This window comes from Citrobacter sp. Cpo221 (assembly GCF_030332345.1).
Lineage (GTDB): Bacteria > Pseudomonadota > Gammaproteobacteria > Enterobacterales > Enterobacteriaceae > Citrobacter > Citrobacter portucalensis.
Map to the genome: position 1 here is coordinate 230,686 of NZ_JAOWIA010000049.1, position 103,795 is coordinate 334,480.

Here is a 103,795-nt window from a genome sequence, read left to right on the forward strand (position 1 = left end):
ATGGACTGGGAACAGCTGCGTGAATCTATCAAGACTCACGGCCTGCGTAACTCCACGCTGTCAGCCCTGATGCCGTCCGAGACCTCTTCGCAGATCTCCAACGCCACCAACGGCATTGAACCGCCACGCGGTTACGTGAGCATCAAAGCATCGAAAGATGGGATTCTGCGTCAGGTCGTGCCGGACTACGAACACCTGCACGACGCATACGAACTGCTGTGGGAAATGCCAAACAACGACGGCTATCTGCAGCTGGTAGGCATCATGCAGAAATTTATCGATCAGTCGATTTCCGCCAACACCAACTACGATCCGTCGCGCTTCCCGTCCGGAAAAGTACCGATGCAGCAGTTGCTGAAAGACCTGCTCACCGCCTACAAATTTGGTGTTAAAACGCTGTATTATCAGAACACCCGTGACGGTGCGGAAGACTCTCAGGACGATCTGGTACCGTCCATTCAGGACGATGGCTGCGAAAGCGGCGCATGTAAGATTTAATCTTTTGCCGGGTGGCGTAGCGCTTACCCGGCCTACAAATTAATTCGCGGTATTGTAGGCCGGATAAGCAAAGCGCATCCGGCAGTACATTCCAGACAGGATTCACATCAATGGCATACACCACTTTTTCACAGACGAAAAATGATCAGCTTCTGGAACCGATGTTCTTCGGCCAGCCGGTGAACGTCGCCCGCTACGATCAGCAAAAATATGACATCTTTGAAAAACTGATCGAAAAGCAGCTCTCTTTCTTCTGGCGTCCGGAAGAAGTCGATGTTTCTCGCGATCGTATCGACTTCCAGGCATTGCCGGAACATGAAAAACATATCTTCATCAGCAACCTGAAGTATCAGACGCTGCTGGACTCCATTCAGGGACGTAGTCCTAACGTCGCGCTGCTGCCGTTAATCTCGATCCCTGAACTGGAAACCTGGGTGGAAACTTGGGCGTTTTCTGAAACGATCCACTCCCGCTCTTACACCCACATCATCCGTAATATTGTTAACGATCCGGCGGTGGTGTTTGACGATATCGTCACCAACGAGCAAATCCAGAAACGCGCAGAAGGCATCTCCAGCTACTACGACGAATTGATCGAGATGACCAGCTACTGGCATTTGCTCGGTGAAGGTACGCATACCGTTAATGGTAAAACGGTTGTCGTAAACCTGCGTGAGCTGAAGAAGAAGCTGTATCTGTGCCTGATGAGCGTGAACGCGCTGGAAGCGATCCGCTTTTATGTCAGCTTCGCCTGCTCTTTCGCCTTCGCCGAACGTGAACTGATGGAAGGCAACGCGAAAATTATTCGTCTGATCGCCCGCGACGAAGCCCTGCACCTGACCGGTACTCAGCATATGCTGAACCTGCTGCGCAGCGGCGTGGACGATCCGGAGATGGCGGAAATTGCCGAAGAGTGCAAACAAGAGTGCTACGACCTGTTCGTACAGGCCGCGCTGCAGGAAAAAGAGTGGGCAGACTATCTGTTCCGTGATGGCTCAATGATTGGCCTGAACAAAGACATTCTGTGCCAGTACGTTGAGTACATCACCAACATCCGTATGCAGGCTGTTGGACTCGATCTGCCATTCCAGACACGTTCTAACCCGATCCCTTGGATCAATACCTGGCTGGTGTCTGACAACGTCCAGGTTGCGCCGCAGGAAGTGGAAGTCAGCTCTTATCTGGTCGGCCAGATCGATGCCGAAGTCGATACTGACGATCTGAGTAACTTCCAGCTCTGATGGGCCGCGTGACTCTGCGCATCTCTGGCACGCAGTTACTGTGCCAGGATGAACACCCTTCCCTGCTTGCCGCGCTCGAGTCGCACGATGTTGAAGTCGAATATCAGTGTCGTGAAGGCTACTGCGGCTCCTGCCGTACCCGCCTGGTGGCGGGACAGGTTGACTGGATTGCAGAACCGCTGGCCTTCATTCAGCCCGGTGAAATATTGCCGTGCTGTTGCCGGGCAAAAGGCGATATTGAAATAGAGCTGTAGTGTTTAGTGAACTTCATGCGCGGAGACCAGTACCACGTCTCCGCGTTTTTTCATCTGCATGATATACAACACCCCGGCCAGTACCACCAGCAGCGCCCCCACCAGATAAATCGCCCGATATCCCACACCCTCGACCATCATCCCCATGATAAACGCGCCGATTGCCATTCCTGCATCCATCGCATTGAAAAACAGCGAATTAGCGATACCAATTTTATGGGGTTCCACCGAACTAATAATTTGTGTCTGAAATACGGGCGTGACCGAACCATAACCGATGCCAATTAATCCACCGGAAATAATCATCATAATGCTACCGTTAGTATAGCCAAGCGCCACCAGCCCGACTGTGAAAGCGAGCAAACATGGATAGACCACGTATTTCGGCCCTTTTTTATCACAAACATTGCCGGTAAAGGTTCGACAGATCATCAGGCAAATGGCGTAACACAACAGGAAATTACTGGCGGCGGCCATCAGATCGAGCTCGCGCGCATACAGTGCGAGAAAAGCGGAAACGCCCGCGTAGGAAAAGGTCATGAAAAACGTCACCATCGCGAAAGGCAGTGCGGCGCGATCAAACATTGCCGCAAATCCCAGCTTCGGTTTTGAGCCGTCAGCATGACGGATAACCGGCGGTACGGCGACAATCAATGACAGGATAATACCCAGTACGGCAACCGCGCTACACAGCCAGAATGCTGTGGTAAAAGCTTCCCAGCGTGCCATGTTCAGCCCTACCCACGGCCCCACAACCATTGCCAGTCCCATGGCTAACGAGAAAAAACTGATGCCCTCCCCACGTCGGGAGGCCGGTATCAACCGCGCGGAAATCGTTCCTTTTACCGTAGTAATAACGCCAAACGTTACACCATGAAGCACCCGAATCAACAGCAGTGATTCAATTGAGTGGCAAACAGGATACAGCGCAGTGACCACCAAAAAGGCCAGAGAAGAGAGCACCAGAATTGTTTTATTCGAATATTTTCCTACCCATTGTCCCGCAAACGGGCGCACAACAATTGCGGCCCCCAAAAAGAAGGTGACTAATAATCCGGCCTTATCTGGAGTGGCATGCAGGCGATCCGAAATATAGATCGGTAACAGCGTGAGCAGGACATAAAAAACAAAAAATATAATAAAGCTGATTATCGTTATTGCCCAAAAATCTTTCGTCCACAGTTTTTCTTTCATATTCGACAACCTGTCCAGACGGCGCACGCAGGCAACGCTCAGCTCAACTGAACTACGGACAGGTGCGTCGAAGTGTGATTTTACGGTAGACCGCAAGTATAAACAGGTCCATTATATTAGAGAAATTAATCGTTTTAATATTGTTGATTAGAAGAAACTAATGACACTAACCCAGATCCACGCCCTGCTTGCCGTACTTGAGTACGGTGGATTTACCGAAGCCAGCAAGCGGCTGTACATGACCCAATCCGCCGTTAGCCAGGCAATTTCAGCGCTAGAGGAAGAGCTAGGGGTTGATATTCTTATCCGCGAACGCCGCAAAGACATTCAACTTAGTCCGGCCGGGAGTCGGATCGTTTCACACCTGCGGACGATCGTGTCTGAAACCAACGCGGTGAAAGAGATTGCCGAGCAGGAGCGACAAAACCCGGCCAGAACCCTGCGTATCGGCTGCTTTCCCAGCGCCTGTGCCTGCATTTTGCCCGGCATCATCCACCACTTCGAACAGCACCACCCGCATATCAAAATTATCCCTTATGAAGAAAACAGCACGGCAATAGTTGATTCCCTGCGCAGTGGGGATATCGATGCGGGATTTGTGCATTTCCCGGTAAATGGCATGTACTGCGTACCGGTGTATCGCGACAAATTTACCGTTGTAGTTCCTGAAAGCCATCCGCTGGCGGCCAATAGCACGATTTCAGTGGAACAACTGGTTGGAGAACCGCTCATTATCAGCAAAGGTCGCTATGAATTAAGCATCATGGCGCTATTTAAAGAGAAGGGGATTGAACCGGTCATTAAATACGAGTTTAACCATCCGGATACCGCGATGAGCTTTATTCGTCAGGGGCTGGGTATAGCATTATTACCGGAATTAACGCTGAAGGCGGTTGGTGGGAAAGTACGCTCAGTCGCGCTGGAACCAACGTTCTATCGACAGATATCCTTACTGGCAAAAGAGCCGCCGGTGGACGGCAGCCCTTTATTTCTCCTGCAGGCATGTATGGAAACGTTGACAGCAGACGGCCTTATCTAGCAGTTAAAACGTTCATCCATTAAGGCCTGTGACCGGAGGTGCATCACAGGCCTTACACCATCACTCTTTATTCAAGAATTTCACTGCTTTGTCGGGGAAGTCGGTGAACAGCCCGTCAACGCCCGCCTTGTTATAAAGAATGTCATACAGCTGGTTTACGTCAGTGGTGTAATCCGGCAGTTGATCGGCACGAACGGTATAAGGATGCACCACCATCTTACTCTGATGTGCGTCCTGTACCATGCCAGTTAACGAGATATTGCCCTTCTTCGACTTCTCATCAATCAGCATGTGGTAGTCCGGCCCAATGCCGTCCGCATACTGCGCAACCTGCTTCATGGCACCCGGTTTAAACATCCAGTCGTAGTTGTAATTCACCCAACTGCCGTCCGGCTTTTTCTCCTGGGTTTCATTCCAGTCAGTGTACGCAATCAACTGTACCAGATTGAGATCCATCCCCATCTTCGGTTCCAGTTCATTTTTAATGCGCTTCAACTCTGCAACATCAAAACACTGTAGATAGACCTTGTCGTTCTTGTCGGTATACCCGTACTTTTTCAGTACTTCCAGTGTTTTAGCCGCAATGTCCTTCCCTTCCTGGTGATGGAACCACGGTGCTTTCATTTCCGGGTAAATACCGATGTTTTTACCGGTGGAATGATTTAATCCCTGAACAAACTCAATCTCTTCTTCGAACGTGTGCACGCGGAAATCAGATTTACCCATCGGGAAGCGCCCTGGGTAGGTCTGGACCTTTTTGCCATTTTCGATATCGAAGCCTTCGGTAAATTTCAGCGATTTAATTTCATCCAGCGTAAAGTCGATGGCGTAGTAACGCCCATCTTTACGCGCACGATCCGGAAAACGCTCGGCAACATCGGTGACGCGGTCAAGATAGTGGTCATGCAGGACGACCAGATGGTCATCCTTGGTCATAACCAAATCCTGCTCCAGATAATCCGCACCCTGGGCATAGGCCATCGCTTTTGCTGGCAGCGTATGCTCCGGCAGATAACCGCTGGCGCCACGATGCGCAATCACGATTTTATCTGCGGCAACCGCTGCACTGCTGACCACCATACCTGCGAGCATCAGCGCCACGCTGAGACTTTTCAATGTGGTTTTCATCTATTAGCCCCCGTTACGCTTCAGTTCCATCTCTTCGTGATGGCGTTTTTCGCCAATCATGACGACTACCAGCAGAATAACCGCCAGCACGCTACCGCCAATCATCACCATAAAGCCGCCGTCCCAACCGAAGAAGTCAACGGTGTAACCAACAATGGCGCTCGCGGCCACAGAACCACCGAGATAACCGAACAGACCGGTAAAGCCAGCCGCCGTTCCCGCCGCTTTTTTCGGTGCCAGTTCCAGCGCGTGCAGACCAATCAACATTACCGGGCCGTAGATCAGGAAGCCGATGATGATCATACAAGCCATATCCACGTTCGGGTTGCCTGCCGGGTTCATCCAGTAAACGATGGTTGCAATAGTTACCAGCGTCATAAAGAACACGCCGGTCGCGCCACGGTTACCACGGAAGACTTTATCCGACATCCAGCCGCACAGCAGCGTGCCCGGAATACCCGCATACTCATACAGGAAGTAGGCCCAGGATGACTTGTCCAGTGCGAAATGCTTCACTTCTTTCAGGTAGGTCGGTGACCAGTCCAGGATGCCGTAACGCAGCAGATAAACAAACACGTTAGCGATAGCGATGTACCACAACAGTTTGTTCGGCAGTACGTACTGCATGAAGATCTGCTTCGCAGTCAGCTCTTCTTCAGCTTTCTCGGTGTAATCGTCCGGATAGTCGTTCTTATACTCTTCGATAGGCGGCAGACCACAGGACTGCGGCGTATCACGCATCAGGGCAAAAGCAATCAGCGCGACGACGATCGCACCGAAAGCAGGCATATACAGCGCCGCTTTCCAGTCATTGAACCAGGCCATACCCAGCAGGAACAACAGCGGAGGCAGACCGCCACCCACGTTGTGCGCACAGTTCCAGACGGAAACAATTCCTCCACGCTCTTTCTGCGACCACCAGTGCACCATAGTACGGCCACACGGAGGCCAGCCCATCCCCTGGAACCATCCGCAGAGGAACAGCAGCACAAACATAATAGCAATACTCGATGTCGCCCACGGCACAAAGCCCATGAACAGCATCACTGCGGCGGCCAGAATCAGACCGGCTGGCAGGAAAACGCGCGGATTCGAGCGATCCGAAATGGACCCCATGATGAATTTCGAAAATCCGTAAGCAATGGAGATACCGGACAACGCAAAACCCAGATCGCCACGCGAGAAACCTTGCTCAACCAGATACGGCATCGCAAGGGCAAAGTTCTTACGTACCAGATAGTACGCGGCATAACCAAAGAAAATCCCCAGAAAAATCTGCCAACGTAATCGACGATATGTCGGGTCGATCTCCGCTGCAGGTAAACGCGCCGTGTGTGACGCTGGTTTAAAAATGCTCAACATAGTGTAGCCTCCGTGGCCGTCTTTCATTCGAAGTAAACACTGCAGTTCGTCATTACTACCCTACCGCTCCCAGTGTGGCCGCGATGTTAAGGAAAGATACATAACAAAAATGTGAAACGCAGCACATATTGTTACAGATTTATGACAAATGTTCATAAAGGCGCACGAAATCACATTTCATTTTCGAATAATGAGCGATTATGCGCGAAATCAAACAATCCATGTTTTTTATGTGGCTAAATGATAAAAAACGAACTGTGAGGAAAAACAATGAAAACTCGCGACTCGCAAACAAGTGACGTGATTATCATTGGTGGAGGAGCAACAGGTGCAGGGATCGCACGTGACTGTGCGCTGCGCGGGTTGCGCGTCATCTTAGTGGAACGCCACGATATCGCCACAGGTGCGACCGGGCGCAACCACGGCCTGCTGCACAGCGGTGCACGCTACGCCGTCACCGACGCTGAATCTGCCCGTGAGTGCATCAGCGAAAACCAAATTCTGAAACGTATCGCCCGCCATTGCGTTGAGCCAACGGACGGTCTGTTTATCACCCTGCCGGAGGATGAGCTGTCCTTCCAGTCCACCTTTATTCGCGCCTGTGAAGAGGCAGGGATTCGCGCAGAAGCGATTGATCCTCAGCAGGCACGTATTATCGAACCTTCTGTGAATCCACAGCTGATTGGTGCAGTAAAAGTACCAGACGGCACGGTCGATCCTTTCCGCTTAACAGCAGCTAACATGCTGGATGCGCGTGAGCATGGCGCGGTTATCTTAACGGCGCATGAAGTGACGGGACTGATCCGCGAAGGCGCAACGGTTTGCGGCGTTAACGTGCGCAATCATCTGACAGGCGAAATGCAGTCCCTGCATGCACCGGTTGTCGTCAACGCCGCTGGGATCTGGGGTCAACGCATTGCGGAATATGCCGATCTGAGCATCCGTATGTTCCCGGCCAAAGGTTCGTTGCTGATTATGGATCATCGCATTAACCAGCATGTCATTAACCGCTGCCGTAAGCCATCTGACGCCGATATTCTGGTGCCTGGCGATACCATTTCACTGATCGGTACCACCTCACAGCACATTGATTACGACGATATCGACAGCAACCGCGTCACCGCAGAAGAGGTCGATATTCTGCTGCGTGAAGGCGAGAAGCTGGCGCCGATTATGGCGAAAACACGCATTTTACGCGCCTACTCTGGCGTACGCCCGCTGGTGGCTAGCGACGACGACCCAAGCGGTCGTAACGTCAGCCGTGGGATTGTACTGTTCGATCACGCTGAACGTGACGGACTGGACGGATTTATCACCATTACCGGCGGCAAACTGATGACCTACCGCCTGATGGCGGAATGGGCCACCGATGCCGTTTGTCGTAAGCTGGGCAATACCCAGCCTTGCACAACGGCAGACACCGCGCTGCCTGGCTCACAGGAAACTACCGAGCATACGCTTAAACGCGTGATCTCATTGCCCGCGCCACTGCGCGGCTCGGCGGTCTACCGTCACGGCGATCGCACCCCTGCGTGGCTTAGCGAAGGCCGTCAGCACCGCAGTCTGGTCTGCGAATGCGAAGCAGTCACCGCAGGCGAAGTGCAATACGCCGTCGAGAATTTAACCGTCAACAGCCTGCTCGATTTGCGTCGCCGTACCCGTGTTGGAATGGGGACCTGCCAGGGCGAATTGTGTGCCTGCCGCGCCGCAGGTTTACTGCAACGTTTTAATGTCACTACCGCAGCGCAGTCCATTACCCAGCTTTCCGACTTCCTCAATGAACGCTGGAAAGGCGTGCAGCCTATCGCCTGGGGAGATGCACTGCGCGAAAGCGAATTCACGCGCTGGGTTTATCAAGGGTTGTGTGGTCTGGAAAAGGAGCACCAGGATGAAATTTGATACCGTCATTATCGGCGGCGGCCTCGCCGGACTGCTATGTGGCCTGCAACTGCAAAAAAGCGGACTGCGCTGCACGATTGTTACCCGCGGCCAAAGCGCCCTGCATTTTTCCTCCGGCTCACTGGATTTGCTCAGCAGCTTACCCGATGGTCAACCGGTGACGGATATAGAAGCGGGTTTGAATGCGCTGCGCACTCAGGCACCCACACATCCGTATAGCACCATCGGAACGCAGAACGTTCTGGAACTGGCCCAGCAGGCGCAAAATTTACTGGATGAATGCGGAACGCATTTGCAGGGCAAAGTGCATCAGGCGCATCAACGTGTTACCCCGCTGGGCACCCTGCGCTCAACCTGGTTAAGTTCCCCGGAAGTGCCGGTCTGGCCGCTGTCCGCGCAGCGTATCTGCGTTGTAGGGATTAGCGGGTTACTGGATTTTCAGGCGCATCTCGCCGCAGCGTCATTACGCCAACGCAATCTCAGCGTCGAGACGGCAGAAATCGAGCTGCCGGAGCTGGATGTCCTGCGTGATAACCCAACCGAGTTTCGCGCCGTTAATATTGCGCGCCTGCTGGATAACGAAGATAAATGGTCGCTGCTCTATGACGCATTGCTGCCAATGGCAAAAACCTGCGACATGATAATCATGCCGGCATGCTTTGGTCTGGCCGATGAGCGGCTCTGGCAGTGGCTTAACGAGCGCCTCCCCTGCTCGCTGACACTGTTACCGACCCTACCACCTTCGGTGCTGGGCATGCGTTTGCACAACAAATTACAGCGCCAGTTTGTGCGCCAGGGCGGTGTGTGGATGCCGGGTGATGAAGTGAAAAAAATCACCTGTCAGGATGGCGTGGTCAGCGAAATCTGGACCCGAAATCATGCCGATATCCCCTTGCGGCCACGTTTCGCCGTGCTCGCCAGCGGCAGCTTCTTCAGCAGCGGGCTGGTCGCCACGCGTGAGGCAATCCACGAACCAATCCTGGGACTGGATGTACAGCAAACAGCTACCCGCGCCGAGTGGTATCAGCGTGATGTTTTCGATCCACAACCGTGGCAACAGTTTGGCGTAACAACCGATACCGCATTGCGTCCATCACTGGCGGGAAAAACGATAGAGAACATGTATGCCATCGGTTCCGTCCTCGGCGGATTCGACCCTATCGCCCAGGGTTGCGGAGGCGGCGTGTGCGCAGTTAGCGCCTTACATGCCGCGCATCATATTGCGAAACGTGCAGGAGGACAGCAATGAGCGACACACGTTTTGAAAGTTGTATCAAATGTACGGTGTGCACCACCGCCTGCCCGGTAAGCCGCGTCAATCCGAGCTACCCGGGCCCTAAGCAGGCCGGCCCGGACGGTGAACGTCTGCGCCTGAAAGATGGCGCGCTATATGACGACGCGCTGAAATACTGCATCAACTGTAAACGCTGCGAAGTGGCCTGTCCGTCAGACGTGAAAATCGGCGATATCATCCAGCGCGCGCGTGCCAAATACGACACGACGCGCCCATCGTTGCGTAACTTTGTCTTAAGCCATACCGATTTAATGGGTAGCGTATCCACCCCCTTCGCCCCAATAGTGAATACCGCCACCTCATTAAAACCGGTGCGTCAATTGCTGGATTACGCGTTAAAAATCGATCATCGCCGTACGCTGCCGAAGTACTCCTTTGGCACCTTCCGCCGCTGGTATCGTAGCGTTGCCGCACAGCAGGCGCAGTATCAGGATCAGGTCGCCTTTTTCCACGGCTGTTTTGTGAATTACAACCATCCCCAGCTCGGCAAAGACCTGATCAAGGTTTTGAATGCGATGGGAACCGGCGTGCAACTGCTGAGTAAAGAGAAATGCTGCGGCGTGCCGCTGATTGCCAACGGTTTTACCGATAAAGCGCGTAAGCAGGCAGTAAGCAACGTGGCCTCACTCAGAGAGGCAATTGATGGCAAAGGCATTCCGGTGATTGCCACCTCATCAACCTGTACCTTTGCGCTACGTGATGAATATCCGGAAGTGCTGGATGTCGACAACTCAGGCCTGCGTGAACACATTGAACTGGCAACCCGCTGGCTATGGCGCAAGCTGGATGAAGGTAAAACGCTGCCGCTGAAAACGCTGCCGCTGAAGGTGGTCTATCACACGCCATGTCACATGGAGAAAATGGGCTGGACGCTCTATACGCTGGAGCTACTGCGACAAATTCCAGGGCTGGAGCTGACGGTGCTGGATTCTCAGTGTTGCGGGATTGCCGGGACTTACGGCTTTAAAAAGGAAAACTATCCGACTTCACAGTCTATCGGCGCACCGTTATTCCGCCAGATTGAAGAAAGCGGCGCTGATATCGTCGTCACCGACTGCGAAACCTGTAAATGGCAGATTGAGATGTCAACAAGCAAGCGCTGCGAACATCCTATCACCCTGCTTGCCAAAGCGTTGGGTTAACTCTGTTGCCCGGTAGCATTTGCTACCGGGCATTTTTGCGTAGCCCGTTCCGCTTAATTGAATACGTTGCAGTCGGGCGTATTTATCTCTGATTCATCCACGCAAAGAACCCATTTCCCACATGCAGTGCATATTAAAAGTAGATACCGTCACGCCATCTTCTCTTTCTGGTGACGGACTACCATGGCTAAATCCACTACATCTACACCGCATGATGCCGTTTTTAAAAAGATAATGTCTTACCCTGAGATGGCTCGGGATTTTCTGGATATACACCTTCCCATCGCATTACGTGAGATATGTGATTTACAAACGCTGAAGCTGGAGTCCACCAGTTTTATCGAACAGGATCTCCGCGCATACTACTCCGACGTAGTGTGGTCACTAAAAACCCGCGAAGGCCTGGGCTATATTTATTGTGTTATTGAACATCAGAGTACCGCGGTACCGCATATGGCATTTCGCCTGATGCGTTATGCCACCGCGGCGATGCAGCATCATCTTGATGCCGGGAATAAAACGCTGCCGCTGGTGATCCCCATGCTGTTTTATCACGGTCAACAAAGTCCCTATCCCTGGTCGCTCAACTGGCTGGATGAATTTGATAATCCGCAACTGGCACGACAACTGTATTCAGAGGCTTTTCCGCTGGTCGACATTACCGTAATACCTGACGATGAAATCGCGCAGCATCGCAGGGTTGCGCTGCTTGAGTTGATGCAAAAACATATCCGCGATCGTGACTTAATGGGGTTAGTGGATCGACTGGTCTCGCTATTAGTTACAAGCACTGCTAATGACAGCCAGCTACAAACGCTATTTAATTACCTGCTACGGTACGGCGACGTTTCTCGCGTCAGCGAGTTTATCCGCGAAGTTGCCGAACGATCCCCCCATCACAAGGAGAAGCTGATGACAATTGCAGAGAGACTCAGGCAAGAAGGCCACCAAAATGGACTGCAAGAAGGGATACAGCAAGGGTTAGAACAAGGGGTGCAAAAAGGTACGCAAGAAGAAGCCTTACGTATCGCTCACATAATGCTGGAACAAGGTATTGATCGTGATTTAGTTCAGTTAATTACCGGGCTATTGCCTGGCGATACCACCGCATGAGCCAGATTGGGAAGGCATTTAGCCTTCCCAATCAATAATTAAATCGTCAACGACTCAACCACTTCGATCCAGCCGTGTTCGCTAGCGATATCCTGATTGTTAAGCCAGCGGCGCAGCATATTTAGCGCCATCATCGCGCACACTTCCTGACGAATCGCCAGGCTGTAGCGATTTGCATTCAGCCTTACGCGCAAGGCGTGTGTCCCATCAGGCGTGGCCAGCGCAAAGTTAATATGTTCGTTTTCGAAAGCCGATATCGCGAGTGCCAATCCAGCATAATGTTTGCTGCGTCGTTCGGTTATCCAATGCGCCGTTTGCGCCAGCGTTTCTTCCTGAGGCGGAACCACTTCACTCGCCAACAGTGGCGCATTCGCACGAGAAAGCTGCAATGCCACCAGACCACCGGTGAATTGTTCGCTCAGCGTCAGGCTGAATTGCCGTTCTTGCAACGTGCGGGCGATTTGCGCGGGTAAGCCTTCCGTACCTTCAAAAATCATATTCTGCCCGGCAACCCGCTTAACTTCTGGCCACAGCGCCAGCATCGCTTCCCGTTGGGAATCCGGACCGGTCAGCTTCAGCTCAATAATTGGCATTGAGGAGCGATAACCCATTGTTACTCCCGGAGGCAACGGGAGCGGATCCAGACTCTGCGCCAGGTCGCTTTCAGAACGGCCAAAGGTGGTTAATCGCAGGCATAACGGGGGCTGAGCCAAAGAGAAACGCTCACGCAAACGAGGCAGGATCTCATGCTCCACCATGACTTTGAATTCTGACGGTACACCTGGTGTAAAGAACATCAGGCAGCGGTTAAGCTTCAGGGCGAACCCACACGCGGTACCCACCGGATTATTGATAAACTCAGCGCTGGCCGGAAGTTCAGCCTGTTTGCGGTTGCTTGGCGCCATCACGCGGCCACGATCGCGGAAATATCGCTCCATCTCGGCCAGCCATGCTTCATGCAGCACCAACCCTTCGCCTTTTGCCGTTGCCGCTGCCAGCGCGCTCAAATCATCGCTGGTAGGTCCCAGACCGCCATTAACGATCAGTACATCGGCGTGCTCGCTACGCTCACGCAAAACGGCGACCAAATCGTTAAGATTGTCACCTACCGTGTTGCGGCGTGTTAGCGGTAAACCCTGATTAAAGAAAAAATCGGCCAGCCAGGCGGCATTAGTGTCGACGATTTGTCCGTGCAACACTTCATCCCCGGTGGATAGCATCTCCACGTTTAACATCGTGTTCTCCTGCTTTTATGATGAAAACACTATAACGCATGGAGGGGGGAAGGCGCGACTGAACGCCGCGCCAGAAATGTTAGAAGCTGGCGTTAACCCCAACGTACGGGCCATCAGCAATCGCGTTATCACGGTTGCCATCTTTGCCTGCCAGGTTTAGGTAACGATAACCGGCTTCGATGCTCAGCGGACGCATAATGGTCAGACGCGCACCGGCATTCCCTTCTTCATAGCTGTCGATACCGCTGGAAAGTGAATCAGGAGAGTAATAATACTCACCAAACAGACGGAAGCTATCGCCAATCGGCCATTGTAAACCACCACCGACAGCGGCAGCATAGCCTTCATCGCCATCATTTGGATTGGTATAAATACCTTTACCACCAACGGTCGCCATCAGCGGCCCCAGTGGGATATTCAGACCTAAACCCAGCCCGGCAACATCACCGTCGTCATCGTTATGCATCCAGTTACCGCTGACAGCCAGACCGGTGGTCTCAGTGCCCATACCGAATCCCAGGTTGGTGTAGTCTTCACCAGCCTGGCCGCTGATGCTAATCGCGTTCGCCGACGCGGAAACAAACAGCATTCCGGCAAAACCCAACATTAAACTTTTTTTCATTTTCTATCCTTTCCAGCAAGAATCAAAACATAGCCCCAAAACCGATGAATTGTACTGTCAGATGACGAGGAATCAATGAGCTAAAAAAGCGATGCAATGACATATTGTAACTAAATACTACTCACAAGATTTGTTAAAGGTTAAATTCTTGTGCCAATTACACAGATGAACGTCCCAGAACGTCATTTTCAACAAACATCCTGATTTCCCTGCCAAAGCGCTCTTAATTGCCAATGAAACATTTTTTCTGCCGCCAGCAAAAGGTAAGATGAGCACATGATGGAATTTTTCTATACCTCCCCCACAAGGACTCGAATGATGCGCCAAAGAACGATTGTTTGCCCATTAATTCAAAACGATGGCTGCTATTTACTCTGCAAAATGGCTGATGACCGCGGTGTGTTTCCCGGTCAGTGGGCGCTTTCCGGTGGCGGTGTTGAACCGGGTGAACGTATTGAAGAAGCTCTGCGCCGTGAAGTGAGGGAAGAGCTGGGCGAACAACTGGTGTTATCAGAAATTACCCCCTGGACCTTCAGTGATGATATTCGCACTAAAACCTATGCTGATGGCAGTCAGGAAGAGATTTACATGATTTATCTCATCTTCGATTGTGTGGCGGCGAATCGTGAAGTGAAGATTAACGAAGAGTTCCAGGCATTCGCCTGGGTTAAACCGGAAGATCTCGGTGCCTACGATTTAAATATCGCCACGCGTAAAACGTTAACCTTGAAAGGGTTACTGTAGGTTATCATTTTAATAACGGCATATAATTAACATTCCGAATAGCGGCATTGTACTCATAAACTTATAGCAAACAGCAATGCCGCAAAAACAGAAAAAATAATTTAATTTCATCAAGATAAATAAAAATCACCTCTATTTATCCGTCTATCCCAAACCTTAAACTCTTAAGGATAAATTAACCTTCAGTCATTAACCTTTATAGCCTGATGAAATAATTAACGACGCCCCTGTTTATCACTAAAAATAAAGCTTTGGTGGCGTTAAATGGCTTGAAGGAATAATGATGTCTGACTTTTTGCCTTTCTCTCGCCCGGCAATGGGTGCTGAAGAACTTGCCGCAGTGAAGGCAGTTCTGGACTCTGGGTGGATAACCACCGGCCCGAAAAATCAACAGCTGGAAGAAGCCTTCTGTCAGCTCACAGGAAATCAACACGCCGTCGCCATCTGCTCCGCCACGGCGGGTATGCACATCACGCTGATGGCATTGGGCGTAAGCGCAGGCGACGAGGTCATAACGCCGTCGATGACGTGGGTTTCTACCCTCAACATGATTGTCCTGCTGGGGGCAACGCCCGTCATGATCGATGTCGACCGCGATACGCTTATGGTCACACCTGAGCAAATTGAAGCCGCTATCACCCCACGAACCAAAGCCATTGTTCCGGTACATTACGCTGGCGCTCCCGCCGACCTCGACGCGATTTATGCCATTGGCGAGTGTTATGGCATCCCGGTAATAGAAGATGCAGCCCATGCCGTAGGGACATTGTATAAGGGCCGTCATGTCGGTGCTCGCGGTACGGCAATCTTCTCGTTTCACGCTATTAAAAATATCACCTGTGCGGAAGGTGGACTGATCGTTACCGACGACAGCCAGCTCGCTCAGCGGCTTCGCAGCCTGAAGTTTCACGGTCTGGGCGTTGATGCTTTTGATCGACAAACCTACGGCCGGGCACCACAAGCCGAAGTGCTTGCACCTGGATACAAATACAACCTGACGGATATCAATGCCGCTATTGCGCTGGTACAGCTGAATAAGCTGGAGCAACTGAACTCACGCCGGGCGCAAATTGCCCAGCACTATCAACAAGCGCTGGCTGATACGCCATTTCAACCGCTGGGCCTGCCCCAATGGTCGCACGTTCATGCCTGGCACTTATTCATCATTCGAGTTGACGAAACGCGCTGCGGGCTGAGCAGAGATGCCCTGATGGAAGCGCTGAAGACCAAAGATATCGGCACCGGTCTGCATTTTCGTGCGGCCCATACGCAAAAATATTATCGCGAACGCTTCACTACCCTTTCGCTCCCAAATACTGAATGGAACAGCGCGCGCATCTGCTCGCTGCCGTTATTCCCAGACATGACTGAAGCGGATACCCAGCGGGTCATTACGGCGCTTCGCGAGATCGCAGGACAATAACCATGTTTGAAGCTGCACCAATCAAAAAAGTCTCGGTGGTCATTCCCGTTTTTAATGAACAGGAAAGCCTGCCAGAGTTAATCAGACGCACCAGCGCCACCTGCGAGAAATTGGGCAAAGACTATGAAATTCTGCTCATCGACGACGGCAGCAGCGACCGTTCCGCTCAGTTGATGATGGACGCCTCTCAGGCACCGAACAGCCATATTGTCTCTATTTTACTGAATCGTAATTACGGACAGCACTCGGCGATTATGGCCGGTTTCAGCCATGTCACCGGAGACTTGATCATCACGCTGGATGCCGATTTGCAAAACCCGCCGGAGGAGATCCCACGGTTGGTCGCCACCGCAGATGAAGGCTTCGATGTGGTAGGCACGGTACGCCAGAACCGTCAGGACAGCGTATTTCGTAAGACCGCCTCACGAATGATCAACCATCTGATACAGCGCACCACCGGCAAAGCAATGGGTGATTACGGCTGCATGCTACGCGCCTATCGCCGTCACATCGTCGATGCCATGCTGCATTGCCAGGAGCGCAGCACCTTTATCCCTATTCTGGCCAACATTTTTGCCCGTCGCGCCACGGAGATCCCGGTACATCATGCAGAGCGTGAATTTGGTGACTCCAAATACAGCTTCATGCGTCTGATCAACCTGATGTATGACCTGGTGACTTGCCTTACCACCACGCCGCTTCGCATGCTGAGCCTGTTGGGCAGCGTGATTGCCGCCACCGGCTTTACCTTATCCGTCCTGCTTGTTGTTCTGCGCCTGACGCTCGGCCCACAGTGGGCCGCGGAAGGGGTATTCATGCTGTTTGCCGTTCTGTTTACCTTTATCGGCGCACAGTTTATTGGCATGGGTTTACTCGGCGAATATATCGGTCGCATCTATAACGATGTCCGCGCCCGCCCCCGCTATTTTGTTCAACACGTTATTCGCCCACAAACCACGCAGTCAACCGAGGAAAACCGCGCATGAAAGCCGTCGTATTTGCCTATCACGATATGGGATGTCAGGGTGTCCAGGCCTTGTTGGATGCAGGTTATGAAATCGCTACCATTTTTACGCACACAGACAATCCGGGTGAAAAAGCGTTTTTTGGATCTGTTTCCCGCCTCGCGGCCAGCGCCGGTATTCCGGTTTACGCCCCAGACGAGGTTAATCATCCCCTGTGGGTTGAGCGCATTAGCCAACTGGCGCCGGATGTTATCTTCTCATTCTACTATCGCCATTTACTGAGTGATGAGATCCTCAGTCTTGCCCCTAAGGGCGCATTTAATCTGCACGGCTCGCTGCTGCCGAAATACCGTGGTCGCGCCCCGCTGAACTGGGTATTGGTCAATGGCGAAACCGAAACCGGCGTCACGCTTCACCGCATGGTCAAACGCGCGGATGCCGGTGCCATTGTTGCCCAGCAGCGCGTTGCTATTTCACCAGATGATGTGGCGTTAACGCTGCACCATAAGCTGTGCCAGGCAGCGCGTCACCTGCTGGAAGAGGCGCTGCCCGCGATTAAAACAGGAGATTATGCAGAACTCCCCCAACAGGAAGCAGAGGCGACCTGTTTTGGTCGCCGTACGCCGGAAGATAGCTTCCTCGACTGGTACAAAGCTGCCGCGGAGTTACATAACCAGGTCCGCGCCGTCAGCGATCCGTGGCCGGGCGCATTTAGCTATGTTGGCACACAAAAGTTCACCGTCTGGTCATCGCGCGTTTGCACAAACGACATTGCGGCCCAGCCGGGCACCGTCATCTCCGTGTCTCCTTTACTGATCGCCTGTGTCGATGGTGCACTGGAGATTATTACCGGACAAGCTGGCGATGGTATTGCAATGCAGGGTTCACAACTGGCGCAAGTTCTGGGTCTGGTGCCAGGTTCTCGCCTGAACAGCCAGTCAGTGACCACCAGCAAACGCCGTACTCGCGTACTGATCCTCGGCGTTAACGGCTTCATTGGTAACCATCTGACCGAGCGCCTGCTACAAGAAGATAATTACGAAGTGTATGGACTCGATATTGGCAGCGACGCCATTGGGCGTTTCCTGCAACATCCGCGATTCCATTTCGTCGAAGGTGATATCAGTATTCACTCCGAATGGATTGAATATCATGTGAAAAAATGCGACGTTGTGCTGCCGCTGGTGGCGATCGCAACGCCTATCGAATATACCCGCAACCCGCTGCGCGTATTTGAGCTCGATTTTGAAGAAAACCTGAAAATCATTCGTTACTGCGTGAAATACCGCAAGCGCATCATTTTCCCGTCAACCTCCGAAGTCTACGGCATGTGTACCGACAAAGTCTTTGATGAAGACAGTTCGAATCTGATCGTCGGTCCGGTCAATAAACCACGCTGGATCTACTCCGTATCCAAGCAGTTACTGGACCGTGTTATCTGGGCGTACGGCGAAAAAGAGGGATTGCGCTTCACCCTGTTCCGCCCGTTTAACTGGATGGGACCGCGTCTGGACAGCCTTAACGCCGCGCGTATCGGCAGCTCACGCGCCATTACACAGCTGATCCTCAACCTCGTGGAAGGTTCACCGATTAAGCTGATTGAAGGCGGTAAGCAAAAACGCTGCTTTACCGACATTCGTGATGGTATCGAAGCTCTGTACCGCATCATTGAAAACGAAGGCGGCCGCTGTGACGGTGAGATTATCAACATCGGTAATCCGCAGAACGAAGCAAGTATTCAGGAACTGGCAGAAATGCTGCTTTCCTGCTTTGAAAAACATCCGTTGCGTAACCACTTCCCGCCGTTTGCCGGTTTCCGTGACGTCGAAAGCAGCAGCTACTACGGTAAAGGTTATCAAGACGTTGAGCATCGTAAGCCTAACATTCGCAATGCAAAACGCTGCCTGAACTGGGAACCGACCATTGAGATGCAGGAAACGGTAGAAGAGACGCTGGACTTCTTCTTACGCAGTGTGGATATCACGGAACACACATCATGACCAAAGTAGGCTTGCGTATTGATGTCGATACATTCAGGGGGACGCGCGAAGGCGTGCCCCGCCTGCTGGAGACATTAAACCGACATAACGTTCGGGCAAGTTTTTTCTTTAGCGTTGGGCCTGACAACATGGGGCGCCATCTCTGGCGTCTTGTGAAGCCGCAATTTCTGTGGAAAATGCTGCGTTCAAACGCAGCATCGCTCTACGGATGGGATATTTTATTGGCGGGAACCGCATGGCCGGGAAAAGAGATTGGCCAGGCCAACGCGGCAATCATTGCACAAACCGCCCAGATTCATGAAACCGGTTTGCATGCCTGGGATCATCACGCCTGGCAGGCACGAAGCGGAAACTGGAATGACAAACAGCTGATTGATGATATTTCGCAAGGCATCACCGCACTTGAAGCCATCATCGGTCAGCCAGTCTCCTGCTCTGCCGTTGCCGGATGGCGTGCCGACAACCGTGTCGTCCATGCCAAAGAAGCATTCCATCTGCGCTATAACAGTGACTGTCGGGGAACGTCGTTATTTCGTCCGGTGCTGGAATCCGGGAAAACGGGGACGCCACAAATTCCCGTCACCCTACCAACATGGGATGAGGTGGTTGGTCAGGAGGTCCAGGCGGTGGACTTCAACTCTTATATCCTCTCCCACATCCAGATGAGCAGAGGAACACCGGTGTACACCATTCATGCGGAAGTTGAAGGCATCGCCTTTCATCAGAATTTTGACGAGCTGCTTACTCGCGCCGCGGACATGGGGATGACATTCTGCCCGCTTGGCGAGCTGTTACCTGACGACATCAGTACACTGCCGTTAGGACAGATCGTACGTGGAAAAATACCCGGCAGAGAGGGATGGCTCGGCTGCCAACAACCGTTGAGTGTGACACAATGAAATCTGCTGCCCGCTACACTCTGGCATTTATCGCTTTAATCGCACTGTATTTTATTTTACCTATCAACAGCCGTATGCTCTGGCAGCCTGATGAAACGCGCTATGCTGAAATCAGCCGGGAAATGCTCAACTCTGGTGACTGGATCGTTCCACACTTTTTAGGGCTGCGTTATTTTGAAAAACCAATTGCCGGATACTGGTTGAACAGCATCGGACAATGGTTGTTTGGCGCCAATAATTTTGGCGTCAGAGCGGGGGCTATTTTTGCCACTTTGATGACGGCGCTACTGGTAGCCTGGCTTGCCATGCGACTGTGGCAGGATAAGCGTACCGCCGTACTCTCCTCCGCTATCTTTTTAACGTTTTTTTCGGTTTACAGCATCGGCACCTACGCGGTACTTGATCCCATCATTGCGCTTTGGCTGATGGCGGGCATGTGCTGTTTTTGGGAAGGCATGCAGGCCACCACCAGAACACGCAAAATCATCGCTTTTTTGCTGCTTGGTCTGACCTGCGGTATGGGTGTAATGACCAAAGGTTTTCTGGCACTCGCCGTCCCTGTGCTTAGCGTATTACCATGGGTTTTTGCACAAAAGCGTTGGAAAGACCTCATTCTCTACGGTCTGCTGGCGGTGATCGGCTGCATCGCGATCGTACTACCGTGGGGTATAGCGATTGCGCAACGCGAGCCGGATTTCTGGCATTACTTCTTCTGGGTTGAACATATTCAGCGCTTTGCGCAGGATGATGCCCAGCATAAGGCTCCTATCTGGTACTACATCCCGATATTTGTGGCAGGCACATTACCGTGGCTCGGGCTACTCCCCGGCGCGCTGCGTACGGGCTGGCGTGAGCGGGATGTTCCGCGCAGTGCTCTGTACCTGTTAAGCTGGATTATTATGCCAATCCTGTTTTTCAGCATCGCGAAAGGAAAACTGCCGACCTATATTCTTTCCTGCTTCGCGCCGCTGGCGATATTAACGGCGCGCTTCGGCCTGCAGGCTGCGGAAAAAGGCTCGACCGCGCTGCGCGTGAATGGTTGGATCAACGTGCTGTTCGGCATCGTCGGCATCGTCGCCACGTTTATTGTTTCCACGCTGGGTCCATTGAAGACGCCAGTCTGGTCGCATATCGAAACGTATAAGGTTTTTTGTGCCTGGGGCATCTTTATCATCTGGACGCTTTTTGGCTGGTATACGCTAAATAACCGCGAGAAGAACTGGAAATTCGCAGCACTATGCCCATTAGGGCTGGCGCTGTTATTTGGCTTCTCCATTCCTGACCGGGTGATGGAATCTAAACAGCCGCAGTTTTTTGTCGAGATGACCAAAGAATCGCTGGAGCCGAGCCGTTATATTCTCACCGACAGCGTTGGCGTCGCTGCGGGACTGGCCTGGAGCCTGAAGCGCGACGACATCATGATGTACGGACAAACGGGCGAGTTAAAATATGGCCTCAACTACCCGGATGCCCAGGGTCGCTTTGTCAGCCGGGAAGGCTTTGCCGACTGGTTAGCGCAACATCGACAGCAAGGAAACATTACGCTCGTGCTCTCGATTGATAAGAATGAAGATATTAATCAACTTGCCATCCCTCCCGCTGACTACATTGATAATCAGGGGCGTCTGGTCCTGATTCAGTATCGGCCCAAATGATCTGGATAGCCTTAGTCCTCGCCAGCCTGCTCAGCGTCTGCGGCCAGCTATGCCAGAAGCAGGCGACCCGACCGGTGTCTGTTCGTGCGCGAAAACGCTACATTACGCAATGGATTGGGCTTGCTCTGGCAAGCCTCGGCCTGGCCATGCTGCTATGGCTGGCGGTTTTACAAAACATTCCTGTCGGTATTGCCTATCCCATGCTGAGCCTTAACTTTGTCTGGGTTACTCTCGCCGCATGGAAAATCTGGCGCGAACCCGTAACAACCCGCCACTGGCTGGGCGTTGGGCTGATCATTACCGGCATATTTATTCTTGGGAGTGCAGTGTAATGGGCGTATTTTGGGGATTATGTAGCGTGATGATCACCTCCATCGCCCAGTTGAGCCTCGGCTTTGCGATGGATAATCTGCCGCCAATGCTGCAGCCGCTGGCGTTCATCTCTGCCGTATTCTCTGTCAGTATCGGAGCGTTTGCTTTATATGCCGGATTGACAGGGTATTTACTGTCAGTGATTTGCTGGCATAAAGCCCTACACCAACTCGCGCTGAGCAAAGCCTATGCCCTACTCAGCCTGAGCTATGTGCTGGTGTGGGTTGCCTCAATGATCCTGCCCGGCTGGCAGGGAACATTTTCAGTGAAAGCGCTGGCAGGGGTACTGTGCATCATGGCAGGGCTAATGACGATTTTTCTGCCTTCACGCAAACACCAACCCTGAGATTACTTATCTTCAGACTGTCGTAACAGACGTTCCCATTCATCACAGATGTACTGTCTGGCATCAATTACCTTAATGACCCGGGATTTATCGCGGTTAATACAATACTGTGCATCCTTCAGCGGTGAAAGGAGATCGCCGGGCTTAACCCGCTCGGAAGATTGCGCCTCAGCAAGCATCTTTAGCGAACCACCGCTATCGCAAAGTACGATATAGAGCTTCCCTGCTTTTTTGTGACAGCAAGACTTCTTCACATGCCATTCCATAGCGCACCTTTTGTTAATAAATTTCACAATAGGTTACACTTTAGCAGGTAAACAAAAAGACAATAGCTGCGGAATGACAAAAACGAGAAATACTGTTAATGTTTTCTTAATGTTAATGATGAAGCGCTTACCCAATCCAATAACGCACGGCGCGAAATTTTAATTCCTCCAGCTTTGAGCTCGGGCGGCAATGTTAGCCAACATACCGGCTGCTGAAAGCGGGCCAGCTTATCTTTTACCCACACTGCGAGATTAGTTTCTCCAGCATTAGCGTCATACTCAATGACCGCCACCGGGCGATGGCCAAACTCTTTGTCTTCTATCGGCACAATAAAGGCTTGTAGAACATGCGGATGCGCTGCAATCACGCGTTCCACTTCTTCCGGCTGTATACCTTCCCCGCCGCTAAAAAACAGATTATCCATACGACCGACAATCGTTAACTTGCCGTCCTTTAGCATGCCGCGATCGCGGGTTGCAAACCAGCCTTCCGCGTTCACTAAAGGAATAAGCTGTCCGTTACGCCAGTAACCTTGCGCCATGCTGGCAGCCCGTAGCCAGACTTCATCATCAACGATTCTGACTTCTCTGCCTGCCAGAGGGGAACCCACATCTGCCAGACCATCCGCCTCTTTCGCACAGACCGTAGAAGCAAACTCCGTTAATCCGTAACCGCACCAGCAACGAATCCCTTGCTCGCGCGCTTGCTCCGTCAATTCAACAGGAATTGCAGCGCCGCCCAGCAGTACCGCTTTGAGCGTGACTGGCGTGTTGTTGACCAGCAAGCGCCACAGCTGCGTGGGCACCAGTGAAGCGTGGGTACATCCAGCCAGCATTTGCTCCAGCGGCTGCTTGTCGCGCACGGTCATTCGCGCTCCGGCGAACAACCAGCGCCACAAAATACCCTGGCCGGAAACATGAAACAGCGGCAGCGAGAGCAGCCAGTCATCCTCAGCACCAAACGGCATTAATGACAGGACGCCCTGCGCGCTTGCCAGATGCGCCTGACAGGTATGAACAGCCGCTTTTGGCAATCCGGTAGAACCTGAAGTTAACGTCATCGTGCTCAAACGTTCAGGCAACCACGCTGCGGCGTGATCGCCTGGCAATGGCTGCATCTGCAACGGGCTGAGTTCCGGAAGTGCGATAGCGGCCTCCAGATCCAGCGCAAAACGTAGCGTTAAGTCCGGGATCAGCGCATCAAGCAGCGGCTGAGGCAACTGTGGGTTCACAGGTAAAACCCGCGCCCCACATTGCAGCAGCGCGAGCCAGGCCAGCAAAGCGCGCGGATGATTCCACGCGCGAAGCAGAACACCATCGCCCTCTTCCACGCCCTGAGCGGCAAAACCGCAGGCCAGATGATCGATGCGAGCGCAGAGATCGCTCCAGCTTAATACCTCATCGTTGAGGCGTAAGGCTGGCACCTTCGCACGAACCTGTCGCCAGTGACGCCACGGCCAGTCACCCGGTTGTACCAAGCCCGATAAGCTCACGCTATCGGACCTTTCCTGCTGGGTCATAGCAGACGTTCCAGCGCATCAACGTCGATACACGGCAACGTGCTACCCGGCCAGGTGCGAACCTGCTGGCACTGCATCAGGCTCAGGGTATCCAGACCCGGAATGGTCTGCGGCGTTAACCATGCGGCAATTCGCGCCAGCTGGGTTAAGCCCAGACTAGACTCGATTGACGAACTGATAACGGCAGTAAGACCAAGCGCATGTGCCGCAGCCACCTGTTCACGGACTTTATCGAGACTGCCGGTCAGCGTAGGTTTGATAACAACGGCCTTGACGCCTTCTTCGGCTTCGAAGGTGAAATCCGCTTCACGCAGGCTTTCATCCCAGGCGATGGCAATGCCGGTTTCACGCGCGAAGGCACGGGAGTCGTCGCGGGTTTTGCACGGTTCTTCGAGGAAGGCAATGCGTCCGCGATACTCCGGATTAACGTATTTCGCGAACTGCTGAGCTTTCAACGGCGTCCAGGCCCGGTTGGCGTCAAGTCGCAAATGCAGCTCCGGGATCGCCTCAAGCAGCAGATTGGCTACCATGCCGTCGCGGACCGCTTCATACAGACCGACCTTGATCTTCGCCACTTTTTCGCCCGGCATGTCCGCCAGTTGTAGCACCAGATCGTCAGGATCGCCCGTGCACAGCGGCGCAGCACGATAGTCCGCGTCCTGTGGCAATACGCCAGTCAGTTCGGCCAGCGCACAGCTTACGCCAAAGGCGACCGAAGGCAGTTGCGGTAAGGAGTCATCCCCTTGCAGCCAGCCTTTCACCCAGGCCAGCAGCTCGGTTTGCGCCTCTTCCCAGCTTTCCTGACTGAAGCCCGGCAGCGGGGAGATCTCTCCCCACCCTTCGCGCTCACCGTCACGAAGACAAACGTACAACCCGTCACGCGTTTTTAACCGCCTGTCGCGCAGAATCACCCCCGCGTCCATGGGGATCTGCCAGCGGTATACCTGCGCGCTACGCATTACGGATTCCGTTTGAATTTGCTGAAATCAGGCTGACGTTTTTGGTTAAAGGCGTTACGGCCTTCCTGACCTTCTTCCGTCATGTAGAACAGCATAGTGGCGTTACCAGCCAACTCCTGCAGACCTGCCTGACCATCACAGTCGGCGTTCAGTGCGGCTTTCAGGCAGCGCAGCGCCATTGGGCTGTTTTGCAGCATTTCGCGACACCAGCGTACGGTCTCTTTTTCCAGATCCGCCAGCGGAACCACGGTGTTGACCAGGCCCATATCCAGCGCCTGTTTCGCATCGTACTGACGGCACAGGAACCAGATTTCACGCGCTTTTTTCTGACCGACGATGCGCGCCATGTAGGAAGCGCCCCAACCGCCGTCGAAGGAACCGACTTTCGGGCCGGTCTGACCGAAAATAGCGTTTTCAGCCGCAATGGTCAGGTCACACATCATGTGCAGTACATGGCCACCGCCAATGGAGAAACCAGCAACCATCGCTACTACCGGTTTCGGACAGGTACGAATCTGGCGCTGGAAGTCCAGTACGTTCAGGTGATGCACACCGGAGTCATCCTGGTATCCGCCGTAGTCACCACGCACTTTCTGATCGCCACCTGCGCAGAACGCTTTGTCGCCAGCACCAGTCAGAATAATGACGCCGATGTTGTCATCATAGCGGGCATCCGCCAGCGCCTGGATCATCTCTTTCACGGTAACAGGACGGAAAGCATTGCGTACCTGCGGACGATTAATGGTGATTTTTGCGATACCATCGGTGGATTTCTCATAAAGAATGTCGGTATAGCCTTCAGAGCAATCGTGCCATTCTACCGGTGCGTAAAGCATTGTTTCATCAGGATAGATCATAAAATGTCCTATAGTCAGCGACGCAGAATCTGAGCCAGACAGTCCACCACGCCCGCGGGGTTGTCCCGATGCGCGTTGTGTCCGGCATTACGAATCACATGGTTTGGTACTGATATTTCCGCCGCCAGAGCGCGGAATTTATCGTCACGTTCACCACATAAATAATAAAACGGAAATGTGCGCGTCGTGAGTTGCGCACGTAAATCAGGTTGTACGGCAAGCGAGGTGGCCTCCAGCATTGCCGCCAGCGTTTGTCCATTATTCTGGCTACGCAGAGCGACCAGCGCCTCTCTTTGTGCCGCGTTCAGCGAGGAAAATACGGGCTGTTGATACCAGTCATGAAACACCTCACGTAGCGGCTCTGCGCGAAAACGCGCGGCCCAGCGGCCATCCGAGAGACGGCGTTGCTCGCGCGCCTCTTCGCTTTGCAAGCCGGGATGTCCACCTTCAATCACCAGACCACACAGCCCTGGCATCTCCTGACAGGCCGCCATCATCGCGACTCTGCCGCCAAGAGAGTATCCCACCAGCCAGTAGTTAAGTATGTTGTAACTAAGTAGAGTATTACGCAGCAAAACGCTGACATCATCGAACCCGCTCACGCTGATGTCAGCGGAGCCACCGTGTCCCGGCAGGTCGATGTATAGCCGCGAATAATCCTGAAACGCTTCGCCGACCGTCTGCCATTCCTGGCAATCACCAGAGAAACCGTGCAGGAAAACCAGCCAGGGAAACCCCGTCTGCCCCTCTTTCGCCTGCGCATGCAGGATCATAGGTGACTTACCTTCGCCAGCAGTTGCTGCAAGGTTTGCGCCCCGTCAGTTTCGTTCACCACCAGCTCAATCACCGTAGCTGCCGGAGTACGCCAGGCATTAGTCAACGCGCTCTCCAGCTGCTCCCAGTTTTCCGGGCGCTGGTATTTAAGGTTAAACATGGCGGCAGCATGCTCGAAATGTACGTTCTGCGGCATCAGATAGAACCGTTCACGTTCGCTGGCTGGCGTCGGCAGCAGGGAAAAAATCTGCCCGCCGTTATTGTTAACCACTATCAGGACAAACGGTGCAGAAACCTGACGCAATAACGCCAGCGCATTCAGGTCATACAATGCAGATAAATCGCCAACAATCGCCAGCGTCGATTTCGCGCTGGCACGCTGTACGCCTGCTGCCGTTGACAGCAGGCCATCAATACCGCTCGCGCCACGGTTGCTATAGACCGGGTAACCAGCCGGAAGCTGCGACAGCGCATCAATCAGGCGCACCACCAGACTGTTACCCACGAACAGCTGGCCCTGCTCCGGCAAGTAGTCGCGGATACGGTGGGCTAGTTGCGCTTCACCAAACGCCTCGCGACGGGCTTCTACCGCCTGCCAGGCCTGTTGCGCCAGACGAGGGATCTCAATACACCAGGGCTGACGTTTCTCCGCCGGATGTAGCTCCAGCCAGTCGCCAACTTTCGCTACCAACCTGCGGCCGCGATGATGGGCCGGATCGAGGCGGCCTTCGATATTATCGACAATCCAGTATTCCTGCGGATCGCAGCTGGCCTGCCATTGCAGCAGACGTTTTCCGGTCAGGCTGCTACCAAGCTGCACCACAATCTGCGCCTGCTGCAATTCAGCTACAGCTTTCGCATTTCCCAGCCACAGGTCGGCGCACGGCAGCGGTTGTCCGGTTTGCGACAGAACATCGCCAATCAGCGGCCAGCCTAATGTCTGCGCCCACTGCGCAACCTTCTTACCTTCTTCCGCGCTCATGCGACCGGCAATGACTACGCCGCGTTTTTGTCGCCAGAAAAACCAGTCGCGCTGTTTGTCGCTTTCCAGCCGACGCGCTTCTCGCAGCCAGGGTTTATCGTCCTGCCACCAGTCGCCGAGGCGCTGCTGCCAGGCAATCCCCGTTTCGTCCATATCGCCATACAGCGGTTCCGCAAACGGGCAATTGATATGAACCGCCCCGCTATGCAGGGCAGCTAACGCATTATCAATAGTGGACACCAGCCAGCTTGCCGGAATGTCCTGAGTCGGACGCGGTAAAGAGAGCGTTTGCGATGGATGCGAGGCAAACATTCCGGCCTGACGAATCGCCTGGTTCGCGCCACAGTCGATAAGCTCTGGCGGTCGGTCTGCCGTAAGTAAAATCAGTTTTTCACCGGTCAGGCCCGCTTCAATCAACGCGGGATATAAATTCGCCACCGCGGTACCGGACGTCACAATCACGGCGACAGGCTGCCGGCTGACTTTTGCCAGACCTAAAGCCAGATGCCCAAGACCGCGCTCGTCAAAATGGGTGTGGTGGATGAATGCGGGGTTTTCCGCTGCCGCCAGCGTCAACGGTGTAGAACGAGAGCCAGGGGCAATGCAGACATGCCTGACGCCGTGGCGAGTGAGAGCTTCCAGAATGACCGCCGCCCAGCGTCGGTTAAATGCGCTTACTGACATGAGATTGTCCGGTATCAATATTGCGACACAGTATAGAGAATCGAATAAATGGATTTTTGATATGAATCGGAAATATACACGAAATCACTATCCTTCCATCTGTAATAAAGTACGTAACCCTGCCGCTTTATTGTCTATTTCTTGCCATTCCTGCTCAGGATCTGAGCCACGTACAATCCCTGCCCCGGCATACAGGCGTACCACGTTTGCGCTAATTTTCGCCGAACGCAATGACACACAAAACTCGCTTTGGCGCAAAGAAAGATAACCCGCTGAACCGGCATACCACTCGCGTTCAAAGGGTTCATTTTGTTGGATGAACTCACGCGCCAGCTCACGCGGAATACCGGCAACGGCCGCCGTTGGCTGGAGCTGCATCAGGCAAAGCGTATCGTCGGCCTGATTCAGTTCCGTCCAGATGCAACGGCGCAGGTGCTGCACTTTACGCAGCCTGAGCACCTGCGGTGGCAGCACATCGAGAGTTTGCGTACAGCCTTGTAGCCGCTGGCAAATATCTTCGACCACCAGCATATTCTCGCGCTGGTTTTTGTCATCTTTCATTAGCCAGTCGCCCAATTGCCAGGCCCGATGATCCTCAGGGTGATTGGCCACAGTTCCGGCCAGCGCCTCGGTGCGCAGCGCCGTATCACGTCGTCGATACAGACGTTCAGGAGAAGAGCCAAGAAAAGCGGTGTCGGCGGAGAATGCCATAAAGAAATGGTAGCAGTTCAGATTTAAGCGACGGCTGGAAGCCATCACGGCAGCGGCATTAACCGACTGAGAAAACTGTAAATCGGTCGCCCGCGCCAGCACGACCTTATCGAGGTCTTCTCCTGCGATCGTTTGAGTAGCGAGTTTTATCAGGTCTATCCAGCCAGCTTTCTCCGGCCAGTGCTGTTCTCCCGTCAAATTCAAACGCAATGCAGGGAGCGGTTTTACGGGAGCAAGCGATGAGATGAAGGCGATCGCTTGTGCAGCGTCTTCACGTAGCGACACGTCGCTATAGAGATGTAAGCGTAAGCTCGCCACTCCGGCGCAACGTCGCCACTCCAGCCGCGGCAGCAGTAAATTGCCACGCTGAGGCTCAAAGGCATTCAGGCCCCAGATGCGCAGGTCGGGATGATTATCATGCTGATGTAAAAATTGCTGGGCTGATTCCAGCGAGGAAAATGCGGCGACGGCCCCTAATACGGCGGCTTCTTCATCGCCGTTACGCTGCTGCCAGTAAAACTGGGGCCAGACGGGTTGACTGGCCAGCCATCCTAAAGCGTCAAACGCATCATTCAGTGGGAAAGGTATATCGTAAATACGAATTCCAGGTGCTGCTGGCATCTCCTGCGATAAATGACGCATCAGACTTTCCAGCGCAGTAGTGATTGAATGCACGCGGACCTCTCCCTGTTAAAAACCTCTCATTATACGGGGTACTGAGCAGAAAAAGCAGTACCCCCAGTTAGGGAGTACGTACAAATGCGATGACAGAACGGAATTTATCGCCGCGCTAACAATAATCCCATCACTAAACCGACTGTGGCGCCAACGCCGATTCCGCGCCAGGGTTTTTCGTGCACATAGTCATCCGCCCGACAAACGGCTTTTTTCGCACGGTAATAGTAGCTATCAGAAGCATGGCTGACGCGATTTCTCACCTCTTCTAACGCCCGCTCTGCCCGCGCTTTTAACTCAAGGTATTTTTGATCTGCTGGGTCGCCAGAAGAACGCAGCACCTCTTCCAGCGTTTCGCTTAATAATTCCAGATCATCATCGATACGTGATTCATAAGAATGAAAAGACATTATATTCTCCCTTTCTATTGACGTACCCGCTAACTATAGACAACCTGGACTGATTGCGCCTGTTTACGCCTGATGTGCTTCCCGCGCCATTCCGACGTGTGGAATACCATCTTCGTCATAGATATCCGTCACCGGAACAAAGCCAAAGCGCGCATAGAACGATTGCAGATGCGCCTGCGCGCCCAGATACAACGCCTTGTGTGGCCAGTGTTGCACGCAGGATGCCAGCGTCTGGGCCATTAGCTGTTGCCCCAGTTTTTCACCACGCAGCGCTTCGCTTACAATCACCCGACCAATCACTACCGGCTCCAGCTCGTCATCGCTTTTCAGAATCCTCGCATACGCCACCAGCTCATCGTTATGCCAGCCCAGAATATGCCGATTCTCTCCGGCCAGGTCATCGCCATCCACATCCTGGTACGGACACTGTTGCTCAACTACAAACACCGCGCATCGTAGCTGAAGTAGTGCGTACAGTTGTTGGGTACTCAGCTTTGCATGGTGGAGATCTTGCCAGTGAATCATTGTCTGCCCCTATGTTGTGATAACCTGAACACCCTGCCTTATTGATGGCGAAAAGTGTAACGCAAAGATGGAATTACTATTTTTAGGCACGTCTGCGGGAGTCCCCACGCGCTCACGCAATGTAACGGCAATTTTACTGAATCTGCAACACCCGACTCAGGCGGGGCTGTGGCTTTTTGATTGCGGCGAAGGGACGCAGCATCAGATGCTCACCACGCCTTTCAATCCAGGAAAACTCGATCGTATTTTTATCAGCCATCTGCACGGCGATCACCTGTTTGGTTTACCGGGGCTACTGTGCAGTCGCTCAATGGCCGGCAATGTCCAGCCTCTGACGCTCTACGGGCCAAAAGGGTTGCGAGAGTTTACCGAAACCGCATTGCGTCTGAGCGGCTCCTGGACCGATTATCCGCTGGATATTGTGGAAATTACCGCGGGTGAGATTGTGGATGACGGCCTGCGAAAAGTAACGGCGTACCCGCTGGCGCATCCGCTGGAATGCTACGGTTTTCGCATTCAAGAGCACGACAAACCGGGTGCGCTTGACGCCAATGCCCTGAAGGCGGCAGACGTTAAAGCGGGCCCGTGGTTTCAGGATTTGAAAGCCGGAAAAACCATCGTGCTGGAGGATGGTCGAGCGATTAACGGTGCCGATTTTCTTTCCCCGCCCACCAGGGGAAAATCAGTCGCTATTTTCGGTGACACAGGACCCTGCGCGTCCGCCATTGAACTGGCTCGAGGTGTAGATGTCATGGTACACGAAACCACGCTGGAGGCGTCAATGGAGGAAAAAGCAAACAGTCGCGGGCACAGCTCAACCCGACAAGCCGCACAGCTGGCGCTGGATGCCGGAGTGGGACGTCTGATAATGACCCACGTTAGCTCACGCTACGATGAAAAAGGCTGCCAGCGCTTACTCGCAGAGTGCAAAACAATATTTCCAGACACGGCACTGGCTCACGATTTCGCCATTTTCAGCGTTTAACGCTCTATTTTTCCGCCTCAGTGCCGATAACAGTGGAAAGGCTGGCTTTCACACTGAGGACAGGATGAACAATTTCCAGAAAGATATTGATGACAGGACAAACCTAACCCTGTCTAACCGTTTTGAACTGCTGCTGTTTCGCCTCGGCAAATCTGTTGAGGAGCAGAAATCAGAGCTGTTTGGCATCAACGTATTCAAGCTACGTGAAATCGTGCCGATGCCGACCTTTACGCGTCCGGCGGGTATGAAGGCCCCGTTACTGGGTATGGTTAATATTCGCGATCAGGTGATCCCGGTGATTGACCTGCCCGCCGTCGCGGGCTGTAAGCCAGAGACCGGACTCAACATCCTGTTGATCACAGAATATGCCCGCAGCGTCCAGGCGTTTGCTGTGGAGTCAGTGGAAAACATTATGCGCCTGGACTGGCAACAGGTGCATACCGCCGAGAAAGCCGTTAATGGTCGCTATATCACCAGTATCGCTTGCCTGGACGACAACAAAGAGACTAACAACCTGGCGCTGGTGCTCGACGTTGAGCAGATCCTGTACGACATCGTACCGGCGAACCACGACCTGCGCGCAACCGATCTTAAAACCAATAAATTCAACATCACGCCGGGTGCGGTGGCGATTGTGGCTGATGATTCCAAAGTGGCCCGCGCCATGCTGGAAAAAGGGCTTAACGCCATGGAGATCCCGCATCTGATGCATGTAACAGGCCAGGATGCATGGGAAAAAATACAGCAGCTTTCCGCAGAAGCGCTGGCGGAGGGCAAGCCAATCAGTGAGAAGATCGCCCTGGTGCTCACCGATCTCGAAATGCCGGAGATGGACGGTTTTACGCTTACCCGTAAGATAAAAACAGACGAACGTCTGAAGAAAATCCCGGTCGTTATCCACTCTTCGCTTTCCGGTAGCGCGAACGAAGATCACGTTCGCCGAGTAAAAGCGGATGGCTACGTGGCCAAATTCGAAGTCAATGAGCTTTCTTCAGTGATCCAGGAAGTGATGGATCGCACAGCGAAAGGCATCAGCGGTCCGCTGGTGAGCCGTCAGCTATTAAACTGACCGTATTTCACGCATAAAAAAACCCGCCAAGGCGGGTTTTTTCGTCTCTGCATTTCGTTTACATCAGCGGAGTCGCTAACTGCACAATGCTGATCAGCGGTTGTGGGTAAATACCCAGCACCAGAACCAGCAGGGCAGAAATCAGCACTACGATACCGCCCGCGCTGTACTGCCAGTTAGACGGCGCATCACGGTTCAGCTGTTGCGGTGCGCTCAGGTACAGGCTCACGGCAACGCGCAGGTAGTAGTACAAACCAATCGCGGAACCGACCACCACAGCGGCAACCAGCCACCACAGGTTAGCCTGCACACCGACGGCCAGTACGTAGAACTTACCGATAAAGCCCAGCGTCATCGGGATACCTGCCAGAGACAGCATCATCACCGTCATCACTGCCGCGAGGATCGGACGATGCCAGAACAGACCACGGTAGGAGAACAGAGAGTCCGCATCCGGGCCGCGGTACGGGCTGGACATCAGGCTGACCACACCGAACGCGCCGAGGCTGCTGAACAGGTAACCGGCCAGGTAAACGCCAACCGCTTCCATCGACATCTCGCCGCTCTGCAGAGCAATCAGCGCCACCAGCAGGTAACCGAGGTGAGAGATAGAAGAGTAACCGAGCAGACGTTTAATATTGGTCTGGCTCAGCGCCATCAGGTTACCGAAGATGATGGAAGCAAAGGCAATTACGCCCAGTACGATACGTACCGCTTCGCTATCCCCTACCGGGGCGTACAGGAACAGACGCATCACCACGCCGAAGATAGCGATTTTGCTCGCCGTCGCCAGGAAGGTGGAAACCGGAGCAGGAGCACCCTGGTATACGTCTGGGGTCCACAGGTGGAACGGAACCAGCGAGAGCTTAAAGCCGAGGCCAACAATCATCAGACCGAAGCCAGCCAGCAGCAGCGGTTCGTGCAGCATGCCGTCGCCGAGGCTCTTACCGAGTGCAACAAACGACAGATTTCCAGACTGCGCGTACACCAGCGCCATACCGAACAGCAGGAAGGAAGACGCTGCGGCAGACAGAATGGTGTATTTGATACTGGCTTCCAGCGAACGTTTCTGACGGAACGCATAGCCAACCAGACCAAACAGCGGCAGAGAGATCAGCTCAATACCAAGGAACAGCGCCGCCAAATGGTTAGCGTTAGCCAGCAGAATACCGCCAAGTGCGGCAATCAGCACCAACAGGTAGAACTCTTCCCGGTTGTCATCGTAGCCTTCCAGCCACGGGTAAGCGAAGGTACAGGTGGCAAGACTCGCCAGTAGCACCAGCCCGGTGTAGAGCATGGCGAAACCGTCAACCCGCATCAGCGGGGTGACGTCCATGGCGCCCGCCTGGCCAACAAACCAGAGCGAAACCAGCGCGGCGTTAAGCCCAATGACCGACAGCGTGGCATTGAGGAAGTGATTGCGTCGCCACGCAATGGAGAGCATCACAACCACCACCGTCAAGCCGACGATCAGCAGCGGTAGCAGCGCAATCAGGTGTTGTGGAGTTATTGTCATGGCGATTTACGGCCTTGTAGTAGTAACGGAATTAACAAACCACTGCTGGATGTTGCTCATCGCAGAATGCGAGGTATCCAGAATCGGCTGCGGATAGAAGCCAAGCAGTACCAGAAGCACAACCAGCAACAGGATGATAAACAGCTCACGCAGCGACATCCCTGGCAGTTCAACACTGGCAATCTGGCTCTTCGCTTTACCGAAGTAAGCGCGATGCAGCATCGCCAGCGAGTAAACAGAGGCAAATACCAGACCAAAAGTCGAGATCACGGTAATGACCGGAACCACCTGGTAGCTGCCGAACAGAATCATAAATTCGCCAACGAAGTTACCTGTACCCGGCATACCCAGCGTACACACTGCGAAGAACATCGACAGCGCAGGCAACCATTTCATTTTGCCCCACAGGCCGCCCATCATACGCATATCACGCGTGTGCAGACGTTCGTACAGCTGACCACACAGGATGAACAGACCGGCTGCAGACAGACCGTGCGCGATCATCTGAATAACCGCACCCTGGTACGCCAGCTGGCTGCCGGTGTAGATAGCAATCAGTACGAAGCCCATGTGCGATACGGAGGTGTAGGCGATCAGACGTTTGATATCGTACTGATTAAAGGCCATCCACGCGCCGTAGAAGATACCGATTACGCCCAGCCACATTGCGATAGGTGCAAACTCCGCCGACGCGTTCGGGAACAGCGGCAGGGAGAAGCGCAGCAGACCGTAAGCCGCGGTTTTCAGCAAGATCCCCGCCAGGTCAACGGAACCTGCGGTCGGTGCCTGGGAGTGCGCATCCGGCAACCAGCCGTGCAGCGGAACCACCGGCATTTTCACCGCGAAGGCGATAAAGAAGCCCAGCATCAGCAGATATTCCACACCGTGGGACATCGGGGTATTCAGCAGCTCTTCATAGTTGAAGGTCCACACACCGGTCGCTTTATAGTGCACAAACACCAGCGCCAGGATGGCAATCAACATCACCAGACCACTCGCCTGGGTATAAATGAAGAACTTGGTCGCCGCCGTGATACGCGTTTTACCGTCAGAGGCTTTATGCCCCCACAACGCGATCAGGAAGTACATCGGCACCAGCATCATTTCCCAGAAGAAGAAGAACAGGAACATGTCGATGGCAAGGAACACGCCGATCACGCCGCCTAAGATCCACATCAGGTTCAGATGGAAGAAGCCCTGGTATTTTTCGATTTCATTCCAGGAGCAAAGTACCGCCAGAACACCGAGCAGACCGGTCAGCACTACCATCAGCAGCGACAGACCGTCGATAGCCAGATGAATAGAGATGCCAAAACGTGGGATCCACGGCAGAACAAATTCAGACTGCCACTGCGGAATGCCAGCGGATTGCGTCAGTGAATAGCCGCCCTGCAACCACAGTTGCAGGCCAAGCGCCAGCGTCAATCCCATGGTAATCAGCGCGATCCAGCGAGGCACCTTCACGCCAAAGCGTTCGGTCTGCCAGCACAGGAAGCCACCGATAAAGGGAATTAATATCAACCAGGGTAATAACATAGCTAAGTATGTCCCTTATATTTACTCCTGCTCAGGCTATCTCACTCGTCAGCCCAAATCCCGGCAGTGCTCGCAATCCTCACGTACTTCAGTACGCTCCGGTTGCTCTGCGCTGGCGGTCTCCGGTCTGACTTCGCCGATGACGCCTGTACATCAGGAACAGATTTTCAACGAATTCTAAAAATTATTTTTGGGTTTGTAGGCCGGATAAGCGCAGCGCCATCCGGCAATCGTTCATCCAGCCAACAAACTCAACGCATTACCATCAACAGTGCCAGCACAACGACGGCGCCGATGCTCATTGATGCGACATACCAGCGCAGATAACCGTTCTCGCTTAACAGCAGGCCTTTACCTGCAAAGCGGGAAAGGATCGCCGGAATGTTCATCATTGAGTTGAGCGGATCGCGTTTCAGCAACCAGGCAACACCCAGGAATGGCTTGACGAACACTTTGTCGTACAGCCAGTCGAAGCCCCAGGCGTTATACCACCAGGTACCCAGCAGGCGGCCCGGCGCACTGTTCGCAATCGATGTCACCAGCGTGCGTTTACCCAACCACAGCCATGCTGCGATCAGGATGCCCGCAATCGCTACGATACCGGAGGTAATTTCCAGCGTCATGACGCGACCATGCTCAAGCTCGGTCGTCGCAGGCAGTACACCCTGCAGCGGCGGCACAATCAGCGCGCCAACGAAGGTGGACAGGATCATCAGCACAATCAGCGGCAGATGATGGGTAATCCCCTTCCCTGCGTGAGCGTGAATTTGTTCTTTACCGTGGAACACGATGAAAATCATACGGAAGGTATACAGAGAGGTCATGAACGCACCAACCAGACCTGCAACCATCAGATTAATATGACCATTCGCCATTGCACCGGCCAGAATCTCATCCTTACTGAAGAAGCCAGCGGTAATCAGCGGCAGAGCTGACAGCGCCGCGCCACCGATCAGGAAGCAGAGATACACCAGCGGAATTGACTTACGCAGCCCGCCCATCTTGAAGATGTTCTGTTCGTGGTGGCAAGCCAGGATAACCGAGCCGGATGCCAGGAACAGCAGCGCTTTAAAGAAGGCGTGCGTCATCAGGTGGAAAATAGCCGCATCCCACGCTTGTACGCCGAGAGCCAGGAACATATAACCAATCTGGCTCATGGTGGAGTACGCAAGAACGCGTTTGATGTCGGTCTGTACCAGCGCAGCAAAACCCGCCAGCACCAGAGTGATAGCACCGATAATCCCCACCAGGTGCAGGATTTCAGGCGTCATCAGGAACAGGCCGTGCGTACGTGCTATCAGGTAGACACCGGCGGTAACCATCGTCGCGGCGTGGATCAGCGCGGAGACAGGCGTCGGGCCGGCCATCGCATCAGCAAGCCAGGTCTGCAACGGCAGCTGTGCAGATTTACCGACCGCACCGCCCAGCAGCATCAGGGTTGCCCACATCAGCATGTTGTTACCGTCTGCAAAGTGCGCAGGCGCCAGTTCCACCATTTCGCGGAAGTTCAGCGTGCCCAGCTCGTTGTAGAGGATGAACAGCGCGAACGCCAGGAATACGTCACCAACGCGGGTTACCACGAAGGCTTTCATTGCCGCAGCGCCATTCTTCGGATCGGTGTAGTAGAAACCAATCAGCAGATAGGAGCACAGGCCCACGCCTTCCCAGCCGAGGTACATAAGCAGCAGGTTATCCGCCAGTACCAGAACCACCATGCTGGCGATAAACAGGTTGGTGTAGGCGAAGAAACGAGAATAGCCCTCTTCTCCGCGCATATACCAGGAAGCGAACATGTGGATCAGGAAACCAACGCCGGTCACCACGGAGAGCATGGTCAGCGACAGGCCGTCCAGCACCAGGTTAAAACCGATGTTGAAGTCACCGACTGACATCCACGTCCACAGCGGCTGGCTGTAAGCCTGCTGACCATTGGCAAAGAAATCAACGCCAACAAACGCAGTCACCAGCGCGGCCAGGCCGATCGAACCGACACCCACGGTAGCGGACAGATTTTCTGACCAACGACCACGAGAAAACGCCAGTAATACAAAGCCAATAAATGGCAGAATAATAGTTAAGGCAAGCATGTTCATCCACGCATCTCACTTACTGAATCGATGTTCAGGTTCTGGCGACGGCGATGAAGTTGCAGCAACAGCGCAAGCCCAATGCTCGCTTCGGCAGCCGCAAGGCTGATGGCGAGAATATACATCACCTGACCATCGGTCTGGCCCCAGTAGCTTCCGGCGACCACAAAGGCCAGCGCGGAGGCGTTAATCATGATTTCCAGCCCGATCAGCATAAACAGCAGATTGCGGCGGATAACCAGACCGGTTAAGCCCAGCACGAATAAGATCGCAGCGAGGATCAGTCCATGTTGTAAGGGGATCATGCGTGCTCCTCCGTTTTTCTTTTCGCGCGGTCATCGGTGCGATTGCTCAGCACTTCACCAGAACGCTCTTCGCGCCCCACGTGGAAGGCAACAACCAGACCCGCCAGCAGCAGCATCGAAGCCAGTTCAACCGCCAGTACATACGGTCCGAACAGGGAAATACCGACCGCTTTCGCGCTAATTGGCGTGCCGTCGATGCCCTGATCGTTAACGCCCAGAATGGCGTAAACAATAACCACCAGCATGATAGCCGACAGAATCGCCGGACCAATCCACACCTGCGGTTTCAGCCACTGGCGTTCCTGCTCAATTTCAGAACCACCAAGGTTGAGCATCATCACCACGAACACGAACAGCACCATGATGGCGCCCGCGTAGACGATAATTTCCAGTGCACCAGCGAAGTAAGCGCCTAACGAGAAGAACACCCCAGAAATCGCCAGCAGCGAAATAATCAGGTACAGCAACGCGTGTACCGGATTGGTGTGGGTGATCACCCGCAAGGTTGCGAGAATGGCTATCAGGCCACAGATATAAAAAGCGAACTCCATTGCCCCTCTCCTTACGGTAACAGGCTCTTGACGTCGATAGGCTTAGCTTCGTTCTCTGCTTCGCCCTTATCTTTGCCGTCGATTGCCATACCTGCCATCCGGTAGAAGTTATATTCCGGGTATTTGCCCGGACCGGAGATCAGCAGATCCTCTTTCTCGTAAACCAGGTCCTGGCGCTTGTACTCACCCAGCTCGAAATCTGGAGTCAGCTGAATAGCCGTTGTCGGACAGGCTTCTTCGCACAGACCGCAGAAAATGCAGCGTGAGAAGTTAATGCGGAAAAACTCCGGATACCAGCGACCGTCTTTGGTCTCTGCTTTTTGCAGAGAGATACAGCCTACCGGACACGCTACCGCACACAGGTTACAGGCAACGCAGCGCTCTTCACCGTCTGGATCACGAGTCAGAACGATACGACCACGAAAACGGGGCGGTAGATAGACCGGCTCTTCCGGATACATCTGCGTTTCGCGTTTCGCGAACGCATGCAGGCCGATCATCCAGATACTGCGTACCTGGGTGCCGAAACCTACGAACAATTCTTTTAAGGTCATGGTCTTTGTGTCCCTTATTGCGCCTGCCAGAGAATGACAGCCGCCGTTACCAGCAAGTTGACGAGCGTCAGCGGCAGACAGACTTTCCAGCCGAAGGACATTACCTGGTCATAACGAGGACGCGGTAACGACGCACGAATCAAAATGAACATCATCATGAAGAACGCGGTTTTCAGCGCGAACCAGACGAATGGCGGTAAGAACGGGCCATGCCAGCCACCGAAGAACAGGGTAACCATTAGTGCAGAAATGGTGACAATACCGATGTACTCACCCACGAAGAACAGACCGAATTTCATACCGGAATATTCAATGTGGTAACCGTCGGCCAGTTCCTGCTCGGCTTCTGGCTGGTCAAACGGGTGACGGTGGCACACCGCCACGCCCGCGATGGCAAAGGTGACAAAACCAAAGAACTGCGGAATAACGTTCCAGATATCAGCCTGGTTGTTGACGATGTCGGTCATGTTAAATGAACCGGCCTGCGCCACCACGCCCATCAGGGAAAGTCCGAGGAACACTTCATAGCTCAGCGTCTGCGCAGACGCACGCATCGCACCGAGCAAAGAGTATTTGTTGTTACTGGACCAGCCGGCGAACAGTACCGCGTATACCGCGAGGCCCGCCATCATCAGGAAGAACAGGATCCCGATGTTCAGGTCAGCAACCACCCAGTTCGGACTCACCGGCACGATGGCGAAAGCCAGCAACAGCGAGGTGAAGGCGATCATCGGTGCCAGGGTAAAGATGACGCGATCCGAGAATTTCGGGATCCAGTCTTCTTTAAAGAACATCTTGATCATGTCCGCAACCAGCTGGAGCGAACCGCCCCAGCCAACACGGTTCGGTCCGTAACGGTTCTGGAACAGACCCAGCAGACGACGTTCGCCAAAACTCATGAATGCCCCGCAGGTGACCACCACCAGCAGGATCACGACCGCTTTGAGAATGCTCAGCAGGATCTCAATCAGATCGGGTGTAATCCAACTCATTGTTGTGCCTCCTGCAGATCCTCAAGACGCGCACCAGCCAAAACCGGCGCGATGCCAGGCATACCCATCGGCAAACCAACCTGCCCTGCCGTTAATCCTTCGGCTATTTCAACCGGCAATGTAACCGTGTTGCCATCGTAGCTGAAAGAAACGCGCGTACCGGCATTAACACCCAACTTCGCGGCATCAGCCGGGTTGAGTTTGATGTACGGCTGCGGCATACGGGTCTGGAAGACCGGCGCACGCTGGGACATTTCGTCACTGCCAAACAAATGGTAGTACGGCGCGATACGCCACTGACCATCCTGAGCCTGGAAGCTCGCCGGAACGGTGGTGAAGTAATCCATACCATCCGCAGAAGCTTCGATCAGGCGCACGCCCGGATCGCCATGACGCAGTTTACCGCCCACTTCATCCTGGAACTTGTTCCACGCCTGTGGGGAGTTCCAGCCTGGAGCCCAGGCAAACGGAATTTGTGAACGCGGCGCAGACGGTTGGTTGTTCCCTTCCATAGAGAAGGCGAACATGGTGTCTTTGTCCTGCGGCTGGCGCGGTTCGTGTACGCTGATGTTGGCGCGCATTGCGGTACGACCACTGTAGCGGTGCGGTTCACGAGCCAGTTTCTGTCCACGGATACGGAAGGTTGCGTCCGGCGCGGCATCTTTGATACCCGCCAGCTGCGGCAACTTCTCAACGACCGCGTCGATAACGTGGTCGAGCTGCGTCCAGTCCACTTCGCGGCTCTGCACGGTGCTGTGCAGCGAGTGCAGCCAGCGCCAGCTTTCCAGCATGATAGTGTTGCTGTCGTAGTAGGACGGATCATAAACCTGGAAGAAACGCTGGGCGCGGCCTTCGTTGTTAATCACCGTACCATCGCTTTCGGCGAAGCTTGCGGCGGAAAGCACCAGATGAGCGTTTTCCATAATTGCCGTACGCTGATGGTCAATGACCAGTACCAGAGGTGCTTTCGCCAGCGCAGCGTTCACACGCGTTGCTGAAGCATGGCGATGCAGGTCATTCTCCAGCACCACAACGGCGTCAGCACGACCTGTTTCCAGCTCGGTCAGCGCATCGTCAAGGGAACCACCGCCAATCATACCCAGGCCCATGCTGTTAACAGAGCGAGCAATCATGGTGATGCCAACGTCTGCGCCACGGCCTTTCAGCGCCTTCGCCACGTTGGCAGCCGCCTGAATCACTTCGGCGCTACCAGCGTTGGTGCCGGAAATAATCAGTGGTTTCTTCGCCCCGGCCAGTGCCTGAACGATAACGTCAATTTTGTTCTGCAGGTCACGGTCGATACCGTCAACCGCCGGAGCGTTGTTATCCAGCGCATGAGCGATAGCGAAACCTAAACGCGCCTGATCTTCAACCGGTGCACGATAGGTCCATGCGGCGATGTCATCCAGACGGGTGTTATCGACGTTGGTAACGAACAGCGGGTGCTTAGCACGCTGGCCGATGTTAAGGATTGCTGCGATCTGCCAGTCAGCCACTTTCTGTGCCGCCGCCATTTCACGCGCTTTACCTTTCACCGCCTGACGCACTGCCAGCGCAACGCGTGCGCCGGTCTGGGTGACATCTTCGCCCAGCACCAGAACCGCATCATAAGATTCGATTTCGCGCAGTGCCGGAGTATGAATCCCGCCGTCACGCAGCACGCTCAGTGCCAGTTGCAGACGTTCCTGCTCGCCCTGGGCGATACCGGTATAGAAGTTTTCCGCACCCACCAGTTCACGCAGCGCGAAGTTACTTTCAACGCTGGCGCGCGGGGAGCCGATACCAATTACTTTCTTCGACTGACGCAGAATATCTGCCGCGCCCTGCATCGCCTGCTCGGCGTTCAGCGTGATCAGGTCATCGCCACGACGCTGTACCGGCTGACGTGGACGGTCTTTCAGGTTCACGTAACCATAGCCAAAACGACCACGGTCGCAGAGGAAGTAGTGGTTAACGGTACCGTTATAACGGTTTTCGATACGACGCAGTTCACCGTAGCGTTCACCCGGGCTGGTGTTACAGCCGATGGAACACTGCTGGCAGATGCTCGGCGCAAACTGCATGTCCCATTTACGGTTATAACGCTCGGAGTGCGTTTTATCAGTGAAGACGCCGGTCGGGCAAATTTCTACCAGGTTACCAGAGAACTCGCTTTCGAGCGTACCGTCTTCCGGGCGACCGAAGTAGACGTTGTCATGTGCGCCATAGACGCCCAGATCCGCGCCATCGGCGTAATCTTTGTAGTAACGTACGCAGCGATAGCAGGCGATGCAGCGGTTCATTTCGTGAGAGATGAACGGCCCCAGGTCCTGGTTACGGTGAGTACGCTTCGTGAAGCGGTAGCGACGGAAGCTGTGACCGGTCATGACGGTCATATCCTGCAGGTGGCAGTTGCCGCCCTCTTCACAGACCGGACAGTCGTGCGGGTGGTTAGTCATCAACCACTCCACGACGCTTTCGCGGAACTGTTTCGCTTCTTCGTCATCAATAGAAATAAAGGTGCCTTCGGTGGCCGGTGTCATACAAGACATCACCAGGCGACCACGCGTGTCTTCCGCGTTTTGATATTGCTTCACCGCACACTGGCGGCAAGCACCGACGCTTCCCAGCGCCGGGTGCCAGCAAAAGTACGGAATATCAAGGCCGAGAGACAGACAAGCTTCCAGCAGGTTGTCCGCTCCGTTGACCTCATATTCTTTGCCGTCTACATGAATCGTAGCCATAGTCAGCATGCTTCCAGTTGGCTCGGTCGTAACCGAGCGTTAATCGAATTTCTTATCGCGACACAGGGCTAACCCTGTAATCACCAGCGCTCTTTCAACAGGTTCGGCTGAATACCACCAATCTGATGGGTATTGCTGAAGGACTGCTTGATGCCAGCTTCGAATTCTTCGCGGAAATATTTAATGGCGCTCTGCAGCGGTTCCACTGCGCCCGGTGCGTGTGCACAGAAGGTTTTACCCGGGCCGAGGAAACGACACAGTTGCTCAAGTGTCTCGATATCCCCTGGCTGGCCTTCGCCACGCTCCAGCGCGCGCAGAATTTTCACACTCCACGGCAGACCGTCACGGCACGGCGTACACCAGCCGCAAGACTCGCGGGCAAAGAACTCTTCGAGGTTACGCACCAAAGGAACCATGCCAATCTCGTGATCGACAGCCATGGCCAGCGCGGTGCCCAGACGGCTACCTGCTTTACCAATGCTTTCGAATTCCATCGGCAGATCGAGGTGTGCTTCGGTCAGGAAGTCAGTCCCTGCGCCGCCAGGCTGCCAGGCTTTGAACTTCAGTCCATCGCGCATGCCACCCGCGTAATCTTCGAGGATCTCACGCGCGGTAGTACCGAAAGGCAGTTCCCACAGGCCAGGATTCTTCACGCGACCAGAGAAGCCCATCAGCTTGGTGCCCGCGTCTTTGCTCTTCGAAATGTTCTGGTACCACTCCACGCCGTTCGCGAGGATAGCCGGTACGTTACACAGGGTTTCGACGTTGTTTACGCAGGTCGGTTTGCCCCATGCGCCAGAGCTTGCCGGGAACGGCGGCTTGGAACGCGGGTTAGCACGGCGACCTTCGAGGGAGTTGATCAGCGCGGTTTCTTCACCGCAGATGTAACGCCCTGCCCCGGTGTGGACAAACAGTTCGAAGTCGAAACCGGTGCCCATGATGTTTTTGCCAAGCAGACCGGCTTCGGTCGCTTCGGCGATCGCGCGACGCAGATGCACGGCGGCTTCGATATATTCACCGCGCAGGAAGATGTAACCACGGTACGCTTTCAGCGCAAACGCGGAAATCAGCATGCCTTCCACCAGCAGGTGCGGCAGCTGTTCCATCAGCAGACGGTCTTTATAGGTGCCCGGCTCCATTTCATCGGCGTTACACAGCAGGTAACGGATGTTCATGGATTCGTCTTTCGGCATCAGGCTCCACTTCAGACCGGTGGAAAAGCCCGCACCGCCGCGCCCTTTCAGGCCAGCGTCTTTTACCTGATTAACGATTTCGTCCGGTGACAGCCCGGTCAGGGCCTTACGCGCACCTTCGTAGCCGTTCTTGCTACGGTATTCGTCCAGCCAGACCGGCTGTTTGTCATCACGCAGACGCCAGGTCAGCGGATGGGTTTCGGGAGTACGGATAATGTCTTTCATTTATACCGCTCCAGCAGTTCGGGAATGCCTTCCGGGGTCAGGTGAGCGTGAGTATCCTCATCGATCATCATATTTGGCCCTTTATCGCAGTTCCCCAGGCAACAGGTCGGCAGCAACGTAAAGCGACCATCAAAGGTCGTCTGCCCCGGCTTGATGTTGAGTTTTTTCTCAAGCGCGGCCTGGATCCCCTGGTAGCCGTTGATATGGCACACCACGCTGTCGCAATAGCGAATCACGTGGCGACCTACCGGCTGGCGGAAGATCTGGCTGTAGAACGTGGCAACACCTTCTACGTCGCTTGCCGGAATACCCAGCACATCAGCGATCGCATAGATCGCCCCATCCGGCACCCAGCCACGCTGTTTCTGAACGATTTTCAGCGCTTCAATGGACGCCGCACGCGGGTCTTCGTAGTGGTGCTTTTCGTGCTCAATCGCTTCACGCTCAGCCGCACTCAGCTCAAAAGCCTCGGTTTGTGGTTGTTGATTCTCGTGCATAATTAGCGGTCCACATCTGACATAACAAAATCGATACTACCCAGATGGACGATTAAGTCGGACACCAGGCTGCCACGTACCGCTACCGGGATCTGCTGCAGATGCGCATAGCTCGGGGTACGGATACGGGTACGGTAACTCATGGTGCTGCCATCGCTGGTCAGGTAGTAACTGTTGATACCCTTGGTCGCTTCCACCATCTGGAAGGACTCGTTCGCCGGCATAACCGGGCCCCACGAAACCTGCAGGAAGTGGGTGATAAGGGTTTCGATATGTTGCAGCGTGCGCTCTTTCGGCGGCGGCGTCGTCAGCGGGTGATCCGCTTTGAACGGGCCTTCCGGCATGTTATTGAGGCACTGCTCAAGGATGCGCAGACTCTGGCGCAGCTCTTCAACTTTCAGCATCACGCGGGTATAGCAGTCGGACACACCGCCGCCAACCGGGACTTCAAAGTCAAAGTTTTCGTAGCCAGAGTACGGACGCGCTTTACGCACGTCGAAATCAATACCGGTCGCGCGCAGCGCAGCACCGGTACAACCCCAGTCCAGCGCTTCTTTCTTACCGTAAGCGGCAACGCCCTGCGAACGGCCTTTCAGAATGGTGTTACGCAGTGCGGCTTTCTCGTAAGAATCCAGACGTTTTGGCATCCAGTCGAGGAAGTCACGCAGCAGCTTGTCCCAACCGCGCGGCAGATCGTGTGCCACACCGCCGATACGGAACCAGGCCGGGTGCATACGGAAACCGGTAATCGCTTCCACCACGTCATAGATTTTCTGACGGTCGGTAAAGGCGAAGAATACCGGGGTCATCGCGCCGACGTCCTGAATGAACGTGGAGATGTACAGCAGGTGGCTGTTGATACGGAACAGTTCGGACAACATCACGCGAATCACGTTGACGCGATCCGGCGTGGTGATACCAGCCAGCTTCTCAACGGCCAGTACGTAAGGCATTTCGTTTACGCAGCCGCCGAGGTACTCAATACGGTCGGTGTACGGAATGTAGCTGTGCCAGGACTGACGTTCACCCATCTTTTCAGCGCCACGGTGGTGGTAGCCGATGTCAGGTACGCAGTCGACGATTTCTTCGCCATCAAGCTGCAGCACAATACGGAAAGCGCCGTGAGAAGACGGGTGGTTAGGACCGAGGTTGAGGAACATGAAGTCCTCGTTTTCGGTACTACGCTTCATACCCCAATCTTCTGGTTTGAAGGTCAGCGCTTCCATTTCCAGATCCTGTTTGGCTTTAGTCAGCTCAAACGGATCGAATTCGGTCGCACGCGCCGGGTAGTCTTTACGCAGCGGATGACCTTCCCAGGTATGCGGCATCAGCAGACGCGTCAGGTGCGGGTGACCTTCGATATCGATGCCAAACATTTCCCAGGTTTCACGCTCATACCAGTTGGCGTTCGGGAACAGTTTGGTGAAAGTCGGTACGCGCAGATCGTTTTCAGACAAAGCCACCTTGAGCATGATATCGCGATTGCGTTCAATGGAAATCAGGTGATAGAAAACGGAAAAATCCGCGGCAGGTAACCCTTCGCGGTGCGTACGCAGACGTTCGTCCATGCCGTGTAAGTCAAACAGCATGACGTAAGGTTTCGGCAGTCTCTTTAAGAAATCGCCAACTTCCAGTAATTGTTCACGCTTGACCCAAACAACGGGTACCCCGGTGCGAGTCGCCTGAACGGTAAAGGCATCCGGCCCAAAACGGTTGCGCAGTTCGCCAATGACCGGGTCATCAAGGTGATCCCGTGTTTGCCATACAGCGTCTTGCGCGGTTAAGTCGGTCATATTGTTCACCATTGCAAATGGTCCGTGGTGGTCGGCAGTGCTTCGCGCTATTTATGTAGTGATAAGCGAAGGAAGTGCTGCTGCCGACAGGCGCAAATTAAATCTCGTCTGGTGTACGAAGATTCGTTACAGCAATACGTTCGCCGCGTTTACGCTCGCGTTCTGACTGCATATTGGCGCGATAAACGCCCTGATCGCCAACCACCCAGGAGAGCGGACGGCGTTCTTTGCCAATGGAATCTTGCAGCAGCATCAGAGCCTGCATATACGCTTCTGGGCGCGGCGGACATCCCGGGATGTACACATCGACCGGAATAAATTTATCAACGCCCTGCACCACAGAATAGATGTCGTACATACCGCCGGAGTTGGCGCATGCGCCCATGGAAATAACCCATTTCGGTTCCAGCATCTGATCGTAGAGGCGCTGAATAACTGGCGCCATTTTGGTAAAGCAGGTTCCGGCTACGACCATCAGGTCAGCCTGACGCGGCGATGCACGCAGTACTTCCGCACCAAAACGGGCCACATCGTGCACGGCGGTAAACGAGGTCACCATCTCAACGTAGCAGCAGGAAAGGCCAAAGTTATATGGCCAAATTGAGTTTTTACGGCCCCAGTTAACCATGTCATGCAGTTTGCCCATGAACACGTTTTTGTTAACTTCTTGTTCCAGGGGGTCGGTTACGATCTCCTGTTTTTGCAGGGGGTAACGGTCGTTCTCACCGTTAGGATCTATGCGGGTGAGCGTATAATCCATCTTAATGCCTCGCGGTTAGCGTTGACGATTAGCGATACTGTTCGTTTCCGGGTTCATACGCTCGCGGCGTGAACGCGCGGGCGTCCAGTCCAGCGCGCCAATACGCACCAGATAAACCAGACCTGCCAGTAACACAAAAATAAAAATTGCAGCTTCCACAAAGCCAATCCAGCCGCTTTCACGGATAGAAGTTGACCATGCGAACAGATACAGCGCTTCAACGTCGAAGATAACGAAGAACATGGCTACCAGATAAAACTTGGCAGACAGGCGCAGGCGGGCGGTGCCGACCGAGTCGATACCTGATTCAAACGGCACGTTTTTAGATCTCGCGCGTGCGCGACCCCCTAAAAACCAGCCGCCGACGAGCATCAGGCAGCACAGGCCAATGGCAACGATAAGAAAGATAGCGAATGCCCAGTGATGAGCGATGATTTCAGTGGATGTTGACATACTCATTGCTTACTCATCAAAAGTAGCGCCAAATTCTCTGCTCTTTTCGGCAGATGAGCGCCACATCGATTCATGGGGAGGAATAAAAAAAACCTTACAATCACTGTGAAAAATCATTTTATACAGCTAATTGATGGGGTTTTTTACTCCTTTCTATAACCTTTTGTCAACTTTAACAAAAGTTTCCTCACATTATTTTACACTGTTCCAACCTCATTAACATAAAGTGCTCTTTAGACCTATTTCGATTGCATCATCGGTCATTTTTAATGTTGTTGAATCGTGTCCGTAGTGAAGTAAAAAAGATAATACACGTCTATTTTGACAGGAATTCACCCAGATGCCTCCCCCTAAATGGGAGTATTTTCTTGATCTGTGACACGCTTTTGTTAATTCACCATAAAAAACAGCAACAATTTCTCTAGTTTTTTAACATGGAAACATTTAACAACTCAGCTGATTATTTTTCATCCTATTGTCAGTCAGTTTTTTTACCTGCTGATTTTGTTAAGTTTTAGTATATGAATGAACAGAAAGCAGTAATATTTGCATAAAAAAAGAGCCGCTGGATGTTTTTTCATCATCAGTGGCTCTTTTTTACACTTACATTTTAAAACGTTTTTTTGTGACGCTTTACTCAAAGTCGCCTTCAACAATCAGCGAATCATCTCCCCCTTCAGGGGTAAACTGATTGTATTGCCAAGGATTTTGATAGGTCTGCATCGACTTAAAGATAACCTGAGCTAATTCATTTTGCGTGGCCGGATCGCTGCACAACAGATACTCGGTATCAGGCAGAGGTGGCAATCCGTCCGCCGCACCCAGTACGCGTAAATCCGGGCTCATCATTTCTACAGGACGCGCAGTAACGCCAAGCCCTGCTTTTACCGCCGCGCGGACCGCAGGCAATGTTGAAGCGACATAGGCCAGACGCCACGGGATCTGTGCGGCATTTAACGTCGCCAGCACGATATCGCGAAACGGGCTGGGATCGTCCAGCAGAACTAAAGGCACCGGCTCACCTTTTTGCAGGATATATTCGGCTGCGCAATACCAGTGCGTCGGTGAAGTCCGCAAATTCAGGCATTCAAAATCGCCAGGGCGATTCGTGGTGACCACTAAATCTACTTCTTGCGATTTAAGCATCTCCACCATATAGGCATTGCGTTTCACTCTTACATCAAGCGCAAGTTTCGGATAAACCGAACTAATGCGGTTCAGCAGAAATGGGAGTATGGTGTCCGCGGATTCATCAGAAGCACCGATAGTTAACACCCCCTGAAGATTGTTAAACATCAATGATGAGCATGCCTCATCATTAAATCGCAGTATTTTCCTGGCGTAACCCAACAGCTGGATACCATGTTCGGTCAGCAGTTTGTTGCGTCCATGGCGCGCGAACAACTCTTTCCCCACAAGTTGTTCAAGGCGCTGCATTTGCTGACTTACCGCAGACTGAGTTCGACATACCGCAGCTGCCGCAGCCGCGAAGGTATTCAGGTCGGCAACAGCAACAAAGGTTCTCAGCAGATCGAGGTCGAGGTTAATTATCGGACGATTTGCATTTATCATAGTTTTTCACTTACTCGCGGGTCATACCGGGTTAATGCTGTGCATTCAGAATCAAACAACTCCATTTGTAATGTGCCTCCCTTCAGTTTCGCTTAGTGTAACCAAGTGAAAATAAGGATGTATTTGGTTTAACAAACGAAACAATTCTCTTTCTGAGCTATTTTAATACCCGTGATATCCATCGGAATATAGCAACGAGAAAGAGCCGTATTTTTAGCTGCTGGATGATTCTGACTAATGGAAAACATGTAAATTTTGTAAATTTAAAAAATAGTTAACGAACAATAATTTACACATTAAAAACTAACTTTTCAGTATGTTAGGAACAACCAACAAACATTTGAATTATCGTAAAATTCGTACTACACACCATTTCATAGGAGTTATCTTAACCTAAAACCACTATATTTATAAGTGTTATCGCGAATAATTCCGGGCAAATTGGTGTTATGTCAGTGCAACGGTTTTCGTATTATTAGCCCACTCAATTTGATGTCGTTTAAATAATAAATAATAATTAATTAAGAATCTCTCAATTCATTAATTATACTTAACAATGGATTCACACCGCATCACGCAGGGATCAGACCGATAACAGATTTCGCAGGCAAAACCTCAGTATTTTCGAAATACGCCATTCAGCTGAGATCTCGGCTACCTTTTTCTTTACAGGCCTAACTTTTTTAGGCCAGACAAATCACCATACCCACACTAACAAAGCAAAATATAAACCACAAAAAACACAACAACCCAGATTATTACTCTACAAAAATCATATTATTTAGTTATTAACAGTGAATTATAACCCTCCTGCTTTCCAAAATCTTCTACTAAAGACCCTTCAAAACTCACCGTCGTGGGAGTACATTGTGCTGGGCTGACTTCCACGGCAGGGAGTGGCATTCACAGCTAAAAAGGTCAACGTTCATGTCCCCCATTGAAAAATCCAGCAAATTAGAAAACGTCTGTTATGACATTCGCGGCCCGGTTCTGAAGGAAGCAAAGCGCCTGGAAGAAGAAGGCAACAAAGTTCTGAAACTGAACATCGGCAACCCTGCGCCTTTCGGGTTTGAAGCGCCAGATGAAATTTTGGTGGATGTGATCCGCAATTTGCCAACTGCGCAAGGATATTGCGATTCCAAAGGCCTTTATTCAGCCCGCAAAGCAATCATGCAGCATTACCAGGCCCGTGGGATGCGCGACGTAACCGTGGAAGATATCTATATCGGTAACGGCGTATCTGAATTGATTGTGCAGGCCATGCAGGCATTGCTAAACAGTGGGGACGAAATGCTGGTTCCTGCACCTGATTATCCACTGTGGACGGCGGCGGTTTCGCTCTCTGGTGGTAATGCCGTGCACTACCTGTGTGACGAATCGTCAGACTGGTTCCCGGACCTGGATGATATCCGCGCCAAAATTACGCCGCGTACCCGTGGGATCGTCATCATCAACCCAAACAACCCTACTGGCGCGGTGTATTCTAAAGAGCTGCTGATGGAGATTGTTGAGATTGCCCGCCAAAACAATCTCATCATCTTTGCGGACGAGATTTACGACAAAATTCTTTACGATGACGCCGAGCACCACTCGATTGCGGCAATGGCCCCTGACCTGCTGACTATTACCTTTAACGGCCTGTCAAAAACCTATCGTGTTGCCGGTTTCCGCCAGGGCTGGATGGTACTGAACGGACCGAAGAAACATGCCAAAGGGTATATCGAAGGCCTTGAGATGCTGGCTTCTATGCGCCTGTGTGCCAACGTTCCGGCACAACATGCCATTCAAACCGCACTGGGTGGATATCAGAGCATCAGCGAATTCATCATGCCTGGCGGACGTCTGTATGAGCAACGTAACCGCGCCTGGGAACTGCTTAATGACATCCCCGGCGTCTCTTGCGTAAAACCGCGCGGTGCGCTGTATATGTTCCCGAAAATTGATGCTAAACGCTTCAATATTCATGATGACCAGAAGATGGTACTCGACTTCCTGTTGCAGGAAAAAGTACTGCTGGTCCAGGGGACGGCATTCAACTGGCCGTGGCCGGATCATTTCCGCATCGTCACGCTACCGCGTATTGACGATATCGAAATGTCGCTGAGTAAATTTGAGCGTTTCCTGTCAGGGTATCGCCAGCTGTAACCACGCAAAGTGCTGCCGGGTTTGCATCCGGTAGCACTCTCTGCGCAAAATACCGTTACTGAAGTCACTGAGTAAGGGTCGTTATGAAGCAGAGCCACTTTTTTGCCCACCTCTCCCGTCTGAAACTCATTAACCGCTGGCCGCTGATGCGCAACGTGCGCACCGAAAACGTGTCCGAACACAGTCTGCAGGTTGCCATGGTTGCCCATGCGCTGGCCGCAATTAAAAACCGTAAATTTGGTGGTCAGGTTAATGCTGAGCGTATTGCCCTGCTGGCGATGTATCACGATGCGTCAGAGGTGTTAACCGGCGATCTCCCTACCCCAGTGAAATATTTTAACTCGCAGATTGCTCAGGAATATAAAGCGATAGAGAAAATTGCCCAACAAAAACTGGTCGATATGGTTCCTGATGAGCTGCGCGATATTTTTGCGCCACTCATTGATGAACATGCCTTAAGCGAAGAAGAGAGGTCGATTGTTAAACAGGCCGATGCCCTGTGCGCGTATCTGAAGTGCCTGGAAGAACTCTCCGCCGGTAACAACGAATTTCTGCTGGCGAAAACACGTCTGGAAAAAACGCTGGAGTCACGACGAAGCGAAGAGATGGACTACTTTATGGACGTGTTCGTCCCGAGTTTTCACCTCTCATTAGATGAAATCAGTCAGGATTCTCCATTGTAAGTTTGCGACAACGTTACCTTTGTAGGCCGGATAAGGCGTTAGCCGCCATCCGGCACATAAAAATCAAAACGGAAACAGCATCGGGATCATCACCACGCATACCACCATCACAATGATGGTAAACGGCACGCCAATTTTTACGAAATCGCTAAAGCTGTAGTTACCCGGCCCGAGCACCAGTGTGTTTACCGGTGAAGAAACTGGCGTCATAAAGGCTGCGGAAGCCGCCATCGCAATCACCATCGCAAAAGGATACGGCGAAACGCCCATAGACTTTGCTGCCGCCAGCGCAATCGGCGCCATCAGTACCGCCGTCGCAGTGTTAGAGATAAATAACCCAATGGTCGCGCACAGCACGAACAGGCAGCCCAGCATCATATACGGGCCGTACCCTCCACCAACGTCCATTAACCCTTTAACCACCAGATCAACACCGCCCGTTTTCTGTAATGCCAGCGCAAAGGGCATCATTCCGACAATCAAAATAATACTTGGCCAGTGAATGGCTTTATAGGCGCTTTCGGCATCAATGCAACGGAATTTTCCCATCAGCAAACAGGCGATAATCGCGGCAACCGTATTAGGAATTTCATCGGTGAGCATTAACGCGACCATCAGCACCAGACAGAAAATCGCATGCGGCGCCTGGCTGTGCGCCGGGGAGGCTTCACTAACTTCCACGGGCATATTCAGCACCACGAAATCGCGCCCTTTTTGCCCCAACAAAGTGATGAGTTTCCAGTTACCCACCACCAGAATAATATCGCCCATCAGCAGCGGCTCATTGACGACCGCCCCGTCCAGCGCCGCACCATCACGCTTCAGTCCGACGACATTCAGACCATAACGTGTGCGAAAGGCGATTTCCCGTACCGTTTTGCCGATCAATTCCGATTCAGGGATCAATGAAATCTCGGCCATACCCACATCAAGCGCCTGCTCAGAGAAGTATTCGCCGCGCAGCACCATTGGCTCCAACAGTTGCTCGCTGCAAAATTCACGCAGGTCAACGTCGGCCGCTGACATATCGATCAGCAATACGTCACGGGCACGGAACTCAGAAACCCCGTTAACATCAACAATCACGCGGCGAAAACGCCGCCAGCGTTCAACACCAATCACGTTTGCCCCGTAGCGCTCACGCAATTTCAGGTCATCCAGACGTTGGCCAATCATGGGAGAACCCGGGCGAATCGCCAGGCGACGAGCACGTCCTGTCAGGCGATATTCTTTAATCAGGTCGCGAAAGGTCCGGCGCTTCCAGCCGTCTCCCGGCTGCCCGGAGTCTTCGCCTTTCAGCATAAAACGCATCACCAGCATATAAATTATGCCGAGTACCAACACCACCAGCCCCAGTGGGGTTACGCTAAAAAAGCTAAAACCGTTAAGTCCTTCACGTAACAATTCACTGTTGACGACCAGGTTCGGCGGCGTTGCCACCAGCGTCATCATGCCGCTTATCAATCCGGCAAAGCTCAATGGCATCATCAGGCGTGAGGGGGAGATTTGCATGCGCATGGAAACGCTTAAGACAACCGGAATAAAGATGGCGACCACACCGGTCGAACTCATGAAGGCACCGAGTCCGGCTACGGTTATCATCAGCAACACCAGCATTTTGACTTCACTGCTGCCGGCGACCTTCACCAGCCAGGCACCCATCACCGTCGCCACGCCGGTACGCACCAGGCCGTCGCCGATAATGAATAAAGCCGCTATCAAAATAACGTTAGGATCGCTGAACCCGGAAAAAGCCTCTGTGATGCTCAATGTTCCGCTCAGAACAAAGGCAATAATGACCAGCAAAGCGACCGCGTCCATACGCACTCTGCCAGTTGCAAACAAGACGACGGCAATCGCCAGCAATGAGAGAACCCATATCAATTCACCGTTCACAACATATCCTTGTTAAATGAGAGGGATGGACTGATTCTGCCATAAAAAAGCCCCAACAATCTGGGGCTAAATCATGATCAGGTATTTCTTATAACGACCACATTTCCGTTGGGTTGTTTGGTCACAGAAATATGTTCCAGACTGGTCAGCGAAAAATCAACTTCGTCCAGACGCGGCGTATCCGCTGGCGCGTTAACCGCGATGACATGGCACCCAGCCGCCAGTCCTGAGAGCACCCCTGCGGGGGCATCTTCCACCACTGCACATTCCTGCGGTGCCAGGCCCAGAAGCTGAGCGCCTAACAGATACGCGTCTGGTTCTGGTTTCCCTCTCTTTACCCGCTCGGCGGTGACAAACACTTCAGGAGCAGGAAGCCCAGCAACACGATGGCGCGCCCGTGCGACCGGCATGGAGCCGGAGGTCACAATCGCCCATGGAATACCCGCTTTATTGAGATGGTTGAGTAAATCAACAGCCCCCGGCAGCGCGGTGATCCCGGCGGTTTCCGTCGCTTCGATCTGCTCCAGACGGGTAAACTCCGCGGCGATCTCTGCCTCAGATTTGCCCACCATAAAGTGTCGCAGGGAGGTAATGGCCTGCTTACCATGAATAAAGCCGAGTACCTCGGCGTGATCGAGGCCGAAGCGATCGGCCCAGTTGCACCACGCACGCTCTACTGCGGGTAAGGAATCGACCAGCGTTCCATCCAGATCAAACAGAAAACCTTTGCACTGCACGCTCGCCCCCTCAGGCATTAATGATTTGGTTAATTTCATTCGCGCTCAGGTGATACTGACGCGGGCAAGAGTGCCAAACATTCAGCATACGCTGATATTTTTCCCACATTGGGGTCTGGGCGTTGAAGCCATGCGTACCCGCATCAAAGTGGGTGTAACGACCTTCCACATTGACCATAAAACGAACATACCCGAGGAAACGGGCTTCCGTTGCAGCGTCAAAACCGAGGAAGGTCACGCGACGCTCATCAATAGCCTGTGCATCCTTAAGATTAGTCCAGGACACATGTAATGCGTGATACATCTCCATAATATCGATAATCGTACGACAGGTTTCTTCCGTCAGCTCACCAAACTCACGATCCAGCTCACGCATCTGCAAGCCGTAACCGCGTTCAATAATCGTCTGCAAACGACGATAACGCTCGGCGTTAGTTGGATCGAGCATAGTCATCATTTTGTACTGATTCGACAAAATCAGACGTTGAGCGTTGGTCATTTCCATTTGGGACTCCTGTATCACTACTACTGCGATGAAAAAAAAGAAGGCATCATGTGCCTTCTTTTATATGCGTAATCAGGGGTCAATTACAAATCATCAAGGAAAGTTTTATCCAGTTGTTTGAAGGCGCGCTTAAGCGTGTCAGCCAGCGCCTGGTAATCCGGCTTTCCTTCTACCGGAGAGAGCGCCTGCCCAGCTTCTTGCAATTTACCCCGAACTTCGTAGAACCAATTGAGAATTGAAGGCGGCAGCGGCGTTACAGAACGTTTTCCCAGCCACCACATCCCCTGCATCGGCAGGCTAAGCGCAAACAGCGCAGTCGCCACGGCCGGGCCCAACTGCCCCCCTAACGCAATTTGCCAACATAAGGTGAAGACGGCGATAGGCGGCATAAAACGGATCGCGTAACGCGTCATGCGGATCACGCGGTTCTCAACAAACACGGGCGCAAGGCGCTTTTCCATTGGCCACGTCTTTGCATAGTGCTGCCCCCGGCGAAACAAGCTAAAAAAATTGACGGAGCGATTATCCGGTGTCGACATGGCGGTTACCTCAACTTCACATATAAAAATTAAAAAATTTGTGCAAAACAACAACTACAAGGGACATCGTTCAAAACATTTTGTCTTTGATACCCACATTCAGGTATCCTGTGCCGGCCTGTAAGGCCTGTAGTCCAAAATCATTGAGTCGTCAAATTGGCATACATTATGCCATTGCCTGAAAAATACGCAAAATGACATAGACTCAAAGGTATTTATTCCATCGTGCCCAAAAAGACTATGGCGCATGATGTTAATCATAAACGTCGGTGTCATCATGCGCTACGCTCTATGACTCCCTGACGTTTTTTTAGCCACGTATCATAAATAGGTACTTCCATGTCGAGTAAGTTAGTACTGGTTCTGAACTGCGGTAGCTCCTCACTGAAATTTGCCATCATCGATGCAGTAAACGGTGAAGAATACCTCTCTGGTTTAGCCGAATGTTTCCATCTCCCAGAAGCACGAATCAAGTGGAAAATGGACGGCGGTAAACAAGAAGCGGCTTTAGGTGCAGGCGCCGCTCACAGTGAAGCGCTGAACTTTATCGTTAACACTATTCTGGCACAAAAACCAGAATTGTCTGCGCAATTGACCGCTATTGGTCACCGTATCGTACACGGCGGTGAGAAGTACACCAGCTCTGTGGTTATCGATGATTCCGTTATTCAGGGCATCAAAGATTCTGCCTCTTTCGCACCGCTGCATAACCCGGCTCACCTGATCGGTATCGCAGAAGCGCTGAAATCCTTCCCTAATCTGAAAGACAAAAACGTGGCTGTATTCGACACCGCGTTCCATCAGACTATGCCGGAAGAGTCTTACCTCTATGCTCTGCCGTACAGCCTCTACAAAGAACACGGCGTTCGTCGTTACGGCGCACACGGTACCAGCCACTTCTTCGTCACTCAGGAAGCGGCAAAAGTACTGAACAAACCGGTTGAAGAGCTGAACATCATCACTTGCCACCTGGGCAACGGCGGTTCTGTATCTGCTATCCGTAACGGTAAATGTGTTGATACCTCCATGGGTCTGACCCCACTGGAAGGTCTGGTGATGGGTACACGTTCCGGTGACATCGACCCGGCGATCATCTTCCACCTGCACGATACCCTGGGCATGAGCGTTGACCAGATCAACAAAATGCTGACCAAAGAGTCCGGCCTGCTGGGTCTGACCGAAGTCACCAGCGACTGCCGTTATGTTGAAGATAACTACGCTACTAAAGAAGACGCTAAACGTGCAATGGACGTTTACTGCCACCGTCTGGCGAAATACATCGGTTCTTACACTGCGCTGATGGATGGTCGTCTGGATGCAGTTGTCTTCACCGGTGGTATCGGTGAAAACGCAGCGATGGTTCGTGAACTGTCTCTGGGCAAACTGGGCGTTCTGGGCTTTGAAGTTGACCACGAACGTAACCTGGCCGCACGTTTCGGCAAATCTGGTTTCATCAACAAAGAAGGTACCCGTCCTGCGCTGGTTATCCCAACCAACGAAGAACTGGTTATCGCGCAAGACGCGAGCCGCCTGACTGCCTGATTTCACACCGCCAGCCTAGCTGGCGGTGCTGTTTTGTAACCCGTCTAAATTGGCGGTAACGAAAGAGGATAAACCGTGTCCCGTATTATTATGCTGATCCCTACCGGAACCAGCGTCGGCCTGACCAGCGTCAGCCTTGGCGTGATCCGCGCAATGGAACGCAAAGGCGTTCGTCTGAGCGTCTTTAAGCCGATTGCTCAACCGCGTGCCGGTGGCGATGCGCCAGACCAGACTACCAGCATCGTCCGCGCTAACTCTTCTCTGCCAGCCGCTGAGCCGCTGAAGATGAGCCACGTTGAATCTCTGCTGTCCAGCAATCAGAAAGATGTGCTGATGGAAGAGATCATCGCGAACTACCACGCGAACACCAAAGACGCTGAAGTTGTACTGGTTGAAGGCCTGGTCCCAACCCGTAAACATCAGTTCGCGCAGTCCCTGAACTACGAAATCGCGAAAACGCTGAACGCGGAAATCGTCTTCGTTATGTCTCAGGGTACCGACACCCCGGAACAGCTGAACGAGCGTATTGAACTGACTCGCAGCAGCTTCGGCGGCGCGAAAAACACCAACATCACCGGCGTAATCGTTAACAAACTGAACGCACCGGTTGATGAGCAGGGCCGTACTCGCCCGGATCTGTCCGAGATTTTCGACGACTCTTCCAAAGCGAAAGTGATCAAAGTTGATCCGGCTAAACTGCAAGAATCCAGCCCGCTGCCGGTTCTGGGCGCGGTGCCATGGAGCTTCGATCTGATCGCTACTCGTGCAATCGATATGGCGCGTCACCTGAACGCCACCATCGTTAACGAAGGCGATATCAACACCCGTCGCGTGAAGTCTGTGACGTTCTGCGCACGCAGCATTCCGCACATGCTGGAACACTTCCGCGCAGGCTCCCTGCTGGTAACTTCCGCAGATCGTCCTGACGTGCTGGTTGCAGCATGCCTGGCGGCCATGAACGGCGTGGAAATCGGTGCCCTGCTGCTGACTGGCGGCTACGAAATGGACGCGCGCATCACTAAACTGTGCGAACGTGCATTTGAAACCGGCCTGCCGGTATTCATGGTAAACACCAACACCTGGCAGACCTCTCTGAGCCTGCAGAGCTTCAACCTGGAAGTTCCGGTTGACGATCACGAGCGCATTGAGAAAGTCCAGGAATACGTTGCTAACTACATCAACGCTGACTGGATTGAATCCCTGACTGCGACCTCTGAGCGCAGCCGTCGTCTGTCTCCGCCAGCGTTCCGTTACCAGTTGACCGAGCTGGCGCGCAAAGCGGGCAAACGCGTTGTTCTGCCGGAAGGCGACGAACCGCGTACCGTTAAAGCAGCAGCCATCTGTGCTGAACGTGGTATCGCAACCTGCGTACTGCTGGGTAACCCGGATGAGATCACCCGCGTTGCAGCCTCTCAGGGCGTTGAACTGGGCGCTGGCGTAGAAATCGTTGATCCAGATGTGGTTCGCGAAAGCTACGTTGCTCGCCTGGTCGAACTGCGTAAAAACAAAGGTATGACCGAAACCGTTGCCCGCGAACAGCTGGAAGACAACGTGGTTCTCGGTACCCTGATGCTGGAACAGGACGATGTTGACGGTCTGGTTTCTGGTGCAGTACACACCACCGCGAACACCATCCGTCCGCCGCTGCAGCTGATCAAAACTGCACCGGGTAGCTCCCTGGTGTCTTCCGTGTTCTTCATGCTGCTGCCGGATCAGGTTTACGTTTACGGCGACTGCGCGATCAACCCGGATCCGACTGCAGAGCAGCTGGCAGAAATCGCGATTCAGTCCGCTGATTCCGCAATTGCCTTTGGTATCGAACCGCGCGTAGCGATGCTCTCCTACTCCACCGGTACTTCTGGTGCAGGTAGCGACGTAGAGAAAGTTCGCGAAGCAACCCGTCTGGCGCAGGAAAAACGTCCTGACCTGATGATCGACGGTCCGCTGCAGTACGACGCCGCCGTTATGGCTGACGTAGCGAAATCCAAAGCGCCGAACTCTCCGGTTGCAGGTCGCGCTACCGTGTTCATCTTCCCGGATCTGAACACCGGTAACACCACCTACAAAGCGGTACAGCGTTCTGCCGACCTGATCTCCATCGGGCCGATGCTGCAGGGTATGCGCAAGCCGGTGAACGACCTGTCTCGTGGCGCGCTGGTAGACGATATCGTCTACACCATCGCACTGACCGCGATCCAGTCTTCCCAGCAGCAGCAGTAATCTGCCGAGTGTGCCGGATCTCTTATCCGGCAACACATCTGCTTATCAAACCGGAAATAGCTGATATTTCCGGTTTTTTTATGTCTGTTTCCCCTTTGGCATAATCTGAAATATTTGCCTGAATGCGCTGCATCAATGAATAACCATTCTTCTGTTCGCATACTTACTCTCTTTTGCGTTGCAACAGGGATAGTCTTTCATGTCAGCAGTAACAGAATCACAGCCAGCTAAAAAATGGGCGATGCCCGACACGCTGGTGATTATTTTTTTCGTCGCCATTTTAACCAGTCTGGCAACATGGGTTGTTCCCGTCGGGATGTTCGATAGCCAGGAAGTTCAGTATCAGGTTGATGGACAAACCAAAACCCGTAAGGTGGTTGACCCCCATTCCTTTCGTATTCTGACCAACGACGCAGGTGAAGAGCAGTATCACCGGGTGCAGTTATTCACCACCGGAGATGAACGCCCAGGCCTGATGAATTTCCCGTTTGAAGGATTAACCTCCGGCTCGAAATTCGGCACTGCTGTCGGCATCATTATGTTTATGCTGGTCATTGGCGGTGCATTCGGCATCGTTATGCGTACCGGCACCATTGATAACGGCATCCTGGCGCTCATTCGCCATACGCGGGGCAACGAGGTCCTGTTTATCCCAGTGCTGTTTATTCTCTTCTCCTTAGGCGGCGCGGTGTTTGGCATGGGGGAAGAGGCTGTTGCCTTTGCCATTATCATCGCGCCTTTGATGGTACGGCTAGGTTACGACAGTATCACCACCGTTCTGGTTACCTATATCGCGACTCAGATTGGTTTCGCCAGCTCATGGATGAACCCATTTTGCGTGGTGGTCGCGCAAGGTATTGCGGGAGTACCGGTACTCTCTGGTTCCGGGCTACGCATCGCGGTCTGGGTGATCGCTACACTAATCGGGCTGACCTTCACGCTGGCCTATGCGGCGCGTATCAAAAAGAATCCGCTTTTGTCCCGGGTACATGAATCCGACCGCTTCTTTCGCGAGCAGCAGGACGAGGTCGTGGAACGACGCTTCACGCTGGGCGACTGGTTAGTGCTACTGGTGCTGACCGCGGTGATGATTTGGGTTGTCTGGGGCGTTATCGTCAACGCGTGGTTTATTCCTGAGATCGCCAGCCAGTTCTTCACGATGGGCCTGGTGATTGGCATTATCGGCGTCGTGTTTCGGCTCAACGGCATGACGGTCAACATCATGGCCTCCTCATTCACTGAGGGAGCACGAATGATGATTGCCCCTGCCCTGCTGGTTGGTTTCGCCAAGGGGATTTTACTGCTGGTTGGTAATGGTGAGGCGGGTGAAGCCAGCGTGTTAAACACTCTGCTGCACAGCATTGCCAACGGCATCAGCGGGCTGGATAACGCCATCGCAGCGTGGTTTATGCTGTTGTTCCAGGCGGTATTTAATTTCTTCGTCACTTCCGGCTCTGGCCAGGCTGCGTTGACCATGCCGCTACTGGCACCGCTGGGCGATCTGGTTGGCGTAAACCGTCAGGTCACGGTCCTGGCCTTCCAGTTTGGCGACGGATTCAGTCATATTATCTATCCGACGTCAGCATCTCTGATGGCTACGTTAGGCGTTTGTCGGGTGGATTTTCGTAACTGGCTGAAGGTAGGTGCTACGCTGTTGGGACTGCTGTTTATTATGTCCAGCGTGGTGGTGATTGGCGCGCAGATGATGGGTTACCATTAAAAAGTGTGCGTCCGGCCTACTCGATTTCTCGACGCAGTAGGCCGGATGAACAGAGTTTACTCAGCTTCTTCCTGCTTTTCGGCTTTCGCCCCTTCATTCTTGGCGTTGCGGGTCATCCACAGCGCCAGGGCTTTCAGGGAGTCCGGTGTAAATTCGTCGCAGCGCGCGGTAATTTCTTCCGGCGTCAACCAGCAAACTTCACTGACCTCATCTTCCTGAAGCGCAAACGGTCCGTGGGAAACGCAGCTAAACAACCCACCCCATACGCGACAGTTCTGGTCTTCAAAGTAAAACTGACCATGCTCGGCAAACGGCACGCCCGCAATCCCCAGTTCCTCTTCTGCTTCACGACGCGCTGATTCCAGCATCTGCTCGTCAGCCTGAACCACACCGCCTGCGGTGGCATCCAGCATGCCGGGCAAAAAATCTTTTGTCTCAGTGCGACGTTGAACCAGAATTTTGCCCATACCATCATGCACAACGATATACGTTGCACGATGGCGTAAGCGTTGCGCCCGCATTTGTTCCCGGCTGGACTGTGCAATGACTTCGTTGTCTTCATTCACAATATCCACCCATTCAGTACTTGCCAAACGACGCTGTTCCACCATCAGGAAACCTTCTTTTTTCTGGCGCTCTTACGGCGCGTTTATGTTTGTGGGGTAAATTACGGATTAATCTCGACCTGTGCAATAACACTTTGATCATTGAGTGCCATTACGCTGAGAACATTATCATCCAGAATCCCGTAACTTGCCGCAAAGCCCCCTTTAGGGATGCTTACCGAGCCGGGATTGAAATGATAGATATGCTCGCGCCGCTCAGCAACCGGCAGATGAGTATGCCCATAAACCAGAACATCGCCCGCATTGAGCGCCGGCATATTTTGCGGGCCAAAAAGATGTCCGTGCGTCAAAAAGAGTCGCTGGTTTTCTGTCAGAATTTGCTGCCACGGCGCAGTCATCGGAAAATGCAGGAGCATCTGATCCACTTCGCTGTCGCAATTACCACGCACCGCAATAATTCGTGATGCCTGCTCATTCAGCCGTTCTGCAACCTGCGCAGGTGCATAGCCTTCTGGAAGCGCATTACGCGGCCCGTGGTTTAAAACATCACCCAATATCACCAGCCATTGCGCGCCGCTTGCAGCAAACCGTTCGAGCACGCGTTCCGTGGCTGGCAACGAACCATGAATGTCCGATGCGAACATCAGTTTCATCACTCACTCCTCGCTGAAAATTACCTTGTAATGATACTGGATTATGGCCCGTTTTTCAGCAGGAACGCTTCGCTGAAAGCGCGATAAAACGCTGTACTGAGGCGCGCTGCCACTGGAAGGTGGCGTATTCCGCAAGCGCTTCTGGAACCTCATCGCCATTCAGGACCAGGCGATTAAGCATTAGCGCTAAATCACAGTCAGCGATACACCATTCGCCAAATAAATTCTGCTTACCGTGGCTCAGTAAACTGCTCGCAGTAGCGAACAGTTTTTCCGCACTGGCTTTTCCCGCTTCGCTTAACGGTCCTTTCTTCACGCCAGCAAAAACGACATCTGTTGATCGTTCCTCACGGATAGGCATTAAATCGCTGCGGATCCACGCCTGAACCTGGCGCGCCCGAGCGCGATTTTGTACATCGTGTGGGTAGATACGCTCCCACTGTGGCGGTGCAAAGCTCTCTTCCAGGAATTCCGTAATCGCTGATGATTCGCTCAGTTCAAAACCATCGATCTCAAGAACCGGTACGCGGCGCGTCAAGGCGTAACCTTGCCATGAAGGATGCAAGTGTTCCCCACTATTGAGATCAACGGTTTTCAGCGTAAAAGGTAGCCCTTTCTCTTGCAGAGCAACATAAACAGACAGCACGTAAGGGGAGAAAAAATTGGCATCTGACCACAGCGTAATTGCAGATTTGCTCATAATGTCCTCTGAAGTGTATTGGCTTGCCTTCAAAATATAGAGTCTTTCTCTCGCTGTCACTTGATGAAAACTCACGCACGCCAACAGGCTCTATACTTGTAATGACCCGGTTCATGACAAAACGGATGCTGAAAATGATCGATCTCTATTACACGCCATCGCCAAACGGTCACAAAATCACGCTGTTTCTTGAAGAGGCACAGCTGCAATACCGTCTGATTCATGTCGATATCAGCAAAGGTAGCCAGTTTCGCCCCGATTTTCTGCAGATCTCGCCGAACAATAAAATCCCGGCCATTATCGATCATGCCCCGGTGGACGGCGGAAGGCCCATCAGCCTGTTTGAGTCCGGAGAAATTTTACTCTATCTGGCGGAGAAGAGCGGTAAGCTGCTCAGCGGTGAATTACGCGAACGCCACACCACGCTCCAGTGGTTGTTCTGGCAGGTCAGCGGTCTGGGTCCTATGCTGGGGCAGAATCATCATTTCAGTCATTACGCTCCGCAAACGATCCCTTACGCTATTGAAAGATACCAGGTTGAAACCCAGCGCCTGTACAACGTGATGAATAAACGTCTGGAAACGTCACCCTGGCTGGGAGGCGATCACTACAGCATTGCTGACATTGCCTGCTGGCCGTGGATCCACGCCCATCAGCGTCAGCGCATCGATCTCGACAACTATCCGGCAGTCAATAACTGGCACGAACGCATCCGTACGCGTCCCGCCACGGAACGCGCCATGCAGCAAGCACAGAGTGAGAAGCGGTGACGCAATTCGGTTCTCGTGTATCATGCAGAGGTTCATACATGGAGGAAACCTGCAATGTCACAACCTGACGCCATTATTCGTATAAAAAACCTTCGTCTGCGCACCTTTATCGGCATCAAAGAAGAGGAGATCCTTAATCGCCAGGATATCGTCATCAACATTGCCATTCACTATCCGGCAGACAAAGCCCGTACCAGCGAAGATATCAACGACGCGCTGAATTATCGCACTATCACCAAAAGCATCATTGCCCACGTGGAGGGTAACCGCTTCTCATTGTTAGAAAAATTAACTCAAGATGTGCTCGATATCGCACGCGAACATCACTGGGTCACTTATGCTGAAGTGGAGATAGATAAACTTCACGCATTGCGTTATGCCGATTCAGTATCAATGACGCTGAGCTGGCAGCGCTAAAACGTAACCCGGGAGGCGACATGCAGATTCTGATTACCGGCGGTACTGGCCTGATTGGACGTCATCTGATCCCCTGCCTGCTGGAACTGGGGCATCAGATAATCGTAGTGACACGTACCCCTGATAAGGCGCGTCAGATTCTCGACTCTCGGGTCGCGTTATGGAAAGGACTGGAAGAGCGGCAACATCTCAATGACATTGATGCCGTGATTAACCTTGCCGGAGAACCTATTGCAGATAAGCGCTGGAGCGCACAGCAAAAGGAACGCCTGTGCCAGAGCCGTTGGGGCATTACGCAGAAACTGGTCGATTTAATCAATGCCAGCGAGACGCCGCCCTCAGTGTTAATCTCCGGTTCCGCTACCGGTTACTACGGCGATTTGGGCGAAGTTGTGGTTACGGAAGAAGAGCCACCGCATAACGAATTTACCCACAAGCTGTGCGCCCGCTGGGAGCAAATTGCCAGCACTGCGCAAAGCGACAAAACCCGCGTATGTATGCTGCGTACCGGCGTGGTACTGGCCTCAGCAGGCGGCATTCTGGCAAAAATGGTCCCGCCGTTTCGTCTTGGCTTAGGCGGCCCGATCGGTAACGGACGCCAGTATATGGCCTGGATCCATGTTGATGATATGGTCAACGGAATTATCTGGCTGTTGAATAACGATCTACGCGGTCCCTTCAATATGGTTTCGCCATACCCGGTGCACAATGAGCAGTTTGCCCACGCGCTGGGTCACGCTCTGAACCGCCCTGCCATTCTGCGCGTTCCCGCCACCGCTATGCGACTGCTGATGGGGGAATCGTCAGTACTGGTCCTTGGTGGACAACGCGCATTGCCCAAACGCCTGGAAGCTTCCGGTTTTACGTTTCGCTGGTACGATTTAGAGGAAGCGCTGGCGGATGTCATCCGATAACCCCTAAGCGCTATTCACAGTCGCCGTTGTGGTGGTAAGGTTATAGACCAGATTTCCGCAATGGCGACGTTATGGCGATAATATCGACTCCCCGACTTACCCTCTCTTTGTTTCAATTTTCTGACTGGTCATTTTTCCAGAAACTCCGTGAATGTCCTGAAGTCATGCACTATATGGGCAACATCGCCCCGGCGAAAGATACCCGGCTGTTATTCGCCAGACGTCTGGCCGCACAGCACACTTTCGTCATCCGCGAGCATAACAGCCCAACGCCACTCGGCGATATTGGTCTGCAAATCAGCCATCTTTACCCGCATGAAGCCGACCTCGGCTACGCCATCATGCCACAGGCTCAGGGGAAAGGTATTGCCAGCGAAGCCGTCCGCGCGGTGTGCCAGTATGCCTTCGAGCATGCAGGTGTGACGGCGATAAACGCATACGCGCTGGCGGATAATAAAGGTTCAATCCGTATTCTGGAAAAGACAGGCTTTGTACGTACGCAGGTACTGGAAAAGGCGTATGAGATTGACGACATCGCCTACGACGACTGGGTGTTTCGGCTGGAGTGCGACGCGCTAAAATTGTAAGCCCGGAAAGCGTAGCGCCTCCGGGCAGGTGATTTACTTCAACGAACCTTTGAGGAACTGCTGCAAACGCGGGCTTTGCGGATTACCGAATACCTGTTCCGGGTCACCCTCTTCCTCAATTTTCCCCTGATGCAGGAATATCACGTGCGTGGAAACATGACGGGCAAACCCCATTTCGTGGGTCACCACCACCATGGTTTTCCCCTCTTCAGCCAGCTGTTGCATAATGCGCAGCACTTCACCCACCAACTCAGGATCAAGCGCCGACGTAGGTTCATCAAACAATAACACTTTCGGTTCCATCGCCAGCGCACGGGCAATGGAAACACGCTGCTGCTGACCACCGGACAGGTGCACCGGATATTTGCCCTGTGCGCGCTCATCAATGCCCACTTTAGCCAGATACTTCACCGCACGGTCGCGAGCTTCCTGCTTGCTCAGCCCCAACACCTGAATCGGCGCTTCCATGACGTTTTCCAGCACCGTCATGTGGCTCCACAGATTAAAGTGCTGAAAAACCATCGTCAGACGCGTACGCAGCAGGCGTAGCTGATTTTTGTCCGCAACCTTCAACTGGCCGTCTTTGTCGCGCACCAGACCAATGTTCTGACCACTGACGACAATCGACCCGGCACTCGGTTTCTCGAGAAAGTTAATGCAGCGCAGGAAGGTACTTTTACCGGAACCTGACGAGCCAATAATGCTGATAACATCACCCGCGTTGGCCTGCAGCGATACCCCTTTTAGCACTTCATGTTCGCCGTAGTGCTTATGTAAATCGATAACGTTTAATTTATTTTCAGACATCGTGTTACTCGAATCATTTAGAGGATACATGCTGCAACCAGCGTTTTTCCGCTTTACGGAACAGACTGATCAGGACATACGAAATAATCAAATACAGCACAGCGGCAATACCGAATGCGGTAAACGGCTGATACGTTGCCGAGTTGATATCGCGAGCGATTTTCAACAAATCAGGCACCGTTGCAGTAAATGCCAGCGCCGTGGAGTGCAGCATTAAAATGACTTCATTGCTGTAAGCCGGCAGCGCAATACGCAGCGCGGAAGGCAAAATAATGCAACGATACAGTTTAAACGACGAGAACCCATATGCGCGCGCAGCCTCAATCTCACCGTGAGGCACGGAACGGATAGCCCCGGCGAAAATCTCCGTGGTATAGGCGCAGGTATTCAGCGTCAGCGCCAGCACGGTGCAATTCAGCCCGCTGCGGAAAAACGCGTTGAGGAAGTCCGTGCCTTTAACTATCTCCAGCGTATACATCCCGGAATAAAACACCAGTAGCTGAACGTACAGCGGCGTCCCACGAAAAATATAGGTGAACAGCCAGATGGGAAACTGGATAAATTTATTACTGGAAACGCGGCCAATCGCCAAAAACAGCGCCAGTATTCCGCCCATCACTACTGATGAAATCAAAAGCCACAGTGTGATAGCAACGCCGGTGTAGCGATATCCGTCGGTCCACAGCAGGGACTTCCAGTACTCCTGAATAATCTCGATCACAGGTCAGCCCTCTTCACACCCACGGAATAGCGGCGCTCAAGGTACAGCAGCACACCATTAGAAACAGTGGTAAACACCAGATAGATGACCCCGCACACGACGGCAAAATAGAACGGCTCCCAGGTACTCTTCCCGGCAAGCTGAGTCGCTTTCACCACGTCTTCAAGTCCAAGCAACGATACCAGCGCCGTAGCCTTAAGAATAACCTGCCAGTTATTACCGATTCCCGGTAAGGCATATCGCATCATCGCCGGGAACATAATGCGACGAAATATTTGTGAGCTGGTAAAGCCAAACGCCGTCGCGGCTTCAATATGGCCTTTTGGTACAGCCATAAATGCACCGCGGAATGTTTCGGTAAAATAGGCACCGTAGATAAACCCGAGCGTAATGATACCCGCGACCATCGGATCGATATCAATCTGGCCGATACCGATGGCATCGGTAACGGTATTCAGCGCGATTTGTAATCCGTAGAAGATGAGCAGCATTAAGACCAGATCGGGCACGCCGCGGATTAGCGTTGTGTACCCTTCGAAAATAAGCCCCATTGCCCGGCTTTGCGACAGCTTTGCTGCTGCGCCGACAAGACCTATCAGAACCGCCAGTACCACCGAGCTGAGTGCCAGCTCCAGCGTAACAATTGCGCCCTGTAAAATAACACCTGAAAAGCCATACAACATGCTGCCTGTCCTGTCGTGTGTGGTGGAGTAGTAAGCCTCTTTTGATTTCAGACTAACCGTTAAATGCCGGATGGCGGCTTTGCCTTATCTGGCCTACAAAATCACCGTAGGCCTGATAAGCGCGGTGCCATCGGGCATAAATTCAACGCGTCAAAAATCTACGGGCTTTATCAGCACCTGCGGTAATTAACCGCCGTAAACATCAAAATCGAAGTACTTTTTCGCCAGCTTCTCGTAAGTACCGTCAGCTCGCATTTCGGCAAAGGCTTTGTTCAGCGCTTCGCGCAGCTCGTTATCGTCTTTGCGCAGTCCCATACCGGTACCCACGCCGAACAACTTCTCGTCTTTCACAGACGGGCCGCCGAATTTGTAATCTTTACCGACTGGTTGTTTCAGGAAGCCTTCGCTAGCCGCGACTTCATCCTGGAACGCGGCGTCAATACGCCCGGCAGTCAGGTCAGAATAGATATTGTCCTGCCCCTGATAAGAGACAATCTCAATACCTTTTGGCGCCCAGTGTTCGTTGCCGAACGTTTCCTGGGTAGTGCCCTGCAGCACACCAACACGTTTACCTTTCAGCGACTCAATGGTCGGCTGAATAGCAGAATCTTTAGCGACAACCAGACGCGAATCGGCTGCATAAAGCTTGTCGGTAAATGCGATTTCCTGCTGACGTTTTTCAGTAATGGAAAGCGAGGACATGATGGCATCGATTTTCTTCGCTTTTAGCGAAGGGATCAGCGCGTCCAGTGGGTTTTCCACGAAGGTACATTGCGTATTGATACGTTTGCACAGCTCTTTAGCCAGATCGATATCAAAACCGACTAATTCACCCTGTGCATTTTTCGATTCAAACGGCGCATAAGTAGGATCGGTACCGATACGAATTTTTTGCGGAATGGCTGCAAATGCTGCGGTAGCACTGGAGAAAGCCAGAACCAGAGAAAGAGACAACACCAGTTTTTTCATAACTATCCTCAACAGACTGTCTTTTATAGGGGATCTTTACAGGACCAGGTGCAGTTATCGTGCCATTAATCAGGCCGACAAGGCAAAGCATTCTACCCTGTCGGCGGTATTTATTTGCATGAAAAGCGCTTAAGTATGCACTCATGCTTACTAAGTCAGCGATAAAAGCACCAAAACAGTGCACTGAATTTATTATGCACCGTAATGGTTACCCGCAATGGTGCAGTCAATTCCCCACGCCGCTGTATTAATCACCGTAGACATTAAAATTAAAATATTTGCTCGCCATTTTGTCGTAGGTGCCGTCTTTACGCAGTTCACCCAGCGCTTTGTCGAAAGCGGCTTTCAGCTCTGTATCATCTTTGCGCAAGCCAATCCCGGTTCCATCACCAAAGTATTTTTTATCTTTCACCGACGGACCGGCAAAAGCGTAATCCTTACCAGCAGGCTGCTTCAGGAAGCCTTCGCTGGCCGCGACTTCATCTTGTAATGCCGCGTCCAGACGGCCCGCCGTCAGGTCAGAATAGATGAGGTCCTGGTTCGCATAGGCCACCACGTCCACGCCTTTGCTGCGCCAGTTGTCATTGGCATAGGCTTCCTGAGTAGAGCCTTGCAGGACGCCAACGTGTTTACCCTTGAGGGAGTCCAGAGTCGGTTGAATTGGGGAACCTTTCGCGGCGATCAGACGTGAGTCTGCAGCGTAAAGTTTGTCTGAGAACGCAATCTCTTGCTGACGCTTTTCGGTGATAGAAAGCGAGGAGATGATGGCATCAATTTTTTTCGCTTTCAGCGATGGGATCAGCGCATCAAAGTCGCTGGCAACCCAGGTGCATTTGATCTGCATGCGCTTACACATCTCATTTCCCAGATCGATATCAAAGCCGACAAAGTCGCCTTTGGCATCTTTAGAGGAAAAAGGAGCGTACGTTGTATCTGTACCAATACGAACCGTCTGCGGAAGTGCTGCGTAGCTGGCCGCGGTGGCGGAGAGTCCTACCAGCAAAGACAAAGCAAGAACCGTCTTCTTCATACATAACCCTCAAGTGGCGTAATTTTATTATGTTTTACGTTGTGTTGTGTGTTTGCAGACTTTTTCATGCAGGTCTTATGCCATTTTCGCGTCGATGAGGATATTCGACGTTAAATATGTTAATAAAACGTTGCAATAATGTCCTGATTTTGAAGATAGCAGGTCTGAAGGTTGAACCGCAGCGTTTCGTTGAGTTTTAACGAATTAAATGTTGAGGATATGATCGCGGTTACAAAATTGCCCTGAAACAGGGCAACGGATGTTTCTTTGCACGCTGATGGAACGGCTTACGCCCCTTGCCAGCGGGTGAACAGGTCTTGCGGAAGGGTAATATCAAACTGGTCAAGCACGCGATTAACCGTTTGATTAATCACATCATCGAGGGTTTGTGGACGATGATAGAACGCCGGGACAGGTGGCATAATCACCGCCCCAATTTCTGCCGCCTGCGTCATCAATCGCAGATGACCCAGATGCAGCGGCGTTTCGCGTACACACAGCACCAGCGGACGACGTTCTTTCAACACTACATCTGCCGCACGGGTAAGCAACCCATCGGTGTAACTGTGGACGATGCCAGAAAGCGTTTTGATTGAACAAGGCAGGATAACCATTCCGGCGGTCTGAAAAGAGCCGGAGGAGATACTGGCGGCGATATCACGGGTATCGTGATTCACATTAGCCAGCGCCTGCACATCACGCACAGAGAGGTCCGTTTCCAGTGCCAGTGTCTGCCGGGCAGCGGCACTCATCACCAGATGGGTTTCCACATCGGTAACGTCACGCAAAACCTGCAGCAAGCGCACGCCGTAAATTGCCCCGCTTGCGCCAGAAATACCAATGATGAGTCGTTTCATGTGTAATCGCCCTTACTTGCTCAGGGCCGACTTTGCAGGAATTTATGGTGAGTTGCAAGCAAGGGTGCAGGTTGCGCCCTTGCTTGCGAGCAAACATTAACCTTCGTTGTGCATCTCAAGGTTTTCCGCTTCGTTCTGACGCAACACCGCTTTGGCATCGTCATTACGCAGGGAGTCGAGGAAATCGAGATATTGCTGGTCGACGTCTTTAGTAACGTACACGCCGTTAAACACTGAACATTCAAACTGCTGAATATCCGGGTTCTCAGCACGGACAGCTTCAATAAGATCGTTCAAATCCTGGAAAATCAGACCATCTGCGCCGATTATCTGGCGAATCTCGTCTACTTCACGACCATGAGCGATCAGCTCCGTCGCCGTAGGCATATCGATGCCATAAACGTTCGGGAAGCGAATTTCCGGGGCGGCAGAGGCCAGATACACCTTCTTCGCGCCAGCTTCACGCGCCATCTCGATAATCTGTTCTGAAGTGGTGCCGCGCACGATGGAGTCATCCACCAGCAGCACGTTTTTATCACGGAATTCCGCACGGTTAGCGTTCAGCTTACGGCGCACAGATTTACGACGCAACTGCTGGCCCGGCATGATAAAGGTACGGCCCACATAGCGGTTTTTCACAAACCCCTGGCGGTACGGCTTACCGAGAATACGGGCAATTTCCAGCGCGATATCACAGGAGGTTTCCGGGATTGGGATTACTACATCGATGTCCAGATCTTCCCACTCACGGGCAATTTTTTCGCCAAGCTTAGTCCCCATATTCACACGGGCGCTGTAGACGGAAATCTTGTCGATAAAGGAGTCAGGGCGAGCGAAGTAAACGTATTCAAACAGACACGGATTGCTCACCGGGTTATCAGCACACTGACGAGTAAACAGCTGGCCTTTTTCGGTGATGTACACCGCTTCGCCAGGTGCTACGTCGCGCAGGAATTCAAAGCCCAGCGTATCCAGCGCTACGCTCTCAGACGCCACCATGTACTCGGTACGGCCATCGCCAATATCGCGTTTGCCCATCACCAGCGGACGGATACCGTTAGGGTCGCGGAAGGCAACCATACCGTGACCGATAATCATCGCCACGCAGGCATAGGCGCCGCGAATCTGGCGGTTGGTTGCCGCAATGGCAGCAAAAATATTATCGGCTTCCAGCGGGTAATGGCGGAAGTTATCCAGCTCACTGGCGAAAATATTCAGCAGAATTTCAGAATCTGAAGTGGTATTGATGTGGCGGCGCTTTTCTTCAAACAGCTTTTTACGCAACTCATGCGCGTTGGTCAGGTTGCCATTGTGGGCAAGCGTAATGCCATACGGTGAGTTGACGTAAAAAGGTTGAGCTTCGGAGGCGCTGGAGCTGCCAGCCGTTGGGTAACGCACATGACCGATGCCCATATTGCCCTGCAAACGCTGCATATGGCGCGCTTCAAAAATATCGCTCACCATTCCGTTTGCTTTACGCAAGCGGAAGCAGTTGTTGGCATCAATGGTGATGATGCCCGCAGCATCCTGACCACGATGCTGGAGCACCGTTAACGCGTCATAAATCGACTGGTTTACCGGCATAACACCGGCGATACCGACAATACCGCACATACGTCTTTTCCTCGTTCAGCAACGACCCAAAGTTTATACTTTGGGCAAGAAACTTGACGAGCTTTGCAGATAGTCAAAGAACCATCTGATGATGAAACTGAACTGCGGGATCAGCTGTGACTTACCCCAGTCTTCACTTTTCGACAGACCGGTAAAGGTATCGAGAAAGAACAGTATGGCGGCGACGATCAACGCTCCACGCAAAGCACCGAAGCAAATCCCCAACACTCTGTCGGTACCCGACAGTCCTGTTTTCTCTACCAGTTGGCCTATCACAAAGTTAACGATAGCGCCGACGATAAGTGTCGCGATGAACAGTATCGCGATAGCAATCCCATTTCGAACCAGTTCGTCTTCAAAGCCCGTAAACCAGACAGACAGGTAAGTGTAGTAATGGCTGGCGACAAAGAAAGCACAACCCCAAGTCACCAACGATAATGCTTCACGAACAAAGCCACGGATCAGGCTAACCAGACAGGAAAAACCAATCACCGCGATAATGGCGTAATCAATCCAGACCATATGTGTCCCACGATTTTACGCCCTGTCGTCCTGTTCGGGGCGCATTCTAACAGAAAAAGAAAACGTTTGCGTAGGGATTTCCTTTCCACGCGTAAATAAAAATGGCGCTGAAAAAATCTTCAACGCCATACGATTTTATGCCTCTTCGGGCACTGCCGGATGGCGGTGTAAACACCTTATCCGGCCTACATCAGAGCAACGTAACGCAATCCCTTAGTTAGGGGTATACCCCATCACCACCCCGCTCAAACCAGAGATCTTCTGCAGCTCGCCCAGCGAGTTCTTCAGCTTATCTTTGGAGGCGTCAGGCCCTACGAGAATGCGGGTTATTTTACCCTGCACCGGCGTTGACGGGGAAGTATATACCCGGAAGCCCGCGCCACGAAGTTTACCCACGATCTCATTGACCTTATCCGCGTTTTTCAATGCACCGAGTTGTACAACGTACGCTTTGCCGGTTGGCGCTGGCGCTTCCTCAGCGGCCGGTTTCGGCGCTGGAGTCGGTGCCGGTGTTGGCGTCGGGGCGACGGTAACAGGCTGCGGCTTCGGTTTAGGTTTCGGTGGTTCCACAGGCGCAGGGACAGGATCTAACTCCGCGCTGTTTGCCGTCGTCAAACGTGATGGATCCAACGATGGCGCGGCAGCATCCCCCGCACGCACCTCTTCTGCCGCCCCTTCCGGCGGCTGAGTCGGCAGCGCCTGCGTTGCTGCAGGCATCATGTCTGGTTCATCGCGATCGCCGGGTTTAGGCACCAGTGGGATCGCTGCAAATTCATCCTGATAATGCTTTTTCTGCCCGTCAAGCAGCCCGGGAAGCACAATTACCCCGAGCGCGACCAGCACAATTGTGCCGACTAATCGGTTCTGAAACTTACTCGCCACCGCTTCTCCCCACGTCTATTACTTCCATGACATGTGCGACAGTGTGAAACGATCCACACACCAACACGGTATCTTCTGGCTTCGCCTCAGCCAGTGCCGCAGTCCATGCCTGCGCCACGCTGTCATAGGCGCTGCCTTTGCCCAGGTGCTCCAGCAGCTGTTCTGCCGTTGCTCCACGCGGCCCTTCCAGGGGCGCACAGTACCAGTCGTCAACCACGCTTTTCAGCCAGGCCAACGTACCAGCAATATCTTTATCATGTAGCATACCGATAACCGCAAGTACACGCCCGCTTTTCACTAACTTTTTCAGACGTCCAGTCAGATACTCCGCCGCATGCGGGTTATGGGCAACATCAAAAATCACCCGCGGCGACTCGCTCACAATCTGGAAGCGCCCCGGTAAAATCGCTTGTTCGATACCGTCACGAATAGCCTGCTCGCTGACGTTAAGGCCGCTTGCGCGCAGTGCGGCCAGTGCGGTTGCAGCATTAGGTTGTGGCACCTGCGGCAACGGCAGGTGCGCCAGCGTTCCATGAGCATCAGTAAACGACCAGTCGTTCTCCGTGACCGCATAGCGCCAGTCCACACCGCAACGTTGCAAAACCGCCCCGCACTCCTGAGCGACATCCGCGATGGTGTAAGGCATTTCCGGTTCGCCGACGATGGCCGGTTTCTCTGCGCGGAAAATTCCCGCCTTCTCACGACCAATACTTTCGCGATCCGGGCCCAGCCAGTCAGTATGGTCAAGCGCAATACTGGTGACTACTGCGACATCGGCATCGACGATATTGGTGGCGTCAAGGCGGCCGCCTAACCCCACTTCCAGAATAACGACATCCAGCTGGGCCTGTTTAAACAGCCAGAGTGCCGATAACGTACCGTATTCAAAGTAGGTCAGGGAAATGTCACCCCGTGCGTCTTCAATCTCAGCAAACGAGGCGGTATGGGCTGATTCCGGCAGTTCACGCCCCTGCACGCGTACGCGTTCCGTGTAGCGCACCAGATGAGGCGAACTGTACACCCCAACTTTATAGCCTGCCGCAGTCAGCACAGATTCCAGCGTACGACAGGTTGTGCCTTTCCCATTGGTTCCTGCCACCGTAAAAACAAATGGCGCAGGTTTCAACACACCCAGTTTACGCGCCACCTGACTGACGCGTTCAAGGCCCAGATCGATGGTTTTACTGTGCAGGTTTTCCAGATAAGAAAGCCACGACGCCAGGGGCGACGCGGCTTGAGGGATACGTTTATTGTCCATGATGCCTGTAGATTCTTTACGTTGAGAAAAGCAAAAGGGCAGCGCCAACCGGCCTGCCCTTTTTTACACGTTGTTTTCCACGTTGCAGATGCGTTGGCTGTACTCGCTCTCCCGAATCACTTACCGGTGTAAGCTCATCGGGATCAACGCTCTTCTCGCCTGCCTGCAACCCGAAACCCATAGCGTAAACTATCAGGCCTCTGGTTCCTGATCGGGAACCGGAGGTACCACTTCGCCTTCACGCGGCTCATCCGGATTCGGCGCAGGAAGATTCATCAGCTTCGCCAGGATGCTTGCCAGTTTCAGACGCATTTCCGGACGGCGAACGATCATATCGATAGCGCCTTTTTCAATCAGGAACTCGCTGCGCTGGAATCCCGGCGGCAGTTTCTCACGTACGGTTTGCTCGATAACACGCGGACCAGCGAAGCCGATCAATGCTTTCGGTTCTGCAATGTTGAGATCGCCCAGCATCGCGAAGCTTGCGGAAACACCACCCATTGTTGGGTCGGTCAGTACAGAAATATACGGTAAACCGCGTTCCTGCATTTTCGCCAGCGCAGCAGAGGTTTTCGCCATCTGCATCAAAGACATCAACGCTTCCTGCATACGCGCCCCGCCAGAAGCAGAGAAGCAGATCAGCGGACAGTTGTCTTCCAGCGCCTGCTCAACGGCACGGACAAAACGCGCGCCGACCACAGAGCCCATGGAGCCGCCCATAAACGCGAACTCGAATGCCGCAGCAACGACCGGCATACCGTGAAGTGTGCCTTTCATCACCACCAGCGCATCTTTCTCGCCAGTTTCTTTCTGCGCAGAAGCCAGTCTGTCTTTGTATTTTTTGGAGTCACGAAACTTCAGCACGTCTTTCGGCTCAAGCTCGCTACCCAGTTCCACAAGAGAACCTTCATCTAACAGGCTATGCAGGCGATTGCGCGCCGACATGCGCATATGATGGTCACACTTCGGACAGACCTCAAGATTACGTTCCAGCTCAGCACGGTATAAAACCTGACCGCAGCTATCACACTTGGTCCACACCCCTTCAGGAATGCTTGCCTTGCGGGTGGGAGTAATGTTGCTTTTAATTCGTTCAATCCAGCTCATTGGTGACCTTTCTGCCTGAACCCTAGTCAGCTTTGTTATAAGGGGCGCATAATGCCATTTTTGCCCCTAACAGACCATGAATGTTGCACATTAAAACATAACAGCCCGAAACTTTGGATAAAAAAGTGGTCGAACCGCTGAGTTACTTTCTATTTTGCAGCCCGTGACGCAGCACGCTTATGGCGAATTACTTCAATCACCCCCGGCAATACGGAAAGGACGATAATCGCCACAATCAATAATTTCAGGTTTTCCTGGACGATCGGCAGATCGCCGAACAGGTAGCCTGCGTAGGTGAACAACAATACCCACAGCAGTGCACCGACGACGTTATACATCGCAAAGTGACGGTAGGACATATGTCCCATACCGGCAACAAACGGCGCAAATGTACGCACGATAGGCACGAAACGCGCCAAGATAATCGTCTTACCGCCATGACGCTCGTAGAACGCATGGGTTTTATCCAGGTAGCTGCGGCGGAAAATTTTGGAGTTCGGGTTACTGAAAAGTTTTTCCCCGAACAATCGACCAATCGTGTAGTTCACCGCATCGCCCACAATCGCCGCCACAATCATCAGTGCCACCATCAGATGAACATTGAGATCGTTGGTTGGCAGCGCAGAAAGCGCCCCCGCAACAAACAGCAGCGAGTCCCCAGGCAGGAAGGGTGTCACCACCAGCCCGGTTTCACAGAACAGGATCAGAAACAGAATGGCGTATACCCAGATACCGTATTCCGCAACCAGCTCCGCCAGGTGCACATCAATGTGCAGGATAAAATCGATAAGAAAGTAAATCAGGTCCATAGTTTTGCCTTTATACGACTCAAATTAGTCCGCCAGAAATAGCGGGCCCATAGGCGGTTTTGGCAGGTCGAACCGGTCTGGGTAATCTACCGCAACCAGATACAGTCCTTCCGCTTTCGCCGTTGCCGCTGCCAGCGTTCTGTCCTTTGCCGCTAACAGTTCTGCTATCCAGCTCTCCGGCTGGTTGTTGGCGCCAACTTCCATCAGGCTGCCGACAATATTCCTGACCATATGATGTACAAAGGCATTCGCTTTAATATCCACCACCACATATGCACCGAAACGTTCGACGTTAATGTGCATCACGTTTCGCCACGGCGTGCGCGACTGACACTGCACCGCCCGAAACGAGGTAAAATCATTTTCGCCAATCAGACACTGGGCCGCACGATGCATACGCTCAGCGTCCAGCGGTTCATAGTAATGGGTTACCCCTTTACCCAAAACCGCAGGGCGCAACCGATGATTGTAGATGATGTAGCGATAACGGCGAGCCGTGGCGCTAAATCGGGCATGAAAATCATCGGGTACAGCTTTAACCCAGCGCACGGCGATGTCACCAGGTAAATTCGCATTTACCCCCAGTGTCCAGGCCGCATCTTTACGCTGGGCAGTGGTTTCGAAATGCACGACCTGCCCAGTGCCATGAACGCCCGCATCCGTACGTCCTGCACAAAAAACATTGATGCGCTCATTCGCCACCTGAGAGAGCGCTTTTTCCAGTTTTTCCTGAACGCTACGCACTTCGTTCTGGCGCTGCCAGCCATAATATTTGCTGCCGTCATACTCAATGCCCAGCGCAATTTTATGGGTTGACGGCTGTTGCTGGTCAGACATTAGTACAGGTACTCCTGCACCAGTTTTTCCGCAATTTTCACCGCCATTAACGCGCCGCCAAAGCGAACGTTGTCCGCCACAGACCAGAACTGAACTTGCTCTGGCATACCGTAATCATTATGCACGCAGCCAATAGAAAGGTGCGGCGTGCCCGATGCATCGCCAACCTGGGTCGGGAAATCGGTCTCTTCCGACAACACCACGTCTTCACCGCGTGAAAACGCATCGCGCGCTTCTTCCGCCGCCAACGGACGCAGGGCCTCAAAATTCACCATCTGCGCGTGGCCATAAAATACCGGGGACTGCACGATGCTGGCAGAGATGAGCAGGCCGTCATCCTGCATAATTTTGCGCACTTCATCAACGATACGACGTTCTTCACGCACGCTACCTTCACGATCGGGCAGCATCGGCAGCATGTTGAATGCCAACTGACGGCCAAAGAAATCATCTTCGTCAATCGGGATGCCATTAAGCAGTTTCGCACTCTGTCCTGCCAGCGCATCCACCGCTTTTTTGCCATGAGCGGAAGCTGAGATAATATTGGTCACCGTAATACGCGAAAGCCCACCGTCATCAATCAACGGTTTCAGCGCAGACAGCAGTTGGCTGGTCAGGCTGTTAGGCACCGCAATCACATTGCGGTTACGGTAATCCGCCAGCACGAACGGGTTAACGTCCGGAACCACCAGCGGAACGTCAGGCTCGAGCGCGAACAGACCGCTGCTGTCAATCACCAGACAACCCGCATTAGTGGCTTCTTCTACCCATGCGGCGGTGGCTTCAGCGCCCGCAACAAAAAATGCCAACTGTGCCTGCGTCCAGTCAAAGTCTGAAACGTCCTGCACTATGACCGATTTACCGTTAAAACGCAGATGCTCACCGGCGCTTTCATTACGCGCCAGCGCATAAATTTCACCGACCGGGAACTGGCGTTCAGCCAGCGTATCGAGCAGGGCTTCGCCTACGGCGCCCGTTGCGCCCAGAATGGCAATATTCCAGCCTTCAGACATGGTGATTTACTCCAAGAAATACGTAAGCGTCCCTGTCGCATTATTCGACAGGGAGCATTAAGAAGACATTAATGTGCCGGATGATGAACAGCGTTAAAACCCAGCTTACACAATAAGGCAGCAGCCGTTGCGTCGTCACACATCACATATAAAGACGACCATTCACGACGTTCAAGGTAATTTTTACGCAGTTTATCAAACTCACCCGGAATTCCAGCGACTTTACGCAACGGCGCATCATCGCGGCGCACATCATACACTAAATGCACGAGCCTTTTCAGCGTTGGCTGATCTAACGGGCCATGCAGGGTAATACGACCAAATTCCGGCGCAGGTAACAGGGTACTGAGCGCAACGTGCTGCTCGTGACCAATAAACTTACTATAGGCCTCAAAGACCTGCGTGGTACCACGCGCTTTTCCTTCGAGGGTATACCCGGCAATGTGCGCCGTACCGATATCAGCTTTCTCCAGCAACGCCACATTGAGATCCGGCTCTCCTTCCCAGACATCCAGCACAACACTCAGCGACTGACCGGCATTCAATCGGTTCAGCAATGCCGTATTGTCGATGACCGGCCCACGGCAGGCGTTGATCAGAATAGTGCCCGGCTTCAACCGGCTAATCAGCGCGTCATCCGCCATGTGCAACGTTTTGTACGGCCCGTCTTTAAACAGCGGCGTATGGAAAGTCAGCACATCGGCTTGCTCTACCAGTTCATCCAGCGAGCAGAAATTGCCTTCATCACCGCGATCGGCTCGCGGTGGATCGCACAGCAGCGTGCGGATCCCCAGCGCTTCCAGACGCGCCTGCAAACGCCCGCCCACGTTGCCTACACCCACAATGCCCACGGTGCGATCGCGTAACTCAAACCCGTCGCGCTCCGCCAGCATCAGCAACGCTGAAAAAACATATTCTACGACCGCTATCGCGTTACAGCCGGGTGCGGCGGAAAAACCGATCCCCGACTGCGCAAGCCAGGCGTCATCCACATGGTCTGTGCCAGCGGTTGCCGTGCCGACAAATTTAACCGATTTTCCGCCAAGCAGTGATTCATTTACTTTCGTCACCGAGCGCACCATTAAGGCATCCGCATCATCCAGTTCGGCAACGGGAATCGGACGACCAGGAACCGCTTTGACCTCCCCCAAACGACTGAACAGTTCGCGGGCATAGGGCATATTTTCATCAACGAGGATTTTCACGTCTTTCGCACCTGTTTGAGAACGAGAGTTAACCGGGCAAGTGTGCCATAATCTTGCCGCCAGGCATACTGCGAGACCTGGTCAGCACAGATTTAAGGAACAGAGATGATGCAGCCCATTTCAGGTACGCCCGCACGCCCTCCCGGCGAAGGCCAAAATGCCCCTTCCGCTGCGGGTGAACAACCGTTATCCACACAACAACGTACTGTGCTGGAACGGCTAATTACCCGTTTGATTTCACTCACCCAGCAGCAAAGTGCTGAAGTGTGGGCCGGAATGAAGCACGATCTGGGCGTCAAAAGTGATACGCCGCTGCAGTCACGTCACTTTCCAGCCGCTGAGCAAAACCTTAACCAACGGCTGGGGGTTGCTCAGCAAAATCATGTTAATCGTCAGGTGCTTTCGCAGCTCACTGAATTACTGAGCCAGGGAAATAATCGCCAGGCAGTGAGTGATTTTATCCGTCAGCAGTATGGGCAAACGGCGCTCAGCCAGCTCACGCCTGAGCAGTTAAAGAACGTGCTCACGCTACTGCAACAGGGGCAGCTGTCGATACCGCAGCCACAGCAGCGCCCGGCCACCGATCGTCCATTGCTCCCCGCAGAGCACAATACGCTGAACCAGTTAGTTACCAAACTGGCGGCGGCCACGGGAGAATCCGGGAAGATGATCTGGCAGTCGATGCTGGAGTTGTCTGGCGTAAAAAGCGGTGAGCTGATCCCTGCCAAACAGTTTACGCACCTGGTCACCTGGCTGCAGGCGCGCCAGACGCTCAGCTTGCAAAGCGCCCCGACGCTACAAACGCTCCAGGCGGCGCTGAAGCTGCCATTAGAGCCGAATGAGCTGACAGCAATAAAAGAGTACGCACAGCAGACGTATCAGATCCAACCACAATCGATTCTGACCACGGTGCAGGTGCAGGACTTGCTCAATCAAATTTTCCTGCGGCGCGTGGAACGAGAACGCGAGCTCAGCGATCCGCGCCATCTGCAGCCCATTTACAGCCCGTTCGCGCCGATGATTGAAACGGTTAAATCTCTGTCGGCACGACCGGGACTGCTGTTTGTTGCGTTGATAATTGCGTTAACCATTTTCTGGCTGGTCACCTAACCTTTACGCAGCGTAAGCAACGTTACAATAATCCCCACCACGGCAGATATCGCCCCGGCAAGGAACACTGAGGGATAACCGTACGCGGTGGCCAGCACCCCGGCGACCGGACCGCTTATGCCGTAGGAGATATCCTGAAACGCGGCGTAACCGCCCAGCGCCGTACCGCGAACCTGCGCAGGCACTCGCTTCACCACTTCGACGCCCAAGGCCGGGAAGATAAGCGAACACCCGGCCCCGGTTAATGCCGCCCCGAGCAGCGCAATCCAGGCCGATGGGGCCTGCCACAGCAGAATCAGCCCTGCGGTTTCCACCAGCAAAGAGACAACGGCAACCTTCACGCCGCCGAAACGGTCCGGCATCCAGCCAAACAGAATGCGCATCAGCACAAACGCCCCACCAAACGCAGTCAGGGTGAACCCTGCCATCGTCCAGCCGTTGCTGACAAAATAGAGTGAAATAAACGTACCGATCACCGCAAAGCCAACGCCCTGCAGCGCCAGGCCCAGGCCCGGTTTCCAGATAAGCCCTACCACGCTCCATAACGAAGGACGTTCTCCTGCATGCGCAGGCACTTTGCGTACAGTGCCGTTGAATGCCCATGCCAGCAGCGGTAATACCATCGTCGTCCCGGCCAGCGCTGCGAAGCCAAAGTGGCTGTGGATCAACAGGCCCAACGGTGCACCGGCGGCCAGCGCGCCGTAAATCGCCATTCCGTTCCACGACATCACCTTACCGGAGCGTGTTGGGCCGACCAACCCCAACCCCCAGGTCAACGTTCCAGTGAGCAGTTGGCTTTCGCCAAAACCGAGGATCAAACGCCCGACGATTAACAACGCAAATTTTACAGGGACAGAAACTGGCAATAGCGCGGCTAAAAGCCACGCCGCGCCCGCCAGCCCACAGGCAAACATCCCCTGTAGCGCCGAGCGTTTAGCACCATATTGATCGGCTAAGCGCCCGGCGTAGCCGCGCGTTAATACCGTTGCCAGAAACTGTACGCCTACGGCGATACCGACCATGGTGTTGCCATAGCCCAGTTCCTGATGCACAAACAGAGGAATCACGGGCAAAGGTAGACCGACCGTCATATAGGTCAGGAAAACCGCAAAAGCGATACGAAACAGCGAAAAGTTCGCCGAAGGTGTTTTTTCTTGTTGGGTTACAGCTGTCATGCGTTACTCCAAAATGCAGAGTAAGGCGAGGAATGTCCACGCCCCCTCTACCTGACTATCAGGATTAAGGTGCGTTGGATAACGTTAAACGCTTACGCATTATCAAGAGGATAATGTTGAAGCTGGAGTCTGCCTGTAAACCAGATCGATTGTCAACGATATAAAAAAGGGAGCCATCAGGCTCCCCTTTGCATCTCATTTTGTGGACTTACACTTACAGCTTACGCATGACCAGCGTTGCGTTGGTGCCGCCAAAGCCGAAGCTGTTGGACATTACAGTAGTCAGCGCCTGCTCGGTCGGTTTGGTCACGATGTTCAGACCTGCCGCCTGCTCATCCAGCTCTTCAATGTTGATGCTCGGCGCGATAAAGCCGTGTTCCAGCATCAGCAGAGAGTAGATAGCTTCCTGCACACCAGCCGCACCCAGAGAGTGACCGGTCATGGCTTTAGTCGCAGAGATGGCCGGGCTGTTATCACCAAACACTTCACGGATTGCACCCAGCTCTTTCACGTCGCCTACCGGAGTAGAGGTACCGTGAGAGTTCAGGTAGTCGATCGGGGTGTCTACGCCGTGCATCGCCATCTGCATGCAACGTACTGCGCCTTCGCCAGACGGAGCAACCATGTCTGCGCCATCGGACGTTGCGCCGTAACCGACGATTTCCGCGTAGATATGCGCGCCACGTGCCAGCGCATGCTCCAGCTCTTCGACCACGACCATACCGCCACCACCAGCGATAACGAAACCGTCACGGTGTGCGTCATAGGTACGGGAAGCTTTGGATGGATCGTCGTTGTATTTAGTAGACAGCGCGCCCATTGCGTCGAATTCACACGCCATTTCCCAGCACAGCTCTTCGCCGCCGCCAGCAAAAACGATATCCTGTTTGCCCAGCTGAATTTGTTCTACCGCGTTACCGATACAGTGCGCAGATGTCGCACAGGCAGAGCTGATGGAGTAGTTTACGCCGTGGATTTTGAACGGCGTTGCGAGGCAGGCAGAAACGCCGGACGCCATCGCTTTGGTGACCACATACGGGCCAACCGCTTTCAGACCACGCGGGCTACGCATTGCGTCAGCACCGAACACCTGAAAACGCGGGGAGCCGCCGCCGGAACCTGCAATCAGGCCAACGCGCGGGTTGTTCTGGTAATCTTCTGCTGCAAGGCCGGCATCAGCCACTGCCTGTTCCATAGAAAGGAATGCATAGATGGATGCGTCGCTCATAAAGCGCACTACTTTGCGGTCAATGAGGCCAGTGGTATCCAGTTTTACGTTGCCCCAAACGTGGCTACGCATGCCGGAGTCCTTCAGCTCCTGAGAGAAAGTGATCCCTGAACGTCCTTCACGCAGAGATGCCAGGACTTCCTGCTGGTTATTACCGATGCTGGAAACGATGCCCAAGCCAGTAATCACTGCACGTTTCATTCAATACCTCTGTAAGTCGCACTATTTTAAAGTTTCGAGTGGCACAATAGCGTACACTTGTACGCCGAACAAGTCCGATCAGCCATTTAGTGTGGAAATTTGCGCAGCCAGGCACTCATCGCTAAGATCGGGGCACAGCCTGCCAGACGAGTAACTTACGTGAAACAATACGCTATACAACCTGCAAACCTTGAATTCAACGCTGAGGGTACACCTGTTTCCCGAGATTTTGACGATGTCTATTTTTCTAATGATAACGGGCTGGAAGAGACACGTTACGTCTTTCTCGGCGGGAATCATCTCGCCCAGCGATTCCCTGCGCATTCACGTCCCCTCTTCGTGGTGGCAGAAAGCGGGTTTGGCACCGGACTTAACTTCCTGACACTCTGGCAGGCATTTACCGATTTTCGCGATACCCATCCCGAAGCTACCCTGGAAAGATTACATTTCATCAGCTTTGAAAAATATCCACTGACGCGCGAAGATTTAACCTTAGCCCATCAGCACTGGCAAGAACTTGCCCCGTGGGCCACGGCGCTGCAAGAGCAATGGCCGCTGCCGCTGGCGGGATGCCATCGCCTGCTCCTTGATGAAGGACGTATCACGCTGGATCTGTGGTTTGGCGATATTAACGAACTGACCAGTAAGCTCGATGACTCCCTGAATCAAAAAGTGGATGCCTGGTTTCTGGACGGTTTCGCGCCTGCAAAAAATCCGGATATGTGGACGCCAACGCTGTTTAACGCAATGGCCCGTCTGGCTCGTCCCGGCGGTACGCTGGCAACCTTCACCTCAGCGGGCTTTGTGCGTCGGGGATTGCAGGAAGCCGGATTTACGATGCAAAAATGCAAAGGCTTTGGTCGCAAACGCGAAATGCTCTGTGGCGTAATGGAACAGACGCTGACGCTCCCCTCCTCGGCGCCGTGGTTTGCACGTACCGGAACAGATAAACGCGAAGCCGCCATTATTGGCGGGGGGATTGCCAGCGCATTGCTGTCGTTGGCGTTACTGCGTCGCGGTTGGCAGGTCACTCTCTATTGCGCCGACGATAACCCAGCCGGGGGTGCATCCGGCAATCGCCAGGGCGCGCTTTATCCGCTACTCAGCAAGCATGACGCGGCCATTAATCTCTTTTTCCCCACCGCGTTTACCTTCGCTCGTCGACTGTATGACGCCCTCCCCGTTGAGTTCGCGCATGACTGGTGCGGTGTGACACAACTGGCGTGGGATGAAAAAAGCCAGCAAAAAATCGACCAAATGCTGTCCCTTGAATTGCCTGATGCGCTCGCCATCAGCGTTAACGCAGAGCAGGTTTTACAAACGACCGGCGTAGAAACCGGATGCGGCGGCATTCAGTACCCTGCCGGAGGATGGCTGTGTCCGGCACAGTTAACCGCCGCCGTATTCGACTACGCCGCAACGCTGGGATTACGCACCCGGTATCAACATACGCTGGCCTCGCTGTCTCGGCAGACAGAACACTGGCAATTGACGTTTGCCAGTGGCGACACCGCCACTCACGCTGCTGTAGTTATGGCTAACGGGCATCGCATTAACGGCGTTGAGCAAACGCAGTCGCTTCCGGTGTACTCCGTAGGCGGTCAGGTGAGTCACATTCCTACCACGCCTTCGCTTTCAGCGCTGCGTCAGGTGCTGTGCTATGACGGCTACCTCACGCCACACAACCCGCAAAACCAGCAGCACTGCATTGGCGCCAGCTATCATCGCGGAAGTGAAGAAACGGTGTATCGCGCGGACGATCAGCAGCAAAACCGTCAGCGCTTAATAGATTGTTTCCCGAATGCCTCGTGGGCAAAAGAAGTAGACGTTAGTGGCAATGACGCCCGTTGTGGAGTGCGCTGCGCCACGCGCGATCACATGCCGATGGTCGGCAACGTCGCGGATTATGACGCCACGCTCAGCCAGTATGCCACTCTTACCGAAGACAAAGAGCACGCCGTAAACGCCCCGGTGTATTCCGATTTATTTATGTTAGGTGCGCTGGGCTCGCGCGGGCTGTGTACTGCCCCGCTATGTGCAGAAATTCTGGCATCTCAAATGAGCGATGAACCTATCCCTATGGATGCCAGCACGCTGGCGGCGCTGAATCCGAATCGTCTGTGGGTAAGGAAGTTACTGAAGGGTAAAGCGGTGAAGTAAGATACCATCTCATTATTGCCTGATGGCGCTACGCTTATCAGACCTACCTTCTCCCGTCCACGTAGGCCGGATAAGACGCCTTCGCGTCGCCATCCGGCCAATCCGCTGCAATTATTGTTTTGTTGCCTTCTGGAACAGTGTGTCCCACATCTCTTTCACTAACGCCTGGTCACGCGGCGAGAGTTCGCCTGCGCTGATGGCTTTTTCCAGACTGCTGGTCACATTGGCGTACAATGCCTCAGCGGAATGGTCCTCGCCAGCATCCAGCTCAGCCACAGCCAGCGTCAGGTGCCCACGCAAATAGCCACTGGCAAACAACTCATCATCGCTGGCGTGCTCTACCATATCGTCGATTAATGCCAGAATGCGTGATTCAAACTCCGCGATCATCTTATTTCCTCATTGTAAACGTGGCAGCGGCTTCAGTTGAGCGCTTCGGGCCACGGGAATTGTTCCGCCGTAAGTTCAGGCGTGTGATAATAATTCTGTAACGCGTTAATGAAACGCGCCGGACGTTCAGGGATCCCTTTTTCCAGGTACTCCATCACCTGAGCATGAACACGGCGCTGGAATACCACGCGATCCGGTTCAAAGTCCCCCTCCAGATTGTCGCAACTGACGTTAAACGGGTAGCCCGCCGCCATGCAAAACAACCAGTCAAACGCCTGCGGCTTCACTTCCACATCTTCAAACTGGCATTGTGTCTTCGCGTCGCGTCCGTCCGGGCAGTACCAGTAACCGAAATCGACCAGCTCACGACGTGCTTTCCCGGCGATGCACCAGTGTGAAATTTCGTGTAACGCACTGGCGTAATAACCATGCGCAAAAACGATACGGTGATACGGTAATTCCGCATCCGCTGGAAGATAGATCGGTTCGTCGTCGCCTTTAATCAGACGGGTATTAAATTCATCGGCAAAGCAGCCGTTAAAAATCTCAATTAACTGTTCGTAGTGATGCGTATTATTCATTAGTTCATCCCCAGCCAGTGGAGAATCTCCTGTCCATGATTATCATAAAGTAGCTTGGCGCTCATCACGGCGGAGACAATAACGATCATTGGCCGAATAAGTTTTTGTCCTTTGCTGAGTACCAGTCGAGAGCCCATCCGTGCGCCAATAAACTGGCCAATGAGCATCACAAAACCTGTCGCCCAAATCACTTTGCCGCCGAGAGCAAACAGCAACAACCCGCCGATATTCGAGGTGGCATTTAATACTTTGGCGTGGGCCGTCGATTTCGCCAGGTTGTATCCGCACAGCATGACAAAAGCCAGCGCGTAGAACGACCCCGCCGCCGGACCAAAAAAGCCATCGTAAAAGCCGACGCAGCCTCCGGCCACCAGCGCGAAAGGCAAACCGTGCAGTCGGCGCTGTCGGTCCTCTTCCCCGATTTTCGGCATCAACAGAAAGTAAAGGCCAATACAGATAACCAATACTGGCAGGATCTGGCGCAGAACATCTGACTGCACGTGTTGAACCAACAGCGCGCCACTCATTGAGCCGATAAAGGTCATGAAGATATTGAGCTTCTGATCCGCCAGATTAACCACACCCCGACGAATAAAATAGAGGGAGGAAGAGATAGATCCCCCGCAGGCTTGCAGCTTATTGGTCGCCAGCGCTTGCGCAGGTGGCATCCCGGCCGCCATCAATGCCGGGATGGTGAGTAGACCACCGCCTCCGGCCAGAGAATCAATAAAACCTGCCAGCATCGCCACAAAAAAAAGCACACCTAACAGCAGTGGCGACACCATAAACAGAGAGGCAAAATGATCCATTAGAGTACATGCTCGTCCAGTAGCGCCTGGCAGGAAGGCGGCAACGGTGGCGGTGTCTTCTTCTCAGGCTTGGTGGTTCCAGGTTTTGGAGGTTCGAACCAGCTTTGCAGCTCTGCGCCACAGCCGTCACCTGGTGGCGGTAACGGTTGATCTTCACACTCAAGGCTGTCGGCAGGGCAACGTAACCGCACGTGCATATGCGCACGATGCTGGAACCACGGCCGCACTTTACGCAACCAGTCCCTGTCGGTCCCTGCATCCAGACAAAGTTGTTGCTTAATCGCCGGATTCACGAAAATACGCGTTACTTCATTATCTTTTGCAGCCAGCCTGATCAGGCTGAAAATCTCCGGTTTCCACAGTGACGGCACAACACGTTTGCCATCCTGTGAGACCAGATCTAACGCCTGCGGCCGCAGCAGTTGCGACTGGGTCCAGCGCGTTTTCGGCAGTTGCAGGAAAATATCCACATCCAGTCCCGTCTGGTGGCTGGCGTGACCGCCATTGAATCGCCCACCGGCCGGCATACCCATATCGCCGATTAACACCGTGCCCAGCCCCTGACTATTGGCCTGATTACTCAGACGCTGGATAAACCTCACCAGATCCGGATGGCCAAAGTAACGACGCTGATCGGTGCGCATCACCTGATAGTGTTCTGACTGGACAGGCAGCGTATCTGCGCCAACAATACAGCCATTGGAAAACGCGCCGATAGACTGCGCGCTGCCCGCAACCGGATGGGTAATTTTCTGCCAGGGCGTCGCCGCCAGACAGGCGGTACTGGCAAACAGAGCCAGCGCCGCAAGTGCCGTTTTTTTCATCTCTTACCAGTGTGGAATATCGGTCTTCACGTCCGCATTTTGCGCCCGCTGACGCAGCAGGTGATCCATCAATACGATCGCCAGCATCGCCTCGGCGATCGGTACGGCGCGGATCCCTACGCACGGATCGTGGCGACCTTTAGTGATCATTTCGACTTCTTCTCCAAAGCGGTTAATAGTGCGCCCAGGAACGGTAATACTGGACGTCGGTTTCAGCGCCATATGAGCAATGATTTGTTGCCCGCTGCTGATCCCGCCCAGAATGCCGCCCGCATGGTTACTCTGGAAACCTTCTTTGGTGATTTCGTCACGGTTCTGACTGCCGCGCAGCGCAACAACGTCAAATCCATCGCCAATCTCAACGCCCTTAACGGCGTTAATGCTCATCAGCGCATGGGCGATGTCGGCATCCAGGCGGTCGAATACAGGTTCGCCGAGACCCGCAGGTACACCGCGTGCAACAACGGTCACCTTAGCTCCGATGGAGTCACCTTCTTTCTTCAACCCGCGCATCAGTTCGTCCAGCGCTTCGAGTTTATCCGGGTCCGGGCAAAAGAACGGGTTAAGTTCCACCTGGGACCAGTCTTTAATCTCCAGCGGAATATCACCCATCTGCGTCAGGCAGCCGCGGATCTCAACGCCGAATTTTTCCGCCAGATATTTTTTGGCAATCGCTCCGGCCGCCACGCGCATCGCTGTTTCACGTGCGGATGAACGTCCGCCGCCACGGTAGTCGCGCAGGCCATATTTTTGCTCATAGGTATAGTCGGCGTGTCCCGGACGAAAAACGTCCTTAATCGCGCCGTAATCCTGTGAACGCTGATCGGTATTTTCGATCAGCAGGCCAATGCTGGTGCCTGTGGTAACGCCCTCGAACACCCCGGAGAGGATTTTCACCTGATCCGGCTCACGACGCTGCGTAGTGTAGCGCGATGTGCCCGGACGGCGTCTGTCGAGATCGTGCTGCAGGTCAGCTTCTGTCAGAGAAATGCCCGGCGGAACACCATCGACAATACAACCGAGCGCCAGCCCGTGTGATTCGCCGAAAGTGGTTACGCGAAAGAGTTGCCCAATTGTGTTTCCTGCCATCACGGCTCCGTTATGCGTGTTGTGTATGTGCGCGTGTAATTAGTCTTTATAAATGCTGAAGTGCTCGCGAGCAGCAACTAACTGCTCTTTGGTCAGCATGAATACGCCGTCACCGCCGTTGTCAAACTCCAGCCAAGTGAACGGTACATCCGGATATTGCTCCATCAGATGTACCATGCTGTTTCCGACTTCACAAATCAGAATACCGTTATCTGACAGGTAGTCCGGGGCGTTCCCCAGAATGCGGCGGGTAAGTTTCAGCCCATCGCTGCCGGACGCCAGACCCAGCTCAGGTTCGTGACGATATTCGTTTGGCAGATCGGACATATCTTCCGCATCGACATACGGCGGGTTGGTCACAATCAAGTCATACTGGACTTTCAGCAGATCGCGGAACAGATCGGAACGGATCGGCGTGACGTGATGGATCAGACCGTGTTCTTCAATATTGTGTTCAGTCACCGCCAGCGCGTCAGTGGAAATATCCACCGCATCGACTTCGGCTTCCGGGAAGGCATACGCACAGGCAATGGCGATACAGCCGCTGCCGGTACACATATCGAGGATATGCTGCGGCTGCTCATTGATAAGGCCCGCAAAGCGGTTATTGATAAGCTCGCCAATCGGTGAACGCGGAACCAGCACGCGTTCATCAACATAGAACTCATGCCCGCAGAACCAGGCCTTGTTGGTCAGATAAGCAACCGGAATGCGCTCGTTGACGCGGCGAATCACGCGTTCAACAATACGATGACGCTCGCTGGATGTCAGACGTGCGGTACGCATATCTTCTGGAATATCCAGCGGCAAATAAAGTGACGGCAGCACCAGTTGTACAGCCTCGTCCCATGGGTTATCCGTGCCATGGCCATACCAGATGTTCGCCGCGCTAAAACGGCTGACCGCCCAACGCAACATGTCCTGAATGGTATGCAGTTCACTCACTGCTTCATCGACGAAAATTTTATCCACGTATTCCTCCAGGGCATGCTCGTATTAATTTCGGCGGCTAGTTTGCCACGAAGACGGCGATAAATCAGCATTCACACGGGGCCTGAGCGCGAAAATTGCGTTTTAAGCGATCGGATGCCCGCCGAGTCGGGTTAAACTAACGGAAAATAAAAGTTGAGACTCTCGAATGAAAAAGAAAACATCGCTCAGCGAGGAGGATCAGACGCTGTTTCGCCAGCTGATGACCGGCACGCGTAAAATTAAACAGGACACCATTGTTCACCGACCTCCACGTAAAAAAATTGCCGAGGTTCCGGTTAAAAGGCTGCTACAGGAGCAGGCTGATGCCAGCCACTATTTCTCGGATGAGTTTCAGCCGCTGCTGAATACGGACGGCCCGGTAAGATACCTGCGCGCCGACGTCAGCCATTTCGAACTGAAGAAAATGCGCCGTGGCGATTACTCTCCGGAGCTGTTTCTCGATCTGCATGGGCTGACCCAGCAACAGGCTAAACAAGAGTTAGGCGCGCTGATTGCCGCCTGTCGCCGTGAGCATGTGTTTTGCGCCTGCGTGATGCATGGCCACGGAAAACATATTCTGAAACAGCAGACGCCGCTCTGGCTGGCCCAGCATCCGCACGTAATGGCCTTTCATCAGGCACCGAAGGAGTACGGTGGCGACGCCGCGCTGCTGGTGCTGATTGAAGTGGAAGAGTGGCTACCGCCCGAACTTCCGTGATGCAGAAAGACAAAAAGAGCCGCATTTGCGGCTCTTTGATTTTCCGGGTGGCTGCTGCGCCTTATCCGGCCTGTTTAAATCGCTTTTGCCATTTTCAGGTTACACGGGCTCATTTGCCAGTTAAAAGTACCCTTCCCGCTCTCATCAAGCGTAACGCTGGCAATCGCTGATGTGGTAAACATCGGCGGTGTTTCACCTGGGCAAAGCTCAGACACCAGATATCCCACTAAAGGCAAGTGAGAGATAACCAGTGCGGTGGCGATACCTTCATTGGCCAGAGCCTGTAAATAGGCGCTGACCAGACCGACATCGCCGCAGGGAGTCAGCTCCGGCAAAACATCCACACCGGTTGGCAGGTTCATACACTCCCCCACCACATCCAGCGTTTGTTCGGCTCGTAGGAACGGGCTCACCAGAACACGTTCGATATCCACTTTTTGACCTTTCAGCCAGTTCGCCATCAGGCGAGATTCGTCACAACCACAGGAGGTTAAGGGACGAACCGAATCACTGGCGGCATCGAGGGCCGCGTCGCCGTGACGCATGATAAAAACTTGCATATTGCACCGCTTTTGTTAACCAGAATCACCACTACCTTTATTCACAGCCCCTATTGGCTGTGGTAACGATATGGTGGCCGGCATTGTGCCTTATCCATTCACCGAATGAAACGCTGTTTTTTACCTCAACGGCGTAAGTATAGTCAATCTCTGTTTACATTTTGAGCGCGACCCATACATTCAGTGCGGATTCATCCTACCTTTGACCTCATGAATTCAGGTCAGTTTCCCCAATATTCCAGAATCTTTCACTGCGTTCCGCCATCTGCAATAACTGCTCACACGGTGTAAACCGCGAGCCGTACTGCGTGGTCAGCCGTTGCAGAACCGCAACCACTTCACCCGCGCCGAGAGAATCCATATACCGGAACGGGCCGCCGAGGAATGGCGGAAAACCAATACCAAATACAGCGCCGATGTCGCCATCACGTGCGCTGCGGACTATCTTCTCGTCGAAACAACGAGCTGCTTCATTGAGCATTAACATGACGCACCGCTCTGCTACCTGCGCGGCGGTAAGTCGGCCCTGGCCCTGGACGCCAATAAGCGTATAAATTGCAGGGTCGACCTGTTTTTTGCTTTTACGCCCTTTCGCACCATAAAGATAGAAACCCCGACCATTTTTTCTACCTTTGCGATCGTCATTCAAAATTGAAGCAACAACATTTGCAGGCGCGCTAAAACGTTCTCCATATGCAGCTTCAAGCACTGGTATAATTTTAGTGCCCGTATCAATTCCGACCTCATCCAAAAGTTGGATTGGCCCGACCGGAAAACCAAACTTAACCAGCGCGGCGTCTATGGTTTCAACCCGCTCGCCTTCGGTCAACATACGAATCGCTTCGTTAATGTAAGGCGCTAAAATGCGGTTAACGTAAAAGCCAGCCTTATCTCTGACTACTATCGGCGTTTTGCCCTGTTTTTTCGCTAACTTAACGGTGGTTGCAATCGTCTGTTCAGAAGTCGTGGCATGTGGGATCACTTCGACCAATGGCATTTTTTCCACCGGACTAAAAAAGTGTAAACCAATCACTTGTTCAGGCCTGGCAGCATTCGCGGCAATATCGCCAATGGGCAAAGATGAGGTGTTAGAAGCAAAAATGGTGTGAGGTGCGCAATTTTGCTCAACTTCAGCCACCATCCGTTGTTTTAGCGACAGATCTTCAAACACGGCTTCAATAATCAAATCGCGATGCGCAAAGCCACGGTAGTCGATCGATCCCGAAATCAGCGCCAGTTGTTTATCGCGTTCACTGGCTTTGATATGACGGCGGCGAACCTTCGTTTCAAGCTGATCCCAGCTGTACTTCAGTGCATGGTTGATTCCCTTAGCATTTATATCTTTGATGCGCACAGGCAAGCCGCCTTTACAGGCCGTCACGTAGGCAATACCGCCGCCCATCAGGCCGCCGCCCAAAATACCTACGCTGTTTAGCGGGCCAGGTTTCGCATCACTTCCGGGATCTTTTTTCACATCGGTGTTGGCAAAAAAGATGTGCCGTAGCGCCTGAGACTGGGATGTCATCGCCAGTTCACCAAACGCGCGGGCCTCTGCGTCGTAACCGCTACTGCAGCCTTGCGCTAGCCCGGTTTCGATGACCTCAAGGATACGTTCTGTTGCAGGGTAGTTACCTTGCGTTTTTTGCACCGTCTTTTTACTGGCCATGCGGAACAACAGCGCCCGCCCCAGCGGCCCCGCCAACACTCGCTCTCTCACGGGCAGTGTTCGATGCGCAGAACTGTCCTTTTTAGCCAGTTCTACGGCCGCTTCCAGCAAAATGGAATGCGGTACAACTTCATCCACTAAACCAACTTTCAGCGCCTGTTTTGCGCGTAATTGTTTTCCGGTGAGGATCATATCCAGTGCAGTACTGACGCCAATCAGGCGCGGCAGCCGCTGCGTACCACCGGAGCCGGGCAACAAGCCAAGTTGTACTTCCGGTAAACCCAGAACGGTTTTAACATCATCGGTACAAATACGGTTGTGGCACGCCAGTGCCATCTCCAGGCCACCGCCGAGGCATGCGCCATGAATCGCGGCGATAACCGGGATCGGCAAGGCATTAATTTCCGCCATCATCTGCTGCCCCTGACGGGCCAGCGTTTCGGCTTCCTGCGCGCTACGACAACTACCAATCATGTTGATATCCGCCCCGGCAATGAAGTTATCGGGTTTAGCCGAAATAAACACCACGCCGCGCAATGCTTTGTTATCGCGGATTTGTTTCAGAATGGCCCGTACCTGAGAAGCAAACTCCGCTTTCAGGGTGTTCATTTTCTCTCCGGGCACATCAATGGTGACAACAGCAACGTTATCCAGACGTACGTTTAGTGTAAAAGCCGATGCCATTTCCATTATTCCGCCTCCAGAACCATGGCTGCACCCAAACCACCAGCTGCACAGGCGGTCACTAAACCAAAACCACCGCCACGACGTCGTAACTCATGTAGGGTTTGGGTGATCATGCGCGCACCGGTAGCGGCGAAGGGGTGTCCATAGGCAATCGATCCACCCAGCACGTTAAATTTACTGTCATCAACTTCGCCAGTGGCATGTGCTCTGCCCAGCACGTCGCGGGCAAAACGTTCGCTACCCAACAACTGAAGATTCGCCAGCGTTTGTGCGGCAAAAGCTTCATGCATGTCGATCAGGGTTAAATCTGCCATCGTCAGACCTGCTCTCTCCAGGGCTAGCGGCGTTGACCACGCTGGTCCCAGCAGCATGTCCTGCCAGACATCGATGGCGGTAAAAGCAAAACTACGCAGGTATCCCAGCGGCACCAGCCCCAACTCTTTCGCACGCGACTCCGTCATCATGATCACGGCGGCTGCGCCGTCAGTTAGCGGGGTGCTGTTCGCCGCGGTAACGGTGCCGTGCTTGCGGTCAAACGCCGGACGTAGTTTGGCGTAATCGGCCAGCGTAGAGTTACCGCGAATATTGTTATCTTCTGAAAAAGGATCTTTAAACGGTGGCGCGTAGGTAGTCATTACCTCATCTACCAGCTTTCCTTCAGCCCACGCCTGAGCGGCACGCTGATGAGAGCGGTGCGCCAGAGCATCCTGCTGTTCTCGGGTAATACCATAGGTTTTGGCCATTTGCTCAGCCGTATCCCCCATACGCAAACCAGTGGAATACTCGGCGACGGCTGGCGGCACAGGCATCAGGTCACGTAAACGCAGTCGGGAAAAGAGTTTAAGGCGTTGACCGGTTGTCCGGGCCTTATTGACATCCACCAGCACCCGCGCCAGCTTTTTACTAACGCCAATAGGCAAGACTGACGATGAGTCCGCACCACCCGCAATTCCCGCACGAATAGACCCCGCCATCAGGCTTTCCGCGACATTCGCCACTGCCTGAAAACTGGTCGCGCAGGCTCGGCTTACGCTATAAGCATCCGTATGCACATTCATGCCGGTTCCCAGCACGATTTCACGAGCAATATTTGGCGCTTCAGGCATTTGCACCACCTGACCAAAAACCAGTTGCTCAATCACATCAGCAGGTATTTCGCTGCGCGCCAGCAGCTCACCGACGACCATTTTTCCTAAATCAACGGCGGGAATGCCATGAAACGCGGTAGCCTGACGAGCAAATGGCGTACGCAATCCACTTACAATGGCAATACGGTCGCCCTGGCGGGTAACCAGCGGTAAAGCCTGACTCATAACACTCCCCTGTAAAAAAATAAAATAAGTGGTCTGACCTGATCATAGTCTTAACCAATTTTTTACATTTAGCCAAGCAGAGAGAAAAGAAAGTGGGAGCTAAGACACAGTGAATAATCACTGACAGTTACGAAAAAGCCCTTGCTATCAGATAGCAAGGGCTTTTGCAGAGGGGGATTAACGCAGGCCCAGCTGGAAGATCAGCGTTTCAGCTTCACAGGCAAAAACAAAGTCGATATCCAGACGCACACCTTCTGACTCTTCAGTAAAGGTCGAGGTGATTTGGCAAGGCTCAGATTCCACGCCACGCGCCTTTTCAGTCAGAGCGGCCAGCGTTTCTTCTGCCTCTGCGCGGTTCGCGAACACACGGCTGTAGGACGCGGTGCAATCGGAGTTGTCCATGATGGTGCCAACATCCATACAGCAGCAAACCGGGGTTTCATCAGCACTGCATTTACTCATTGTAGATTTCCTCTGTATTCGCACCTGAGGTGCCAGATAAACGATAGGGATATTTTACGCTCCCATTATTCGCCTCTCCAGTCGTTAATTGTATGAAATGCGATAAGTGACCGAAATCACACTTAAAAATGATCTAAAACAAAAATCGCCCAAACAGGTGAGTGCGCCCCCCCGCAATTTTGCCAGCTGGATCGCGTTTCTCTGATCAAATTTGAAAATATTTATAAACATACTTGCAACATTCCAGCTGGTCCGACCTATACTCACGCCACTGGTCTGATTTCTAAGTCGTACCTCAGACCCTACACTTCGCGCTCCTGTTACGGCATGTAACATTGTTTGTATAAAAATAAATCTATGAGGTTATGGTCATGAGCCAGAAAACCCTGTTTACAAAGTCTGCTCTCGCAGTCGCAGTGGCAATTATCTCCACACAGGCCTGGTCTGCAGGCTTTCAGTTAAACGAATTTTCTTCCTCTGGCCTTGGCCGGGCATATTCGGGTGAAGGCGCAATTGCAGATGATGCAGGTAACGCCAGTCGTAACCCGGCACTGATTATGATGTTCGATCGCCCTACTTTCTCAGCAGGTGCGGTGTATATCGATCCAGACGTTAATATTTCCGGTAAATCGCCATACACCGGACGCAGCACTGATGCGGACAACATCGCGCCTACGGCGTGGGTTCCCAATGCTCACTTCGTGATGCCTATCAACGAACAGTTTGGTTGGGGTGCTTCCGTTACCTCAAACTATGGCCTGGCTACCGAATTTAACGACAGCTACATCGTCGGTGAATACGGCGGTAAGACCGACCTTAAAACGGTCAACCTTAACCTGAGCGGCGCCTACCGTCTGAATGATAGCTGGAGCTTCGGTCTCGGTTTTAACGCCGTTTATGCTGATGCAAAAATTGAACGTTATTCTGGCGAGCAGACGGCTGCATTACCGAAGGTCAGCAACAAAATTGCCAGCCTGAAAGGGGACGAATGGGGCTACGGTTGGAACGCCGGGATTCTGTACGAACTGGATAAAAATAACCGTTATGGTTTAACGTACCGTTCTGAAGTTAAAATTGATTTTGATGGCGATTATAAGAGTGGCATCCGTACCCAGGCGAATGCTATACCTGGCGCTGGCACTACATTCCCATGGGGAACGACCAATGCCACTGTCCCGGGTTCTCTGACACTTAACCTTCCTGAAATGTGGGAATTGTCAGGTTATAACCGTATTGCACCACAGTGGGCTATCCACTACAGCATGGCCTATACCAGCTGGAGTCAGTTCCAGGAGCTGAAAGCCACAGGTTCCAATGGACAGACACTGTTCTATAAAGAAGAAGGCTTCAAAGATTCTTACCGCATTGCATTGGGTACGACTTACTATATGGATAAAAGCTGGACGTTCCGTACCGGTATTGCTTATGACGATAGCCCGGTTCCAGCAAGTAAGCGTTCCATCTCGATTCCGGATCAGGATCGCCTGTGGTTGAGTGCAGGTACAACTTATGCGTTCAATGACGATGCCTCTATCGACGTCGGTGTGTCTTACATGCACGGACAAAAAGTAACAGTGCAAGAAGGCAACTATACTTTCGACTCAGAAGGTAAAGCCTGGCTGTTTGGTACAAACTTCAACTACGCATTCTGATTTTCTTCAGACGTAAAAAAGGTGAGCTTTTTAGCTCACCTTTTTATTTGCCCAATTCCTTACTCAGAATCGATCTCTTTTAAATCATCCTGAATATCTTTCGCGTTCGGGTTTTCTTCTGGTTTGAGTTTCCCGCCGTTCGCAATAAAGTCATGACGCTGGAAGTAAGCTTCACGCACCATGATGTAAGGATCGGAAGACTGACGCAGCAGACCATCAGAGTCGAGCAATTGCGCGCGAGTTTCAATCCCTTCAACCGTCCATTTGCCTATCGACAACGGCCAGGTCAGCCAGGACAGTACCGGATACAGGGTATCGACCATATCGCCGCCGTCATCACGCAGCGTGAAACTACCGTAGAATGGAAGCTGCATATACGGTCCGTAACCAACATCATAGTGGCCTAACGTACTGCCAAAGCGGTGTGGTTCAACGCGCTGCAACTTCGGATTAGCCATACCTGCCACATCGATAAAGCCGCCCATACCTAACAGGGTATTCAGGAAGAAACGGGTAAAGTGCACCATCCCCTGATAAGGATCGCCTTGCAGGAAATAGTTGACCATGACGGCCGGCTCTTCAAGGTTCCCCGTAAAGTTGCTTAAACCATTACGCGCTGGCTGCGGAACATAATCTCGCCAGGCAACAGCTACGGGTCTAACAACGTATGGATCTAAAACATTAAAGTTGAAGTTGTACATGGTGCGGTTGAACCCTTCAAATGGATCCGAACGCCCCTGCTGTTCAGTACCGGAGCTCGCACACCCCACCAAAAGTGTGGTTCCCAGCGCAAGCGCCGACAGGCGAAGCTTCATAAGTGTCTCCCTGTGTTTTATGGCTATCGCTGATTGCCATCCATGACGGAACGATGACGTATCCGCCTGTTTAGATGTGAGCGATTGTAACAGCACGTCAAATGATGTCTATATACCCTGTCTTACTGATTTGATCATAGCCTGGTAATGCGCACTCCGCGGCGGTTCTATTCTAACTAACCCGATAAAAACAAACGTTACTATTTTTGCTATCTCAGACTTTCTCCCGCTGGTTTTCGGACAAAAGCCGCTACGCTTTAGCAATACGTGCTTATTCAGGATTCGGCTATGAATGACATCAAGAAAGATAAGATCGATCGACACAGCGACGAGCTCGAGGTGGAAAGCGATGAAAAGCTAACAGGGACAAAGATAGAGCTTGATGAGGACAGACTCCCCTCCCGCGCCATGGCAATCCATGAACATATTCGCCAGGATGGGGAGAAAGAGATGGAGCGTGACGCGATGGCGCTACTGTGGTCAGCCATCGCTGCAGGACTGTCGATGGGCGCCTCATTGCTGGCTAAAGGGATTTTTCACGTACAGCTGGAAGGCGTGCCAGGGGGATTTTTACTCGAGAACCTCGGTTATACCTTCGGCTTTATTATTGTCATTATGGCCCGCCAGCAACTCTTTACCGAAAATACCGTCACCGCTGTACTGCCGGTGATGCAAAACCCTACCCTCGGCAATTTTGGCCTGTTGATGCGCCTGTGGAGCGTGGTTCTGCTGGGTAATATTATTGGCACCGGGGTTGCCGCATGGGCGTTTGAACATATGCCGATTTTTGATGAAGAGACCCGCGATGCTTTTGTCAAAATTGGTATGGATGTGATGAAAAATACGCCAACAGAGATGTTTTCCAACGCCATCATTTCCGGCTGGTTAATTGCCACCATGGTGTGGATGTTTCCGGCTGCCGGGGCGGCAAAAATTGTGGTCATTATTCTGATGACCTGGCTGATTGCGTTAGGTGATACCACGCATATCGTCGTCGGCTCGGTGGAAATTCTCTATTTGGTCTTTAATGGCACGCTGCACTGGAGTGATTTTTTTTGGCCCTTTGCGCTACCAACGCTCGCCGGGAATATCTGTGGCGGAACGTTTATTTTCGCGCTGATGAGCCATGCGCAGATCCGCAATGATATGAGCAACAAACGCAAGGAAGAAGCTAGGTTGCAAGCAAAGCGTGATGAGCAAAAGCAGAAAAACCAGAAAAAACAGGCCTGAATGGTGACTGTTTGAGCAGTCGGGCGGCCTGAGACTTACCGTTGTGAGTAAAAAACGCTATACTCGTGCCGCTTCGTCCCCTTAGTTAAATGGATATAACGAGCCCCTCCTAAGGGCTAGTTGCAGGTTCGATTCCTGCAGGGGACACCATATACAACTCTCCTGACCTCTACCGAATTCAATAAAATCCCCTTATAATCAGTGATAAACCCTCTGCTCTGGCTGTGTGATATCAACCGATATCTACCCATCTCAACGTGAATCAATAAACGTTTGGGGGCCTTAGTGGGGGCTTATCCTGTTCAATGAAAAATGAGGCCCCCAAATGCCCTTAAATGCGCGTCAGGTCGAGACTGCAAAGCCCAGAGAAAAAGCTCTCATTCGGAACCTACCCCGACATCTCACTTGCTGAAGCTCGCACTAAGCGTGATGAAGCAAGAAAAACACTGGCGAATGACAAAGATCTCGGTGAAGTTAAAAAAGCCGAACTGCTTGCCCAAAAGCTCTCAGTGACAAACACTTTTGAAGCGATAGCCTTCGAGTGGTACAACGCGAAAGTCTTAGGCTGGTCAAAAAACTACGCAGACTATGTTAATCGTGGTTTCAAAAACAATGTTTTCCCTTTTATAGGCTCCCGACCTATTAATGAAATCAAGCCATTAGAGCTTCTATCCGTCCTTCAGCGCATGGAAAAACGCGGGGCTCCGGAGCTAGCCAGTAAAGTCCGCCAACGCTGCAGTGAAGTCTTTCGATACGCTATAGTCACAGGTCGAGCTGAATACAATCCAGCCGCAGATCTTGCCAGTGCATTGCAAGGATATGAAAAACATCATTATCCTTTTTTGAGCGCATCTGAATTGCCGGAGTTTTTACAGAAATTATCAAATTATTCAGGTAGTTTAATAACTCTACTCGCGACTCGTTTGTTGATGCTAACTGGGTTAAGAACAGTAGAGTTACGAATGGCTGAATGGTGCGAAATTGACTTCGAAAACAGCCTGTGGGAAATACCTAAAAACAGGATGAAGATGAAGCGAACACATCTCGTCCCGCTGTCCAGCCAGTCCCTGCAAGCCCTTCATCAACTGAAACAACTCACTGGAAGCTATTGTAAATAGACCCGTTTTAGTTCCAGGCATTTTTTGAGATCCCGGCCAAATTGATCCTGGCCCAAAATCAATGCAGTGCTAAATCAGAGATCTTCGTCTTTTTGCAGGCTCCGGATAAATTCAGCCGGAGTCATGTCATTTAATGATGAATGTGTCCTCTCATGATTATATTCTCTGCGCCACTTCTCGAGTTTATCCTGCGCATCTTCCAGCGACAGGAACCAGTGAATATTCAGGCATTCATCCCGCAGGCTGCCGTTAAATGACTCAATAAACGGGTTATCTGTCGGTTTTCCGGGGCGGGAGAAGTCCATCGTCACACCGTGTTCATACGCCCATTTATCCAGACTTTTCGAGATAAACTCGCTACCGTTATCTGTTTGAATACGTACCGGCAGGCGATTATCCAGCACCCGCAGTGCTTCCATTACCCGGACCACATCTTCACCCTTCAATGATTTTCCGGCATGGATCGCCAGGCATTCCCGACTAAAATTATCCACTACAGTCAGCGCCCGGAAGCGCCGTCCATTAAACAGACTATCCGACACGAAATCCATACTCCAGCACTGATCGATGTACGTCAGGGACGGACGCTGTTGACGGTGTGCCACACTGATTATGCCTGCGGGGACGTTTCCTGCGCAAATTCAGGCCTTCCAGACAATAAATCCGGTGTGTTTTCTTATAGTTAATTAGCCAACCTTCTCGTTGCAGCAGAACGTGAATGCGCGGACAACCGTAGCGTATTCGTGTTTCCGCAATTTCCTTGATGCGCAGCGTTATTGCCCGATCGTCACGCCGACTCTGCCAGTGGTAGACAGTTCTGCTCTGCATCAGCAATCCGCATCCCCGACGGACGCTGATACGGTATGCCTCTCGCAGGAAATGTACCGCCTGGCGCTTCTGAGCCGGCCTCAGAACTTTTGCTTCAGCACCTCCTGCAGCATCTCCTTGTCCAGACTCAGGTCAGCCACCAGTTTCTTCAGCCGCTGATTTTCATCCTCCAACTGCCGCAGACGCCGCAGCTCGGTCACGCCCAGACCGGCAAATTTTTTCTTCCAGTTATAAAAAAGTGGCCTCAGAAATACCCATCTTTCTGCAGACTTCCCCGACGCGGGTGCCGGTTTCGGCCTGTTTCAGTGCAAACGCAATCTGTTCTTCGGTATAACGGGTCTTTTTCATGGCAATGCGCCTCTCAGTGAGATGGAAGAAAGACCGCAGACTTCAGTTTAGCCTGGTACTGTTTTCAGGGAGAAGATCACCTATGTCAGATCAGGTTGTTGAGATATTCAAAATCTTGTAGCACATAACTGGTCAGTATTCACTTTGCTTCCCTAGGGAAGGTGCGAACAAGTTCCTGATATGAGATCATCATATTCATCCGGAGCGCATCCCAGAGGGACATCATGAGCCATCAACTCACCTTCGCCGATAGTGAATTCAGCACTAAGCGCCGTCAGACCCGAAAAGAGATTTTCCTCTCCCGCATGGAGCAGATTCTGCCATGGCAGAATATGACCGCTGTCATCGAGCCGTTTTATCCCAAGGCGGGCAATGGCCGACGGCCCTATCCGCTGGAGACCATGCTGCGTATTCACTGCATGCAGCATTGGTACAACCTGAGCGACGGTGCCATGGAAGATGCCCTGTACGAAATCGCCTCCATGCGCCTGTTTGCCCGATTATCCCTGGATAGCGCCCTGCCGGATCGCACCACCATCATGAATTTCCGCCACCTGCTCGAGCAGCATCAACTGGCCCGTCAATTGTTCAAGACCATCAATCGCTGGCTGGCCGAAGCAGGCGTCATGATGACCCAAGGCACTTTGGTGGATGCCACCATCATTGAGGCACCCAGCTCTACCAAGAACAAAGAGCAGCAACGCGATCCGGAGATGCATCAGACCAAGAAAGGCAATCAGTGGCACTTTGGCATGAAGGCCCACATTGGTGTCGATGCCAAGAGTGGCCTGACCCACAGCCTGGTCACCACCGCGGCCAACGAGCATGACCTCAATCAGCTGGGTAATCTGCTTCATGGAGAGGAGCAATTTGTCTCAGCCGATGCCGGCTACCAAGGAGCGCCACAGCGCGAGGAGCTGGCCGAGGTGGATGTGGACTGGCTGATCGCCGAGCGTCCCGGCAGGGTAAAAACCTTGAAGCAGCATCCGCGCAAGAACAAAACGGCCATCAACATCGAATACATGAAAGCCAGCATCCGTGCCAGGGTGGAGCACCCGTTTCGCATCATCAAGCGGCAGTTCGGCTTCGTGAAAGCCAGATACAAGGGGCTGCTGAAAAACGATAACCAACTGGCGATGTTATTCACCCTGGCCAACCTGTTTCGGGTGGACCAAATGATACGTCAGTGGGAGAGATCTCAGTAAAAACCGGAAATAACGCCAGAAATGGTGGAAAAAATAGCCTAAATAGGCTGATTCGATGTGTTTGCGGGAAAAAAATCGGCCCAGATCCGCGAAATTTTAATCAGCGAGTCAGCTTGGGAAGAAATGACCTGCTTATTCGCACCTTCC

96 protein-coding genes, 1 tRNA gene and 2 pseudogenes (1 of these 99 cut by a window edge) are annotated in these 103,795 nt (G+C 52.9%); 35 read left to right on the forward strand and 64 right to left on the reverse strand.

Features of this window, described 5'->3' with window-relative positions; all coding sequences use genetic code 11:
- The 3 genes from nrdA to yfaE all read left to right on the forward strand — a co-directional run.
- Positions 1 to 498 carry the final stretch of a class 1a ribonucleoside-diphosphate reductase subunit alpha gene (gene nrdA, locus OGY72_RS10990; protein ID WP_003834667.1) on the forward strand. It extends 1,788 nt beyond the left edge of the window, so 498 of the gene's 2,286 nt are visible here — the last part of the coding sequence; the start codon falls outside the window, past its left edge; the stop codon is at positions 496 to 498.
- 110 nt (positions 499 to 608) lie between these two features.
- A complete protein-coding gene (gene nrdB, locus OGY72_RS10995) occupies positions 609 to 1,739 on the forward strand; it encodes a class Ia ribonucleoside-diphosphate reductase subunit beta (RefSeq protein WP_003834668.1) in 1,131 nt (376 codons plus the stop codon).
- Positions 1,739 to 1,993 (forward strand): ferredoxin-like diferric-tyrosyl radical cofactor maintenance protein YfaE, encoded by a 255-nt coding sequence (gene yfaE / locus OGY72_RS11000; RefSeq protein WP_003027609.1) that lies wholly within the window; start codon positions 1,739 to 1,741, stop codon positions 1,991 to 1,993. The genes nrdB and yfaE overlap by 1 nt, the downstream gene beginning before the upstream one ends.
- 3 nt (positions 1,994 to 1,996) lie before the next feature.
- Here yfaE and OGY72_RS11005 read toward each other — a convergent pair whose 3' ends face one another.
- Positions 1,997 to 3,187, reverse strand: a complete 1,191-nt coding sequence (locus tag OGY72_RS11005) for an MFS transporter (RefSeq protein ID WP_286547767.1) — start codon at positions 3,185 to 3,187, stop codon at positions 1,997 to 1,999.
- 160 nt (positions 3,188 to 3,347) lie between these two features.
- On the opposite strand from OGY72_RS11005, the gene OGY72_RS11010 reads away from it, so the two are divergent.
- On the forward strand, positions 3,348 to 4,226 hold the full coding sequence (locus OGY72_RS11010; RefSeq protein WP_008785317.1) for a LysR family transcriptional regulator: 879 nt from the start codon (positions 3,348 to 3,350) through the stop codon (positions 4,224 to 4,226).
- A gap of 60 nt (positions 4,227 to 4,286) precedes the next feature.
- Here the strand turns inward: OGY72_RS11010 and glpQ are convergent, their stop codons facing one another.
- A complete protein-coding gene (glpQ, locus tag OGY72_RS11015; RefSeq protein ID WP_003834675.1) occupies positions 4,287 to 5,354 on the reverse strand; it encodes a glycerophosphodiester phosphodiesterase in 1,068 nt (355 codons plus the stop codon).
- A 3-nt stretch (positions 5,355 to 5,357) separates the two neighbouring features.
- Positions 5,358 to 6,716: a glycerol-3-phosphate transporter gene (glpT, locus tag OGY72_RS11020; RefSeq protein ID WP_003834677.1), complete on the reverse strand. Its 1,359-nt coding sequence runs from the start codon at positions 6,714 to 6,716 to the stop codon at positions 5,358 to 5,360.
- Between the two features lie 270 nt (positions 6,717 to 6,986).
- Here glpT and glpA point away from each other — a divergent pair, with 270 nt between their 5' ends.
- From glpA to OGY72_RS11040, 4 genes are all read left to right on the forward strand, one after another.
- Positions 6,987 to 8,615 carry an anaerobic glycerol-3-phosphate dehydrogenase subunit A gene (gene glpA, locus OGY72_RS11025; RefSeq protein WP_148361714.1) on the forward strand — a complete coding sequence of 543 codons (1,629 nt, stop codon included), beginning with the start codon at positions 6,987 to 6,989 and terminating at the stop codon, positions 8,613 to 8,615.
- Positions 8,605 to 9,864: a glycerol-3-phosphate dehydrogenase subunit GlpB gene (glpB, locus tag OGY72_RS11030; protein ID WP_003834683.1), complete on the forward strand. Its 1,260-nt coding sequence runs from the start codon at positions 8,605 to 8,607 to the stop codon at positions 9,862 to 9,864. The genes glpA and glpB overlap by 11 nt, the downstream gene beginning before the upstream one ends.
- Positions 9,861 to 11,051 (forward strand): anaerobic glycerol-3-phosphate dehydrogenase subunit GlpC, encoded by a 1,191-nt coding sequence (gene glpC, locus OGY72_RS11035; RefSeq protein WP_003834686.1) that lies wholly within the window; start codon positions 9,861 to 9,863, stop codon positions 11,049 to 11,051. Before glpB ends, glpC begins: the two co-directional genes overlap by 4 nt.
- A gap of 183 nt (positions 11,052 to 11,234) precedes the next feature.
- Positions 11,235 to 12,164, forward strand: coding sequence for an Rpn family recombination-promoting nuclease/putative transposase (locus OGY72_RS11040; protein ID WP_286547768.1), 930 nt, complete (start codon positions 11,235 to 11,237; stop codon positions 12,162 to 12,164).
- Positions 12,165 to 12,202: 38 nt separating this feature from the next.
- Here OGY72_RS11040 and OGY72_RS11045 read toward each other — a convergent pair whose 3' ends face one another.
- Both OGY72_RS11045 and OGY72_RS11050 read right to left on the reverse strand, forming a co-directional pair.
- On the reverse strand, positions 12,203 to 13,399 hold the full coding sequence (locus OGY72_RS11045; RefSeq protein ID WP_008785325.1) for a nicotinamide mononucleotide deamidase-related protein YfaY: 1,197 nt from the start codon (positions 13,397 to 13,399) through the stop codon (positions 12,203 to 12,205).
- A 79-nt stretch (positions 13,400 to 13,478) separates the two neighbouring features.
- On the reverse strand, positions 13,479 to 14,021 hold the full coding sequence (locus OGY72_RS11050; RefSeq protein ID WP_286547769.1) for a YfaZ family protein: 543 nt from the start codon (positions 14,019 to 14,021) through the stop codon (positions 13,479 to 13,481).
- Between the two features lie 318 nt (positions 14,022 to 14,339).
- Here OGY72_RS11050 and nudI point away from each other — a divergent pair, with 318 nt between their 5' ends.
- The 8 genes from nudI to arnF all read left to right on the forward strand — a co-directional run bounded on the left by nudI (position 14,340) and on the right by arnF (position 22,425).
- Positions 14,340 to 14,765, forward strand: coding sequence for a nucleoside triphosphatase NudI (gene nudI / locus OGY72_RS11055; RefSeq protein WP_125112762.1), 426 nt, complete (start codon positions 14,340 to 14,342; stop codon positions 14,763 to 14,765).
- Positions 14,766 to 15,048: 283 nt separating this feature from the next.
- Positions 15,049 to 16,188, forward strand: a complete 1,140-nt coding sequence (gene arnB / locus OGY72_RS11060; RefSeq protein WP_148361711.1) for a UDP-4-amino-4-deoxy-L-arabinose aminotransferase — start codon at positions 15,049 to 15,051, stop codon at positions 16,186 to 16,188.
- Between the two features lie 2 nt (positions 16,189 to 16,190).
- Positions 16,191 to 17,174 carry an undecaprenyl-phosphate 4-deoxy-4-formamido-L-arabinose transferase gene (arnC, locus tag OGY72_RS11065; RefSeq protein WP_003834699.1) on the forward strand — a complete coding sequence of 328 codons (984 nt, stop codon included), beginning with the start codon at positions 16,191 to 16,193 and terminating at the stop codon, positions 17,172 to 17,174.
- Entirely contained in the window at positions 17,171 to 19,153 is a 1,983-nt protein-coding gene (gene arnA, locus OGY72_RS11070) for a bifunctional UDP-4-amino-4-deoxy-L-arabinose formyltransferase/UDP-glucuronic acid oxidase ArnA (RefSeq protein ID WP_148361709.1), read from the forward strand. Before arnC ends, arnA begins: the two co-directional genes overlap by 4 nt.
- A complete protein-coding gene (arnD, locus tag OGY72_RS11075) occupies positions 19,150 to 20,052 on the forward strand; it encodes a 4-deoxy-4-formamido-L-arabinose-phosphoundecaprenol deformylase (RefSeq protein ID WP_125112627.1) in 903 nt (300 codons plus the stop codon). Before arnA ends, arnD begins: the two co-directional genes overlap by 4 nt.
- Positions 20,049 to 21,707: a lipid IV(A) 4-amino-4-deoxy-L-arabinosyltransferase gene (gene arnT / locus OGY72_RS11080; protein WP_125112628.1), complete on the forward strand. Its 1,659-nt coding sequence runs from the start codon at positions 20,049 to 20,051 to the stop codon at positions 21,705 to 21,707. The genes arnD and arnT overlap by 4 nt, the downstream gene beginning before the upstream one ends.
- On the forward strand, positions 21,704 to 22,039 hold the full coding sequence (gene arnE / locus OGY72_RS11085) for a 4-amino-4-deoxy-L-arabinose-phosphoundecaprenol flippase subunit ArnE (RefSeq protein WP_003834709.1): 336 nt from the start codon (positions 21,704 to 21,706) through the stop codon (positions 22,037 to 22,039). Before arnT ends, arnE begins: the two co-directional genes overlap by 4 nt.
- A complete protein-coding gene (gene arnF / locus OGY72_RS11090; RefSeq protein WP_003834713.1) occupies positions 22,039 to 22,425 on the forward strand; it encodes a 4-amino-4-deoxy-L-arabinose-phosphoundecaprenol flippase subunit ArnF in 387 nt (128 codons plus the stop codon). The genes arnE and arnF overlap by 1 nt, the downstream gene beginning before the upstream one ends.
- Positions 22,426 to 22,427: 2 nt before the next feature.
- Here arnF and pmrD read toward each other — a convergent pair whose 3' ends face one another.
- The 9 genes from pmrD to OGY72_RS11135 form a co-directional block, all read right to left on the reverse strand.
- Positions 22,428 to 22,691, reverse strand: a complete 264-nt coding sequence (pmrD, locus tag OGY72_RS11095; protein ID WP_003834715.1) for a signal transduction protein PmrD — start codon at positions 22,689 to 22,691, stop codon at positions 22,428 to 22,430.
- A 95-nt stretch (positions 22,692 to 22,786) separates the two neighbouring features.
- Positions 22,787 to 24,211, reverse strand: coding sequence for an o-succinylbenzoate--CoA ligase (gene menE / locus OGY72_RS11100; RefSeq protein WP_286547770.1), 1,425 nt, complete (start codon positions 24,209 to 24,211; stop codon positions 22,787 to 22,789).
- The gene (menC, locus tag OGY72_RS11105; protein ID WP_125112629.1) at positions 24,208 to 25,170 is read right to left on the reverse strand and encodes an o-succinylbenzoate synthase; all 963 of its coding nucleotides are present in this window, start codon (positions 25,168 to 25,170) and stop codon (positions 24,208 to 24,210) included. Before menC ends, menE begins: the two co-directional genes overlap by 4 nt.
- Entirely contained in the window at positions 25,170 to 26,027 is an 858-nt protein-coding gene (gene menB / locus OGY72_RS11110; RefSeq protein WP_003027671.1) for a 1,4-dihydroxy-2-naphthoyl-CoA synthase, read from the reverse strand. The genes menC and menB overlap by 1 nt, the downstream gene beginning before the upstream one ends.
- Before the next feature lie 14 nt (positions 26,028 to 26,041).
- Entirely contained in the window at positions 26,042 to 26,800 is a 759-nt protein-coding gene (menH, locus tag OGY72_RS11115; RefSeq protein ID WP_286547771.1) for a 2-succinyl-6-hydroxy-2,4-cyclohexadiene-1-carboxylate synthase, read from the reverse strand.
- Entirely contained in the window at positions 26,797 to 28,467 is a 1,671-nt protein-coding gene (menD, locus tag OGY72_RS11120; protein WP_003834726.1) for a 2-succinyl-5-enolpyruvyl-6-hydroxy-3-cyclohexene-1-carboxylic-acid synthase, read from the reverse strand. The genes menH and menD overlap by 4 nt, the downstream gene beginning before the upstream one ends.
- Before the next feature lie 87 nt (positions 28,468 to 28,554).
- Positions 28,555 to 29,853, reverse strand: coding sequence for an isochorismate synthase MenF (gene menF / locus OGY72_RS11125; protein ID WP_057066387.1), 1,299 nt, complete (start codon positions 29,851 to 29,853; stop codon positions 28,555 to 28,557).
- 104 nt (positions 29,854 to 29,957) lie between these two features.
- Entirely contained in the window at positions 29,958 to 30,263 is a 306-nt protein-coding gene (gene elaB / locus OGY72_RS11130) for a stress response protein ElaB (RefSeq protein WP_003027683.1), read from the reverse strand.
- A 63-nt stretch (positions 30,264 to 30,326) separates the two neighbouring features.
- Positions 30,327 to 30,788, reverse strand: coding sequence for a GNAT family N-acetyltransferase (locus tag OGY72_RS11135; protein WP_003834735.1), 462 nt, complete (start codon positions 30,786 to 30,788; stop codon positions 30,327 to 30,329).
- 67 nt (positions 30,789 to 30,855) lie between these two features.
- Here OGY72_RS11135 and rbn point away from each other — a divergent pair, with 67 nt between their 5' ends.
- Positions 30,856 to 31,773 (forward strand): ribonuclease BN, encoded by a 918-nt coding sequence (gene rbn / locus OGY72_RS11140; protein WP_126317645.1) that lies wholly within the window; start codon positions 30,856 to 30,858, stop codon positions 31,771 to 31,773.
- 64 nt (positions 31,774 to 31,837) lie between these two features.
- A complete protein-coding gene (locus tag OGY72_RS11145; protein WP_003839364.1) occupies positions 31,838 to 32,842 on the forward strand; it encodes a chemotaxis protein in 1,005 nt (334 codons plus the stop codon).
- A 58-nt stretch (positions 32,843 to 32,900) separates the two neighbouring features.
- Here the strand turns inward: OGY72_RS11145 and nuoN are convergent, their stop codons facing one another.
- From nuoN to lrhA, 14 genes are all read right to left on the reverse strand, one after another.
- Positions 32,901 to 34,358 carry an NADH-quinone oxidoreductase subunit NuoN gene (gene nuoN, locus OGY72_RS11150; RefSeq protein ID WP_003027689.1) on the reverse strand — a complete coding sequence of 486 codons (1,458 nt, stop codon included), beginning with the start codon at positions 34,356 to 34,358 and terminating at the stop codon, positions 32,901 to 32,903.
- Positions 34,359 to 34,364: 6 nt separating this feature from the next.
- Positions 34,365 to 35,894: an NADH-quinone oxidoreductase subunit M gene (gene nuoM, locus OGY72_RS11155; protein WP_003027692.1), complete on the reverse strand. Its 1,530-nt coding sequence runs from the start codon at positions 35,892 to 35,894 to the stop codon at positions 34,365 to 34,367.
- Between the two features lie 251 nt (positions 35,895 to 36,145).
- Positions 36,146 to 37,987: an NADH-quinone oxidoreductase subunit L gene (nuoL, locus tag OGY72_RS11160; protein WP_257661788.1), complete on the reverse strand. Its 1,842-nt coding sequence runs from the start codon at positions 37,985 to 37,987 to the stop codon at positions 36,146 to 36,148.
- Positions 37,984 to 38,286 (reverse strand): NADH-quinone oxidoreductase subunit NuoK, encoded by a 303-nt coding sequence (gene nuoK / locus OGY72_RS11165; protein ID WP_000612644.1) that lies wholly within the window; start codon positions 38,284 to 38,286, stop codon positions 37,984 to 37,986. The genes nuoL and nuoK overlap by 4 nt, the downstream gene beginning before the upstream one ends.
- Positions 38,283 to 38,837: an NADH-quinone oxidoreductase subunit J gene (gene nuoJ, locus OGY72_RS11170; RefSeq protein WP_003028059.1), complete on the reverse strand. Its 555-nt coding sequence runs from the start codon at positions 38,835 to 38,837 to the stop codon at positions 38,283 to 38,285. Before nuoJ ends, nuoK begins: the two co-directional genes overlap by 4 nt.
- An 11-nt stretch (positions 38,838 to 38,848) precedes the next feature.
- Positions 38,849 to 39,391: an NADH-quinone oxidoreductase subunit NuoI gene (gene nuoI / locus OGY72_RS11175; protein WP_003028062.1), complete on the reverse strand. Its 543-nt coding sequence runs from the start codon at positions 39,389 to 39,391 to the stop codon at positions 38,849 to 38,851.
- Between the two features lie 14 nt (positions 39,392 to 39,405).
- The gene (gene nuoH, locus OGY72_RS11180) at positions 39,406 to 40,383 is read right to left on the reverse strand and encodes an NADH-quinone oxidoreductase subunit NuoH (protein ID WP_003028063.1); all 978 of its coding nucleotides are present in this window, start codon (positions 40,381 to 40,383) and stop codon (positions 39,406 to 39,408) included.
- Positions 40,380 to 43,106: an NADH-quinone oxidoreductase subunit NuoG gene (gene nuoG / locus OGY72_RS11185; RefSeq protein ID WP_149282061.1), complete on the reverse strand. Its 2,727-nt coding sequence runs from the start codon at positions 43,104 to 43,106 to the stop codon at positions 40,380 to 40,382. The genes nuoH and nuoG overlap by 4 nt, the downstream gene beginning before the upstream one ends.
- 80 nt (positions 43,107 to 43,186) lie before the next feature.
- Complete coding sequence (gene nuoF / locus OGY72_RS11190; protein WP_003834753.1) at positions 43,187 to 44,524, reverse strand: NADH-quinone oxidoreductase subunit NuoF; 1,338 nt, start codon at positions 44,522 to 44,524, stop codon at positions 43,187 to 43,189.
- A complete protein-coding gene (gene nuoE / locus OGY72_RS11195; protein WP_003028069.1) occupies positions 44,521 to 45,021 on the reverse strand; it encodes an NADH-quinone oxidoreductase subunit NuoE in 501 nt (166 codons plus the stop codon). Before nuoE ends, nuoF begins: the two co-directional genes overlap by 4 nt.
- 2 nt (positions 45,022 to 45,023) lie before the next feature.
- Positions 45,024 to 46,826, reverse strand: a complete 1,803-nt coding sequence (gene nuoC, locus OGY72_RS11200; RefSeq protein WP_003834757.1) for an NADH-quinone oxidoreductase subunit C/D — start codon at positions 46,824 to 46,826, stop codon at positions 45,024 to 45,026.
- Between the two features lie 85 nt (positions 46,827 to 46,911).
- Complete coding sequence (nuoB, locus tag OGY72_RS11205; protein WP_003028075.1) at positions 46,912 to 47,574, reverse strand: NADH-quinone oxidoreductase subunit NuoB; 663 nt, start codon at positions 47,572 to 47,574, stop codon at positions 46,912 to 46,914.
- A 15-nt stretch (positions 47,575 to 47,589) separates the two neighbouring features.
- Entirely contained in the window at positions 47,590 to 48,033 is a 444-nt protein-coding gene (gene nuoA, locus OGY72_RS11210; RefSeq protein WP_003028077.1) for an NADH-quinone oxidoreductase subunit NuoA, read from the reverse strand.
- 627 nt (positions 48,034 to 48,660) lie between these two features.
- Positions 48,661 to 49,599: a transcriptional regulator LrhA gene (gene lrhA, locus OGY72_RS11215; RefSeq protein ID WP_003834760.1), complete on the reverse strand. Its 939-nt coding sequence runs from the start codon at positions 49,597 to 49,599 to the stop codon at positions 48,661 to 48,663.
- A 927-nt stretch (positions 49,600 to 50,526) separates the two neighbouring features.
- Between lrhA and alaA the strand changes: the two genes are divergently transcribed.
- Both alaA and yfbR read left to right on the forward strand, forming a co-directional pair.
- Positions 50,527 to 51,744, forward strand: a complete 1,218-nt coding sequence (alaA, locus tag OGY72_RS11220; protein ID WP_003028082.1) for an alanine transaminase AlaA — start codon at positions 50,527 to 50,529, stop codon at positions 51,742 to 51,744.
- An 83-nt stretch (positions 51,745 to 51,827) separates the two neighbouring features.
- The gene (yfbR, locus tag OGY72_RS11225) at positions 51,828 to 52,427 is read left to right on the forward strand and encodes a 5'-deoxynucleotidase (RefSeq protein ID WP_003028083.1); all 600 of its coding nucleotides are present in this window, start codon (positions 51,828 to 51,830) and stop codon (positions 52,425 to 52,427) included.
- Positions 52,428 to 52,490: 63 nt separating this feature from the next.
- On the opposite strand, the gene OGY72_RS11230 is transcribed toward yfbR, so the two are convergent.
- From OGY72_RS11230 to yfbV, 4 genes are all read right to left on the reverse strand, one after another.
- On the reverse strand, positions 52,491 to 54,323 hold the full coding sequence (locus tag OGY72_RS11230; protein WP_126317642.1) for an SLC13 family permease: 1,833 nt from the start codon (positions 54,321 to 54,323) through the stop codon (positions 52,491 to 52,493).
- A gap of 77 nt (positions 54,324 to 54,400) precedes the next feature.
- On the reverse strand, positions 54,401 to 55,078 hold the full coding sequence (locus tag OGY72_RS11235; RefSeq protein WP_008785348.1) for a sugar phosphatase: 678 nt from the start codon (positions 55,076 to 55,078) through the stop codon (positions 54,401 to 54,403).
- A complete protein-coding gene (locus tag OGY72_RS11240; protein ID WP_003028086.1) occupies positions 55,071 to 55,565 on the reverse strand; it encodes a YfbU family protein in 495 nt (164 codons plus the stop codon). The genes OGY72_RS11235 and OGY72_RS11240 overlap by 8 nt, the downstream gene beginning before the upstream one ends.
- Before the next feature lie 83 nt (positions 55,566 to 55,648).
- Positions 55,649 to 56,104: a terminus macrodomain insulation protein YfbV gene (yfbV, locus tag OGY72_RS11245; protein WP_003028087.1), complete on the reverse strand. Its 456-nt coding sequence runs from the start codon at positions 56,102 to 56,104 to the stop codon at positions 55,649 to 55,651.
- Positions 56,105 to 56,443: 339 nt separating this feature from the next.
- Between yfbV and ackA the strand changes: the two genes are divergently transcribed.
- The 3 genes from ackA (at position 56,444) to yfcC (ending at position 61,586) form a co-directional block, all read left to right on the forward strand.
- Entirely contained in the window at positions 56,444 to 57,646 is a 1,203-nt protein-coding gene (gene ackA / locus OGY72_RS11250; protein ID WP_003834770.1) for an acetate kinase, read from the forward strand.
- A gap of 75 nt (positions 57,647 to 57,721) precedes the next feature.
- On the forward strand, positions 57,722 to 59,866 hold the full coding sequence (gene pta, locus OGY72_RS11255; RefSeq protein ID WP_008785351.1) for a phosphate acetyltransferase: 2,145 nt from the start codon (positions 57,722 to 57,724) through the stop codon (positions 59,864 to 59,866).
- 199 nt (positions 59,867 to 60,065) lie between these two features.
- Complete coding sequence (gene yfcC / locus OGY72_RS11260; protein WP_003834773.1) at positions 60,066 to 61,586, forward strand: putative basic amino acid antiporter YfcC; 1,521 nt, start codon at positions 60,066 to 60,068, stop codon at positions 61,584 to 61,586.
- A gap of 56 nt (positions 61,587 to 61,642) precedes the next feature.
- Here yfcC and yfcD read toward each other — a convergent pair whose 3' ends face one another.
- From yfcD to yfcF, 3 genes are read right to left on the reverse strand one after another with little or no spacing between them, the layout of a single operon-like run.
- Positions 61,643 to 62,197 carry an NUDIX hydrolase YfcD gene (gene yfcD, locus OGY72_RS11265; RefSeq protein ID WP_003834775.1) on the reverse strand — a complete coding sequence of 185 codons (555 nt, stop codon included), beginning with the start codon at positions 62,195 to 62,197 and terminating at the stop codon, positions 61,643 to 61,645.
- A gap of 56 nt (positions 62,198 to 62,253) precedes the next feature.
- A complete protein-coding gene (gene yfcE, locus OGY72_RS11270) occupies positions 62,254 to 62,805 on the reverse strand; it encodes a phosphodiesterase (RefSeq protein WP_191236132.1) in 552 nt (183 codons plus the stop codon).
- 55 nt (positions 62,806 to 62,860) lie between these two features.
- Positions 62,861 to 63,505 (reverse strand): glutathione transferase, encoded by a 645-nt coding sequence (gene yfcF, locus OGY72_RS11275; RefSeq protein WP_063940563.1) that lies wholly within the window; start codon positions 63,503 to 63,505, stop codon positions 62,861 to 62,863.
- Between the two features lie 134 nt (positions 63,506 to 63,639).
- On the opposite strand from yfcF, the gene yfcG reads away from it, so the two are divergent.
- From yfcG to OGY72_RS11295, 4 genes are all read left to right on the forward strand, one after another.
- The gene (gene yfcG / locus OGY72_RS11280) at positions 63,640 to 64,275 is read left to right on the forward strand and encodes a GSH-dependent disulfide bond oxidoreductase (RefSeq protein ID WP_003834779.1); all 636 of its coding nucleotides are present in this window, start codon (positions 63,640 to 63,642) and stop codon (positions 64,273 to 64,275) included.
- A gap of 54 nt (positions 64,276 to 64,329) precedes the next feature.
- Positions 64,330 to 64,692, forward strand: a complete 363-nt coding sequence (gene folX, locus OGY72_RS11285; protein ID WP_003028107.1) for a dihydroneopterin triphosphate 2'-epimerase — start codon at positions 64,330 to 64,332, stop codon at positions 64,690 to 64,692.
- Positions 64,693 to 64,712: 20 nt separating this feature from the next.
- Positions 64,713 to 65,606: a TIGR01777 family oxidoreductase gene (locus OGY72_RS11290; protein WP_191236130.1), complete on the forward strand. Its 894-nt coding sequence runs from the start codon at positions 64,713 to 64,715 to the stop codon at positions 65,604 to 65,606.
- Between the two features lie 71 nt (positions 65,607 to 65,677).
- On the forward strand, positions 65,678 to 66,193 hold the full coding sequence (locus OGY72_RS11295; protein ID WP_286547772.1) for a GNAT family N-acetyltransferase: 516 nt from the start codon (positions 65,678 to 65,680) through the stop codon (positions 66,191 to 66,193).
- A gap of 33 nt (positions 66,194 to 66,226) precedes the next feature.
- Here OGY72_RS11295 and hisP read toward each other — a convergent pair whose 3' ends face one another.
- The 15 genes from hisP to pdxB all read right to left on the reverse strand — a co-directional run bounded on the left by hisP (position 66,227) and on the right by pdxB (position 80,507).
- Positions 66,227 to 67,000 (reverse strand): histidine ABC transporter ATP-binding protein HisP, encoded by a 774-nt coding sequence (hisP, locus tag OGY72_RS11300; RefSeq protein WP_286547773.1) that lies wholly within the window; start codon positions 66,998 to 67,000, stop codon positions 66,227 to 66,229.
- 13 nt (positions 67,001 to 67,013) lie between these two features.
- Entirely contained in the window at positions 67,014 to 67,721 is a 708-nt protein-coding gene (gene hisM, locus OGY72_RS11305) for a histidine ABC transporter permease HisM (protein WP_003028116.1), read from the reverse strand.
- Positions 67,718 to 68,404 carry a histidine ABC transporter permease HisQ gene (locus OGY72_RS11310; protein ID WP_126317640.1) on the reverse strand — a complete coding sequence of 229 codons (687 nt, stop codon included), beginning with the start codon at positions 68,402 to 68,404 and terminating at the stop codon, positions 67,718 to 67,720. Before OGY72_RS11310 ends, hisM begins: the two co-directional genes overlap by 4 nt.
- A 186-nt stretch (positions 68,405 to 68,590) precedes the next feature.
- Positions 68,591 to 69,373, reverse strand: a complete 783-nt coding sequence (hisJ, locus tag OGY72_RS11315) for a histidine ABC transporter substrate-binding protein HisJ (protein ID WP_003028120.1) — start codon at positions 69,371 to 69,373, stop codon at positions 68,591 to 68,593.
- A gap of 247 nt (positions 69,374 to 69,620) precedes the next feature.
- Positions 69,621 to 70,403, reverse strand: a complete 783-nt coding sequence (gene argT, locus OGY72_RS11320) for a lysine/arginine/ornithine ABC transporter substrate-binding protein ArgT (RefSeq protein ID WP_003834788.1) — start codon at positions 70,401 to 70,403, stop codon at positions 69,621 to 69,623.
- A 287-nt stretch (positions 70,404 to 70,690) separates the two neighbouring features.
- A complete protein-coding gene (locus OGY72_RS11325) occupies positions 70,691 to 71,260 on the reverse strand; it encodes a UbiX family flavin prenyltransferase (RefSeq protein ID WP_003028125.1) in 570 nt (189 codons plus the stop codon).
- 96 nt (positions 71,261 to 71,356) lie between these two features.
- Positions 71,357 to 72,874, reverse strand: coding sequence for an amidophosphoribosyltransferase (gene purF, locus OGY72_RS11330; protein ID WP_003028127.1), 1,518 nt, complete (start codon positions 72,872 to 72,874; stop codon positions 71,357 to 71,359).
- Positions 72,875 to 72,907: 33 nt separating this feature from the next.
- On the reverse strand, positions 72,908 to 73,396 hold the full coding sequence (gene cvpA, locus OGY72_RS11335) for a colicin V production protein (RefSeq protein WP_003028129.1): 489 nt from the start codon (positions 73,394 to 73,396) through the stop codon (positions 72,908 to 72,910).
- 213 nt (positions 73,397 to 73,609) lie between these two features.
- Positions 73,610 to 74,278: a cell division protein DedD gene (gene dedD / locus OGY72_RS11340; RefSeq protein ID WP_125112636.1), complete on the reverse strand. Its 669-nt coding sequence runs from the start codon at positions 74,276 to 74,278 to the stop codon at positions 73,610 to 73,612.
- Positions 74,268 to 75,536 (reverse strand): bifunctional tetrahydrofolate synthase/dihydrofolate synthase, encoded by a 1,269-nt coding sequence (folC, locus tag OGY72_RS11345; protein ID WP_063940566.1) that lies wholly within the window; start codon positions 75,534 to 75,536, stop codon positions 74,268 to 74,270. Before folC ends, dedD begins: the two co-directional genes overlap by 11 nt.
- A 192-nt stretch (positions 75,537 to 75,728) precedes the next feature.
- Positions 75,729 to 76,643, reverse strand: a complete 915-nt coding sequence (gene accD / locus OGY72_RS11350) for an acetyl-CoA carboxylase, carboxyltransferase subunit beta (RefSeq protein ID WP_003834797.1) — start codon at positions 76,641 to 76,643, stop codon at positions 75,729 to 75,731.
- Between the two features lie 149 nt (positions 76,644 to 76,792).
- Entirely contained in the window at positions 76,793 to 77,452 is a 660-nt protein-coding gene (locus tag OGY72_RS11355; protein WP_003028140.1) for a DedA family protein, read from the reverse strand.
- A gap of 24 nt (positions 77,453 to 77,476) precedes the next feature.
- Positions 77,477 to 78,289 carry a tRNA pseudouridine(38-40) synthase TruA gene (gene truA, locus OGY72_RS11360; RefSeq protein WP_003028142.1) on the reverse strand — a complete coding sequence of 271 codons (813 nt, stop codon included), beginning with the start codon at positions 78,287 to 78,289 and terminating at the stop codon, positions 77,477 to 77,479.
- Positions 78,289 to 79,302, reverse strand: a complete 1,014-nt coding sequence (locus OGY72_RS11365; RefSeq protein ID WP_003834801.1) for an aspartate-semialdehyde dehydrogenase — start codon at positions 79,300 to 79,302, stop codon at positions 78,289 to 78,291. The genes truA and OGY72_RS11365 overlap by 1 nt, the downstream gene beginning before the upstream one ends.
- A 68-nt stretch (positions 79,303 to 79,370) precedes the next feature.
- Positions 79,371 to 80,507, reverse strand: coding sequence for a 4-phosphoerythronate dehydrogenase PdxB (gene pdxB / locus OGY72_RS11370; protein WP_148361700.1), 1,137 nt, complete (start codon positions 80,505 to 80,507; stop codon positions 79,371 to 79,373).
- A gap of 108 nt (positions 80,508 to 80,615) precedes the next feature.
- Here pdxB and flk point away from each other — a divergent pair, with 108 nt between their 5' ends.
- Positions 80,616 to 81,617 carry a flagella biosynthesis regulator Flk gene (gene flk, locus OGY72_RS11375; protein ID WP_286547776.1) on the forward strand — a complete coding sequence of 334 codons (1,002 nt, stop codon included), beginning with the start codon at positions 80,616 to 80,618 and terminating at the stop codon, positions 81,615 to 81,617.
- Here flk and OGY72_RS11380 read toward each other — a convergent pair.
- Positions 81,614 to 82,792 (reverse strand): MFS transporter, encoded by a 1,179-nt coding sequence (locus tag OGY72_RS11380; RefSeq protein ID WP_003834805.1) that lies wholly within the window; start codon positions 82,790 to 82,792, stop codon positions 81,614 to 81,616. The genes flk and OGY72_RS11380 overlap by 4 nt on opposite strands.
- A gap of 214 nt (positions 82,793 to 83,006) precedes the next feature.
- Positions 83,007 to 84,221: a beta-ketoacyl-ACP synthase I gene (gene fabB / locus OGY72_RS11385; protein ID WP_003834815.1), complete on the reverse strand. Its 1,215-nt coding sequence runs from the start codon at positions 84,219 to 84,221 to the stop codon at positions 83,007 to 83,009.
- Positions 84,222 to 84,380: 159 nt separating this feature from the next.
- Between fabB and mnmC the strand changes: the two genes are divergently transcribed.
- Complete coding sequence (gene mnmC, locus OGY72_RS11390; protein ID WP_286547774.1) at positions 84,381 to 86,381, forward strand: bifunctional tRNA (5-methylaminomethyl-2-thiouridine)(34)-methyltransferase MnmC2/FAD-dependent 5-carboxymethylaminomethyl-2-thiouridine(34) oxidoreductase MnmC1; 2,001 nt, start codon at positions 84,381 to 84,383, stop codon at positions 86,379 to 86,381.
- Between the two features lie 111 nt (positions 86,382 to 86,492).
- Here mnmC and OGY72_RS11395 read toward each other — a convergent pair whose 3' ends face one another.
- Genes OGY72_RS11395 through prmB form a run of 6 tightly spaced genes read right to left on the reverse strand, consistent with a single transcriptional unit; the run spans position 86,493 to position 91,046 of the window.
- Positions 86,493 to 86,771 (reverse strand): YfcL family protein, encoded by a 279-nt coding sequence (locus OGY72_RS11395; RefSeq protein WP_079939927.1) that lies wholly within the window; start codon positions 86,769 to 86,771, stop codon positions 86,493 to 86,495.
- Between the two features lie 32 nt (positions 86,772 to 86,803).
- Positions 86,804 to 87,352 carry an elongation factor P hydroxylase gene (locus tag OGY72_RS11400; RefSeq protein ID WP_003834819.1) on the reverse strand — a complete coding sequence of 183 codons (549 nt, stop codon included), beginning with the start codon at positions 87,350 to 87,352 and terminating at the stop codon, positions 86,804 to 86,806.
- Positions 87,352 to 88,161: a sulfite exporter TauE/SafE family protein gene (locus tag OGY72_RS11405; protein WP_003834821.1), complete on the reverse strand. Its 810-nt coding sequence runs from the start codon at positions 88,159 to 88,161 to the stop codon at positions 87,352 to 87,354. The genes OGY72_RS11400 and OGY72_RS11405 overlap by 1 nt, the downstream gene beginning before the upstream one ends.
- The gene (mepA, locus tag OGY72_RS11410) at positions 88,161 to 88,985 is read right to left on the reverse strand and encodes a penicillin-insensitive murein endopeptidase (RefSeq protein ID WP_003834823.1); all 825 of its coding nucleotides are present in this window, start codon (positions 88,983 to 88,985) and stop codon (positions 88,161 to 88,163) included. The genes OGY72_RS11405 and mepA overlap by 1 nt, the downstream gene beginning before the upstream one ends.
- Positions 88,986 to 88,988: 3 nt before the next feature.
- On the reverse strand, positions 88,989 to 90,074 hold the full coding sequence (gene aroC, locus OGY72_RS11415) for a chorismate synthase (protein WP_191236126.1): 1,086 nt from the start codon (positions 90,072 to 90,074) through the stop codon (positions 88,989 to 88,991).
- 39 nt (positions 90,075 to 90,113) lie between these two features.
- The gene (gene prmB, locus OGY72_RS11420) at positions 90,114 to 91,046 is read right to left on the reverse strand and encodes a 50S ribosomal protein L3 N(5)-glutamine methyltransferase (protein ID WP_003834827.1); all 933 of its coding nucleotides are present in this window, start codon (positions 91,044 to 91,046) and stop codon (positions 90,114 to 90,116) included.
- A 166-nt stretch (positions 91,047 to 91,212) separates the two neighbouring features.
- On the opposite strand from prmB, the gene smrB reads away from it, so the two are divergent.
- Entirely contained in the window at positions 91,213 to 91,764 is a 552-nt protein-coding gene (smrB, locus tag OGY72_RS11425; protein ID WP_003839296.1) for an endonuclease SmrB, read from the forward strand.
- 74 nt (positions 91,765 to 91,838) lie between these two features.
- Here smrB and sixA read toward each other — a convergent pair whose 3' ends face one another.
- The 4 genes from sixA to OGY72_RS11445 all read right to left on the reverse strand — a co-directional run bounded on the left by sixA (position 91,839) and on the right by OGY72_RS11445 (position 96,452).
- Positions 91,839 to 92,324, reverse strand: coding sequence for a phosphohistidine phosphatase SixA (gene sixA, locus OGY72_RS11430; protein ID WP_003028179.1), 486 nt, complete (start codon positions 92,322 to 92,324; stop codon positions 91,839 to 91,841).
- Between the two features lie 208 nt (positions 92,325 to 92,532).
- Positions 92,533 to 94,680 (reverse strand): fatty acid oxidation complex subunit alpha FadJ, encoded by a 2,148-nt coding sequence (fadJ, locus tag OGY72_RS11435; protein ID WP_286547775.1) that lies wholly within the window; start codon positions 94,678 to 94,680, stop codon positions 92,533 to 92,535.
- Positions 94,680 to 95,990, reverse strand: coding sequence for an acetyl-CoA C-acyltransferase FadI (gene fadI / locus OGY72_RS11440; protein WP_198579373.1), 1,311 nt, complete (start codon positions 95,988 to 95,990; stop codon positions 94,680 to 94,682). Before fadI ends, fadJ begins: the two co-directional genes overlap by 1 nt.
- Positions 95,991 to 96,167: 177 nt before the next feature.
- Entirely contained in the window at positions 96,168 to 96,452 is a 285-nt protein-coding gene (locus OGY72_RS11445; RefSeq protein WP_003834838.1) for a YfcZ/YiiS family protein, read from the reverse strand.
- 371 nt (positions 96,453 to 96,823) lie between these two features.
- Here OGY72_RS11445 and fadL point away from each other — a divergent pair, with 371 nt between their 5' ends.
- Positions 96,824 to 98,104, forward strand: a complete 1,281-nt coding sequence (gene fadL, locus OGY72_RS11450; RefSeq protein WP_003028188.1) for a long-chain fatty acid transporter FadL — start codon at positions 96,824 to 96,826, stop codon at positions 98,102 to 98,104.
- A 59-nt stretch (positions 98,105 to 98,163) separates the two neighbouring features.
- On the opposite strand, the gene mlaA is transcribed toward fadL, so the two are convergent.
- Positions 98,164 to 98,919, reverse strand: coding sequence for a phospholipid-binding lipoprotein MlaA (gene mlaA / locus OGY72_RS11455; protein WP_003028190.1), 756 nt, complete (start codon positions 98,917 to 98,919; stop codon positions 98,164 to 98,166).
- Between the two features lie 288 nt (positions 98,920 to 99,207).
- Between mlaA and OGY72_RS11460 the strand changes: the two genes are divergently transcribed.
- The 3 genes and pseudogenes from OGY72_RS11460 to OGY72_RS11470 form a co-directional block, all read left to right on the forward strand.
- Positions 99,208 to 100,149, forward strand: coding sequence for a formate/nitrite transporter family protein (locus OGY72_RS11460; protein ID WP_125112645.1), 942 nt, complete (start codon positions 99,208 to 99,210; stop codon positions 100,147 to 100,149).
- A 75-nt stretch (positions 100,150 to 100,224) separates the two neighbouring features.
- A tRNA-Arg gene (locus tag OGY72_RS11465) sits at positions 100,225 to 100,299 on the forward strand.
- 188 nt (positions 100,300 to 100,487) lie between these two features.
- Positions 100,488 to 101,258: pseudogene (locus tag OGY72_RS11470) on the forward strand (tyrosine-type recombinase/integrase); the annotation flags it as partial.
- 83 nt (positions 101,259 to 101,341) lie between these two features.
- Here the strand turns inward: OGY72_RS11470 and OGY72_RS11475 are convergent.
- Positions 101,342 to 102,443 (reverse strand): annotated as a pseudogene (locus OGY72_RS11475) (IS3 family transposase).
- Between the two features lie 224 nt (positions 102,444 to 102,667).
- On the opposite strand from OGY72_RS11475, the gene OGY72_RS11480 reads away from it, so the two are divergent.
- Positions 102,668 to 103,648 carry an IS5-like element ISKpn26 family transposase gene (locus OGY72_RS11480; RefSeq protein ID WP_000019450.1) on the forward strand — a complete coding sequence of 327 codons (981 nt, stop codon included), beginning with the start codon at positions 102,668 to 102,670 and terminating at the stop codon, positions 103,646 to 103,648.
- Positions 103,649 to 103,795 lie beyond the last annotated feature (147 nt).

Bases quoted from the DNA above. Each gene is read 5' to 3' on its own strand.
- nrdB (WP_003834668.1), top strand. From the start codon at position 609: ATGGCATACACCACTTTTTCACAGACGAAAAATGATCAGCTTCTGGAA.
- yfaE (WP_003027609.1), top strand. From the start codon at position 1,739: ATGGGCCGCGTGACTCTGCGCATCTCTGGCACGCAGTTACTGTGCCAG.
- OGY72_RS11005 (WP_286547767.1), bottom strand. From the start codon at position 3,187: ATGAAAGAAAAACTGTGGACGAAAGATTTTTGGGCAATAACGATAATC.
- OGY72_RS11010 (WP_008785317.1), top strand. From the start codon at position 3,348: ATGACACTAACCCAGATCCACGCCCTGCTTGCCGTACTTGAGTACGGT.
- glpQ (WP_003834675.1), bottom strand. From the start codon at position 5,354: ATGAAAACCACATTGAAAAGTCTCAGCGTGGCGCTGATGCTCGCAGGT.
- glpT (WP_003834677.1), bottom strand. From the start codon at position 6,716: ATGTTGAGCATTTTTAAACCAGCGTCACACACGGCGCGTTTACCTGCA.
- glpA (WP_148361714.1), top strand. From the start codon at position 6,987: ATGAAAACTCGCGACTCGCAAACAAGTGACGTGATTATCATTGGTGGA.
- glpB (WP_003834683.1), top strand. From the start codon at position 8,605: ATGAAATTTGATACCGTCATTATCGGCGGCGGCCTCGCCGGACTGCTA.
- glpC (WP_003834686.1), top strand. From the start codon at position 9,861: ATGAGCGACACACGTTTTGAAAGTTGTATCAAATGTACGGTGTGCACC.
- OGY72_RS11040 (WP_286547768.1), top strand. From the start codon at position 11,235: ATGGCTAAATCCACTACATCTACACCGCATGATGCCGTTTTTAAAAAG.
- OGY72_RS11045 (WP_008785325.1), bottom strand. From the start codon at position 13,399: ATGTTAAACGTGGAGATGCTATCCACCGGGGATGAAGTGTTGCACGGA.
- OGY72_RS11050 (WP_286547769.1), bottom strand. From the start codon at position 14,021: ATGAAAAAAAGTTTAATGTTGGGTTTTGCCGGAATGCTGTTTGTTTCC.
- nudI (WP_125112762.1), top strand. From the start codon at position 14,340: ATGCGCCAAAGAACGATTGTTTGCCCATTAATTCAAAACGATGGCTGC.
- arnB (WP_148361711.1), top strand. From the start codon at position 15,049: ATGTCTGACTTTTTGCCTTTCTCTCGCCCGGCAATGGGTGCTGAAGAA.
- arnC (WP_003834699.1), top strand. From the start codon at position 16,191: ATGTTTGAAGCTGCACCAATCAAAAAAGTCTCGGTGGTCATTCCCGTT.
- arnA (WP_148361709.1), top strand. From the start codon at position 17,171: ATGAAAGCCGTCGTATTTGCCTATCACGATATGGGATGTCAGGGTGTC.
- arnD (WP_125112627.1), top strand. From the start codon at position 19,150: ATGACCAAAGTAGGCTTGCGTATTGATGTCGATACATTCAGGGGGACG.
- arnT (WP_125112628.1), top strand. From the start codon at position 20,049: ATGAAATCTGCTGCCCGCTACACTCTGGCATTTATCGCTTTAATCGCA.
- arnE (WP_003834709.1), top strand. From the start codon at position 21,704: ATGATCTGGATAGCCTTAGTCCTCGCCAGCCTGCTCAGCGTCTGCGGC.
- arnF (WP_003834713.1), top strand. From the start codon at position 22,039: ATGGGCGTATTTTGGGGATTATGTAGCGTGATGATCACCTCCATCGCC.
- pmrD (WP_003834715.1), bottom strand. From the start codon at position 22,691: ATGGAATGGCATGTGAAGAAGTCTTGCTGTCACAAAAAAGCAGGGAAG.
- menE (WP_286547770.1), bottom strand. From the start codon at position 24,211: ATGACCCAGCAGGAAAGGTCCGATAGCGTGAGCTTATCGGGCTTGGTA.
- menC (WP_125112629.1), bottom strand. From the start codon at position 25,170: ATGCGTAGCGCGCAGGTATACCGCTGGCAGATCCCCATGGACGCGGGG.
- menB (WP_003027671.1), bottom strand. From the start codon at position 26,027: ATGATCTATCCTGATGAAACAATGCTTTACGCACCGGTAGAATGGCAC.
- menH (WP_286547771.1), bottom strand. From the start codon at position 26,800: ATGATCCTGCATGCGCAGGCGAAAGAGGGGCAGACGGGGTTTCCCTGG.
- menD (WP_003834726.1), bottom strand. From the start codon at position 28,467: ATGTCAGTAAGCGCATTTAACCGACGCTGGGCGGCGGTCATTCTGGAA.
- elaB (WP_003027683.1), bottom strand. From the start codon at position 30,263: ATGTCTTTTCATTCTTATGAATCACGTATCGATGATGATCTGGAATTA.
- OGY72_RS11135 (WP_003834735.1), bottom strand. From the start codon at position 30,788: ATGATTCACTGGCAAGATCTCCACCATGCAAAGCTGAGTACCCAACAA.
- rbn (WP_126317645.1), top strand. From the start codon at position 30,856: ATGGAATTACTATTTTTAGGCACGTCTGCGGGAGTCCCCACGCGCTCA.
- OGY72_RS11145 (WP_003839364.1), top strand. From the start codon at position 31,838: ATGAACAATTTCCAGAAAGATATTGATGACAGGACAAACCTAACCCTG.
- nuoN (WP_003027689.1), bottom strand. From the start codon at position 34,358: ATGACAATAACTCCACAACACCTGATTGCGCTGCTACCGCTGCTGATC.
- nuoM (WP_003027692.1), bottom strand. From the start codon at position 35,894: ATGTTATTACCCTGGTTGATATTAATTCCCTTTATCGGTGGCTTCCTG.
- nuoL (WP_257661788.1), bottom strand. From the start codon at position 37,987: ATGAACATGCTTGCCTTAACTATTATTCTGCCATTTATTGGCTTTGTA.
- nuoK (WP_000612644.1), bottom strand. From the start codon at position 38,286: ATGATCCCCTTACAACATGGACTGATCCTCGCTGCGATCTTATTCGTG.
- nuoJ (WP_003028059.1), bottom strand. From the start codon at position 38,837: ATGGAGTTCGCTTTTTATATCTGTGGCCTGATAGCCATTCTCGCAACC.
- nuoI (WP_003028062.1), bottom strand. From the start codon at position 39,391: ATGACCTTAAAAGAATTGTTCGTAGGTTTCGGCACCCAGGTACGCAGT.
- nuoH (WP_003028063.1), bottom strand. From the start codon at position 40,383: ATGAGTTGGATTACACCCGATCTGATTGAGATCCTGCTGAGCATTCTC.
- nuoG (WP_149282061.1), bottom strand. From the start codon at position 43,106: ATGGCTACGATTCATGTAGACGGCAAAGAATATGAGGTCAACGGAGCG.
- nuoF (WP_003834753.1), bottom strand. From the start codon at position 44,524: ATGAAAGACATTATCCGTACTCCCGAAACCCATCCGCTGACCTGGCGT.
- nuoE (WP_003028069.1), bottom strand. From the start codon at position 45,021: ATGCACGAGAATCAACAACCACAAACCGAGGCTTTTGAGCTGAGTGCG.
- nuoC (WP_003834757.1), bottom strand. From the start codon at position 46,826: ATGGTGAACAATATGACCGACTTAACCGCGCAAGACGCTGTATGGCAA.
- nuoB (WP_003028075.1), bottom strand. From the start codon at position 47,574: ATGGATTATACGCTCACCCGCATAGATCCTAACGGTGAGAACGACCGT.
- nuoA (WP_003028077.1), bottom strand. From the start codon at position 48,033: ATGAGTATGTCAACATCCACTGAAATCATCGCTCATCACTGGGCATTC.
- lrhA (WP_003834760.1), bottom strand. From the start codon at position 49,599: ATGATAAATGCAAATCGTCCGATAATTAACCTCGACCTCGATCTGCTG.
- alaA (WP_003028082.1), top strand. From the start codon at position 50,527: ATGTCCCCCATTGAAAAATCCAGCAAATTAGAAAACGTCTGTTATGAC.
- yfbR (WP_003028083.1), top strand. From the start codon at position 51,828: ATGAAGCAGAGCCACTTTTTTGCCCACCTCTCCCGTCTGAAACTCATT.
- OGY72_RS11235 (WP_008785348.1), bottom strand. From the start codon at position 55,078: ATGCCTGAGGGGGCGAGCGTGCAGTGCAAAGGTTTTCTGTTTGATCTG.
- OGY72_RS11240 (WP_003028086.1), bottom strand. From the start codon at position 55,565: ATGGAAATGACCAACGCTCAACGTCTGATTTTGTCGAATCAGTACAAA.
- yfbV (WP_003028087.1), bottom strand. From the start codon at position 56,104: ATGTCGACACCGGATAATCGCTCCGTCAATTTTTTTAGCTTGTTTCGC.
- ackA (WP_003834770.1), top strand. From the start codon at position 56,444: ATGTCGAGTAAGTTAGTACTGGTTCTGAACTGCGGTAGCTCCTCACTG.
- yfcC (WP_003834773.1), top strand. From the start codon at position 60,066: ATGTCAGCAGTAACAGAATCACAGCCAGCTAAAAAATGGGCGATGCCC.
- yfcD (WP_003834775.1), bottom strand. From the start codon at position 62,197: ATGGTGGAACAGCGTCGTTTGGCAAGTACTGAATGGGTGGATATTGTG.
- yfcE (WP_191236132.1), bottom strand. From the start codon at position 62,805: ATGAAACTGATGTTCGCATCGGACATTCATGGTTCGTTGCCAGCCACG.
- yfcF (WP_063940563.1), bottom strand. From the start codon at position 63,505: ATGAGCAAATCTGCAATTACGCTGTGGTCAGATGCCAATTTTTTCTCC.
- yfcG (WP_003834779.1), top strand. From the start codon at position 63,640: ATGATCGATCTCTATTACACGCCATCGCCAAACGGTCACAAAATCACG.
- folX (WP_003028107.1), top strand. From the start codon at position 64,330: ATGTCACAACCTGACGCCATTATTCGTATAAAAAACCTTCGTCTGCGC.
- OGY72_RS11290 (WP_191236130.1), top strand. From the start codon at position 64,713: ATGCAGATTCTGATTACCGGCGGTACTGGCCTGATTGGACGTCATCTG.
- OGY72_RS11295 (WP_286547772.1), top strand. From the start codon at position 65,678: ATGGCGATAATATCGACTCCCCGACTTACCCTCTCTTTGTTTCAATTT.
- hisP (WP_286547773.1), bottom strand. From the start codon at position 67,000: ATGTCTGAAAATAAATTAAACGTTATCGATTTACATAAGCACTACGGC.
- OGY72_RS11310 (WP_126317640.1), bottom strand. From the start codon at position 68,404: ATGTTGTATGGCTTTTCAGGTGTTATTTTACAGGGCGCAATTGTTACG.
- hisJ (WP_003028120.1), bottom strand. From the start codon at position 69,373: ATGAAAAAACTGGTGTTGTCTCTTTCTCTGGTTCTGGCTTTCTCCAGT.
- argT (WP_003834788.1), bottom strand. From the start codon at position 70,403: ATGAAGAAGACGGTTCTTGCTTTGTCTTTGCTGGTAGGACTCTCCGCC.
- OGY72_RS11325 (WP_003028125.1), bottom strand. From the start codon at position 71,260: ATGAAACGACTCATCATTGGTATTTCTGGCGCAAGCGGGGCAATTTAC.
- purF (WP_003028127.1), bottom strand. From the start codon at position 72,874: ATGTGCGGTATTGTCGGTATCGCCGGTGTTATGCCGGTAAACCAGTCG.
- cvpA (WP_003028129.1), bottom strand. From the start codon at position 73,396: ATGGTCTGGATTGATTACGCCATTATCGCGGTGATTGGTTTTTCCTGT.
- folC (WP_063940566.1), bottom strand. From the start codon at position 75,536: ATGGACAATAAACGTATCCCTCAAGCCGCGTCGCCCCTGGCGTCGTGG.
- accD (WP_003834797.1), bottom strand. From the start codon at position 76,643: ATGAGCTGGATTGAACGAATTAAAAGCAACATTACTCCCACCCGCAAG.
- OGY72_RS11355 (WP_003028140.1), bottom strand. From the start codon at position 77,452: ATGGACCTGATTTACTTTCTTATCGATTTTATCCTGCACATTGATGTG.
- truA (WP_003028142.1), bottom strand. From the start codon at position 78,289: ATGTCTGACCAGCAACAGCCGTCAACCCATAAAATTGCGCTGGGCATT.
- OGY72_RS11365 (WP_003834801.1), bottom strand. From the start codon at position 79,302: ATGTCTGAAGGCTGGAATATTGCCATTCTGGGCGCAACGGGCGCCGTA.
- flk (WP_286547776.1), top strand. From the start codon at position 80,616: ATGCAGCCCATTTCAGGTACGCCCGCACGCCCTCCCGGCGAAGGCCAA.
- OGY72_RS11380 (WP_003834805.1), bottom strand. From the start codon at position 82,792: ATGACAGCTGTAACCCAACAAGAAAAAACACCTTCGGCGAACTTTTCG.
- fabB (WP_003834815.1), bottom strand. From the start codon at position 84,221: ATGAAACGTGCAGTGATTACTGGCTTGGGCATCGTTTCCAGCATCGGT.
- OGY72_RS11395 (WP_079939927.1), bottom strand. From the start codon at position 86,771: ATGATCGCGGAGTTTGAATCACGCATTCTGGCATTAATCGACGATATG.
- OGY72_RS11400 (WP_003834819.1), bottom strand. From the start codon at position 87,352: ATGAATAATACGCATCACTACGAACAGTTAATTGAGATTTTTAACGGC.
- OGY72_RS11405 (WP_003834821.1), bottom strand. From the start codon at position 88,161: ATGGATCATTTTGCCTCTCTGTTTATGGTGTCGCCACTGCTGTTAGGT.
- mepA (WP_003834823.1), bottom strand. From the start codon at position 88,985: ATGAAAAAAACGGCACTTGCGGCGCTGGCTCTGTTTGCCAGTACCGCC.
- aroC (WP_191236126.1), bottom strand. From the start codon at position 90,074: ATGGCAGGAAACACAATTGGGCAACTCTTTCGCGTAACCACTTTCGGC.
- smrB (WP_003839296.1), top strand. From the start codon at position 91,213: ATGAAAAAGAAAACATCGCTCAGCGAGGAGGATCAGACGCTGTTTCGC.
- sixA (WP_003028179.1), bottom strand. From the start codon at position 92,324: ATGCAAGTTTTTATCATGCGTCACGGCGACGCGGCCCTCGATGCCGCC.
- fadJ (WP_286547775.1), bottom strand. From the start codon at position 94,680: ATGGAAATGGCATCGGCTTTTACACTAAACGTACGTCTGGATAACGTT.
- fadI (WP_198579373.1), bottom strand. From the start codon at position 95,990: ATGAGTCAGGCTTTACCGCTGGTTACCCGCCAGGGCGACCGTATTGCC.
- OGY72_RS11445 (WP_003834838.1), bottom strand. From the start codon at position 96,452: ATGAGTAAATGCAGTGCTGATGAAACCCCGGTTTGCTGCTGTATGGAT.
- fadL (WP_003028188.1), top strand. From the start codon at position 96,824: ATGAGCCAGAAAACCCTGTTTACAAAGTCTGCTCTCGCAGTCGCAGTG.
- mlaA (WP_003028190.1), bottom strand. From the start codon at position 98,919: ATGAAGCTTCGCCTGTCGGCGCTTGCGCTGGGAACCACACTTTTGGTG.
- OGY72_RS11460 (WP_125112645.1), top strand. From the start codon at position 99,208: ATGAATGACATCAAGAAAGATAAGATCGATCGACACAGCGACGAGCTC.
- OGY72_RS11480 (WP_000019450.1), top strand. From the start codon at position 102,668: ATGAGCCATCAACTCACCTTCGCCGATAGTGAATTCAGCACTAAGCGC.